The 115343-nt window shown below is 52.3% G+C and carries 107 protein-coding genes, 5 tRNA genes and 1 riboswitch (1 of these 113 cut by a window edge); of the genes, 52 read left to right on the top strand and 60 right to left on the bottom strand.

Translation table 11 applies throughout. The features are described from left to right. The first annotated feature begins 8 nt into the window (after positions 1-8). Together IB222_RS15540 and IB222_RS15545 are read left to right on the top strand one after the other, a co-directional pair. Positions 9-824: a Cof-type HAD-IIB family hydrolase gene (locus IB222_RS15540; protein WP_126318719.1), complete on the top strand. Its 816-nt coding sequence runs from the start codon at positions 9-11 to the stop codon at positions 822-824. A gap of 152 nt (positions 825-976) precedes the next feature. Next, positions 977-2239 carry a DUF1479 domain-containing protein gene (locus tag IB222_RS15545; protein WP_149384172.1) on the top strand — a complete coding sequence of 421 codons (1263 nt, stop codon included), beginning with the start codon at positions 977-979 and terminating at the stop codon, positions 2237-2239. 78 nt (positions 2240-2317) lie between these two features. Here IB222_RS15545 and IB222_RS15550 read toward each other — a convergent pair whose 3' ends face one another. Beyond that, a complete protein-coding gene (locus IB222_RS15550; protein ID WP_032934551.1) occupies positions 2318-3910 on the bottom strand; it encodes an ABC-F family ATPase in 1593 nt (530 codons plus the stop codon). Positions 3911-4138: 228 nt separating this feature from the next. Between IB222_RS15550 and ldtB the strand changes: the two genes are divergently transcribed. Next, a complete protein-coding gene (gene ldtB, locus IB222_RS15555) occupies positions 4139-5059 on the top strand; it encodes a L,D-transpeptidase (protein WP_063940654.1) in 921 nt (306 codons plus the stop codon). A 94-nt stretch (positions 5060-5153) separates the two neighbouring features. On the opposite strand, the gene IB222_RS15560 is transcribed toward ldtB, so the two are convergent. Both IB222_RS15560 and mntR read right to left on the bottom strand, forming a co-directional pair. Continuing rightward, complete coding sequence (locus IB222_RS15560) at positions 5154-6263, bottom strand: anion transporter (RefSeq protein WP_149384171.1); 1110 nt, start codon at positions 6261-6263, stop codon at positions 5154-5156. Beyond that, a complete protein-coding gene (gene mntR / locus IB222_RS15565) occupies positions 6260-6733 on the bottom strand; it encodes a manganese-binding transcriptional regulator MntR (RefSeq protein WP_003831586.1) in 474 nt (157 codons plus the stop codon). Before mntR ends, IB222_RS15560 begins: the two co-directional genes overlap by 4 nt. Positions 6734-6919: 186 nt before the next feature. Between mntR and mntS the strand changes: the two genes are divergently transcribed. Then, the gene (gene mntS, locus IB222_RS15570; protein ID WP_003831584.1) at positions 6920-7048 is read left to right on the top strand and encodes a manganase accumulation protein MntS; all 129 of its coding nucleotides are present in this window, start codon (positions 6920-6922) and stop codon (positions 7046-7048) included. 276 nt (positions 7049-7324) lie between these two features. Continuing rightward, positions 7325-8905 carry a phosphoethanolamine transferase gene (locus IB222_RS15575; protein WP_126318725.1) on the top strand — a complete coding sequence of 527 codons (1581 nt, stop codon included), beginning with the start codon at positions 7325-7327 and terminating at the stop codon, positions 8903-8905. A 120-nt stretch (positions 8906-9025) separates the two neighbouring features. On the opposite strand, the gene ompX is transcribed toward IB222_RS15575, so the two are convergent. Continuing rightward, positions 9026-9541: an outer membrane protein OmpX gene (gene ompX / locus IB222_RS15580; RefSeq protein WP_003831579.1), complete on the bottom strand. Its 516-nt coding sequence runs from the start codon at positions 9539-9541 to the stop codon at positions 9026-9028. Positions 9542-9952: 411 nt separating this feature from the next. Here ompX and rhtA point away from each other — a divergent pair, with 411 nt between their 5' ends. From rhtA to ybiO, 6 genes are all read left to right on the top strand, one after another. Beyond that, complete coding sequence (gene rhtA, locus IB222_RS15585) at positions 9953-10840, top strand: threonine/homoserine exporter RhtA (protein ID WP_003831578.1); 888 nt, start codon at positions 9953-9955, stop codon at positions 10838-10840. Between the two features lie 303 nt (positions 10841-11143). Beyond that, entirely contained in the window at positions 11144-11647 is a 504-nt protein-coding gene (gene dps, locus IB222_RS15590; RefSeq protein WP_003035253.1) for a DNA starvation/stationary phase protection protein Dps, read from the top strand. Between the two features lie 365 nt (positions 11648-12012). Further along, complete coding sequence (glnH, locus tag IB222_RS15595) at positions 12013-12759, top strand: glutamine ABC transporter substrate-binding protein GlnH (protein ID WP_003035251.1); 747 nt, start codon at positions 12013-12015, stop codon at positions 12757-12759. A 137-nt stretch (positions 12760-12896) separates the two neighbouring features. After that, entirely contained in the window at positions 12897-13556 is a 660-nt protein-coding gene (gene glnP, locus IB222_RS15600; protein WP_003035248.1) for a glutamine ABC transporter permease GlnP, read from the top strand. Next, on the top strand, positions 13553-14275 hold the full coding sequence (glnQ, locus tag IB222_RS15605; protein ID WP_003035246.1) for a glutamine ABC transporter ATP-binding protein GlnQ: 723 nt from the start codon (positions 13553-13555) through the stop codon (positions 14273-14275). The genes glnP and glnQ overlap by 4 nt, the downstream gene beginning before the upstream one ends. A 118-nt stretch (positions 14276-14393) precedes the next feature. Continuing rightward, the gene (gene ybiO / locus IB222_RS15610; RefSeq protein WP_149384170.1) at positions 14394-16631 is read left to right on the top strand and encodes a mechanosensitive channel protein; all 2238 of its coding nucleotides are present in this window, start codon (positions 14394-14396) and stop codon (positions 16629-16631) included. On the opposite strand, the gene rlmF is transcribed toward ybiO, so the two are convergent. Further along, positions 16628-17554: a 23S rRNA (adenine(1618)-N(6))-methyltransferase RlmF gene (gene rlmF / locus IB222_RS15615; protein WP_149384169.1), complete on the bottom strand. Its 927-nt coding sequence runs from the start codon at positions 17552-17554 to the stop codon at positions 16628-16630. The two genes, ybiO and rlmF, sit on opposite strands and share 4 nt — an antisense overlap. A gap of 210 nt (positions 17555-17764) precedes the next feature. Here rlmF and mcbA point away from each other — a divergent pair, with 210 nt between their 5' ends. The 5 genes from mcbA to ybiJ all read left to right on the top strand — a co-directional run bounded on the left by mcbA (position 17765) and on the right by ybiJ (position 22231). Then, positions 17765-18025 (top strand): DUF1471 family periplasmic protein McbA, encoded by a 261-nt coding sequence (mcbA, locus tag IB222_RS15620; protein WP_003831565.1) that lies wholly within the window; start codon positions 17765-17767, stop codon positions 18023-18025. 296 nt (positions 18026-18321) lie between these two features. Beyond that, the gene (locus IB222_RS15625) at positions 18322-20607 is read left to right on the top strand and encodes a catecholate siderophore receptor Fiu (RefSeq protein WP_126318733.1); all 2286 of its coding nucleotides are present in this window, start codon (positions 18322-18324) and stop codon (positions 20605-20607) included. A gap of 43 nt (positions 20608-20650) precedes the next feature. Continuing rightward, positions 20651-21328 (top strand): PKHD-type hydroxylase YbiX, encoded by a 678-nt coding sequence (gene ybiX / locus IB222_RS15630; protein ID WP_148362225.1) that lies wholly within the window; start codon positions 20651-20653, stop codon positions 21326-21328. Between the two features lie 75 nt (positions 21329-21403). Next, complete coding sequence (locus IB222_RS15635; protein WP_149384168.1) at positions 21404-21670, top strand: DksA/TraR family C4-type zinc finger protein; 267 nt, start codon at positions 21404-21406, stop codon at positions 21668-21670. 300 nt (positions 21671-21970) lie between these two features. Next, the gene (ybiJ, locus tag IB222_RS15640) at positions 21971-22231 is read left to right on the top strand and encodes a DUF1471 family protein YbiJ (protein WP_003831561.1); all 261 of its coding nucleotides are present in this window, start codon (positions 21971-21973) and stop codon (positions 22229-22231) included. Between the two features lie 98 nt (positions 22232-22329). On the opposite strand, the gene IB222_RS15645 is transcribed toward ybiJ, so the two are convergent. The 5 genes from IB222_RS15645 to IB222_RS15665 form a co-directional block, all read right to left on the bottom strand. Then, on the bottom strand, positions 22330-23415 hold the full coding sequence (locus tag IB222_RS15645; RefSeq protein ID WP_149384167.1) for a malate/lactate/ureidoglycolate dehydrogenase: 1086 nt from the start codon (positions 23413-23415) through the stop codon (positions 22330-22332). Positions 23416-23576: 161 nt separating this feature from the next. Next, entirely contained in the window at positions 23577-24545 is a 969-nt protein-coding gene (ybiB, locus tag IB222_RS15650) for a DNA-binding protein YbiB (RefSeq protein WP_048226020.1), read from the bottom strand. 29 nt (positions 24546-24574) lie between these two features. Continuing rightward, on the bottom strand, positions 24575-26725 hold the full coding sequence (dinG, locus tag IB222_RS15655) for an ATP-dependent DNA helicase DinG (protein WP_149384166.1): 2151 nt from the start codon (positions 26723-26725) through the stop codon (positions 24575-24577). A gap of 177 nt (positions 26726-26902) precedes the next feature. Beyond that, positions 26903-28324 carry a DASS family sodium-coupled anion symporter gene (locus tag IB222_RS15660; RefSeq protein WP_003831557.1) on the bottom strand — a complete coding sequence of 474 codons (1422 nt, stop codon included), beginning with the start codon at positions 28322-28324 and terminating at the stop codon, positions 26903-26905. 33 nt (positions 28325-28357) lie between these two features. Next, on the bottom strand, positions 28358-29710 hold the full coding sequence (locus IB222_RS15665) for an adenylosuccinate lyase family protein (protein ID WP_003831555.1): 1353 nt from the start codon (positions 29708-29710) through the stop codon (positions 28358-28360). A 202-nt stretch (positions 29711-29912) separates the two neighbouring features. On the opposite strand from IB222_RS15665, the gene IB222_RS15670 reads away from it, so the two are divergent. Continuing rightward, entirely contained in the window at positions 29913-30647 is a 735-nt protein-coding gene (locus IB222_RS15670; RefSeq protein WP_003831553.1) for a GntR family transcriptional regulator, read from the top strand. A gap of 68 nt (positions 30648-30715) precedes the next feature. On the opposite strand, the gene rhlE is transcribed toward IB222_RS15670, so the two are convergent. Further along, positions 30716-32062 (bottom strand): ATP-dependent RNA helicase RhlE, encoded by a 1347-nt coding sequence (rhlE, locus tag IB222_RS15675; RefSeq protein ID WP_003831551.1) that lies wholly within the window; start codon positions 32060-32062, stop codon positions 30716-30718. A gap of 221 nt (positions 32063-32283) precedes the next feature. On the opposite strand from rhlE, the gene cecR reads away from it, so the two are divergent. The 5 genes from cecR to IB222_RS15700 all read left to right on the top strand — a co-directional run bounded on the left by cecR (position 32284) and on the right by IB222_RS15700 (position 38030). Beyond that, positions 32284-32961, top strand: coding sequence for a transcriptional regulator CecR (cecR, locus tag IB222_RS15680; protein WP_149384165.1), 678 nt, complete (start codon positions 32284-32286; stop codon positions 32959-32961). Then, positions 32958-33953, top strand: coding sequence for a secretion protein HlyD (hlyD, locus tag IB222_RS15685; RefSeq protein WP_003831548.1), 996 nt, complete (start codon positions 32958-32960; stop codon positions 33951-33953). Before cecR ends, hlyD begins: the two co-directional genes overlap by 4 nt. Beyond that, positions 33946-35682, top strand: coding sequence for an ATP-binding cassette domain-containing protein (locus IB222_RS15690; protein WP_149384164.1), 1737 nt, complete (start codon positions 33946-33948; stop codon positions 35680-35682). Before hlyD ends, IB222_RS15690 begins: the two co-directional genes overlap by 8 nt. Further along, positions 35675-36808: an ABC transporter permease gene (locus IB222_RS15695; protein ID WP_003831545.1), complete on the top strand. Its 1134-nt coding sequence runs from the start codon at positions 35675-35677 to the stop codon at positions 36806-36808. Before IB222_RS15690 ends, IB222_RS15695 begins: the two co-directional genes overlap by 8 nt. A gap of 115 nt (positions 36809-36923) precedes the next feature. Then, positions 36924-38030 carry an ABC transporter permease gene (locus IB222_RS15700; protein ID WP_063940663.1) on the top strand — a complete coding sequence of 369 codons (1107 nt, stop codon included), beginning with the start codon at positions 36924-36926 and terminating at the stop codon, positions 38028-38030. On the opposite strand, the gene IB222_RS15705 is transcribed toward IB222_RS15700, so the two are convergent. Further along, on the bottom strand, positions 37992-38402 hold the full coding sequence (locus IB222_RS15705; protein ID WP_003831542.1) for a YbhQ family protein: 411 nt from the start codon (positions 38400-38402) through the stop codon (positions 37992-37994). The two genes, IB222_RS15700 and IB222_RS15705, sit on opposite strands and share 39 nt — an antisense overlap. Positions 38403-38533: 131 nt before the next feature. On the opposite strand from IB222_RS15705, the gene IB222_RS15710 reads away from it, so the two are divergent. From IB222_RS15710 to IB222_RS15720, 3 genes are read left to right on the top strand one after another with little or no spacing between them, the layout of a single operon-like run. Next, positions 38534-39295 (top strand): endonuclease/exonuclease/phosphatase family protein, encoded by a 762-nt coding sequence (locus IB222_RS15710; RefSeq protein WP_149384163.1) that lies wholly within the window; start codon positions 38534-38536, stop codon positions 39293-39295. After that, positions 39292-40533, top strand: coding sequence for a cardiolipin synthase ClsB (gene clsB, locus IB222_RS15715; protein ID WP_003831540.1), 1242 nt, complete (start codon positions 39292-39294; stop codon positions 40531-40533). The genes IB222_RS15710 and clsB overlap by 4 nt, the downstream gene beginning before the upstream one ends. Then, positions 40533-41495, top strand: a complete 963-nt coding sequence (locus IB222_RS15720) for a lysylphosphatidylglycerol synthase domain-containing protein (RefSeq protein WP_149384162.1) — start codon at positions 40533-40535, stop codon at positions 41493-41495. The genes clsB and IB222_RS15720 overlap by 1 nt, the downstream gene beginning before the upstream one ends. An 86-nt stretch (positions 41496-41581) precedes the next feature. On the opposite strand, the gene IB222_RS15725 is transcribed toward IB222_RS15720, so the two are convergent. The 6 genes from IB222_RS15725 to moaA all read right to left on the bottom strand — a co-directional run bounded on the left by IB222_RS15725 (position 41582) and on the right by moaA (position 45029). Then, a complete protein-coding gene (locus IB222_RS15725) occupies positions 41582-42286 on the bottom strand; it encodes a Bax inhibitor-1/YccA family protein (protein ID WP_003831536.1) in 705 nt (234 codons plus the stop codon). A gap of 41 nt (positions 42287-42327) precedes the next feature. Beyond that, positions 42328-42780 carry a molybdopterin synthase catalytic subunit MoaE gene (moaE, locus tag IB222_RS15730; RefSeq protein WP_126318757.1) on the bottom strand — a complete coding sequence of 151 codons (453 nt, stop codon included), beginning with the start codon at positions 42778-42780 and terminating at the stop codon, positions 42328-42330. A gap of 1 nt (position 42781) precedes the next feature. Further along, positions 42782-43027, bottom strand: coding sequence for a molybdopterin synthase sulfur carrier subunit (gene moaD / locus IB222_RS15735; RefSeq protein ID WP_003831530.1), 246 nt, complete (start codon positions 43025-43027; stop codon positions 42782-42784). Then, positions 43020-43505 (bottom strand): cyclic pyranopterin monophosphate synthase MoaC, encoded by a 486-nt coding sequence (moaC, locus tag IB222_RS15740; protein ID WP_003831529.1) that lies wholly within the window; start codon positions 43503-43505, stop codon positions 43020-43022. The genes moaD and moaC overlap by 8 nt, the downstream gene beginning before the upstream one ends. A 2-nt stretch (positions 43506-43507) precedes the next feature. After that, the gene (moaB, locus tag IB222_RS15745; protein WP_003035187.1) at positions 43508-44020 is read right to left on the bottom strand and encodes a molybdenum cofactor biosynthesis protein B; all 513 of its coding nucleotides are present in this window, start codon (positions 44018-44020) and stop codon (positions 43508-43510) included. Positions 44021-44039: 19 nt separating this feature from the next. Then, complete coding sequence (gene moaA / locus IB222_RS15750; RefSeq protein ID WP_032934386.1) at positions 44040-45029, bottom strand: GTP 3',8-cyclase MoaA; 990 nt, start codon at positions 45027-45029, stop codon at positions 44040-44042. Beyond that, positions 45017-45162: riboswitch (molybdenum cofactor riboswitch) on the bottom strand. (Overlaps the previous gene by 13 nt.) Positions 45163-45491: 329 nt before the next feature. On the opposite strand from moaA, the gene yvcK reads away from it, so the two are divergent. After that, the gene (gene yvcK / locus IB222_RS15755; RefSeq protein WP_003831525.1) at positions 45492-46400 is read left to right on the top strand and encodes a uridine diphosphate-N-acetylglucosamine-binding protein YvcK; all 909 of its coding nucleotides are present in this window, start codon (positions 45492-45494) and stop codon (positions 46398-46400) included. Between the two features lie 214 nt (positions 46401-46614). On the opposite strand, the gene uvrB is transcribed toward yvcK, so the two are convergent. Continuing rightward, positions 46615-48636, bottom strand: a complete 2022-nt coding sequence (uvrB, locus tag IB222_RS15760; protein WP_008784186.1) for an excinuclease ABC subunit UvrB — start codon at positions 48634-48636, stop codon at positions 46615-46617. A gap of 768 nt (positions 48637-49404) precedes the next feature. Between uvrB and IB222_RS15765 the strand changes: the two genes are divergently transcribed. Beyond that, positions 49405-50127 (top strand): ATP-binding cassette domain-containing protein, encoded by a 723-nt coding sequence (locus IB222_RS15765; protein WP_149384161.1) that lies wholly within the window; start codon positions 49405-49407, stop codon positions 50125-50127. Here IB222_RS15765 and bioD read toward each other — a convergent pair. From bioD to bioB, 4 genes are read right to left on the bottom strand one after another with little or no spacing between them, the layout of a single operon-like run. Continuing rightward, positions 50093-50791 (bottom strand): dethiobiotin synthase, encoded by a 699-nt coding sequence (gene bioD, locus IB222_RS15770; protein WP_149281379.1) that lies wholly within the window; start codon positions 50789-50791, stop codon positions 50093-50095. The genes IB222_RS15765 and bioD overlap by 35 nt on opposite strands. Continuing rightward, complete coding sequence (gene bioC, locus IB222_RS15775; protein ID WP_149384160.1) at positions 50784-51539, bottom strand: malonyl-ACP O-methyltransferase BioC; 756 nt, start codon at positions 51537-51539, stop codon at positions 50784-50786. Before bioC ends, bioD begins: the two co-directional genes overlap by 8 nt. Beyond that, positions 51523-52680, bottom strand: coding sequence for an 8-amino-7-oxononanoate synthase (gene bioF, locus IB222_RS15780; protein ID WP_149384159.1), 1158 nt, complete (start codon positions 52678-52680; stop codon positions 51523-51525). The genes bioC and bioF overlap by 17 nt, the downstream gene beginning before the upstream one ends. Next, positions 52677-53717 (bottom strand): biotin synthase BioB, encoded by a 1041-nt coding sequence (bioB, locus tag IB222_RS15785; RefSeq protein ID WP_008784180.1) that lies wholly within the window; start codon positions 53715-53717, stop codon positions 52677-52679. Before bioB ends, bioF begins: the two co-directional genes overlap by 4 nt. A gap of 76 nt (positions 53718-53793) precedes the next feature. Here bioB and bioA point away from each other — a divergent pair, with 76 nt between their 5' ends. Further along, entirely contained in the window at positions 53794-55083 is a 1290-nt protein-coding gene (gene bioA, locus IB222_RS15790) for an adenosylmethionine--8-amino-7-oxononanoate transaminase (RefSeq protein WP_149384158.1), read from the top strand. A gap of 57 nt (positions 55084-55140) precedes the next feature. Next, entirely contained in the window at positions 55141-55617 is a 477-nt protein-coding gene (locus IB222_RS15795) for a kinase inhibitor (RefSeq protein ID WP_149384157.1), read from the top strand. 95 nt (positions 55618-55712) lie between these two features. Here IB222_RS15795 and hutH read toward each other — a convergent pair whose 3' ends face one another. The 5 genes from hutH to hutI form a co-directional block, all read right to left on the bottom strand. Next, positions 55713-57233 (bottom strand): histidine ammonia-lyase, encoded by a 1521-nt coding sequence (gene hutH, locus IB222_RS15800; RefSeq protein ID WP_149384156.1) that lies wholly within the window; start codon positions 57231-57233, stop codon positions 55713-55715. Position 57234: 1 nt separating this feature from the next. Next, complete coding sequence (gene hutU, locus IB222_RS15805) at positions 57235-58920, bottom strand: urocanate hydratase (RefSeq protein WP_048214639.1); 1686 nt, start codon at positions 58918-58920, stop codon at positions 57235-57237. Positions 58921-59057: 137 nt separating this feature from the next. Then, the gene (locus IB222_RS15810; protein ID WP_003831502.1) at positions 59058-59777 is read right to left on the bottom strand and encodes a histidine utilization repressor; all 720 of its coding nucleotides are present in this window, start codon (positions 59775-59777) and stop codon (positions 59058-59060) included. Positions 59778-59864: 87 nt separating this feature from the next. Beyond that, complete coding sequence (hutG, locus tag IB222_RS15815; protein ID WP_126318775.1) at positions 59865-60806, bottom strand: formimidoylglutamase; 942 nt, start codon at positions 60804-60806, stop codon at positions 59865-59867. Then, the gene (gene hutI, locus IB222_RS15820; RefSeq protein ID WP_149384155.1) at positions 60803-62026 is read right to left on the bottom strand and encodes an imidazolonepropionase; all 1224 of its coding nucleotides are present in this window, start codon (positions 62024-62026) and stop codon (positions 60803-60805) included. Before hutI ends, hutG begins: the two co-directional genes overlap by 4 nt. A 224-nt stretch (positions 62027-62250) precedes the next feature. On the opposite strand from hutI, the gene IB222_RS15825 reads away from it, so the two are divergent. After that, positions 62251-63534: a putative acyl-CoA thioester hydrolase gene (locus IB222_RS15825; RefSeq protein ID WP_032934550.1), complete on the top strand. Its 1284-nt coding sequence runs from the start codon at positions 62251-62253 to the stop codon at positions 63532-63534. 95 nt (positions 63535-63629) lie between these two features. On the opposite strand, the gene IB222_RS15830 is transcribed toward IB222_RS15825, so the two are convergent. From IB222_RS15830 to IB222_RS15840, 3 genes are all read right to left on the bottom strand, one after another. Then, on the bottom strand, positions 63630-65894 hold the full coding sequence (locus tag IB222_RS15830) for a hydratase (protein WP_149384154.1): 2265 nt from the start codon (positions 65892-65894) through the stop codon (positions 63630-63632). Between the two features lie 69 nt (positions 65895-65963). After that, positions 65964-67397, bottom strand: coding sequence for an anion permease (locus IB222_RS15835; protein ID WP_149384153.1), 1434 nt, complete (start codon positions 67395-67397; stop codon positions 65964-65966). An 80-nt stretch (positions 67398-67477) separates the two neighbouring features. Next, complete coding sequence (locus IB222_RS15840) at positions 67478-68530, bottom strand: 4-oxalomesaconate tautomerase (protein ID WP_149384152.1); 1053 nt, start codon at positions 68528-68530, stop codon at positions 67478-67480. Positions 68531-68711: 181 nt separating this feature from the next. On the opposite strand from IB222_RS15840, the gene IB222_RS15845 reads away from it, so the two are divergent. Next, a complete protein-coding gene (locus IB222_RS15845; protein ID WP_149384151.1) occupies positions 68712-69662 on the top strand; it encodes a LysR family transcriptional regulator in 951 nt (316 codons plus the stop codon). 54 nt (positions 69663-69716) lie between these two features. Here IB222_RS15845 and pgl read toward each other — a convergent pair whose 3' ends face one another. Continuing rightward, positions 69717-70712 (bottom strand): 6-phosphogluconolactonase, encoded by a 996-nt coding sequence (gene pgl / locus IB222_RS15850; protein ID WP_020996535.1) that lies wholly within the window; start codon positions 70710-70712, stop codon positions 69717-69719. Positions 70713-70877: 165 nt separating this feature from the next. Between pgl and IB222_RS15855 the strand changes: the two genes are divergently transcribed. Then, the gene (locus IB222_RS15855; protein ID WP_003831476.1) at positions 70878-71696 is read left to right on the top strand and encodes a pyridoxal phosphatase; all 819 of its coding nucleotides are present in this window, start codon (positions 70878-70880) and stop codon (positions 71694-71696) included. Here the strand turns inward: IB222_RS15855 and modC are convergent, their stop codons facing one another. From modC to IB222_RS15875, 4 genes are all read right to left on the bottom strand, one after another. After that, the gene (gene modC, locus IB222_RS15860) at positions 71697-72755 is read right to left on the bottom strand and encodes a molybdenum ABC transporter ATP-binding protein ModC (RefSeq protein WP_003831474.1); all 1059 of its coding nucleotides are present in this window, start codon (positions 72753-72755) and stop codon (positions 71697-71699) included. It lies immediately after the preceding gene. Between the two features lie 2 nt (positions 72756-72757). Further along, positions 72758-73447, bottom strand: coding sequence for a molybdate ABC transporter permease subunit (modB, locus tag IB222_RS15865; RefSeq protein WP_008784169.1), 690 nt, complete (start codon positions 73445-73447; stop codon positions 72758-72760). After that, complete coding sequence (gene modA, locus IB222_RS15870; RefSeq protein ID WP_003023029.1) at positions 73447-74220, bottom strand: molybdate ABC transporter substrate-binding protein; 774 nt, start codon at positions 74218-74220, stop codon at positions 73447-73449. Before modA ends, modB begins: the two co-directional genes overlap by 1 nt. A 184-nt stretch (positions 74221-74404) precedes the next feature. Then, positions 74405-74554 (bottom strand): AcrZ family multidrug efflux pump-associated protein, encoded by a 150-nt coding sequence (locus tag IB222_RS15875; protein WP_003023026.1) that lies wholly within the window; start codon positions 74552-74554, stop codon positions 74405-74407. A gap of 129 nt (positions 74555-74683) precedes the next feature. Between IB222_RS15875 and modE the strand changes: the two genes are divergently transcribed. From modE to gpmA, 7 genes are all read left to right on the top strand, one after another. Beyond that, positions 74684-75472 (top strand): molybdenum-dependent transcriptional regulator, encoded by a 789-nt coding sequence (gene modE, locus IB222_RS15880; protein ID WP_003831465.1) that lies wholly within the window; start codon positions 74684-74686, stop codon positions 75470-75472. Between the two features lie 67 nt (positions 75473-75539). After that, the gene (modF, locus tag IB222_RS15885; protein WP_003831463.1) at positions 75540-77012 is read left to right on the top strand and encodes a molybdate ABC transporter ATP-binding protein ModF; all 1473 of its coding nucleotides are present in this window, start codon (positions 75540-75542) and stop codon (positions 77010-77012) included. A 217-nt stretch (positions 77013-77229) separates the two neighbouring features. Continuing rightward, complete coding sequence (gene galE / locus IB222_RS15890) at positions 77230-78246, top strand: UDP-glucose 4-epimerase GalE (protein ID WP_003831462.1); 1017 nt, start codon at positions 77230-77232, stop codon at positions 78244-78246. A 9-nt stretch (positions 78247-78255) separates the two neighbouring features. Beyond that, complete coding sequence (gene galT / locus IB222_RS15895) at positions 78256-79302, top strand: galactose-1-phosphate uridylyltransferase (protein WP_148362246.1); 1047 nt, start codon at positions 78256-78258, stop codon at positions 79300-79302. A 3-nt stretch (positions 79303-79305) separates the two neighbouring features. Next, complete coding sequence (gene galK, locus IB222_RS15900) at positions 79306-80454, top strand: galactokinase (protein ID WP_149384150.1); 1149 nt, start codon at positions 79306-79308, stop codon at positions 80452-80454. Continuing rightward, entirely contained in the window at positions 80448-81488 is a 1041-nt protein-coding gene (gene galM, locus IB222_RS15905; protein WP_149384149.1) for a galactose-1-epimerase, read from the top strand. Before galK ends, galM begins: the two co-directional genes overlap by 7 nt. A 232-nt stretch (positions 81489-81720) precedes the next feature. Then, the gene (gene gpmA / locus IB222_RS15910; protein ID WP_003022999.1) at positions 81721-82473 is read left to right on the top strand and encodes a 2,3-diphosphoglycerate-dependent phosphoglycerate mutase; all 753 of its coding nucleotides are present in this window, start codon (positions 81721-81723) and stop codon (positions 82471-82473) included. Positions 82474-82581: 108 nt separating this feature from the next. Here gpmA and aroG read toward each other — a convergent pair whose 3' ends face one another. Further along, positions 82582-83634, bottom strand: a complete 1053-nt coding sequence (aroG, locus tag IB222_RS15915) for a 3-deoxy-7-phosphoheptulonate synthase AroG (RefSeq protein ID WP_003831449.1) — start codon at positions 83632-83634, stop codon at positions 82582-82584. Positions 83635-83951: 317 nt separating this feature from the next. Here aroG and IB222_RS15920 point away from each other — a divergent pair, with 317 nt between their 5' ends. Both IB222_RS15920 and zitB read left to right on the top strand, forming a co-directional pair. Continuing rightward, positions 83952-84326 (top strand): YbgS-like family protein, encoded by a 375-nt coding sequence (locus IB222_RS15920; RefSeq protein WP_149384148.1) that lies wholly within the window; start codon positions 83952-83954, stop codon positions 84324-84326. 113 nt (positions 84327-84439) lie between these two features. After that, positions 84440-85381: a CDF family zinc transporter ZitB gene (gene zitB / locus IB222_RS15925; protein ID WP_063940679.1), complete on the top strand. Its 942-nt coding sequence runs from the start codon at positions 84440-84442 to the stop codon at positions 85379-85381. Here the strand turns inward: zitB and pnuC are convergent. The 18 genes from pnuC to cydA form a co-directional block, all read right to left on the bottom strand. Continuing rightward, positions 85378-86097, bottom strand: coding sequence for a nicotinamide riboside transporter PnuC (gene pnuC / locus IB222_RS15930; RefSeq protein ID WP_149384147.1), 720 nt, complete (start codon positions 86095-86097; stop codon positions 85378-85380). The two genes, zitB and pnuC, sit on opposite strands and share 4 nt — an antisense overlap. A 26-nt stretch (positions 86098-86123) precedes the next feature. After that, entirely contained in the window at positions 86124-87167 is a 1044-nt protein-coding gene (gene nadA, locus IB222_RS15935) for a quinolinate synthase NadA (RefSeq protein ID WP_149281364.1), read from the bottom strand. Between the two features lie 281 nt (positions 87168-87448). Further along, a tRNA-Lys gene (locus tag IB222_RS15940) sits at positions 87449-87524 on the bottom strand. A gap of 32 nt (positions 87525-87556) precedes the next feature. Beyond that, positions 87557-87632 (bottom strand) — tRNA-Lys (locus IB222_RS15945). A gap of 45 nt (positions 87633-87677) precedes the next feature. Then, positions 87678-87753: transfer RNA gene (locus IB222_RS15950), tRNA-Lys, on the bottom strand. A 3-nt stretch (positions 87754-87756) separates the two neighbouring features. Next, positions 87757-87832 (bottom strand) — tRNA-Val (locus tag IB222_RS15955). A 36-nt stretch (positions 87833-87868) separates the two neighbouring features. Next, positions 87869-87944: transfer RNA gene (locus IB222_RS15960), tRNA-Lys, on the bottom strand. Between the two features lie 165 nt (positions 87945-88109). Then, positions 88110-88901 (bottom strand): cell division protein CpoB, encoded by a 792-nt coding sequence (gene cpoB, locus IB222_RS15965; protein ID WP_003831441.1) that lies wholly within the window; start codon positions 88899-88901, stop codon positions 88110-88112. Positions 88902-88910: 9 nt separating this feature from the next. Continuing rightward, on the bottom strand, positions 88911-89429 hold the full coding sequence (pal, locus tag IB222_RS15970; RefSeq protein WP_003022983.1) for a peptidoglycan-associated lipoprotein Pal: 519 nt from the start codon (positions 89427-89429) through the stop codon (positions 88911-88913). Between the two features lie 34 nt (positions 89430-89463). Next, on the bottom strand, positions 89464-90756 hold the full coding sequence (tolB, locus tag IB222_RS15975) for a Tol-Pal system beta propeller repeat protein TolB (RefSeq protein ID WP_003022981.1): 1293 nt from the start codon (positions 90754-90756) through the stop codon (positions 89464-89466). 131 nt (positions 90757-90887) lie between these two features. Further along, on the bottom strand, positions 90888-92141 hold the full coding sequence (gene tolA / locus IB222_RS15980) for a cell envelope integrity protein TolA (RefSeq protein ID WP_149384146.1): 1254 nt from the start codon (positions 92139-92141) through the stop codon (positions 90888-90890). A 64-nt stretch (positions 92142-92205) separates the two neighbouring features. Next, positions 92206-92634, bottom strand: coding sequence for a colicin uptake protein TolR (tolR, locus tag IB222_RS15985; RefSeq protein ID WP_003022978.1), 429 nt, complete (start codon positions 92632-92634; stop codon positions 92206-92208). Positions 92635-92637: 3 nt separating this feature from the next. After that, positions 92638-93330, bottom strand: coding sequence for a Tol-Pal system protein TolQ (gene tolQ, locus IB222_RS15990; protein ID WP_003022976.1), 693 nt, complete (start codon positions 93328-93330; stop codon positions 92638-92640). Beyond that, a complete protein-coding gene (gene ybgC / locus IB222_RS15995) occupies positions 93327-93731 on the bottom strand; it encodes a tol-pal system-associated acyl-CoA thioesterase (protein ID WP_003831439.1) in 405 nt (134 codons plus the stop codon). Before ybgC ends, tolQ begins: the two co-directional genes overlap by 4 nt. A 275-nt stretch (positions 93732-94006) precedes the next feature. Then, positions 94007-94300, bottom strand: coding sequence for a cyd operon protein YbgE (ybgE, locus tag IB222_RS16000; RefSeq protein WP_003831434.1), 294 nt, complete (start codon positions 94298-94300; stop codon positions 94007-94009). Continuing rightward, a complete protein-coding gene (cydX, locus tag IB222_RS16005) occupies positions 94300-94413 on the bottom strand; it encodes a cytochrome bd-I oxidase subunit CydX (RefSeq protein ID WP_003022970.1) in 114 nt (37 codons plus the stop codon). The genes ybgE and cydX overlap by 1 nt, the downstream gene beginning before the upstream one ends. A gap of 14 nt (positions 94414-94427) precedes the next feature. After that, a complete protein-coding gene (gene cydB / locus IB222_RS16010) occupies positions 94428-95567 on the bottom strand; it encodes a cytochrome d ubiquinol oxidase subunit II (RefSeq protein ID WP_149384145.1) in 1140 nt (379 codons plus the stop codon). A gap of 15 nt (positions 95568-95582) precedes the next feature. Beyond that, positions 95583-97151, bottom strand: a complete 1569-nt coding sequence (gene cydA / locus IB222_RS16015; RefSeq protein WP_003022965.1) for a cytochrome ubiquinol oxidase subunit I — start codon at positions 97149-97151, stop codon at positions 95583-95585. A gap of 1217 nt (positions 97152-98368) precedes the next feature. Here cydA and glmS point away from each other — a divergent pair. The 10 genes from glmS (at position 98369) to cobO (ending at position 109595) form a co-directional block, all read left to right on the top strand. Further along, positions 98369-98818 (top strand): methylaspartate mutase subunit S, encoded by a 450-nt coding sequence (gene glmS, locus IB222_RS16020; protein WP_003022963.1) that lies wholly within the window; start codon positions 98369-98371, stop codon positions 98816-98818. Then, on the top strand, positions 98818-100206 hold the full coding sequence (glmL, locus tag IB222_RS16025; RefSeq protein ID WP_003831429.1) for a methylaspartate mutase accessory protein GlmL: 1389 nt from the start codon (positions 98818-98820) through the stop codon (positions 100204-100206). Before glmS ends, glmL begins: the two co-directional genes overlap by 1 nt. Positions 100207-100224: 18 nt before the next feature. Then, a complete protein-coding gene (locus tag IB222_RS16030; protein ID WP_003831428.1) occupies positions 100225-101670 on the top strand; it encodes a methylaspartate mutase subunit E in 1446 nt (481 codons plus the stop codon). Beyond that, positions 101670-102911 carry a methylaspartate ammonia-lyase gene (locus IB222_RS16035; RefSeq protein ID WP_003831427.1) on the top strand — a complete coding sequence of 414 codons (1242 nt, stop codon included), beginning with the start codon at positions 101670-101672 and terminating at the stop codon, positions 102909-102911. Before IB222_RS16030 ends, IB222_RS16035 begins: the two co-directional genes overlap by 1 nt. A 3-nt stretch (positions 102912-102914) precedes the next feature. Further along, entirely contained in the window at positions 102915-104285 is a 1371-nt protein-coding gene (locus tag IB222_RS16040) for an acyclic terpene utilization AtuA family protein (RefSeq protein WP_003831426.1), read from the top strand. After that, entirely contained in the window at positions 104282-104599 is a 318-nt protein-coding gene (locus IB222_RS16045) for a DUF4387 domain-containing protein (RefSeq protein ID WP_003831425.1), read from the top strand. Before IB222_RS16040 ends, IB222_RS16045 begins: the two co-directional genes overlap by 4 nt. A gap of 169 nt (positions 104600-104768) precedes the next feature. Next, a complete protein-coding gene (locus IB222_RS16050) occupies positions 104769-106073 on the top strand; it encodes a dicarboxylate/amino acid:cation symporter (protein ID WP_003831424.1) in 1305 nt (434 codons plus the stop codon). 146 nt (positions 106074-106219) lie between these two features. Next, positions 106220-107221, top strand: a complete 1002-nt coding sequence (gene glsA / locus IB222_RS16055) for a glutaminase A (RefSeq protein WP_063940684.1) — start codon at positions 106220-106222, stop codon at positions 107219-107221. A gap of 109 nt (positions 107222-107330) precedes the next feature. Next, entirely contained in the window at positions 107331-108983 is a 1653-nt protein-coding gene (locus tag IB222_RS16060) for a class I fumarate hydratase (RefSeq protein WP_003831421.1), read from the top strand. Positions 108984-108992: 9 nt separating this feature from the next. Beyond that, entirely contained in the window at positions 108993-109595 is a 603-nt protein-coding gene (cobO, locus tag IB222_RS16065; protein WP_063940686.1) for a cob(I)yrinic acid a,c-diamide adenosyltransferase, read from the top strand. An 82-nt stretch (positions 109596-109677) separates the two neighbouring features. Here the strand turns inward: cobO and IB222_RS16070 are convergent, their stop codons facing one another. Then, entirely contained in the window at positions 109678-110580 is a 903-nt protein-coding gene (locus IB222_RS16070) for a LysR substrate-binding domain-containing protein (protein ID WP_003022936.1), read from the bottom strand. Between the two features lie 405 nt (positions 110581-110985). On the opposite strand from IB222_RS16070, the gene cobA reads away from it, so the two are divergent. Beyond that, positions 110986-111774 carry a uroporphyrinogen-III C-methyltransferase gene (gene cobA, locus IB222_RS16075; RefSeq protein ID WP_003831416.1) on the top strand — a complete coding sequence of 263 codons (789 nt, stop codon included), beginning with the start codon at positions 110986-110988 and terminating at the stop codon, positions 111772-111774. Here the strand turns inward: cobA and IB222_RS16080 are convergent. The 4 genes from IB222_RS16080 to odhB all read right to left on the bottom strand — a co-directional run. Further along, entirely contained in the window at positions 111753-112646 is an 894-nt protein-coding gene (locus IB222_RS16080) for a PocR ligand-binding domain-containing protein (protein WP_149384144.1), read from the bottom strand. The genes cobA and IB222_RS16080 overlap by 22 nt on opposite strands. A gap of 311 nt (positions 112647-112957) precedes the next feature. Further along, positions 112958-113827: a succinate--CoA ligase subunit alpha gene (gene sucD, locus IB222_RS16085; RefSeq protein WP_149384143.1), complete on the bottom strand. Its 870-nt coding sequence runs from the start codon at positions 113825-113827 to the stop codon at positions 112958-112960. Then, positions 113827-114993 (bottom strand): ADP-forming succinate--CoA ligase subunit beta, encoded by a 1167-nt coding sequence (gene sucC, locus IB222_RS16090; RefSeq protein ID WP_003022927.1) that lies wholly within the window; start codon positions 114991-114993, stop codon positions 113827-113829. Before sucC ends, sucD begins: the two co-directional genes overlap by 1 nt. Before the next feature lie 90 nt (positions 114994-115083). Beyond that, on the bottom strand, positions 115084-115343 hold the 3' end of the coding sequence (gene odhB / locus IB222_RS16095; protein WP_003022925.1) for a 2-oxoglutarate dehydrogenase complex dihydrolipoyllysine-residue succinyltransferase. The gene runs 964 nt beyond the window's last position; 260 of the gene's 1224 nt are visible here — the last part of the coding sequence; its start codon lies off the right edge, out of view — the gene reads right to left on this strand; it ends in the stop codon at positions 115084-115086.

A 115343-nucleotide genomic window follows, 5' to 3' on the forward strand; every position in this document is an offset into this window, starting at 1 on the left:
ATATCTTTATGACCATCAAAGTTATCGTCACCGATATGGACGGAACTTTTCTCGACGACGCCAAGAAATACGATCGTGCACGTTTTATGGCGCAGTATCAGGAACTAAAAAAACGAAATATTGAATTTGTCGTGGCCAGCGGCAACCAGTATTACCAGTTGATCTCCTTTTTCCCGGAGCTCAAAGAGGAAATTTCCTTTGTCGCCGAGAACGGGGCGTTAGTTTTTGAACATGGCAAACAGCTATTTCACGGCGAGCTAACCCGCCACGAGTCCCGTATTGTCATTGGTGAACTGCTAAAAGATAAGCAGCTCAACTTTGTGGCTTGTGGGCTGCAAAGCGCTTACGTTAGCGAAAATGCGCCGGAGTCCTTTGTCGCATTGATGTCAAAACACTACCATCGCCTGAAACCTGTAAAAGATTATCAGGATATCGACGATGTACTGTTCAAGTTCTCGCTAAATTTACCGGACCAACAAATCCCATTGGTTATCGATCACCTGCATGCTGCGCTGGACGGCATCATGAAGCCCGTCACCAGCGGCTTCGGGTTTATCGATCTGATCATTCCGGGCTTACATAAAGCCAACGGGATCAGCCGCCTGCTTAAACGCTGGAACCTGTCACCGCAAAACGTAGTCGCCATTGGCGATAGCGGCAACGACGCGGAAATGCTGAAAATGGCGCACTACTCTTTCGCCATGGCCAACGCGGCAGAGAGTATTAAAGCGATTGCTCGCTATCAGACCGACGACAACAACCATCAGGGCGCGCTGAACGTAATTCAGGCAGTGCTGGATAACACCTCCCCTTTTAACGTCTAATCCTGCCAACCGGGGTATCCCTCATCCCGGTTTTCACTCTTTTTCCATTTTGCTCACTCCATCAAGTTTTAAACTTGCGTTAACTAAACTTTAACTTATATTATCATCTGTAAGTTATTTTTGTTTCGAATGAAAGTTAATGCGAGGTGGATATGGCTTTTACTTTTACCAGCGACACGCTGCCCGCCGATCACAAAGCGGCAATCCGGCAGATGAAACGGCAACTGCGGGCACAGCTTGGGGATGTTCAGTTGATCTTCAATCAGTTGAGCGACGCTATCGCCGCCCGCGTGGCAGAAATCAACGCCCTCAAAGCACAGGGAGCCCCGGTGTGGCCAGTGATATCTTATGCAGATATCAAAGCTGGCCACGTAAATGCAGAGCAGCGTGAAGAAATTAAGCGTCGCGGATGCGCGGTTATTAAAGGTCATTTCCCTCGCGAACAGGCTCTCGGCTGGGACAGCTCAATGCTGGACTATCTGGACCGCAACCACTTTGACGACGTCTATAAAGGACCAGGCGATAATTTCTTCGGTACCCTGAGCGCATCACGACCTGAAATCTACCCCATCTACTGGTCCCAGGCGCAGATGCAGGCCCGCCAGAGTGAAGAAATGGCCAATGCACAGTCGTTTCTCAATCGTTTGTGGACCTTTACAAGCGAAGGTAAACAATGGTTTAACCCGGATGTCAGCGTTATTTACCCTGACCGCATTCGCCGTCGACCGCCGGGAACCACGTCCAAAGGGCTGGGCGCGCATACGGATTCCGGCGCGCTGGAACGCTGGCTTCTTCCGGCATATCAGCAGGTCTTTGCTCATGTATTCAATGGCAATCTGGAAGATTACGATCCGTGGCAGGCGGCGCATCGCACCGAGGTAGAAGAGTACACGGTGGATAACACCACCAAATGTTCGGTATTCCGTACCTTCCAGGGCTGGACTGCACTGTCCGATATGCTGCCAGGTCAGGGATTGTTGCATGTGGTCCCGATCCCTGAAGCGATGGCGTATGTACTGTTACGCCCATTGCTTGACGATGTGCCAGAAGATGAACTTTGCGGCGTCGCGCCCGGCCGGGTGCTGCCGATTTCCACGCAATGGCATCCGCTGCTGATTGAAGCGTTAACCAGCATTCCACAACTGGACGCCGGAGACTCCGTCTGGTGGCATTGTGATGTGATTCACTCCGTCGCACCGGTGGAAAATCAGCAGGGTTGGGGTAACGTGATGTACATTCCTGCCGCACCGATGTGCGAAAAGAATCTGGCCTACGCCCACAAAGTGAAGGTCGCACTGGAAAAGGGTACGTCGCCGGGTGATTTTCCACGGGAGGATTATGAAACTAACTGGGAAGGACGCTTCACGCTGGAGGATTTGAATATCCACGGTAAACGCGCGCTGGGGATTGTTTAATTTTATATACCCTTATCCCTAAGTATCCCGTGTTACAGGTGCAACCATCACACCTGTAACACGAGAACGACGGGATAATTATTCGACGCCTTTGCTACGCAGGTAATCTTCGTAGTTACCGGTGAAGTCAATTACACGTTCTGGCGTAATTTCAATCACGCGGGTTGCCAGCGAGCTGACGAACTCACGGTCGTGAGAAACGAAGATCAGCGTGCCCTGGTACATTTCCAGCGCCATGTTCAGCGACTCGATAGATTCCATATCCAGGTGGTTGGTCGGTTCATCCATAACCAGGATATTCGGTTTCTGCATCATCAGTTTACCGAACAGCATGCGTCCTTTTTCACCACCGGAGAGCACTTTCGCAGGTTTCTTGATATCGTCCTGGCTGAACAGCAGACGACCAAGGAAGCTACGTACTACCTGCTCATCATCGCCTTCTTGTTTCCACTGACTCATCCATTCGAAAACAGTCAGATCGTTTTCGAACTCGTATTCATGATCCTGGGCGTAGTAACCGACCTGGGCGTTTTCAGACCACTTAACGGTACCGTTGTCCGGCTGCAAATCGCCAACCAACGTTTTCAGCATGGTGGATTTACCCACGCCGTTGGCACCAATAATGGCAACCTTCTCCCCTACTTCCAGCAGCAGGTTGAAGTTTTTAAACAGCGGACCTTCATCAAAACCTTTCGCCAGCGCTTCGACTTCCAGCGCGTTACGGAACAGTTTCTTATCCTGTTCGAAGCGGATGAACGGGTTCTGACGGCTGGACGCTTTCACTTCGTCGAGCTTAATCTTATCAATCTGACGCGCACGAGAAGTCGCCTGTCGAGATTTAGATGCGTTGGCGCTAAAGCGGCTGACGAAGGATTGCAGATCGGCAATCTGTGCTTTCTTCTTGGCGTTATCGGCCAGCAGACGTTCACGCGCCTGGGTTGCCGCCGTCATGTATTCGTCGTAGTTACCCGGATAAACACGCAGTTCGCCGTAGTCCAGATCCGCCATGTGCGTACAGACCATGTTCAGGAAGTGACGGTCGTGCGAAATGATGATCATGGTGCTGTCACGCTCGTTCAGCGTCTGCTCCAGCCAGCGGATAGTGTCGATATCCAGGTTGTTCGTTGGTTCGTCGAGCAGCAGAATGTCCGGGTTAGAGAACAGCGCCTGCGCCAGAAGCACACGCAGCTTCCAGCCGGGCGCGACTTCGCTCATCGGGCCGTAATGCTGTTCTACCGGAATGCCTACGCCCAGCAGCAGTTCACCCGCACGCGCTTCCGCAGAGTAGCCGTCCATTTCGCCATACTGAACTTCGAGGTCAGCCACTTTATAGCCGTCTTCTTCGCTCATCTCGGCCAGGCCGTAGATACGGTCGCGTTCCTGCTTCACTTCCCACAGTTCAGCATGACCCATAATAACGGTGTCAAGCACGGTGAACTCTTCAAAGGCGAACTGATCCTGACGCAGCTTACCGATGCGCTCGTTCGGATCGAGTGAAACGTTACCCAGCGTCGGTTCGAGGTCGCCGCCGAGAATTTTCATAAAGGTGGATTTACCGCTACCGTTCGCGCCAATCAGGCCGTAACGATTGCCGCCGCCAAACTTGACGGAAATATTTTCAAACAGCGGCTTACTGCCGAACTGCATAGTGACGTTGCTGGAAACTAACACAGGCGTATCCTGAAAGAGAAAGAAATATGTGACAAACCGCTTATTATGCCATAAGTCTGCAATAAGATCGCGCCGTTCATGCTGCACAGATAAAGTGAAAGCAAAAGGAAAAAAATGTGATTTAGTACACATCCGAATTCCTTGTTGCTCAGAATGCACATATAATGCGTGCCCAACACTACATAAATCTCAACCCACTAGCCTGCTTGGCTTCAGAATCTCGCAAAAATGAATATGAAATTGACAACGCTTTTCGCGGCGGCGCTCGCGGTAGTTGGTTTTTGTAACACTGCTTCAGCCGTCACGTACCCGCTGCCTACCGATGGTAGTCGTTTAATTGGCCAAAACCAGGTTATCACCATTCCTGAAGGCAACACCCAGCCGCTGGAATACTATGCGGCAGAGTACCAGATGGGTCTGTCTAACATGCTGGAAGCCAACCCGGGCGTGGATACCTTCCTGCCGAAAGGCGGCACCGTGCTGAACATTCCTCAGCAGTTGATCCTGCCGGATACTGTGCATGAAGGTATTGTTATCAACAGCGCTGAAATGCGTCTGTACTACTACCCGAAAGGCACCAACACCGTAATTGTTCTGCCAATCGGTATCGGCCAGCTGGGCAAAGACACGCCAATCAACTGGACCACCAAAGTAGAACGTAAAAAAGCGGGCCCAACCTGGACGCCAACGGCGAAAATGCATGCGGAATACCGCGCTGCAGGCGAGCCGCTGCCAGCCGTTGTTCCGGCGGGTCCGGATAACCCGATGGGTCTGTACGCGCTGTATATCGGTCGCCTGTATGCCATCCACGGCACCAATGCTAACTTCGGCGTCGGCTTACGCGTCAGCCACGGTTGCGTGCGTCTGCGTAACGACGACATCAAATTCCTGTTTGAAAATGTGCCAGTCGGCACCCGCGTACAGTTTATCGATGAGCCGGTAAAAGCCACTACCGAACCAGACGGCAGCCGTTACATCGAAGTACATAACCCACTGTCTACGACTGAAGCACAGTTCGAAGGCGGAGAAATCGTACCGATTACCCTGACCAAGAGCATTACCAGCATCACCGGCCAGTCTGACGTCGATCAGGCCGTCGTTGAGCAGGCGGTACAGAACCGTTCAGGTATGCCGGTTCGTCTGAACTAATCTGCTATATATGCCCGATGGCGCTATGCTTATCGGGCCTACCAACGCAGTAGGCCGGATTAGGCGCCAGCCGCCATCCGGCACACCACATCAGTTACATCAACAGCAGCAAACCATACCCCACCAGCGCCGCCCATATCAGCATCGGTACCGAATACCAATGAAAACGCCACCAGATCCGTCGGTCGTTTGCCATCCGTAACGCAATGAGATTCGCCAGCGATCCCGGCAACAGCCCAAAGCCGCCCACATTAACCGCCCAGGCCAGCAGCAGCGTCGGCGGGACATAGTTCAGCAGCAAAATCGTACTGGGCACATTACTGATAAACTGCGACAAGCCAATAGCCGTTAACCAAAGTCCCGGTGCTGAGAGCGTGCCAATCTGGTGGGTAATCCCCTGCAAGGCCGGGAGCTGCGTCAGCAAATGCACATCAATGAACATCGCCATAAACACTAACAGCAACGTCCAGTCCACGCTGAGGATCACGCGACGCGCCAGCACCATGAACCCTGCCGCCACAATCGCCAGCCCCCACAGCTCTTGCTTTAACTCCAGCGCCGCAAGGAAGACGATATACAGCGCCAGACAGCTCCATACCAGGCGTGGTTGCCAGTCAGGTGCGCGCGTACCGGTATGATAGTGCAACGCTTTAGGCGGGAAACTGAACCAGCACAGCACCACCAGCGTCAGCATCATGGCCCCCGCAAGCGGCGCCATTTGCCAGGTAAACGCGGTAAACGATAAGCCTGAGCGTCCCCACATCAGAATGTTTTGTGGATTGCCTATTGGCGTGAGCAACGATCCGGCATTTACCGCCAGCGCCTCAAAGATAATCAGGCGATTCACCGGAATGGCACATAATTTTTTCAGCGCGATGGTTAGCGGAACAACAATAAACAATGCAACGTCGTTGGTCAGAAACGTCGACAACAACGCCGCCGCCAGCACCATAAATATCGCCAGCTGGCGCTCTGTTTTGAAGCGGCGGGTCATCTTGCGCCCTAACACATCGAAATAACCGCTTAGCTCTACGCCTTTGGTCAGTAACATCAGGCCGCTAAGCGTGATAATCGTGTGCCAGTCAATCGCCCCTGGCCAGGACCGGGGCGTAAATGGCGTGAACAGACTCAGTACAACCCCAACGATGATTAACAGCTGGAAAAAACGATCGCGCTGTAAGGCACGTAATAAAGGAAAACTCATTCAGAGCCAGTTCCTTGCTGTTGCGTAAACCGGCTAAAAGCCTCCAGCGTTTCCTTACTGACGTGATGCTCCATCCCCTCCGCGTCGCGACGGGCAATTTCCGGGCTGATACCTAACATCAACAGGAAATTTTCCACAATCTGATGACGTTCCCGGCTCTCCTGGGCTAGTCGTTCACCTTCTGCGGTTAAAAACACCCCACGCCACGGAATCATTTCAATCAATCCGACTGAAGCAAGGCGCTTAAGCATTTTAGCAACCGTCGGCTGAGAAACCCCAAGTCGCGCTGCCATATCCACCTGGCGCGCTTCACCCACCTCAATAATGAGATCGGAAATCAGCTCTACGTAGTCATCAATCAGTTCGCGGCGATGCGCCTCCCGGACCTGACGAAATCCTTCAACGTGTTCTTCGACATTCACCAATTGCGTCACTTTTTTTGTTGTTGGCATACCTGCGCGACGACTCATTCTGCTTCCTCGTTACTGTGACGCGTTAACGGCATCTGATTAGAGAGCGCTCATTGTAAACCAGAGTTGCGTGGGCACAAAAAATTAACGTTTTAGCAATAGCTATATAATATAGCCTATGCTATATCTGTATATAATAAAGACATCCCTCAAGGACTGATGGGATCGTGAAGTCAGGAGGTTTACATGAATGAATTTAAGAGGTGTATACGCGTGTTTAGCCACTCTCCCTTTAAAGTACGGTTAATGCTGATCTCTATGCTGTGTGACATGATTAACAGCAAACCAGAGCAGGATAAACCTTCAGAAAAATAATGCGGCGTCGCGGTACGCCGCTTCATTTTCCTACCGTCATCCGGGTACGGTGGTGGTTTTCGTCTCAATAACCCTTCTTTTTGTCAGTTTTGCCACGTCCCTCGCAAAACAATTTCTTTGTAGTAGTTGACCTTCTCTTGCGCACACTCTATCTTTTCGCAGCCCTGCGTATATTGCGGCTCGCGGATGCGGACCCTATCCCTCTTCTCGCTCTCTCAGGCAGGCAATGACCCTTAGCGCCAGGGTAAGCACATGGCGTTTTTGTAACAGTGGCATATGAATTTAACCCTCAAAGATTCAATCATTGCTCGTAGCCGGGCAATTAGTCCGTGGACTGGCCTCTATTTCTTACAGTCTCTGCTGATCAACCTTGCACTGGGCTATCCACTTAGCCTGCTCTATAGCGTTGCTTTCACCTGTATATTGATGCTGCTGTGGCGTAGCGCGCCGCGCGCGCAGAAAGCACTGATTGGCATTTGCTCACTCGTTGCGGCAATGTATTTTCCGTTCGGCCAGGCTTACGGCTCACCGAACTTCAATACCTTACTGGCGCTGCACTCAACCAATATGGAAGAGTCAACCGAGATCCTGACCATCTTCCCCTGGTACAGTTATCTGGTTGGAGTGTTTATTTTTGCCCTTGGCGTTATCGCCGTACGCCGTAAAAAAGATGTGCAGCAGCGCAGCTGGAATAAGTTCGACAGCATTTGTTTGCTGTTTAGCGTTGTCGCATTCTTTGTTACCCCGGTACAAAACCTGGCCTGGGGCGGCGTGTTCAAGCTGAAAGATACTGGCTATCCGGTTTTCCGTTTCGCCAAGGACGTTATCGTCAATAACAACGAAGTGCTCGACGAACAAGAGCGTATGGCGAAACTGTCGAGCGTAAAAGACAGCTGGACGGTAACCGCCGTTAAACCGAAGTATCACACCTACGTCGTGGTGATCGGTGAAAGCGCCCGCCGCGATGCGTTAGGCGCGTTTGGCGGTCACTGGGATAACACCCCGTTTGCCAGCTCCGTTAACGGCTATATCTTCGCGGATTACATTGCTGCCAGCGGTTCAACGCAAAAATCGCTCGGCTTAACGCTTAATCGGGTAGTGGATAATAAACCCCAGTTCCAGGATAACTTTGTCACCCTGGCTAACCGTGCGGGCTTCCAGACATGGTGGTTTTCCAATCAGGGACAGATTGGTGAATACGATACGGCCATCGCCAGCATTGCGAAGCGCGCTGATGAGGTTCAGTTCCTCAAAAGCGGTGACTTCGAAGCGGATAAAAACACCCGTGACGAAGCGCTGTTGAAGATGACTGCCCAGGTGCTGGCAACCGAGCGCACTCAGCCACAGCTCATCGTGCTGCATTTAATGGGCTCGCATCCGCAGGCCTGTGACCGAACACAGGGTAAATACGAGACTTTCGTTCAGTCAAAAGAGACATCTTGTTATCTGTACACCATGACGCAGACGGATGACCTGCTTCGCCAGCTTTACGAGCAGTTACGTAACAGCGGTAATAGCTTCTCGATGGTCTATTTCTCCGATCATGGCCTCGCGTTTAAAGAGCGGGGAAAAGAGGTGCAGTACCTGGCGCATGACGATCAGTTCCAGCAGAATTTCCAGGTGCCTTTCATGGTGCTTTCGAGCGATGATAAAGCGCATCGGGTGATTAAAGCCCGTCGCTCCGCCAATGATTTCCTCAGCTTTTTCTCGCAGTGGACAGGGATCAGCGCAAAGGAAATCACCAACAGCTACCGCTTTATCTCAGAGAAAAAAGCCGGGCCGGTGTACATCACCAACTTCAAACTGCAGAAGGTGGACTACAACCATCTGGGTACCGATATTTTCTCAACCAAATAATACGCTTGTAGGCCGGATAAGACGCACTGTGTCTTATCCGGCCTACAACGAACTTCCTTCCAGGATTACAGACAAAAAAAATCCGCCCCAAGAGGCGGATTTTTCATATCACCGAAGTGATTAGAAGCGGTAACCCACGCCAGCAATCCAGGTGCCAACGTCAACGCTACGAATACGGCTCTGCTCGTAGGAGAAGTCCAGAGCAACGTTTTCGATCGGGTTGAACTGCAGGCCCGCACCATAAGAGAAACCGTAGTCGCTGGTGCTGTGGTTGTAAGTCGAAGATTCTACGTTCTGGAATTTACCGTAACCAACACCCACAACGCCGTAGATGCTTGCCCAGTCGTTCAGACGGTAAGCCGGACCAGCAGTGATGCCGTAGTATTGGGTTTTGTTGTAGTCGCCAGAAGCATCGGTACGATCTTTTTCAGTGTAAGTGAAGGAACCGATAACACCCAGCGGGTTGTTGTCCTGCTCGTAGCGATACTTCAGGTTGAAACCGTTCATTTTGTTCGCTGCGCCCTGAGCATCGCTCTGAGCGTAACCACCGGTAACGGTAGAAGTAGCAGCTACAGCAGTACCTGCGGAGAAAGCCAGAACAGCGGCCAGTGCTGAAAGACATGCAATTTTTTTCATAACCACCTCAAATGTGCTTCAAGTAAATCTTAAGTTTTAAATATACCAAAAATTGATGGGAAACTCTTTGCGATTCGCGATGTCTAACGGGGTCTTTCATGTAACAGAACATTTCAAAAACCCGCTATCTCTTTCAATTAACATCACTTTTTCAATTGAAAATACCATTATTGCGCGCACAATATGGCACATTCATCCAGAATATTCCTAATCACACAGATTATTAATCCATCGTTTTCATGCCATTGTACGGAACTGAGCAATTTTTTTTTCAACGAATACTCAACCAGTTGAGCGTAATTCCATTACACTCGCTGTTTTACTTTTCTATACATAAAATCATCTGCGTCGTAACAATGCTGAAGCGTGGCACAGATGGAGATGTGTAATCATCATTTGACAGGAGAAAGGATGCCGGGGTTGTCACGTAAAGCGCCAGTCTGGTTGCCTATTTTGGTTTTGCTTATTGCTATGTCCTCCATTCAAAGCGGAGCATCACTGGCAAAATCGTTGTTCCCACTCGTCGGTGCGCCAGGCGTTACCGCGCTGCGCCTTGCGCTGGGTACGCTCATTCTTATCACTTTCTTTAAGCCCTGGCGTTTACGATTCGCCAAAGAACAACGCCTGCCGCTACTGTTTTATGGCCTGTCTCTGGGCGGGATGAACTACCTTTTCTACCTGTCAATCCAAACCGTCCCACTGGGAATCGCCGTGGCGCTGGAATTTACCGGCCCGCTCGCGGTAGCGCTGTTTTCATCCCGACGCCCGGTGGATTTCATTTGGGTTGCGTTGGCAGTGCTCGGGCTTTGGTTCCTGCTGCCTCTGGGTCAGGACGTTTCTCACGTAGATTTAACGGGTGCTGCACTGGCGCTGGGGGCTGGTGCCTGCTGGGCCATCTATATTCTTACCGGGCAGCGAGCCGGCGCGGAACACGGTCCTGCGACCGTCGCGGTAGGGTCATTTATTGCAGCACTGGTATTTGTACCAATCGGCGCACTCCAGGCCGGAGATGCCCTGTGGCACTGGTCCATTTTGCCGTTAGGTCTGGCCATTGCAGTCCTCTCTACTGCGCTTCCCTATTCGCTGGAGATGATTGCGTTAACGCGCCTGCCTACGCGTACTTTCGGTACATTGATGAGCATGGAACCCGCGCTGGCCGCGATTTCCGGAATGATCTTCCTCGGTGAAACGCTGACGCTTATCCAGACGTTCGCTCTGGGCGCCATTATTGTCGCATCAATGGGCTCTACGCTCACTATCCGTAAAGAGCCACAAATAAAACAAGTCGACGTGAATTAACCACGTAATATTCTGCATGGTTTGCATAATCATGCAGAATATCCAATTGTAAATCTGCGTGATAATAATTCTAATAAATATAATTTTCTCATCCACATATTTCATTTAATCTTAAAATTAACATAAAAATAACACCACGCAAGTAACAAAACACTCATTGCATTGATTTTATTTGATATTTTATATTTACCCTCGTCTTCGCTATTAAAGTGATAGGCAACACCGGAAACAAAAATCCAAATTTAGCGCTATACTTAATTCCGTTGAAGAGTTGGGACATAAATATCAAGAGGATATGAAAATATGAGTACCGCGAAACTGGTAAAAACAAAAGCATCCGCCCTCCTTTATACCCGCAACGATGTGTCTGATAGCGAAAAGAAAGCGACCGTAGAACTGCTGAATCAGCAAGTAATCCAATTCATTGACCTGTCATTGATCACCAAACAGGCTCACTGGAACATGCGCGGTGCAAACTTCATTGCAGTACATGAAATGCTGGATGGCTTCCGTACAGCTTTGACCGATCACCTCGACACCATGGCTGAACGCGCCGTACAGTTGGGCGGTGTGGCACTGGGCACAACTCAGGTTATTAATAGCAAAACGCCTCTGAAAAGTTACCCGCTGGATATCCATAGCGTACAGGACCACTTAAAAGAGCTGGCCGAACGTTATGCCGTAGTTGCAAACAGCGTACGTAAAGCTATCAGCGAAGCAAAAGACGAAGATACCGCGGATATCTTTACCGCAGCTTCTCGCGACCTCGATAAATTCCTGTGGTTTATCGAAGCCAACATTGAGTAACAGCAGACATAAGAATTACCTATATAACCCTCGCTCCGGCGGGGGTTTTGCACATCTATGGTGCATAACATTGATCATTCGTCACTCCAAAGTAAATTATTTGTAATAATCATCTCACACAATCGTTAACGAAAGATTGTTTTATCAACAATTTTTACGCTAAATAGTCATACCGTTTGCACCGTGACTGGTTCGCACCAAATGAGTGCCCCAAAACGGTGCAGATTACTCACTTTGCCCTACTTATTGTGCAACAAAACGAGACACCCTCTTGTTAAAACAATGAGTTGCAAAATTGGCACGATTTTTTCATTAAGCCATATGTTCTCGCAGGGGATCGCCCCGTGGATATAAAAGGAAATCCTATGAAGTCTGTATTAAAAGTTTCACTGGCTGCACTTACCCTGGCTTTTGCGGTGTCCTCCCATGCCGCAGATAAGAAACTGGTTGTCGCAACCGACACCGCGTTTGTACCGTTTGAATTCAAACAGGGTGACAAATACGTTGGTTTTGATGTGGATCTGTGGGCTGCCGTGGCCAAAGAACTGAAACTGGATTATGAACTGAAACCAATGGATTTCAGCGGCATCATCCCGGCTCTGCAAACCAAAAATATCGACCTGGCACTGGCAGGTATCACCATCACCGATGAGCGTAAAAAAGCGATCGACTTCTCCGACGGCTACTACAAAAGCGGTCTGTTAGTGATGGTGAAAGCGAATAACAACGACGTCAAAAGCGTAAAAGATCTGGATGGTAAAGTCGTTGCGGTTAAGAGTGGCACCGGTTCCGTTGATTACGCGAAAGCGAATATCAAAACCAAAGACCTGCGTCAGTTCCCGAACATCGATAACGCATATATGGAACTGGGCACCAACCGCGCAGACGCTGTACTGCACGACACACCAAACATTCTTTACTTCATCAAAACAGCTGGCAATGGTCAGTTCAAAGCTGTAGGCGAATCGCTGGAAGCCCAGCAGTACGGTATCGCCTTCCCGAAAGGCAGCGACGACCTGCGTGAGAAAGTGAACGGCGCACTGAAAACGCTGAAAGAGAACGGTACTTACAACGAAATCTACAAAAAATGGTTCGGTACTGAACCTAAATAATAACAGGCAGCGTTGCCCGGTAGCGTGATGCTTACCGGGCCTACGCCTGGATTTTTGAGACCTGTAGGCCGGATAAGCACAGCACATCCGGCAAAACGGGCATTTGAATATTTACACCACGGTAACAGGAACGACATATGCAGTTTGACTGGAGTGCCATCTGGCCCGCCATCCCGCTTTTGATTGAAGGCGCCAAAATGACCCTGTGGATCTCGGTCCTCGGTCTGGCTGGCGGTCTGATAATCGGACTTGCAGCAGGGTTTGCGCGCACTTTCGGCGGTTGGATCGCCAACCACGTAGCGCTGGTGTTTATCGAAGTCATTCGCGGTACGCCAATCGTTGTGCAGGTAATGTTTATTTACTTCGCTCTGCCAATGGCATTTAACGATTTACGCATTGACCCCTTTAGCGCCGCCGTTGTCACCATCATGATCAACTCCGGGGCCTATATTGCGGAAATCACCCGCGGTGCGGTGCTCTCAATCCATAAAGGGTTCAGCGAAGCCGGTTTGGCGCTTGGACTTTCACGCACAGAGACTATCCGCCACGTTATTTTACCTCTCGCACTGCGTCGTATGCTGCCGCCGCTGGGCAACCAGTGGATCATCAGCATTAAAGATACCTCGCTGTTTATTGTCATTGGCGTCGCTGAACTGACCCGTCAGGGCCAGGAAATCATTGCCGGTAACTTCCGCGCACTGGAAATCTGGAGCGCCGTTGCGGTGTTCTATCTGATCATTACGCTGGTGCTGAGCTTCATTCTGCGTCGTCTGGAAAGAAGGATGAAAATCCTGTGATTGAATTTAAAAACGTTTCTAAGCACTTTGGTCCAACCCAGGTGCTGCACAATATTGACCTGAACATTCAGCAGGGTGAAGTCGTGGTGATTATCGGGCCGTCAGGATCCGGTAAATCTACCCTGCTGCGCTGCATTAACAAGCTGGAAGAGATAACCTCCGGCGATCTGATCGTCGACGGTCTGAAAGTAAACGATCCGAAGGTAGACGAGCGCTTAATCCGTCAGGAAGCCGGAATGGTATTTCAGCAGTTCTACCTGTTCCCACATCTGACAGCGCTGGAAAACGTCATGTTTGGACCGCAGCGCGTACGCGGGGCGAATAAAGAACAGGCCGAGAAACTGGCGAAAGAGCTGCTGGCAAAAGTGGGTCTGGCCGAACGTGCACATCACTACCCTTCTGAACTGTCCGGCGGTCAACAACAGCGTGTGGCTATCGCCCGTGCGCTGGCGGTAAAACCGAAAATGATGCTGTTTGATGAGCCAACCTCAGCACTCGACCCGGAACTGCGCCATGAAGTTCTGAAAGTTATGCAGGACCTGGCGGAAGAAGGGATGACCATGGTGATTGTGACCCACGAAATTGGCTTTGCCGAAAAAGTGGCTTCACGCCTGATTTTCATTGATAAGGGACGAATTGCCGAAGACGGTAATCCGCAGGCCCTGATTGAAAATCCACCCAGCCAACGCTTACAGGAATTCTTGCAGCACGTTTCCTGATAGCTCAACCTCCCTTCGCCCGAAGGGAGGTTTTTCACCAGAATCCTCTCATTTCAATTCCCTCCCGCCCTGACAACTATACTTATCCTTTTGAATTTATTTTCTCATGGGAGGAGTCATGCGCTGGATCCTGTTCATCTTTGTTTGTCTGTTGAGTCTTCCGGCACAAGCAGTGACGATACCTGGCGTCACCACGCCAACGTCAACCAACGCACAAACCGCCCCGGCAAAGGAGCCAGATGTTGAACAGAAGAAAGCGGCTTACGGCGCACTGGCTGATGTGCTGGAAAATGACACCTCGCGGAAGGAACTGATCGATCAATTACGCAAAGTGGCAACTGCGCCCCCTGCTGAGCCGGTGCCAACCATTGTCCCACCCACGTTAACGGAAGAAAAAACGGTACTGGAAAACGTCACGGATGTCACCCGGCACTACGGTGAGGCGCTCTCCAGCCGCTTTGCCCAGCTTTATCGCAATATTACCGATGCACCGCACAAGACCTTTAACTCGCAAACGTTCACCAATGCCCTGACTCATTTTTTAATGCTGGCGGCGTCAGTGTTCGGGTTTTACTGGCTGATCCGCCTGTGCGCGCTGCCTCTGTATCGCAAAATGGGGCAATGGGCACGGCGGAAAAACCGCGAACGCAGCAACTGGCTGCAGCTTCCGGCGATGATCGTTGGCGCATTCATTATTGATTTGCTTCTGCTGGCGCTGACATTGTTTGTCGGGCAGATACTGAGCGACAGAATGAATGCCGGCAGTCGCACCATCGCCTTTCAGCAAAGCCTGTTTCTCAATGCCTTTGCCCTGATTGAGTTCTTCAAAGCCATTTTGCGTCTGATATTTTGCCCAACGGTGGCTGAACTACGCCCGTTTAACATTCAGGATGCCGGTGCGCGCTACTGGAATCGGCGTTTGAGTTCATTAAGCAGTTTGATTGGTTACGGGCTTATAGTTGCCGTTCCCATTATCTCCAATCAGGTCAATGTGCAGGTCGGCGCGATGGCCAACGTCATCATCATGCTGTGTATCACGCTATGGGCGCTGTACCTGATTTTCAGAAACAAGAAAGAGATAACGCTGCATTTACAGAATCTGGCAGAAAGATCGTTAGCTTTTTTCAGCCTGTTTATCCGCGCCTTTGCGTTGGTATGGCACTGGCTGGCCAGCGCCTACTTCATTGTGCTGTTTTTCTTTTCGCTGTTTGATCCGGGCAACAGCCTGAAATTCATGATGGGCGCTACGCTGCGCAGCCTGGTAATCATTGGAATTGCCGCCTTTGTTTCCGGCATGTTTTCCCGCTGGATAGCCAAAACTATTACCCTTTCGCCACACACCCAGCGCAGCTATCCGGAATTACAAAAACGACTGAATGGCTGGCTGTCGACGGCGTTAAGCGTGGCTAGGATCCTGACGGTGTGCGTTGCGGTGATGCTGCTATTGAATGCCTGGGGATTGTTCGACTTCTGGAACTGGCTGCATTACGGCGCAGGAGAAAAAACGGTGGATATTCTGATCCGTATCGCGCTGATTTTATTCTTCTCCGCCATCGGCTGGACGATCCTTGCCAGCCTGATTGAAAATCGTCTGGCTTCCGATATTCACGGACGCCCGCTACCCAGCGCTCGTACCCGAACCCTGTTGACGCTGTTTCGCAACGCGCTGGCGGTGATCATCAGCACGATCACCATCATGATTGTGCTGTCGGAAATTGGCGTTAATATCGCCCCATTGCTGGCCGGGGCCGGGGCGCTGGGGTTGGCTATCTCTTTCGGCTCGCAAACGCTGGTAAAAGATATTATTACCGGGATTTTTATTCAGTTTGAAAATGGCATGAACACCGGCGACCTGGTGACCATCGGTCCACTCACCGGTACGGTTGAACGAATGTCCATTCGTTCTGTGGGCGTGCGTCAGGACACCGGAGCGTACCATATCATTCCCTGGTCATCGATTACGACCTTCGCCAACTTTGTGCGTGGAATTGGATCGGTCGTCGCCAATTACGACGTAGACCGCCATGAGGATGCGGATAAAGCGAATCAGGCGTTGAAAGACGCAGTTGCTGCGGTGATGGAAAAAGATGATATTCGCGGGCTGATTATCGGCGAGCCGTCGTTTGCCGGGATTGTAGGATTAACCAATACGGCATTCACGCTACGGGTCTCGTTTACCACCTTACCGCTGAAGCAGTGGACGGTACGTTTTGCGCTCGACAGCCAGGTGAAGAAATACTTCGATCTGGCCAACATACGCGCCCCGGTACAGACGTATCAAGTGTTACCTGCACCAGGGAATGGTCCTGCGTCGGCTGCAAGCGAACCGCTACCGCCAACCGAGCCAACGCTTTAGCGTTTACGCGCCATAAAACGACGACGCTGATCGTTATCCATAAAGGTCCAGGCAATAAAGCGGCTCTGCTTTTGCCCCTGGGCCATCTCTTTCTTAACCACTTTCACCGCGCCCGCATCCGTTAGCGCGTGATACAGTGGAGGCAAGTTCTCACCGCGCGAAACCAGCGTGGTAAACCACATAACCTGGCGACCAAAGGGCTGGCTTTCGGCGATCATTTTTTTGATGAACGCCACTTCACCGCCTTCACACCACAACTCCTGCTGCTGTCCGCCAAAGTTCAGCGCATCGTCTTTGTCCTGTCCCAGATTACGGCGTTTGCGCTCGCTTCCGGCACGGGCTGAGGCCGCAGAATCATGGAATGGCGGGTTACATAATGTGGCTTCATACTGCTCATTTTTGTGAATGATGCCGTTGAAGATTGCCGTTGCATCTTTCTGGCGACGCAGACGAATAGCACGGGTTAATCCCGGATTGGCGTTGACGATCGCCTGAGCGCTGTTAAACGCTTCGCTACTGGTTTCACTACCCGTGAATCGCCAGCCATATTCATGCACGCCGATCAGTGGATAAATACAGTTTGCCCCAACTCCCACGTCCAGCACGCTCGCATTTGCCGGAATGGTTCCGCTGGTTTCACTCAACAGATCGGCCAAATGGTGTATGTAGTCAGCACGACCAGGCACCGGCGGACACAAAAAACCATCTGGAATATCCCAGTTCTTCACCGCATAAAAATGCGACAGTAGTGCTTTATTGAGCGCCTTTACTGCCTGCGGATTCGCGAAATCAACACTCTGCTCGCCGCCGGGCGTGAGGGTGAGAAATTGCGTCAGCTCGGGCATAACCTGGCATAAAGTCGCAAGATCATAACGGCCATTGTGGCGGTTGCGTGGGTGTAATCCCGGTTTCAGGGCGGACATAGCATTCTCCTTTTAACAGCGGCGTAAGATACCCGCATAACGCCACGCGGTAAACACACACAACAAGGAAATTTGATTTTTTACACCTGTTTGACGCTTTGCGAATTGTTCAAAAAACAGACAGCTCATCACCAATTTTTTGCGGTAAATGTCATCCGCTGACGACCTAAACTTATCAGGCACACCTGTTGTTTTTCAGAGGATATCACCATGAAGAAATGCCTCACATTACTTGCTGCTACCGTACTTTCCGGCATGACATTTGCCTCCTTTGCTGCACAGCCATACACCAGCCCAGCTACCGGTCAGCTACAAGCTTCCGGCACAGTATCCGCTACCGGCGCCTCTAACCTGAGCGACCTCGAAGACAAGCTGGCAGAGAAAGCGAAAGAGCAAGGGGCAAAAGGCTTTGTCGTTGATTCTGCGGGCGGCAAAAATCAGATGTACGGTACCGCAACCATCTACAAGTAACCCACCCCCCTTCTCAGCCCAACTGCATTCACCCCGAATGCAGTTTTCTGCGTGCGGTTCACTTCATTGCAGCTCAATTTGTAATCAATATGTTGGCATTTTGAATCCAATGTAAATAAATGTATTTATTTTTGAATTAATGAATGCTAAAACGTCGCACTGATTAGTAATGCTTATCAAAATCATTATCAATTACATATTCATTTCCGCGAGGCCTGCAGGGTATAACATCCATAGAGATGTCCCTTCGCGCGAGTGAAACCGTCCACTCAAACAATAATAAGTCACTCATTAACATGGATAAAAATCGCAACTTGCCGTCCAGTAGCTTTCACTCACTGACTTTTTTTGCCGGTCTGTGCATTGGCCTGTCCCCTATAGCTCAGGCTGTCGCTGCGGACGACCAGGATAAAAAACAAGAAGACACTCTGGTCGTTGAAGCGGCCAAACCTTCGCTGTACGCCCCAACACAGTCTGCCGACCCTAAATTCTCCCGTCCGGTGGCGGATACAACCCGCACCATGACGGTGATTTCTGAGCAGGTGATTAAGGATCAAGGCGCAACAAATCTGACCGACGCGCTGAAAAACGTCCCGGGCGTTGGCGCATTTTTCGCCGGTGAGAATGGTAACTCCAGCACCGGAGACGCGGTTTACATGCGTGGTGCGGATACCTCGAACAGTATTTATATCGACGGTATCCGTGATATTGGCAGCGTCACGCGCGACACCTTCAATACCGAACAAGTGGAAGTAATCAAAGGTCCTTCCGGTACCGACTATGGACGTAGCGCACCGACTGGCTCTATCAATATGATCAGCAAACAGCCACGCACCGACTCAGGAATCGATGCATCGGCCAGCGTCGGTAGCGCCTGGTTCCGCCGTGGTACGCTGGACATTAACCAGGTCATCGGCGAGACCACCGCCGCACGTTTAAACCTGATGGGCGAAAAAACGCATGATGCCGGTCGCGATAATGTTAAGAATGAACGTTACGGTGTGGCCCCCTCTCTCGCTTTTGGCTTAGGGACTGAGAACCGACTGTACCTGAACTATCTACATGTCACCCAGCACAACACGCCGGATGGCGGCATCCCTACCATTGGCCTGCCGGGATATTCCGCACCTTCTGCGGGGACTTCTGCACTGAATCATTCAGGCAAAGTGGATACGCATAATTTCTACGGTACCAACTCGGATTATGATGATTCGACAACCGATACCGCGACGATGCGTTTTGAACATGACCTGAACGACAGCACCACTATTCGCAACACCACCCGCTGGTCGCGCATTAAACAGGATTATCTGATGACGGCGGTGATGGGCGGCGCGTCTAACATCACCCAACCCACCAGCAGCGTCGACAGCTGGACCTGGTCACGCCTGGCAAATACCAAGGATGTCAGCAATAAGATCTTGACCAACCAGACCAACCTGACCTCAACGTTCTACACGGGATCCATCGGTCACGACATCAGCACCGGTGTGGAGCTGACGCGCGAAACACAAACCAACTATGGCGTGGCGCCGATCACCCCACCACCGGTGAATATCTATCACCCCGACAGCAATGTGAATATCGGCGGATTGTCTCGTAACGGCGCCAACGCTAACGGGCAAACAGACACCTTCGGTGTATACGCTTTTGATACGCTACAAATTACCCGTGAATTCGAGCTGAACGGTGGTATTCGCCTCGACAATTACCGCACAGAATATGACAGCGCGACCGCTTGCGGCGCTTCCGGTCGCGGCGCAGTCGCGTGCCCGACAGGCGTGGCTAAAGGTTCCCCGATCACCACTGTGGATACTGCCAAATCAGGCAATCTGGTGAACTGGAAAGCTGGCGCGCTGTATCACCTGACCGATAACGGTAACGTGTACATCAACTATGCCGTTTCTCAGCAACCGCCGGGCGGCAGCAACTTTGCTCTTGCTCAGGGCGGCAGCGGTAACAGTGCGAATCGTACCGATTTCAAACCGCAGAAAGCGAAAACCAGCGAGATCGGCACCAAATGGGAGGTGCTGGATAAGCGCCTGCTGTTAACCGCTGCGATTTTCCGCACGGATATTGAGAATGAAGTTGAGCAGAACGACGACGGTACCTATTCCCAGTACGGAGAGAAACGCGTTGAAGGCTACGAGCTCTCGGTAGCAGGCAACATCACCCCCGCATGGCAGATTATTGGGGGTTACACCCAGCAACGCGCGACCATCCACAGCGGTAAAAACGTTGCTCAGGATGGCTCCTCTTCCCTGCCATATACACCGGAACATGCGTTCACGCTGTGGAACCAGTATCAGGCTACCGATGATATCTCCGTTGGCGCAGGCGCTCGCTACGTGGGTAGTATGCATCGCGGTTCCGACGGTGCAGTGGGTACGCCATCCTACACTGAAGGTTACTGGGTCGCTGACGCCAAACTGGGCTATCGCGTGAATCACAATCTCGATTTCCAGCTAAACGTCTATAACCTGTTCGACACCGATTATGTATCCTCCATAAACAAGAGTGGATACCGTTATCATCCGGGCGAGCCAAGAACTTTCCTGCTCACCGCCAATATGCATTTCTAATCCATCGCGTGGGGCGTAAGCCCCACTTTCAGGAGAAATACTGATGATGTACCACATTCCCGGCGTTCTGTCGGCGCAGGATGTAGCCTGGTTTCGTGAACAACTGGACGCTGCCGACTGGGTTGATGGCCGCACAACCACCGGCGCTCAGGGGGCGCAGGTAAAAAACAACCAGCAGGTGAATACGCAAAGTGAACGCTACGGCGTTTTACAACAGGCGGTACAGACTGCGGTAAATAACAGCGCGCTTTTCTTCGCCGCAGCACTACCGAAAACGCTCTCCACACCGCTGTTTAATCGCTACCAGGACAACGAGACCTACGGTTTTCACGTCGACGGTGCGGTGCGTAGCCATCCGCAAAACGGCTGGATGCGCACGGACCTTTCCGCAACTTTATTCCTGAGTAACCCGAATGATTATGAAGGGGGAGAACTGCTGGTCAATGATACTTACGGCCAGCATGCGGTGAAGCTTCCGGCAGGCGATCTGGTGCTTTACCCTTCCAGCAGCCTACATTGCGTCACGCCAGTGACCCATGGCGTTCGTGTAGCGTCTTTTATGTGGATACAGTCGATGGTCCGTGACGACAAAAATCGCGCCATGCTTTTTGAACTGGATAAAAACATTCAATCCCTGAAAGCTCGCCATGGGGAGAGCAGCGAGATCCTGTCATTACTCAATCTCTACCATAACCTGCTGCGTGAATGGTCTGAAATCTGATACTGCTGGCGCGTGGTCGTTTTTCAGCCATCACCTTCGCTATACTTAGTCTGTAGACATCAGCAGGAGGTACACATGGCATCCGGATGGGCAAATGACGACGCGGTTAACGAACAGATCAACAATACTATTGAAGATGCTGTTGCCCGCGCTCGCGGTAAGTTACCGACGGGGGAAAGTCTGTATGAATGCGAAGAATGCGGCAATCCTATCCCTCAGGCCAGACGTGAGGCCGTGCCAGGGGTACGCTTGTGCATCGCCTGCCAACAGGATAAAGATTCACATAACTCAGCATTTTCAGGATATAATCGCAGAGGTTCGAAAGACAGCCAGCTACGTTGACTTATCTTTACTAAAAGTTTCAGCGCATACGATTTCCTTTACGAGCACGATTTTTTGCACCCTGTGTAGCAAAATGTGCCGTTGTCGCCTTCTCTGTAAAGCGCAATGACAAGAACTGTAAATCCCTTACTCGAATTTATTAATATTCAATAAGTTATTTGTCATTCAATTTATTTGATTGATGTGGTCAATTCTATTCGATTTTCTCTCACCAAAAAAAACGTGATACTTATCACATCGACGGAACAACGTCTTCTTAAAGAACACTGACTAACAGAACAACCCTGCGAGAGATTAATCATGAAAAATATCAAATTTGCTGTTGCTGCCATCGCCCTGTCTACCCTGTCATTTGGCGTTTTCGCTGCCGAGCCGGTTTCCTCTACTCAGGCGCAAAACATGAACAAAATTGGTGTGGTATCTGCTGACGGCGCTACTACGCTGGACGGCCTGGAAGCCAAACTGGCTGAGAAAGCGAATGCAGCTGGCGCAACTGGCTACAGCATCACTTCCGCTATCGGCAAAGACAAAATGAGCGGCACCGCGGTTATCTATAAATAACCGAAAGATTACCTGTACGACCCAATGCTCCAACCCTCATTGCCCCTGTTTGTTACCCTTTGTTTGCCCGTCCGCCACTGGACGGGCTTTTTTTTTGCCTATTTTTCCAGCCGTTGACAGAATTCCTGCAACACGGTGTCTGGCATCCCAATTTGCAGTGCCGCCTCACAAATCGCTTGCCAGCTTCCGGCATCCAGCGGAATACCGTGTTCCAGCCGTTCCTCGCGAGTATTCACTTCCCACTCCCCAGGCAACAGGATCGGGGCATCTTCAGCATGCGGGGACGCTTTCACCCACTCAGCAAATGCCGCGACCTGGTTGTCGCAGTCCGGCGCGCCGAACAGTTGTGGATTCATAATGATGGTGGTCATACAGTTAATGATGGCGTCCGCGCTGGTCTGCAGGCTCTCTTCATGTGTAGTTTTACCGCCAGAAAGCGCACCGCCCATAATTTCGCACATCGCCGCCAGCGCATACCCCTTGTGCTCGGCAAAGGTCAGCAACGACCCCAGCGGAGAAACCTGCATTACCGCAGGATCGGTAGTGGGCACACCCGCCACATCAATCAGGCATCCTGGAGCCACCGGCTCGCCCTTATGCCATGCCACACGGGTTTTGCCAAACGCGATGGCGCTGGTTGCATAGTCCAGCAACAGTGGGAAGGTATTTTTACGCGGGAATACGACGCAGAAGGGATTGGTGCCAAAACGGCTATCGCGGCCATGAAACGGTGCGACCATCGGGATCCCCACCACATTCACAAAATGCACCGAGACAAAACCTGCTGCCGCACATTGCTCCGCCCAGTAGCCAATACGGCCGATATGGTGCGAATTATGTAATGCCACAGCGGCGATTCCGTACTGACGCGCCTTTTCGATTCCAAGCGTGATTGCCTCGTGCGCCGCCACCTGACCAAACGCACAGTCGCCGTCAAGCGTAATCACCGCCCCCGCATCTTTTACCACTTTGGCATGACGGTTGATCTGCAGATGCCCCTGCGAGAATGAGCGAATATAGCTTGGGATCATACCGATGCCATGGGAGTCGTGACCGGCGAGGTTAGAGGCTATCAGATGGTCGGCCACCAGCCGCGCCTCCTGATCATTGCTTCCCATCTGATGAAAAACGGCCTGGATAAAGGCGCGCAGCGTTGGCACATGGAAGCGATGTCCACTGTTCATTGTTATCTCCTTTGTGTCGCGTGTTTGTTGTGTTTCTTATTTTTCAACAAACTATGCTGCGCCACGGTGCGCTGGAGGTCAATAAACGTGCAGAAATTTCACATTGCCGAAAAGAGAGAACCGACAGGCCAGGCAACAGGCCCGTCGGGATAACAAATGGTTTAGAAACTTTGCTCGACGCGGGCAAGTCCTTCAGCCAGTGAGGCGGACTCACCGGTTGCCACCAGGCAACAGGCCATCTGGATTTTCAACGATGCCGGAACAGGCTCGCTGCCAGCCAGACAACGCTCAATCCAGCGCGCGGTGGTTTCCGGGTCTTTTGCTACCGGTAGCGGTACCGGCTCGTCAGGCATCTCGCTCTGTCGGTCTTGTAGCACTCGCACACCGGATGAATCGATCAGGCTTATCTGCGGGCAGCGCTGCGGGTTGGCATACACTTCGCCCTCGGTACCATGCATCAACAGGCCGCGCCCACCGATATCGCCGAAGAACTTCGCCACGCGCGAAACGTATTCCGGGTGGGACACGCTGGAAAGACGCAGCGCGGCATCTTCAGCAAACGGCGTGGCTAATTTAGCCAGCGTGTGCGCACTGTTACGCACACCCATGCGCCAGCGCATCGCCAGCTGTTTCTCCAGCGGAGGGCACAGCGCGCTCACCGGAATAAACACCGGCTCATGACCATCCAGCTTTGCCTGCGCCTGCCCGGCATGCAGCGTTGGCGTAATTCCCATCAGTTCGAAAATGGTTTCAGTCAGCACGCGGGTCGGATCCTCGCTGACGCCGTGCACCACCACCGGGAAGCCAAGTTTATGCAATAAAATCGCCAGCAGCGGAGTCAAATTCGCCTGCTTGCGCGCACCATTGTAGCTGGGAATGACAATCGGCATGGGTTTGGCTACCGGCGGAGTCAGGCGAATGGTGTGGTTTTGCATCGCTTCGTAAAAACCCAGCATCTCCGCTTCACCTTCGCCCTTGATACGTAGCGCAATCAGTACCCCGCCCATCTCGAGGTCAGGTACGTCGCCGTTCATCATATGGGTATACAGTCCGCGAGCGGTATCCTTGTCCAGGTCACGCGCGTGATTTTTTCCTCGCCCAATCTCTTTAATGATTTTGCGGTAATCCATCGATAACTCCTTGCCTGTTGCTCGCATCGTTAACGCCGACGGCGGCGCGTGGGTTTCGCTTTTTCTTTTGGTTTTACTATAACGTCTGGCACAGCAGGTTGCTCTATCGGAAATATGGGTAACGCGTTCAGTAAACGCTTGCCATAGCTTTTGGTCAATAAACGCTTGTCATAAATAACCACTTCTCCCCAGCAGCCATGGCTACGGATGAGTCGCCCAACCTGCTGGATCAAATTGAACGACGCCGCAGGCAGGCTCTGCACCTCGAAGGGGTAGCGGTTCAGGCTTTTCAACCACTCGCCCTCGGTGATCACCACCGGACTGTCGATAGGCGGAAAAGCAATTTTGTGAATATGCACCTGAGTCAGCAGATCGCCTTTCAAGTCCAGACCTTCAGCAAAAGATTGCAGCCCAACCAGCACACTGCGCTCGCCGTTGGTCACCCGTTTGCGGTGCAACTCCACCAGACGGTAGCGCGGCTGATCGCCCTGCACCAACAACAGCAGGCGCAAATCGGTAACATGCTCAAGAAAACGCTGCATCGCCCGACCGCTGGCAAAAAGTACCAGCATGCCCTGATGCTTTTTACTCTCCAGCTGTTCACGAAAATAGGCGGCCATTTCCGCGATATGCTGCTCTTCGTTATCAATTAACGGTTCGTAGCGCATTTGCGGAATGACGATTTTGCCCTGTTCTACGTGATTAAACGGTGAATCCAGCGCGACAAACCGGTCTCCTGCTTTTTCCTTCAGACCGCTCATCTCCTGCAAACGCGAGAAGCTGTTGAGCGAGCGCAGCGTTGCGGAAGTGACAATAATATGCGGGACGCTACGCCACAGCAGTCGTTCTAGCTGATCGCTCACACGAATCCCCACGCAGTGGAACCAGACGTGGATCTGCCCGTCACGCACCTCGCGCGTCGCCCATTTACTTACCGGTGCACCTGACGACTGCGCGAGCGATGCCAGCCGCCACAGTTTGCTTTGCGCCTCAAACATGCCAAGCGCCCGGTTCATCTGCAAAATAACCCGATGCAGACGCACGATATCGTGAGTGCCGGTTTTTTCGCTGAGATCGTTGAGGAACAGTTCCGCCAGACCGCGCAGCATTTCTGTTAGCTTTGCCAGACGCTGACAAATCTCCATCACTTCCGTAGGCAATTCGCCCATCGCGAAGCGGTGTTCCGCCTCCTGGGTAGCAGGCATATACAGATTAAGAATGTTATTGAGCGATGAAATCAGCTCATACAGCTCCTCACAGTGACCGTTCAGACGCTCGGCATTTGCCAGTGGCGGCGTGGTCTTCGGGCGAAATTGCTCCACGCAGGTAGCCACTAATTTGCAAAATAGATCCAACTGCAGTCGATACCAGGGAGCGCTGATTTCTGCGCTCATCTCCAGCGCATCGCGCGCGACATCCGGCAAATGGTGGCCTTCATCAAGTACCAGCAGTAGATTTTTCGGCTCCGGCAAAACGGCTTCGCTTTCCATGGCCGCCATTACCAGCGCATGATTAGCCACGACCACTTCAGCTTCCTGAATCTCCCGGCGGGCGACAAAAAAAGGGCATTCACGATAGTAGTGACAGTTGCGATTCAGACAGCTGGCTTTATCGGTGCTCAGACGCTGCCAGAGTCCGTCGTCGATAGCGATATCGGTGTGATCGCGCAGCCCGTCCCACTTGTAGCTGTCGAGATCGTCTTTTAGCCTGGCACAGCGCTTTTGTTCTTCCTGGTTGTTGGGCGTCAGGTCATCGTCGAGAAAAGCCAGCAGATCCTGCTGATTGGGTTCAGTGCTGGCCAGCGCCGCTAAGTTACGCGGGCAGACATAGCGTCCGCGACCAAACGCAGCGGTAAAACGCAGGTCGGGGATAATTTTGCGCAGCAGCGGTAAATCTTTGCTGTAGATCTGGTCCTGCAAAGCGACGTTGGCGGTACTGACCACCAGCGTTTTTTGTTCTTCACGCGCGATGGCAATACCGGGAATCAGATACGACAGGGTTTTCCCCACCCCGGTCGGTGCTTCAATCGCCAGATGTCGCCCTTCTTCTCCGGAGAGCGTTTTCGCGACGTCAGCAATCATCTGCCGCTGCGGCGCACGGGGGATAAAGTCGGGGATCTGTTCCTGAAGCGCCTTGTACCAGGCGGCGATTTGCGCTTTTAGCGCAGCCGTAAGTGCCATGAGAAAACCTGAAATACTGTATAAACAGCCACTATTGTGGCACATTTCAGGCGTTGGATGTACCTTTTTCCCCCATTCTGGAAAGCGCTTCGCAGCTCTGGCTTAAATTACCAGATGGCGGCTTACACCCTATCCGGCCTACAGTCAGGTACATTGCAGGCCGAATAAACGTGTCGGTTAATAGTATCCCAGCAACTTCCACCACAGCATGCCTACGGCAAAAATGATGATCACATTTGCCGTTACCACACAGAGGTTAATTTTGTAAAAGCGCGGTCGTTCAAAATAGCCCTGAGCAAAATAAATAGGGCCAGGTCCGCCGCCATACTCGGTGTTCCCCCACATCAGATTACTAAAGATGCCAAAGCAAATAGCGACCATCATCGGCGGTGCACCTGCAGCGATCGCCGTGGCCGCGAAAGGAGCATACAGCGCAGCTACGTGCCCGGTCGCCGTAGCAAAGAGATAATGGACGTAAATGTAAAGGATCCCCAGCACAATAAAGGACTCGATCGCACCAAAACCCTGAATGCCACTGCCTAACTTTATTGTCATCCATTTAATAAAGCCCAGATCGGCAAGTCCGGTCGCCAGGCTAATAATGACGCTAAACCAGATAACCGTATCCCAGGCCGCATGGTCATTAAGCAAACTTTTCCAGCTAACAGCACCCGAAGCAAACAGATAAGCAGCCAGCCCCAGCCCGACAGATGTGGCAGACAATCCAGTAATCAAACTGGTGCCCCAGCCAACCAGCGCCAGCACAAAACCAAACGCGACCTTTTTCTCGTTGCTGCTCATCGAACCGAGCTCACCGAGCGCCTGCTTACCCATCGCTTTTGCCTCTGGCGTACGCTTAAGCTCAGGATCCAATAATTTATAGACCAGTAGCGGCATCAGACAGAAACAAACCATCGCAGGGACTACTGCGGAAATAAACCATCCGCCCCAGGTTATCTCCATACCCAATGACGATTTCGCCAGGCTCGCTACCAGCGGATTCGCCGCCATCCCGGTGAGAAATATCGCCCCGGTAATCGGCGTAAACTGGAAGCACACCATGGTTAAGAAATCGCCAATACGTTTGCCCGTTACCCCTGGAGCGGAGCCCAACACATCATTGATGGAACGCGTGATGGGAAAAATTATGCCCCCGGACCGCGCAGTTACTGACGGCATTGCCGGGGCCATAATCAGATCGGAAACCCCCAGTGAGTAAGCGATACCCAGGCTGCTGCCGCCAAAGAGCGATAACATTTTATACGCAATACGTTTCCCCAGTCCTGACGTCACAAACCCCAGAGACAAGACGTAGGCGCAGAAAATGAGCCATACCGTACCGGACGCAAACCCTGACAGCGCCTTTGCCTCTGGTAACGTTTTGGTGAAAATAACCACGCAAAGTGCAATCAACATCACCGCCCCCGAAGGGAGCGGCTGAGTGAGAATGGCGGCAATGGTCGCGGCAAATATCGCGAACATATGCCAGGCCTGAGGCGTTAGACCATCAGGAACAGGATAAAACCAAATGATCGCGCCTATCGCCAGCGGTATCAGGAACGACAGAATGGATTTTCCCGTGACAGAATTCGTTGACATAAAAATATCCTTATTCCGTTAGCCCGAGAGCATTCATTTCCGCGACATGTATCTTGCTAATACCTGATCCACCATCGCCGGTGCCATTCCAAGGTAATTTGCCGGGTCGGTCAGTTTTTCAATCAACTGTGGGTCCAGTCGTTCAGAGACAGATGGCATCGCATTCAGCACATCAGCCAATCGTCCACCTTGTTCGTTGACGATACGACAGGCGTCATACACCACGTCATGTGCATCCTGACGACCAATATACGGAGCCAACCCCATCATGACCGCTTCAGCCACAATCAATCCGTTAGTCATGCCGAGGTTACGTTTCATCGCCTCTTCATCGACCACCAGCCCCGCCAGCATAAAGTTGGCCTGATGCAATGCCCCCGCGCTGAGAACGAAACTTTCCGGGATAGCAATCCATTCGGCATGCCACGGCCCGGTTGCTCGCTCCAGATCTTGCACCATCGCATCAAGCATCAACCCTGCCTGTTGGCGAACGCCTTTGGCGCAGGCCAGCATCAGCTCGCTGGAAATAGGGTTGCGTTTCTGCGGCATGGTACTGCTGGCGCCACGCCCTTTAACAAACGGCTCATACAGTTCGCCAAACTCGTTTGCTGCCAGCAGCATTACGTCGTAGGCAATCTTGCCCAGCGACCCGGTAATCACCGCTAACAGGTTCACCGCTTCGGCAAAACCATCACGCGCGACGTGCCAGGTGGATGTTGGGACATTTAGCCCAAGCTCTTCCATCATCGCTTTTTGTACCGCGAGGCCTTTATCCCCCAGTGATGCCAGCGTACCGGCTGCCCCCGCAAATTCGCCGACCAATACACGAGGACGCGCCTGGGTAAGACGTTCCGCGTGGCGTTCAAACATATCCAGCCAGATGGCAGTTTTGTAGCCAAAGGTCACGGGCAAAGCCTGTTGTAAATGGGTTCGCCCGGCCATCGGCGTATCACGGTAGCGGCGTGAAAGATCGGCCAGCGTGGCGCGGAGTTTGTCCATATCGGACTCAATGAGCGCAAAAGCATCACGAATTTGCAGAACCACTGCGGTGTCCATAATGTCCTGAGTGGTGGCCCCCCAGTGCACATAACCACCGGACTCGCCAGCCTGTTTAGAAATCTGGTGCACCAGCGGTAGGATCGGATAACCCACAATTTCGGTTTCATGGCGCAATAAATCAAAATCGAGCGTGTCAGCATTACATTTTTCTGCGATTTCCTGCGCCGCAGCCTCGGGTATCACACCGCAGCGTGCCTGGGCTTTGGCTAATGCCACTTCCACTTCCACGTATTTGCGTACCAGCTCGCGATCGTCAAACACCGCGCGCATCGCCGGTGTGCCGAAAGAATCCCTGAACAGAACAGAATCAAGTACATTCGAAGCCATAAATCCCCCTGGAAAATCTGATAATGATAAGATGCGTGTTTACGGCAGTTTGTTGGATATTCAAATGCCGCCACAATGTCCAGACATAAATAAATGTCCGTACATTTGAATGTACGGACATTTATAGTATTCATAAGAAATGTAGGGAATAGTCCGTACAAATTTTCGTGATAAAGATCACTAATATTTTGATGAAACTGCGATGAAAGAATCTCTGTACAAGCGAATAGCACGTGAACTGGCGCAGCAAATTGCGGTGGGAACTTTTGCCCCCGGTTCGCTGTTTCCTACGGAAATGGAACTGTGCGAAACATGGCAGGTCAGCCGCCACACCATGCGTGAGGCGTTAAGGGAATTAACAGAGCAAGGTCTGATATCACGGCGTAAAGGCGCGGGAACCCGCGTTTGCGAACCTAAGGCTAACGGCGTCAATCACCCGCTATCGCATCTTGAGGATCTGTTGCTGCTGGCCAAAAACAATCTGCGCGTCATCAAGAAAATCGATGAGATTGTGGCGGACATAGAGTTGTCCCAGATGATTGGCTGCCCGCCCGGTTCCCGTTGGCTGCACATTGCCAGCACTCGCGAAGATGCGCAAAACCCCGACGCGCCAATCTGCTGGACGGACAGTTATGCCAGCACGGATTACGCCAAGCTGCGTACGTACATCCGTGACGACCCACACTCGTTAATCAGCGATTTGATCGAAACGCATTACGGTATTAAAAGCCATGAGGTGCATCAGACCATTACGGCTGTCGGCGTGCCCAAAAAGGTGGCAAAGATTCTCAATGTAGCACCTGATTCGCCAGCGATGAGAATCGTGCGTCGTTATCTGGACAGGGACGGGAAAGTATTTGAGACGACGATTTCGATTCACCCGGCAGGACGATATACCTGCTCAATCGTGCTGAAATCGCAAAGTTCGGGGGAGTGATTGACCTATCCGGTCTACACAGTGTGTAGGCCGGATAGCGTGTTTATACTGCCATACAGCAAGGTGAATTACTGTGCTGCAGACGGTTTGCGCGGACGGCGCGGTGGACGAGGCTTATCGCCTGCCGGTTTGCCTTCTCCGCTACGCGGTTTCGCTTTTGGCGCACCGCCATCCTGACGACGCGGCTGCTGGCCACGCCCTGCTCCGCCCTGCCCACGACCACCGCCGCCGCCACGCTGCTGGCGACCGTTCTGGATCGGCTCAGCTTTAATGGACGGATCTGGCTCGTAGCCTGGCGTCGCAATACGCGGGATCTCTTTTTTCAGCAGCTTCTCGATATCACGCAACAGCTTGTGTTCATCGACGCACACCAGAGACAACGCTTCGCCGGTAGCTGCCGCACGACCGGTACGACCAATGCGGTGCACGTAGTCTTCCGGGACGTTTGGCAGCTCGTAGTTCACCACGTGCGGTAACTCTTCAATGTCCAGACCACGTGCGGCAATATCGGTCGCAACCAGCACGCGAATATCACCGGATTTAAAATCAGCCAGCGCACGCGTACGCGCACCCTGAGATTTATTACCGTGGATAGCCGCACTGCGGATGCCGTCTTTATTCAGCTGCTCTGCCAGATGGTTCGCGCCATGTTTGGTACGGGTAAACACCAGCACCTGCTGCCAGTTGCCCTGACCAATCATCTGCGACAGCAGTTCACGTTTACGTTTTTTATCAACGAAATGAACGTGCTGAGTAACCTGCTCTGACGCGGTATTACGACGCGCCACTTCAATTTCCAGCGGGTTGTGCAACAGTTTTTCGGCCAGCGATTTAATGTCATCAGAGAACGTTGCCGAGAACAGCAGGTTCTGACGTTTTGCCGGCAGTTTTGCCAGAACGCGACGAATATCGTGAATAAAGCCCATATCCAGCATGCGGTCAGCTTCATCCAGTACCAGGATCTCAACCTGATCCAGTTTCACCGCATTCTGGTGTTCCAGATCGAGCAAACGACCCGGAGTGGCGATCAGCACATCTACGCCGCCACGCAGCTTCATCATCTGCGGGTTAATACTGACGCCACCGAAGACCACCAGCGAGCGAATATTCAGATACTTACTGTAATCACGGACGTTTTCGCCAATCTGGGCCGCCAGTTCGCGGGTTGGCGTGAGGATCAGCGCACGAACCGGACGACGGCTTTTACCATGCGGCTGATTGGTGATCAGGTGCTGCAACAGCGGCAAGGTAAATCCTGCCGTTTTCCCCGTACCGGTCTGGGCGCTGGCCATCAGATCGCGGCCTTCCAGCACGGCAGGAATAGCCTGCTGCTGAATAGGGGTAGGTTCACGGTAACCCTGCTCGGCAACGGCACGTAAAATTTCAGGGTTTAAACCAAGGGAATCAAAAGACATAACAACTCCGAACCGCCCTGACCGTTACCGGTGTCGTTTTCAGGGAGATACATACAATAGAGATGACAAAAACCACAATGTCATGAAGGGGCGGAGTGTAGCAGTTTTTGTGATGTGCCGCATAAATTATCCCTTCACTGGAAAATAACGCTCCGGACTGGACAAGGCTACACATCAGTCATAATCTTAATCAATCGATTGATTAAGATCAGAGTCGTGCCATGAATACACCCACCATGACAACCAAAGGTGAACAGGCGAAGAACCAGCTCATTGCCGCCGCATTGGCGCAATTCGGCGAGTATGGTCTGCACGCCACGACGCGCGATATCGCTGCACAGGCCGGGCAAAACATTGCGGCTATCACCTACTATTTTGGCTCAAAAGAGGATTTATATCTCGCCTGCGCCCAGTGGATTGCGGATTTTATCGGTGCACAGTTTCGCCCGCACGCTGAAGAGGCCGAGCGTTTATTCGCCCAACCAGAGCCGGACCGTGGCGCGATGCGCGAACTGATCCTGCGCGCCTGCAAAAATATGATCATGCTGTTAACTCAGGACGACACCGTTAACCTGAGCAAATTTATCTCGCGTGAACAGCTTTCCCCCACCGCGGCTTATAAACTGGTGCACGACCAGGTTATCAATCCGCTGCATACACATCTGACGCGCCTGATTGCCGCCTATACGGGCGGCGATGCCAATGATACCCAAATGATTCTGCACACCCACGCCATTCTCGGCGAGGTGCTGGCTTTTCGTCTGGGGAAAGAAACCATTCTGTTGCGTACGGGCTGGTCACAATTTGATGAGGATAAAACCGCGCTGATTGACCAAACGATCACCTGTCACATCGATCTTATTCTGCAAGGTTTAACGCAAAGGAGTCTGGAGTCATGAAAAAACCTGTCGTTCTCGGGCTGGTTATCGCGGCCCTCGTTGCCGTGATTGCCGGTGGAACGTGGTGGTATCAAAGTCGGCAAGATAATGGTTTAACACTGTACGGCAATGTCGATATCCGTAGCGTCAACCTGAGTTTTCGCGTCGGCGGCAGGCTGGCCTCGCTGGCGGTTGACGAAGGCGATGCCATTACCGCCGGTCAGGTGCTGGGTGAACTGGACCGCGCACCGTATGAAAACGCATTGATGCAGGCAAAAGCCAACGTTGCCGCCGCACAGGCACAATACGATCTGATGCTGGCAGGGTATCGCGAAGAAGAGATCGCGCAAACCGCGGCAGCAGTCAAACAGGCGCAGGCCGCCTATGATTACGCGCAGAACTTTTACAATCGGCAGGTCGGATTGTGGAAAAGCCGCACCATTTCTGCCAACGATCTGGAAAACGCCCGTTCATCTCGCGATCAGGCGTTAGCTTCGCTTAAATCCGCACAGGATAAACTCACGCAATATCGCAGCGGTAATCGTGTGCAGGACATCGAGCAGGCGAAAGCCACGCTCGAGCAAGCTCAGGCCGAGCTGGCACAGGCAGAGCTTAATTTGCATGACACCACGCTGACCTCGCCGTCTGACGGCACGCTTCTTACCCGTGCGGTTGAACCCGGCAGCATGCTGAACGAAGGTGGCACGGTACTGACGCTGTCGCTCACGCGTCCGGTTTGGGTTCGTGCTTACGTTGACGAACGAAATCTGAGCCAGGCGCAGCCAGGACGTGAGATCCTGCTCTATACCGATGGCCGACCGGACAAACCGTATCACGGCAAAATCGGCTTCGTTTCTCCTACCGCCGAATTTACCCCGAAAACGGTCGAGACTCCTGACCTGCGTACCGACCTGGTTTATCGCCTGCGAATTGTCGTCACCGACGCGGACGATTCGCTGCGCCAGGGAATGCCGGTAACGATTAAATTTGGCGATGAGGCACGGCATGAATGACGCCGTCATTACGCTTAAAGGGCTGACGAAAAACTTTGCCGGAATGGAAAAGCCGGCCGTCGCCCCGCTCGACTGTACCGTTCATGCGGGCTACGTGACCGGACTTGTCGGGCCTGACGGCGCGGGCAAAACCACGCTGATGCGAATGCTGGCGGGATTATTAAAACCTGATGCCGGAAGTGCTGCGGTGATTGGTTTTGACCCCATCAAAGACGACAGCGCGCTGCATGCGGTGCTGGGCTATATGCCGCAGAAATTTGGTCTGTACGAAGATTTAACCGTCATGGAGAACCTCAATCTCTATGCCGACTTACGCAGCGTCACCGGTGAAGCGCGAGAAAAAACCTTTGCCCGACTACTGGAGTTTACCTCGTTAGGGCCGTTTACCGGGCGACTGGCGGGCAAGCTTTCTGGCGGCATGAAGCAGAAGCTCGGGCTTGCCTGTACGCTGGTTGGCGAACCCAAAGTGTTGCTGCTGGATGAGCCAGGCGTGGGTGTCGACCCTATTTCCCGTCGCGAACTGTGGCAAATGGTCCACGAACTGGCCGGGGACGGCATGCTGATCCTCTGGAGTACGTCGTATCTGGATGAAGCAGAGCAATGCCGTGATGTGCTGCTGATGAACGAAGGTGAACTGTTATACCAGGGCGATCCTACTCAGCTTACGCAAACCATGGCAGGTCGCAGCTTCCTGATGAGCAGTCCACAGGAAAACAACCGCCGACTGCTGCAACGCGCGTTAAAACTGCCGCTGGTCAGCGACGGAATGATTCAGGGGAAATCCGTCCGTTTAATCCTGAAAAAAGAGGCTACTGCTCAGCAGATCCAAAACGCTGACGGCATGCCGGAGATAACCATCAAAGAAACAGCCCCCCGCTTCGAAGATGCCTTTATCGATTTACTCGGCGGAGCCGGAACATCGGAGTCCCCGCTGGGCGCTATCCTGCATACCGTGGAAGGCACGCCTGGTGAAACGGTGATCGAAGCCAAAGCGTTGACCAAGAAATTTGGCGATTTTGCCGCTACCGACCACGTAGACTTTGCCGTGCAGCGCGGCGAGATTTTTGGTCTGTTAGGCCCTAATGGCGCTGGCAAATCCACCACCTTTAAAATGATGTGCGGCCTGCTGGTCCCCACTTCCGGCAAAGCGCTGGTGCTGGATATGGACCTGAAAGTCAGCTCCGGCAAAGCGCGTCAGCATCTGGGCTATATGGCGCAGAAATTCTCCCTGTACGGTAACCTGACGGTTGAACAGAATCTGCGCTTTTTCTCCGGCGTCTACGGCCTGCGCGGTCGGGCGCAGAAAGAGAAAATCGATCGTATGAGCGAGGCATTTGGCCTGAAAAGTATCGCTTCCCACGCCACCGACGAACTGCCGCTGGGCTTTAAGCAGCGTCTGGCGCTGGCCTGCTCGCTGATGCATGAACCCGACATTCTGTTCCTTGATGAACCCACTTCCGGGGTCGATCCCCTTACCCGCCGCGAGTTCTGGTTGCATATCAACAGCATGGTGGAAAAAGGCGTTACGGTGATGGTGACTACCCACTTTATGGATGAGGCGGAATACTGCGATCGCATCGGGTTGGTATATCGCGGCAAGCTGATTGCCAGCGGTACGCCAGACGACCTGAAGGCTCAGGCTGCCGACAGCGACACGCCGGACCCGACCATGGAACAGGCGTTCATCACGCTAATCAATGACTGGGATAAGGAGCATACGCATGAGTAACTCCGCTCTCTCCTGGCGTCGCGTCCGCGCGCTGTGCGTGAAAGAGACGCGCCAGATCGTCCGCGATCCCAGCAGTTGGCTGATTGCGGTGGTGATCCCGCTGCTGCTGCTGTTTATCTTCGGCTACGGGATCAACCTCGACTCCAGCAAGCTGCGGGTAGGGATTTTGCTCGAACAGCAGAGCGAAGAGGCGCTGGATTTTACCCATACCATGACCGGTTCGCCGTATATTGACGCCACCATCAGCGATAATCGCCAGGAACTGATTGAGAAAATGCAGGCCGGGCGCATTCGCGGGCTGGTGGTGATCCCGGTGGATTTTGCCCAGCAGATGGCACGACCCAATGACGTGGCACCGATCCAAGTGATCACCGACGGCAGCGAACCCAATACCGCCAACTTTGTGCAGGGTTATGTCGAAGGCATCTGGCAAATCTGGCAGCAACAGCGGGCAGAAGATCGTGGGGAATCGTTCAAACCATTGATCGACGTGCAGACCCGTTACTGGTTTAACCCGGCGGCCATCAGCCAGCACTTTATTATTCCCGGGGCGGTCACCATCATCATGACGGTCATTGGCGCCATCCTCACCTCATTAGTGGTAGCGCGCGAATGGGAGCGCGGCACCATGGAAGCGCTGCTGTCTACCGAAGTCACCCGCGTCGAGCTGCTGCTGTGCAAACTGATCCCGTATTACTTTCTGGGCATGCTGGCGATGCTGCTGTGTATGCTGGTGTCGGTGTTTATTCTTGGCGTGCCCTACCGTGGCTCGTTGCTGATCCTGTTTTTCATTACCAGCCTGTTTCTGCTCAGTACGCTGGGTATGGGGTTGCTTATTTCCACCATCACCCGCAACCAGTTTAACGCCGCGCAGGTCGCGCTGAACGCCGCCTTCCTGCCCTCTATTATGCTGTCGGGTTTTATCTTCCAGATAGACAGCATGCCCGCGATTATCCGGGCGGTAACCTACATTATTCCGGCGCGTTATTTCGTCAGCACCCTGCAAAGCCTGTTCCTGGCGGGAAATATTCCGGTGGTGCTGATTATCAACGTGCTGTTTTTAATCGCTTCGGCGGTGATGTTTATTGGCCTGACGTGGCTTAAAACCAAACGTCGGCTGGATTAAATATGTGTATGGATAATTGTAGCCGTAGGCCGGATAAGGCGTTCACGTCGCCATCCGGCATTATGCCTGATGCGCTTTGCTTATCAGGCCTACAAACTGGACTGAGAGGACGGGCATGTTTCATCGCTTATGGACATTAATTCGCAAAGAGCTGCAATCGCTATTACGCGAACCGCAGACGCGAGCCATTCTGATTTTACCGGTGCTGATTCAGGTTATCCTGTTCCCGTTCGCGGCAACGCTGGAAGTCACCAACGCCACAATTGCTATCTATAACGAAGACAACGGTAAACATTCGGTTGAGCTTACCCAGCGCTTCGCTCGCGCCAGCGCTTTTACGCATGTTCTGCTGCTGAAAAGCCCGCAGGAGATCCAGCCCACCATCGACACGCAAAAAGCCCTGCTGCTGGTGCGTTTCCCGGCTAACTTTTCGCGTAATCTGGATACCTTCCAGCAGGCACCCATGCAGATTATCCTCGACGGGCGCAACTCAAACAGCGCGCAAATTGCCGCGAATTACCTGCAGCAAATCGTTAAGGAGTATCAGCAGGAGCTGATGGACGGCAAGCCGAAACCGAACAACAGCGAGCTGGTAGTGCGTAACTGGTATAACCCGAATCTGGATTACAAATGGTTTGTGGTTCCGTCGCTGATCGCCATGATCACCACCATCGGCGTAATGATCGTCACCTCGCTGTCGGTTGCCCGCGAGCGTGAGCAAGGCACACTGGATCAACTGCTGGTTTCCCCGCTGACCACCTGGCAGATTTTCATCGGTAAAGCGGTGCCCGCGCTCATTGTGGCTACTTTTCAGGCCACCATCGTGCTGGCGATTGGTATCTGGGCTTATCACATTCCGTTTGCCGGTTCACTGGGGCTGTTCTATTTCACGATGGTGATTTACGGGCTGTCGCTGGTTGGCTTTGGTCTGCTGATTTCGTCACTGTGCGCCACCCAGCAGCAGGCGTTTATCGGCGTGTTTGTGTTTATGATGCCGGCGATTTTACTCTCGGGCTACGTCTCACCGGTCGAAAACATGCCGGTCTGGTTGCAGAATCTGACGTGGATAAACCCGATCCGCCATTTTACGGACATCACGAAACAAATTTACCTGAAAGATGCGAGTATGAAGATTGTCTGGGGAAGCTTGTGGCCGCTGTTGGTGATAGCGGCCACGACCGGATCAGCGGCGTATGCGATGTTTAGACGCAAGGTGATGTAGCTTTTTGTCTTTCGCCAGCAGCGAGACCACGGCGGGTCCGGCAAGGATTACCAGCCCCGCCAGTGCCAGCAAGACGTTGTTTTGCAGCACACGCGACAGCAGCCACAGCACGATCATTGCGGCACCGAAATACCACGTCGTGGTCAACTCTTCCAGCACATCAGCCACGTCGCGCCAGCGCTGTTCGTGGTGACGTTGCAATGCCAGCATCAATAAAACCGTAACGCCGTACACGACGCACAATCCCAGGCCGACATGCACCAGTCTGCCGCTCATCCAGCCCATTACCAGCAACGCCACTACCAGTAAATGCAACACTATCTGCCAGCAACTTAGACCCGTTGCGACACGAACACGTTGTTGCCACCTCATGGCTATTCTCCTGAAGGATTTTCGACTAATTGTTCAGAGTACCGGACTTTACGGAAAATTCCGCAACACCGCATCTTTTTGTGACGACGACTACACTATTTTATTTAGGAAGTGACGCCATCGGGAGGCTCATGAGCGGATCGGGAGTTCAATTTTCATTCAATGTGCTCACCATTAATACTCACAAAGGGTTCACCGCCTTCAACCAGCGTTTTATTTTGCCTGAGCTACGGGAGGCCGTCAGAACGGTTGGTGCAGACATTGTATGTCTGCAGGAAGTCATGGGCGCACACGAAGCGCATTCGCTGCACATTGATAACTGGCCGGATACCAGCCATTACGAATTTCTGGCGGACACCATGTGGAGCGACTTCGCCTACGGGCGTAACGCCGTGTACCCGCAGGGACATCATGGTAATGCGGTGCTGTCGCGGTATCCCATTGAGCATTATGAAAATCGTGATGTGTCAGTCGGCGCGAGTGAAAAGCGCGGAGTCCTTTACTGCCGAATCGTACCGCCAATGCTCTCCCACCCCATCCATGTGATGTGTGTACATCTCGGCCTGCGTGAAGCTCACCGCCAGACCCAGCTCGCTATGCTGGCAGACTGGGTTAACGCCCTACCCAACGCGGAGCCCGTAGTGATTGCCGGAGATTTTAATGACTGGCGGCAAACGGCCAATCGTCCGTTGAAAGCCAAAGCTGGCCTTGACGAGATTTTTACCCGCGCCGACGGCCGCCCGGCGCGAACCTTTCCGGTGCAGTTTCCCCTGCTGCGCCTGGACAGGATCTATGTGAAAAACGCGAATGCCAGTACCCCAACGACGCTGGCGCTGCGTCACTGGCGACATTTGTCCGATCATGCCCCCCTGAGTGCGGAGATTCATTTATGAAATATGGCTGGCGTGAAGGCAATCAAATTCAACTGCTGGAAAATGGCGATCAATTCTACCCCGCCGTCTTTGACGCCATTGAGCAGGCAGAGCAAAAAATTATCCTTGAGACCTTTATCTGGTTTGAAGATGCGGTCGGAAAACGGCTGCATGCCGCGTTGCTCGAAGCCGCCCGGCGAGGTATCAAAGCAGAGGTGCTGCTGGATGGCTACGGCTCGCCGGATCTGAGCGACAGTTTTGTTGAAGAGCTGACCGTAGCCGGCATTGTTTTCCGCTACTACGATCCGCGCCCGCGCCTGTTCGGTATGCGCACCAATCTCTTTCGCCGTATGCATCGAAAAATAGTGGTCATTGATGACCGTGTTGCCTTTGTCGGCGGCATCAATTACTCCGCTGAACATATGTCTGATTACGGCCCGGAGGCCAAACAGGATTACGCCGTGCGCGTTGAAGGTCCAGTCGTAGCCGACATCCTAAGATTCGTGCTGGAAAACTTGCCCGGACAGAGCGCTGTACGACGCTGGTGGCGACGTCATCACCGGGCAATCGACAATCATCGCCCTGGCGAAGCGCAGGCGCTGTTTGTCTGGCGCGATAACGAAGAGCATCGCGATGATATTGAACGCCACTATCTGAAAATGCTGACCCAGGCCCGGCGGGAAGTGATTATCGCCAATGCCTATTTCTTTCCAGGATATCGCCTGCTGCATGCCCTGCGTAAAGCGGCACGACGCGGCGTTCGGGTAAAACTCATCGTGCAAGGTGAACCGGATATGCCGATTGTGAAAGTGGGCGCCCGCCTGCTGTACAACTATCTGGTTAAAGGTGGCGTCCATGTCTATGAATACCGCCGTAAACCTCTGCATGGCAAAGTGGCGCTGATGGACGATCACTGGGCGACGGTGGGCTCCAGCAATCTTGATCCGCTGAGCCTGTCGCTGAATCTGGAAGCGAATCTGATTATTCATGACCGCACGTTTAACCAGACCCTGCGCGACAACCTGAACCCTATTATTGCGCAGGACTGCAAGCGGGTTGATGAATCCATGCTGCCAAAACGCACCTGGTGGAACCTGACTAAAAGCGTGTTGGCCTTCCACTTTTTACGCCACTTCCCGGCGCTGGTCGGCTGGCTTCCGGCGCATACCCCGCATCTGGCCGAGATAGAGCCGCCCGCGCAGCCCGCTCTGGAAACTCAGGACCGTATACAAACTGAGGATGCAGGAGGGAAAACCTGATGGCAAAAAATCACCGACGCTGGCGGTTAGCGAAAAAGATCCTCACATGGTTATTTTTTATTGCGGTGATCGTGCTGCTGGTTGTTTATGCCAGCAAAGTCAACTGGCAGGAAGTGTGGACGGTAATTCGCGATTACAACCGGATCGCCCTGCTCAGCGCAGTAGGGTTGGTGATCGTCAGTTATTTACTTTACGGCTGTTATGATCTGCTCGGGCGCTACTACTGCGGTCACAAACTGGCAAAACGCCAGGTCATGCTGGTGTCGTTTATTTGTTACGCCTTCAACCTGACGTTGAGCACCTGGGTGGGCGGTATTGGGATGCGTTATCGGCTCTACTCGCGTCTCGGGTTGCCGGGGGGCACAATAACGCGGATTTTTTCGCTGAGCATAACCACAAACTGGCTGGGCTATATTCTGCTGGGCGGTTTTATATTTACCTTCGGCGTCGTCGAACTGCCCGCACACTGGTATATCGATGAAGGCACATTGCGCATTTTAGGCATAGCGCTGCTGATGATTATTGTTGTTTATCTGTGGTTTTGCGCTTTCGCTAAACATCGTCACATCACCATCAAGGGCCAAAAGCTGGTGCTACCCTCGTGGAAATTTGCCCTCGCGCAAATGGCGATATCCGGGGCTAACTGGATGGTAATGGGGGCGATTATCTGGTTGTTGCTGGGCCAGAACATCAACTATTTCTTCGTGCTGGGCGTGCTGCTGGTAAGCAGTATTGCCGGGGTGATTGTGCATATTCCGGCGGGGATCGGCGTGCTGGAGGCAGTGTTTATGGCGTTGCTGGCGGGAGAGAACACGTCTCATGGGACAATCATTGCTGCCCTGCTCGCGTATCGCGTGTTGTACTATTTTATTCCGCTGCTGCTGGCGCTGATGTGTTATTTGCTGTTGGAGAGTCGGGCGAAAAAGCTACGGGCAAAGAACGAGAAGGCGATGGCGAAATAAGGGTCTATATAGTGCCGGATGCGGCCTACCGCCTGGTATCAAAAGTAGGCCGGATAAGGCGTTAAGCCGCATCCGGCAACAGACAATTAACGACGATTGCCGAAAATACGCAGCAGCATCAGGAACAGGTTGATGAAGTCCAGATACAGCGTTAAAGCCCCAAGAATTGCATATTTACGCAGATTGGAGCTGTCGCGCAGGTCGATCTGTTCACCGATATTTTTCAGCTTCTGTGTGTCATAGGCGGTCAGACCGACAAACACAATCACCCCGATATAGGTCACCGCCCACATCAGCGCTTCGCTCTTCAGCCAGAAGTTAACCAGCGAGGCCAGCACAATACCGATCAGCGCCATGAACAGCATATTGCCGAAGCCGCTCAGATCGCGCTTGGTGGTGTAGCCATACAAGCTCATGATCCCGAACATCCCACCAGTGACCACGAAGGTGCTGGCGATAGACGAGTAGGTATAGACGATAAAAATGCTTGATAGCGTCAACCCGGTTAATGCCGAATAGAGCATAAACAGCGTGGTCGCCATACCCGCGCTCAGCCTTTGCACCATGCCGGACAGGACAAACACCAGCGCCAGTTGAGCGATGATCAGGCCAAAGAAGGTGATTTTGCTGGAGAAGACAAACATCATCACCGCGGGCGTATTTGCCGCATACCAGGCGATAAACGCCGTCAGCAACAGTCCGCAGGTCATCCAGCCGTACACCTGCGCCATATACGTTTGCAGACCGGAACGGGCCTGTACAATAGAATCGGATCGTGGGAATCGGTCCATGACAATCTCCTGAATCAGTATGAGCCTACAACAATTGTACTCTACCAGCGTTTTGCTGCTAGCTTATCGCTGTCGCGGGCATCAACCCAGCGCTCACCTTCCGGCGTAGCCTCGCGTTTCCAGAACGGCGCGCGGGTTTTCAGGTAATCCATAATGAACTGCCCGGCATCAAATGCGCTGCTGCGATGCGCACTGGTCACGCCAACAAACACGATTTCGTCACCCGGCCACAGTTCGCCAATGCGATGAATCACCGTCACCCGACCCAGTGGCCAGCGCGAACGCGCTTCGTCGACAATCTCCGCCAGCGCTTTTTCGGTCATTCCCGGATAGTGTTCCAGCGTTAACGCCTGCACGCTGTCACCGAGATTGTGATTGCGCACTTTACCGGTGAAAGTGACGACCGCGCCGTCTTCATCGCGCTCTGCCAGCCAGGGATACTCATCCCCGACGCTGAACGGCGCATGGCCAACAACAATTCGCGTTTCAGCCATTTTAGCCTCCGGTTACCGGCGGGAAGAAAGCGACTTCATCACCCGCGTTAAGAGGATGGTCAAAACTGACCAGCGTCTGATTCACCGCCGCCAGCAGCTTGCCGTCTTCCAGCGCCAGCGCCCAGCGATCGCTTTGCGCCGCCAGATGCTTGCGCAGCGCTTCTACCGTTGCAAACTCGGCGGCAACTTCTAACGCATCGGTGTTCACCAGTTCCCGTACCTGAGCAAAGAAAAGAACCTTAATCATGCGCATCCACCTTAAAATCACCCGATTTGCCGCCGCTTTTTGCCAGCAGACGCACCGGACCAATCACCATATCCTTTTGTACCGCTTTGCACATATCGTAGATGGTCAATGCCGCCACGGAGGCTGCCGTTAACGCTTCCATTTCAACGCCGGTTTTACCGGTCAGGCGACACAGCGTTTCAATACGTACGCGGTTGTGCTCCGGCTCGGCGTGCAAATTGACTTCGACCTTGCTCAACATCAGCGGGTGACACAGTGGGATAAGATCCCAGGTCCGTTTGGCAGCCTGAATACCGGCAATACGCGCCGTGGCGAAAACATCGCCCTTATGGTGGCTGCCATCGATAATCATCGCCAGCGTTTCGCTATGCATGGTTACGAATGCTTCTGCACGCGCCTCGCGTACGGTTTCCGCTTTGGCGGAGACATCCACCATATGCGCTTCGCCAGCGGCGTTAATATGAGTCAGTTGCGACATACTTATTTCTTCAAATGTGGGTGGAAATTACACGGACGCGTACGGGCATCAAGCTGCGGCGCAATGATATTTTCCCAGGCGGTACGACACGCTTTCGTCGAACCCGGCATGGCAAAAATCAGCGTTTTATTGGCCACCCCGGCAATCGCCCGGGATTGCAGCGTCGCGGTGCCAATCTCTTCAAACGACAGCATACGGAAGACTTCGCCAAACCCTTCAACTTCTCTGTCGAACAGCGGTTGCAGCGCTTCCGGCGCCTGGTCCCCTTCGGTTAAGCCAGTGCCACCGGTAATGAGCACCACCTGTACATCGTCACTGGCAATCCAGGCAGAAACCTGGGCGCGGATGGCGTAGCGGTTCTCTTTGACAATCGCCTTATCGACAATCTGATGACCCGCTTCTTGCGCCGAGTCACGCAGATAATGGCCGGAGGTGTCATCTTCTTCGCCGCGACGGTTGGAAACAGTAAGAATAGCAATGCGTGTCGGGATAAATTCAGCGCTTACCTGACTCATGAAAAACTCCTTTTAGCGATCAGCCGCCAATGTAAGATAAGTTTTGCGTAATACCGGTATTGTTCTGATGCAGGAAATGGGTCTGCTTTTTCTCCAGCAGCGCGGCTGAAATACGTTCTTCCAGCGCCGGTTGCTGAGCATCGTCTTCCAGCAAATCACGCAGGCTTACGCCACCTTCACCAAATAAACACAGATGAAGCTTGCCGACAGAGGAAACGCGCAGACGATTACAGGTGGCGCAGAAGTCTTTCTCATAAGGCATGATCAGACCAATTTCGCCAACATAATCAGGATGACAGAATACCTGAGCCGGGCCGTCGCTACGCTGTCGGATCTGGTGGATCCAGCCGCGACGCAGCAGCTCATCGCGCAGTACCTGTCCGGAAATATGGTGTTTACGGAAGAGAGAGCTGCCCTCGCCCGTTTCCATCAGTTCAATAAAACGCAGTTGGATTGGTCGAGGTTGGATCCACGCCAGGAAGGTGTCCAGTTGATGATGGTTTACATCGCGCATCAGCACGGTGTTGACTTTCACTTTTTCAAAACCGGCATCAAAGGCGGCATCAATGCCTGCCATCACCTGCTGAAACTTGTCCTGTCCGGTAATGGCGTGAAACTGACGGGCATCGAGGCTGTCGACGCTGACGTTGAGCGCGGTCAGTCCGGCATCGCGCCAGGCGGCGGCATCGCGCGCCAGACGATAACCATTGGTGGTTACCGCAATCTGGCGGATGGCGTCGTTTTCGCGCACGGCGGCGATGATGTCAGTGAAGTCGCGACGCAGTGAAGGTTCGCCCCCCGTCAGACGCACTTTTTCCGTTCCCAGACTGGCGAACGCACGCGTGACGCGGCGAATTTCATCAACGGTCAAAAAACCGTTATTGGTGACCCCGCCGGGCTTATAGCCATCCGGCAGGCAGTAGGTGCAACGAAAGTTACACACATCGGTAATCGACAAACGTAAGTAGTAAAACTTACGTGCGAAAGCATCGGTAAGTTGAGAGCCCATGTACACCTTTCCAAATACGGGAGACGTAGTCATTTCTTCCTGCGCCCTGGTGACAAACTTTTTCAAGTCTTGTCACGGCCAAAGCACCGTATCATTTGACCCAGGTGCAGAGGCTAGAGTGTTTATACTCATCATACTTCGAGTTTCAGATGCGTTAGCTTCCGGCAACTCAGATTATGAAGAGTATTTTGTGGTTATGCCGATACTAGCGTGTAAATGGCGCTTTTGCCATGTACACTTTCGCTGTATAAATATGTATATAGCGACATGATCGTGCAATTTCGCTACAGAATAAGCAAAAACCACAGTTTTGCATTGATATACATCATCTTGCCATCAGGTGAGTGTCGTCAGAAAGGAGTAGATCGCAGAAAAAAATTACGGCAAATGCCGACTGGATAATTGCTGAAAACACGCTATTTACGTTACTGTAGCGCCGATCAATTGATATCAGGAAAATATATGCGCACTCGCACGCTGGCAGATCTGGACCGCGTTGTCGCTCTCGGCGGAGGGCATGGATTAGGACGCGTTCTCTCCTCTCTTTCCCCATTAGGTTCCCGCCTGACGGGTATCGTCACCACCACCGATAACGGCGGGTCGACAGGTCGTATTCGTCGCTCTGAAGGAGGGATAGCCTGGGGAGACATGCGTAACTGTCTGAACCAGTTAATTACCCAACCCAGCGTTGCATCCGCCATGTTTGAGTATCGTTTTGGCGGTAATGGTGAACTTTCCGGACATAACCTCGGAAATCTGATGTTAAAGGCGCTCGACCACCTCAGCGTGCGGCCTCTGGAAGCCATCAATTTAATTCGCAGCCTGCTGAAAGTTGACGCACATTTAATTCCGATGTCGGAGCTGCCGGTGGATCTGATGGCCATTGATGACCAGGGACATGAAGTTTATGGCGAAGTGAATATCGATCAGCTCACCGTCCCGCCTCAGGAACTGATGCTGTCGCCAAAAGTCCCGACTACGCGTGAGGCCGTTGAGGCTATCGCTGAAGCGGATTTGATTTTGATAGGCCCTGGCAGTTTTTACACCAGCCTGATGCCGATTCTGTTACTCGATGAAATGTCACAGGCATTACGTCGCACACCGGCTCCGATGGTCTACATAGGCAATCTTGGGCGCGAATTAAGCCTGCCAGCAGCCAGCCTGACGCTTAGCGATAAGCTGGCCATTATTGAACAGTACGTCGGGAAGAAAGTGATTGATGCGGTGGTTGTGGGGCCGAAAGTAGATGCTTCCGCTGTTACCGACCGCGTTGTGATCCAGGAAGTGCTGGAAGCCAGCGATATTCCCTACCGCCATGACCGCCAGCTATTGCATAGTGCGCTGGAGAAAGCAGTGCAGGCGTTGGGCTGAACGGATTTGCCTGATGCGCTTTGCTTATCAGGCCTACAAAACGATTTGCTCCGGCATCAAACAATGCCTGATGCGCTGCGCTTATCAGGCCTACAAAAACGCTCGGCTCCGCCATCCGGCATCAAACAACGCCTGATGCGCTACGCTTATCAGGCCTACAAAGGCGATCTACCCCGTAGGTCGGATAAGGGTTTACCCCGCATCCGACACCGTCTTACGATGCCGCAATAAACAACTCGCGCAGCTGATGCAACTGGTCACGGATTGTCGCGGCCTCTTCAAACTCGAGATTCTGTGCGTGCTGCATCATCTGCCCTTCCAGCTCGTGAATCTTCTGCTGCAGCGCTTTTGGCGTCATATCCAGTTCGACAACCTCAGACTTCGCGCCTGCGCGTGACTTCCCTTTGCCTTTCGCTTTGGTCTTCGCAATATTCTGACCCAACGCCAGAATATCGACCACTTTCTTGTTCAGGCCCTGCGGCGTAATACCGTGCTCTTCGTTGTAGAGCTGCTGTTTCTCACGACGACGTTCGGTTTCACCAATCGCTTTGGCCATTGAGGCGGTAATTTTATCACCGTAAAGAATCGCCTTACCGTTGATATTACGCGCCGCACGACCGATGGTCTGGATAAGCGAACGTTCAGAACGCAGGAACCCTTCTTTGTCTGCGTCCAGAATCGCCACCAGGGAGACCTCAGGCATGTCCAGGCCTTCACGTAACAGGTTGATACCCACCAGCACGTCAAACTCGCCCAGACGCAGGTCACGAATGATTTCCATACGTTCCACGGTATCGATGTCAGAGTGCAGATAACGCACCCGCTCGCCGTGTTCTTCGAGGTATTCTGTGAGGTCTTCCGCCATCCGTTTGGTGAGCGTGGTGACCAGCACACGTTCGTTAATCGCCGCACGGGTGCGGATTTCAGACAGCAGGTCGTCAACCTGCGTCGCCACCGGACGCACCTCAATAACCGGATCCAGCAGCCCGGTCGGTCGTACCACCTGATCGACCACATCATCACCGGATTTCTCCAGCTCATAGTTGCCCGGCGTCGCCGAAACGTAGATGGTTTGCGGGGCCAGCGCTTCAAACTCTTCAAATTTAAGCGGACGGTTATCCAGCGCCGACGGCAGACGGAATCCGTATTCGACCAGGGTTTCTTTACGCGCCCGGTCACCGCGATACATGCCGCCAATTTGCGGGATAGTCACGTGGGATTCATCCACAACCAGCAGGCCATCGGCAGGCAGGTAATCAAACAGCGTCGGCGGCGGCTCGCCCGGACCACGCCCGGACAGATAGCGGGAATAGTTTTCAATCCCCGAGCAGTAACCCAGCTCGTTCATCATTTCCAGATCGAACTGGGTACGCTGACTTAAGCGCTGTTCTTCCAGAAGTTTGTTATTTGCCAACAGGACTTTTCGCCGCTCTGCAAGCTCAACCTTAATTTCTTCCATCGCCTGTACAATACGTTCGCGCGGCGTCACGTAGTGCGTTTTAGGGTAGATGGTAAAGCGCGAAATAGTGGATTCGACCTGCCCGGTAAGCGGGTCAAACAGCGACAAACGTTCGACCTCTTCATCAAACAGTTCCACGCGCAACGCGATGTCGTCAGATTCCGCCGGGAATATGTCGATCACTTCACCGCGCACGCGGAAGGTCCCGCGCTGGAATGCCTGATCGTTGCGGGTATATTGCAGCTCCGCCAGACGACGCAGGATCGCGCGCTGGTCGATAATCATCCCCACCGTCAGGTGCAGCATCATTTTCAGGTACAGATCCGGGTCACCCAGACCATAAATCGCGGAAACCGACGCCACGACAACGACATCCCGTCGCTCAAGCAACGCTTTGGTCGCTGACAGTCGCATCTGCTCAATGTGTTCGTTAACCGAGGCATCCTTCTCGATGAAGGTGTCAGAACTTGGCACGTAGGCTTCCGGCTGATAATAGTCGTAGTAGGAGACGAAATATTCCACCGCGTTATCCGGGAAAAACTCTTTCATCTCACCGTACAACTGTGCGGCAAGCGTCTTATTGGGGGCCAGCACCATGGTAGGTCGCTGTAAGTCCGCAATCACGTTCGCGATGGTGAATGTTTTCCCCGACCCCGTCACCCCCAGCAGCGTCTGATGCGCCAGTCCATCCTCCAGACCTTCTTCCAGGCGACGAATCGCCTCAGGCTGATCGCCAGAGGGTTTAAAAGCGGAATTTAGTTTGAACGGTTTACTCATGAGCAGCTACCTGAAGCAATGGGCGGGCAGGTGTGTAATTTTACTCGCAGCCGTATATTTTGCCAGTAAAATATACTGGATGGAAAAACAGTAACGCGCCAGAATATTTCTGTTGCCCCAGCAAAATGGCCGTGACTACAGGCTAAAATTTGTCCGCAGGCAAGATAAAACACCAGCAAAAATGTGTTATCCCCAAACCAATGACTTTTTTAACATTTGTCAAGCTACCCGATGAAAGTTTTGTGGCAACACATGACACTTCTGCGACAGCCATTGCATTTATCTAACACACTGTAATTTAATGACTATTATCTCAAGCCGTCTTTCGCATCAATTTAGTCGCAGGCCGCGTCTTCTCTCGCTTACCTTGTGTTTTCTAACTCTAATACACAAGGTTATCCACAGGAATAGTGGATAACTGCCTCCAGCCCGTATGGACTGTAGCCTGGCAAAAACGTCCTGATGGTCTTTTCTGGTGGGATAAAAAAAAATTATCGCTATTTTTTGATATTTATCAGCTAACGAAGCGACCTGGAATGGCCGAGATCTTGCTCGCATTTTCATCATTTTCCTGCCTGCACCATCACAACGCCACCAGGCACTGACAATGTGCACACTGCGGCGCTCATCCACAACAAGCCAGATACCGCAACCCGCTCAATACGCTATTCTGCTGTATTTTCCCCTCATTCCGCTTCTGGCAAGAGATTTGCAGTTTTCTCCCGACCATCAGCCCGCGAGGCGGATATCATCATGAGGGAGAAATCTATGTTGAGTCTTCGTGCAGTGAATCACTATTACGGTAATCAACACTCGCTTTGGGATGTCGATCTCGACCTGTTGCCCGGTAAATGTACCGCCGTGCTGGGTCTTCCAGGGATGGGAAAAACCACGCTGGCCAATTGCATCACAGGCAATTTACCGATTGAGAGCGGAACCATGTTCTGGCATCAGGCTGGCGCACCACCTTGCGATCTGCTTCAGATTCCGGCGGCAAAGCGCATTGCGCTGGGTATTAACTGTGTATCACAGGAACGGCGAATTTTTTCGCAGCTGACGGTAGAGGAAAATCTGCACATTGCGCGCCAGGCGGTTGAGAAAAGCGAAACGATGAACAGCAGCGATATTTACCGCCTGTTTCCACAGCTGTTTGTACTGCGTCAGGCCAAAGGGGTGGCATTGTCGGAGGAAAACCAGCACCAGCTTGCACTCGCCAGTGCGTTGGTCACCTGCCCGCGCCTGCTGATCCTCGATGAGCCAACACGAGGAACAGGCCAGGCGTATATCCACAAACTGGGGAATCTGATTGTGAGGCTAAGTCAGGAGCTTGGCATTGCCATTATGCTCGCAGAGCAGAGCCTGCCGTTTATTCGTCGGGTCGCTGACTGCTATTGCTTGTTACATCGTGGACGCAACGTGGCTCAAGGGCAAATAACACAATTCAGCGACCCGCTAATCAACGACTGGTGGACGCCAGAGACAAAACGCTAAGATCGATATAACGACCTGTCGCTGCTCGTTCCGGCTCTTCTGCCAGCCAGGGAATTTCCCCCAGTAGCGGAGCCGCAAGCGCACGCTTTAGTGTCGCCATATATTCAGCATGACGCTTACCGGGTGGCTGCACATCATTGGCAACCCATCCGGCGAGCGTCAGCCCGGCCTGCTGCACCGCCTGGGCGGTCAAAATGGCATGATTGATACAGCCGAGCTTAACGCCAACCACCAGAATCACCGGCAGTTGTTCCGCTTTTACCCAGTCAGAAAAACTCAGCGTTGGCGAAAGTGGCGTAAACCATCCGCCTGCGCCTTCCACCAATACCCAGTCAGCCTGTTCTTCAAGCATGCGTAAACCCGCAGACATCACTGAGGCCTGAATGGGGCGCCCTTCGTCAGCACTGATGATATGCGGTGAGGTAGGTTCGGCGAAGGTATACGGATTGATGGCCGCATAATCCACTGCCACAACGCTGTTGCGCTGTAGAGCCAGCGCATCGCTGTTTCGCAGACCTTCAGCCGTCATTTCACTGCCTGACGCCACCGGCTTATAGCCGACCGTTCGCAACCCCAGCTGTCCCGCCGCCTGAAGCAACGCACAGCTGGCGATAGTTTTACCTACTTCGGTGTCCGTCCCGGTGACAAAATACGTGTTAGTCACGTTGAATTACTCCCAAAAAAAGATGATAGGTCAGCGGATATTTCCCCTGCTGACAGGGCCAGGCGAGCTGTAACTGGCGCAACTGCGAGCGGGTCAGCACACGCTGCTCGCGCCCATCATGCAAATGCGTCGCGCCAATGCCTTTCAGCGAGCGCATGGCGCTCAGCGCATCGTCAAACCACAGCGTGACGGCATGAGACTGATATTCAACGTCCCAGCCGCACAGCGCGTTTTCCAGTTGCTCCACCGGCAAAAAACGGTTGGCGTGCTCCCGATCATCAACTGCTCGCCACGCCTGACGAAGTTCAGGCATCGACCCTTGCGCCAGGGTACTAAACGCCACCGTCCCGCCAGGACGCACCACCCGGTATAGCTCGCGTAACGCGCCGCGCAGGTCGTTGCACCACTGCACGGCCAGATTGCTCCAGGCCAGGTCGAAAGTGGCAGCGGCCTGCGGAATGGCTTCGATATCCGCCAGCAGATAGTGATGGGCAACATCGTGACGCTGCGCTTCGGTCAGCATTTGTGCCGACAGATCCAGCGCACAGACCTCGCTCCCCTGCTCCCGCCAGTAACGACTCATACGCCCAGGCCCACAGCCCGCGTCCAAAACCCGTGAGAACGCCCGGCCATCGAGTTGTGCCAGTAACGCATCGGCGCTCTGACGCTGAAGCTCCGCATGTTGCTCATAATGCGTGGCCGCGCGACCAAACGCAGCGGCAATAGCCTGCTTATTGACCTGCGCCATGCAGCACCTCCAGTAGGCTGTCGATATCCTGGACTTCATGCGCCTGGGTCAGCGTAATCCGCAGCCTGGCCGTCCCAACCGGCACCGTCGGTGGACGAATCGCCGTCACCCAGCATCCCTGTTGCCGTAACGTCTGTGCCAGTTGCAAGGCTTTATGATTGTCGCCAACGATCAGCGGTTGAATAGCGCTGTCTGAATGCGCCAGCGTCAAATCCGTAGTATTCACCCCTGCGCGAAAACGCTGGATAAGCTTCGCCAGCTTTTCTCTGCGCTCATCGCCTTCGCGGCTGCGGATCACCGCCAGCGCGGCGCGCAAGGCCTGAGCCTGGGCTGGCGGCATGCTGGTGCTGTAGATCAGATGACGGGCAAACTGCAGCAGATAATCGGCCACGCTATCAGAACACAGGATCACCGCACCGCTGACGCCGAACCCTTTGCCAAATGTCACCACCAACAGCTCAGGTTTCACCTGCTGTCGAGAGCACGAACCACGTCCTTCCTCACCGCTTACGCCAATCCCATGCGCATCATCCACCAGCAGCCACGCGCCCTGCCGTTTCGCCACAGCGTGGATTTCTGCCAGCGGCGCGCTGTCGCCATCCATGCTGAACACGCCTTCGGTGACCACCAGCTGCTGCCCCGGACAGGGGGCTGTCAGCAGACGATCCAGATGTTGCGAGTCGTTATGGATAAAGCGACGTAACACGGCAGGGCTAAGACTGGCAGCCTCCAGCAGCGAGGCATGGCTGAGCCTGTCGGCAACAATCTTGTCATCTTTTCCCATCAGTGCGGCAATGACCGCCTGATTGGCGGCAAAACCAGAGATGAACAACAGCGCCCGGGAATAGCCGAGCCACTGCGCCAGCTCTTCTTCCAGCGCCTGATGAGCAACGGAATAACCGCTGACATGGCCCGAGCCGCCGCTGCCGACGCCAAAACGCTCAGCGCCCTGCTGCCACGCGCAGATAATCTGCGGATGGTGGCTTAAGCCGAGGTAGTCGTTGCTGGAGAAATTCAGATACTGGCGACCATCGGCCTGCAGCCAGCGCCCGGCACCCTGCGTCACTGCATAGCGCTGACGCAGGGCATCAGCACGACGACGCGCTGTTAGCGCATCGTCAATTTTTTGCTGCCAGGTCATACGGTTGCCGCGTTGTAGTAATCGTCGGTATCCGGGGTACGCAGCGCCTGCTCCAGACGTTGTTGCTGTTCGTTATCGCCCGCCAGTACCGCCGTTTGCTGCGGGTTAAGACCCAGCTTGCGAAATAACAGCAAATCTTTATCTTCGTTCGGGTTCGGGGTGGTCAGCAGTTTGCAGCCGTAGAAAATCGAGTTGGCCCCGGCCATAAAGCACATCGCCTGGGTTTGTTCGTTCATCTGCTCGCGCCCGGCAGAAAGACGCACGTATGAGGTCGGCATCATGATACGCGCCACGGCGATAGTACGAATAAAATCAAAAGCATCTACGTCGTCGTTATCGGCAAGCGGCGTGCCCTTCACTTTCACCAGCATGTTGATCGGCACGCTTTCCGGCGGCGTCGGCAGATTCGCTAATTGCAGCAGCAGACCCGCGCGGTCGGTCACCGTTTCGCCCAGCCCAACAATCCCGCCGGAGCAAACTTTAATGCCCGCCTCGCGCACTTTATCCAGCGTGTCCAGGCGCTCCTGGTACGAACGAGTGGTGATGATATTGCCGTAAAATTCCGGCGAGGTGTCGAGGTTGTGGTTGTAGTAGTCCAGACCCGCATTGGCCAGGCGCTGGGCCTGAGATTCGTCCAGCGTGCCCAGCGTCATACAGGCTTCCAGCCCCAGTTCTTTCACGCCCTGCACCATCTGCTCGAGGTAAGGCATATCGCGCTCATGCGGGTTTTTCCACGCCGCGCCCATGCAAAACCGCGTTGAGCCGGCCTGCTTCGCCTTACGTGCCGAGTCCAGTACCTGTTCAACCTCCATCAACCGTTCTGTTTCCAGACCGGTTTTATAGCGGGAGCTCTGCGGGCAGTATTTGCAATCTTCCGGGCAAGCACCGGTCTTAATCGACAGCAGCGTACTGACTTGTACCTGCTGCGGATCGAAATGCTGACGATGAACCTGTTGCGCTTCAAACAGCAGATCCAGCAGCGGTTTTTCAAATAATTCGGTGACTTGCGACATTGTCCAGCGAGAAGAATGAGCCATATTGGTATACGTTTCGTTGTGAGTTTGGTGTAGAATCGTAAACCTAAATCTTTTTAATTTGGTTTACAAGTCGATTATGACAACGGACGATCTTGCGTTTGACCAACGCCATATCTGGCACCCATACACCTCCATGACCTCCCCGTTGCCGGTTTATCCGGTGGCGCGTGCCGAAGGTTGCGAACTGATCTTAGCCAGCGGTGAGAAGCTGATTGACGGCATGTCATCCTGGTGGGCGGCAATCCACGGTTACAATCACCCGCAACTGAACGCCGCGATGAAAACGCAGATTGATACCATGTCGCATGTGATGTTTGGCGGCATTACCCATGCCCCGGCCATTGCGTTGTGCCGCCAGTTGGTGGCGATGACCCCAGAGGCGCTGGAGTGCGTTTTTCTCGCGGATTCAGGATCGGTCGCCGTAGAAGTCGCAATGAAAATGGCGCTGCAATACTGGCAGGCTAAGGGCGAATCCCGTCAGCGTTTCCTGACATTTCGTAACGGTTATCACGGCGATACCTTCGGCGCGATGTCGGTCTGCGATCCCGACAACTCAATGCACAGTCTGTGGAAGGGGTACCTGCCGGAGAACCTGTTTGCCCCTGCCCCACAAAGCCGCATGGGCGGCGAGTGGGACGAACTGGATATGGTGCCTTTTGCCCGTCTGATGGCCGCACATCGCCACGAAATTGCGGCGGTGATCCTTGAGCCAATCGTACAGGGCGCTGGCGGTATGCGCATGTATCATCCCGAATGGTTAAAACGCATCCGTAAGATGTGCGACCGGGAAGGGATCCTGCTGATTGCCGATGAAATCGCCACCGGATTTGGTCGTACAGGCAAGCTTTTTGCCTGCGAGCACGCCGACATCACTCCGGACATTTTATGCCTGGGCAAAGCGTTAACCGGCGGAACGATGACCCTTTCTGCAACCCTGACCACCCGCCAGGTTGCAGAAACCATCAGCAACGGTGAAGCCGGATGCTTCATGCACGGCCCAACCTTTATGGGCAATCCGCTGGCCTGCGCCGTCGCCTCCGCCAGCCTGTCGTTAATCGAAACCGGCGAGTGGCGCGCGCAGGTAGCGGCCATTGAAGCGCAACTGCGGGCAGAACTCGCCCCGGCGGCGGACTCCAGTTGGGTCGCGGACGTACGCGTGCTCGGCGCCATTGGCGTAATCGAAACCACGCATCCGGTGAATATGGCAGCGTTACAGAAGTTCTTTGTCGAACAGGGCGTGTGGATAAGACCGTTTGGCAAGCTCATCTACCTGATGCCGCCGTACATCATTCAGCCCGATCAGTTGCGTCGCCTGACGCAGGCCGTGAACGAGGCTGTGCGCAATACAACATTTTTTAGCGATTAATCAGCGGTAAGCTCTACAGTTTCTGGCTACACTTTTTGGCTAACGAGAGGAGTCAGCATGAAACTAATCAGTAACGATCTGCGCGATGGCGATAAGCTTGGGCATCGCCACGTCTTTAACGGCATGGGGTATGACGGGGATAATATTTCCCCACATCTGGCGTGGGATGACGTACCCGCAGGAACCAAAAGCTTTGTCGTGACCTGCTTTGATCCTGATGCGCCAACCGGCTCCGGCTGGTGGCATTGGGTGGTGGTAAATCTGCCGGCTGATACCCGCGTACTCCCACAAGGATTCGGCTCCGGGCTGGTTGCACAACCGGATGGGGTGATTCAGACCCGTACAGATTTTGGTAAAGCGGGTTATGGCGGCGCTGCGCCGCCGAAGGGGGAAACCCACCGCTATATCTTCACTATTCACGCACTGAATGTGGAGCGTATTGATGTCGATGAAGGTGCCAGCGGCGCGATGGTTGGATTTAACGTCCATTTCCACTCGCTCGCCAGCGCCTCGATTACCGCGATGTTTAGTTAAGCTGTGTTGTGCCGGATGCCGGCTTAGCCTCATCCGGCCTACAAAGCAGACAGTAGGCCTGATAAGATGCGTCAGCGTCGCCATCAGGCAATTTTCTACAGAAATTCAGGCAACAATTTCAGCAACGTTCCTTGCGCTAACAATTCGGTCGCGCACTCAATATCCGGGGCAAAAAAGCGATCCTGCGTGTAGTGAGCAACCTGCTCGCGCAGCGCCTGTCGCGCCTGCTCCAGCAACGGGCTGGAGGTTAACCCTTCACGCAGGTCAATCCCCTGACACGCCGCCAGCCACTCCACGGCAATCACGCCGCGCGTATTTGCCGCCATCTCCCACAGTCTGCGCCCTGCCGCCGGAGCCATAGACACGTGATCTTCCTGGTTGGCGGAGGTCGGCAAGCTGTCCACACTGTGCGGATGCGCCAGCGCTTTGTTCTCGCTCGCCAGCGCGGCGGCAGTTACCTGAGCAATCATAAAGCCGGAGTTAACCCCGCCATTTTTCACCAGGAACGGCGGCAACTGCGACATATGTTTGTCCATCATCAGCGCAATGCGCCGCTCTGATAACGAGCCGATTTCCGCAATCGCCAGCGCCAGATTATCTGCCGCCATCGCCACCGGTTCAGCATGGAAATTCCCACCGGAGATCACATCGCCCTCTTCGGCAAACACCAGCGGGTTGTCGGAAACCGCGTTGGCTTCAACCAGCAGAACATCCATCACCTGGCGCATTTGTGTCAGACATGCCCCCATCACCTGTGGCTGACAGCGCAGAGAATACGGGTCCTGCACCTTTTCACAGTTATGATGCGACTGCGAAAGCGCGCTGGAGTCGGTCAACACATGACGGTACAGCGTTGCGGCATCAATCTGCCCACGCTGCCCTCGCGCGGCATGAATACGGGCGTCAAACGGACGACGGGAGCCCAGCACGGCTTCTGTGGTCAGCGCCCCGCACACCGTCGCAGACGCAAACAGTTCCTGAGCTTCAATTAACCCGCGCAGTGCAAAGGCGGTGGAAGCCTGAGTGCCGTTGAGCAGCGCCAGTCCCTCTTTCGACTCCAGCGTGATCGGCTCCAGTCCGGCCTTTTTCAGCGCGTCGGTAGCCGGGAGCCATTCCCCCTGCCAGCGCGCTTTACCTTCGCCCAGTAGCGTCAACGACATATGTGCCAGCGGCGCCAGGTCGCCCGATGCGCCCACCGACCCTTTCGCCGGGATCAGTGGATACACCTCGGCATTCACCAGCGCAATCAACGCTTCAATCACGCTCAAACGAATGCCGGAAAACCCACGCGCCAGGCTGTTGATTTTCAGCACCATAATCAGGCGAACCATTGCGTCATCCAGCGCCTCGCCAACGCCTGCCGCATGGGAAAGCACCAGCGAACGCTGTAAATTCTGCAAATCTTCCGTGGCGATACGGGTCTGAGCCAACAGGCCAAAGCCGGTATTAATGCCATACGCCGTACGGCCTTCAGCGACAATATTATTGACGCAGGCGACGCTGGCGTTGATTGCATCAATCGCCCCGGCATCCAGGTTCAGTTTGACCGGCTGCTGCCAGATTTCACGTAGCTGGGTAAAACTCAGTTGGCCCGGCGTGAGTGTCATGGTGTTCATATCAGCGTTTCTCCTGCGTCGCAGCAATCATTGGCAAATTCAGCCCTTCTTCAACGGCGCACTCCACCGCAATGTCATACCCGGCGTCGGCGTGGCGCATCACCCCGGTAGCCGGATCGTTATGTAATACCCGGGCGATGCGCGCCGCGGCTTCATCGGTGCCATCGCAAACAATCACCATCCCGGCATGCTGAGAGAAGCCCATGCCAACCCCGCCGCCGTGATGCAGCGACACCCAGGTCGCTCCGCTGGCGGTGTTAAGCAGCGCGTTCAGCAGCGGCCAGTCGGATACGGCGTCTGAACCGTCGCGCATAGCTTCTGTTTCGCGGTTTGGGCTGGCAACAGAACCGGAGTCCAGATGGTCACGGCCAATAACAATCGGCGCAGATACTTCACCGCTGCGCACCATCTCATTAAACGCCAGCCCCAGCTTTTGTCGCCACTCCAGGCCGACCCAGCAGATACGCGCTGGTAAGCCCTGGAAGTTGATCCGCTCACGCGCCATATCCAACCAGTGATGAAGGTGCTTATCATCAGCCACGATCTCTTTCACTTTGGCATCTGTCTTATAAATATCCTGCGGATCGCCCGACAGTGCCACCCAACGGAACGGGCCTATACCGCGACAGAACAGGGGGCGAATATAAGCAGGTACGAAGCCGGGGAAATCAAAGGCGTTTTCCACGCCCATCTCTTTGGCCATCTGGCGAATGTTGTTGCCGTAATCAAACGTCGGCACGCCCATTTTGCTAAACGCCAGCATCGCCTCAACGTGCGTTGCCATTGAACGTTTCGCCGCCTGCACCGTGCCCTGCGGATCGGACACCGCTTTTGCCTGATACTCTTCCCAACTCCATCCGCACGGCAGATAACCATGCAGCGGATCGTGGGCGCTGGTCTGGTCGGTGACCATATCCGGGCGCACACCGCGCTTCACCAGTTCCGGCACAACGTCGGCGGCATTAGCACACAGCGCAATGGAGACAGCTTTACCCTCGCGGGTGTATTTGTCGATACGCGCCAGCGCATCGTCAAGCGATGTCGCCTGCTCGTCGACGTAACGGGTACGCAGACGGAAATCAATTCGGCTTTGCTGGCATTCAATGTTCAGCGAACACGCACCCGCAAGTGTAGCGGCTAGCGGTTGCGCTCCGCCCATGCCGCCCAGCCCGGCGGTCAGCACCCAGCGTCCGCTGAGGTTACCCTGATAATGCTGACGCCCGGCCTCAACGAAGGTTTCATAAGTCCCCTGCACGATGCCCTGGCTGCCGATGTAGATCCAGCTCCCGGCGGTCATCTGGCCGTACATCGCCAGTCCTTTGGCGTCCAGTTCGTTGAAGTGTTCCCAGGTAGCCCAATGTGGCACCAGGTTGGAGTTGGCAATCAGCACGCGCGGTGCGTTGTCGTGAGTTTTGAATACGCCTACCGGTTTACCAGACTGGACCAGCAGAGTTTCATCGGTCTCCAGTTTGGTCAGCGCATTGACGATGGCGTCATAACATTCCCAGTCCCGCGCGGCGCGGCCAATCCCACCGTATACCACCAGCTCATGCGGATTTTCCGCCACATCGGGATCCAGATTATTCATTAACATGCGCAGCGGCGCTTCGGTCAGCCAGCTTTTGGCCGTTAAGGTGGTGCCGCGTGGGGCACGAATATCCTGCTGACGATATTTGCTATGGGACATGACAGAAAACTCCTCGCGAACGTCGGATAGATAAGAAATATATACTTGTCTATACAAGTCATCGCAAGGATGATTTTAACAATTAAGATACATTTTTATTATATTGCGTCAGCAATCACGGTTTTGATATCCCGACATCAGGACATAAACCGTCCTTGCAGGCGATAGCGGGAACCCGGGAACAGCAAGCGGGCATGAGAGACTATGGACGACGCAGACCAGGTCTTACGACGAATCAGCAGGCAGGGATCGTGTTCTTTAATATTCAGCAGCGCGCACTCTTCAGCGCTGGCACGTACCGCTTCAACAATATGCTCACCTTCCGTTAAAGGGGCTATCAGCGACAGGTATGCGTGCGGCGTGGTCTGGCTGTAATCCTGCGCCAGATACTCCGGCACAATTTCGGCATTCACGCAGCGATCTTCAATCTGTACCGGCAGATCGTTCTCGTAGTGCACCATGACAGAGTGAAAAATGGAGGTGCCTTCTTTGACGTTTAACACCAAAGCCTGCTGCGCGTTGGCCTGGGTTTTTTCCAGCGTCAGCACTTCACACCGGTGCTGATGCTGACGGGCGTTGATTTCATCCGCGATGCTGCGGATTTCAAACAGCGCGGACTGGCCTTTTGGCTCGGCGACAAACGTCCCCACGCCCTGTAAACGCACCAGTAAACCTTCATCCGTTAACTCACGCAGCGCCCGGTTGATAGTCATGCGGCTGAAACCATATTGCGCCACCAGCTCTGCCTCAGAAGGAATGCGATCGTGAGGCTGCCAGATACCGCTGGCAATTTTTTCGCTGATCTCCTGTTTGACCTTTTCGTAAAAAGGAGCCGGAGCAGAACGGGATGGGAGCATGCGTGAGCCTTCCTTAAGCTGAAAATGTGAGTGGGTAGAGTTTACAGGCATTACCCGAACCTGATAAGCGCAACGCCATCAGGTATGTCAGTGCCACCAGTGGGCGATTTGCCAGCCTAATCGCGCCGCCACGCGTGCTGCTCTGCCATCATCGTCATAACGTGGATTAAATTCAACCATATCCACCGCCAGGAGTTTACCGCTACGACACAGAGGCTCAATCAGTCTCAGCAGCGTCGCCAACGGTACGCCAAGCGCGGCGGGGGCCGACACGCCGGGCATTTCCCACACAGGCAGCACGTCGAGGTCGATTGTCATATAGATGACATCCAGATTGGCAATGAACTGCGCTAACTGCGCCTGCGCCGTATCACGATGCAGATCCTCCACCACCGTAACACCGAGCCGCTGGGCCTCATCCCAAAGCGCCTGGGTGTTTGCCGCCCGACTGACGCCGATACAGGCATAGTGAAATTCACGCTGCTGTTCATCGCAAAGCTGCGCCAGCTGGCGAAACGGCGTACCGGATGTGGCCTGCCCGGCATGGCGCAAATCGAGATGCGCATCGAAGTTGACTATCCCCACTTTCGCCTGCGGGAACGCATCCAGTACGCCCGCGCCGTGCGCAAAGGCGGTTTCGTGTCCCCCGCCTAAAACAAAGGTACGCATGTTCTCGTGCTGACAGCGCTGTACTGCATTGCGTAACGCCTGCTGCGCGCCCTCAAGATCGGGAGCCTGCGCCACAATATTTCCCAGATCCACCAGTCGATTGTGCCCATCATGACTGGCTAAATTCGCCAACGCCTTGCGTAGCACATCGGGTGCTCCGGCAGCGCCCGTGCGCCCCTGATTACGTTTAACGCCTTCGTCACAGGCAAACCCGAGCAACGCTATCTGCTCGCGGTACATTTCTGGGCTAAACGTCGGGCTCAGGGTGATAGTCTGAAACAGGCGCAGCGCATTCGGCGATTCGGCCCGGTCATCACGTCCCTGCCACAGCGCAGGTGAAGCTGGTTGCCAGTTAGTCATGCTATTTGTCCTTTGAATACGCGTTGGTAGAGCGGGTTGCGCCCGGGCTCATACAGGATCTCGACCGGGAGGGTTGCATCCCACACCACAAAATCGGCCACAAATCCGGCCTTCAGTTGGCCGTGAGTGGCATGACGCCCCAGTGCCCGAGCCGCATGACGGGTTACACCCGCCCATGCTTCTTCCGGCGTCAGGCCAAACTGGACACAAGCCATATTCATCGCCCAGTGCAGGCTGATAAACGGACTGGTACCGGGGTTAAAATCTGTCGCTACCGCCATCGGCACCTGATATTGACGCAGCAACGCTACCGGTGGGCGCTGCTGCTCTTTGAGGAAATAGAACGCGCCGGGCAGCAGCACGCCGACCGTACCGCTTTGGCTCATCGCCGCCACGCCCGCTTCATCGAGGTATTCAATATGATCGGCGGATAGCCCGTGGTAGCGGCTTACCAACTGTGCGCCGCCAAGCAATGACAGCTGTTCAACATGGCCTTTAATCGGGATGCCCAGCGCCTGCGCAGCCTGAAACACCCGCTCGCTCTGCGCGAGAGAAAAACCAACGCTCTCACAGAACAGATCGACGGTCTCAAACAGCCCTTGTTCCCACAATTGCGGCAAAATGGTCTCACACACCAGCGTAATATAGCCGTCAGGATCATCACGGTATTCCGCTGGAGTTGCATGCGCGGCCAACAGCGTCGGACTGATTTCAACGATATTCTCTGCCGCCAGCGCTGCCACCACGCGCAATATTTTCTCTTCTGTCGACAAATCCAGGCCGTAGCCGGATTTTATTTCCAGCAGCGTAACACCTTCTTTGACCAGCTGTTCCATCCGCTGATGGGCTACCTGTAAGAGTTGTTCCTCCGTGGCGCTGCGGGTCGCCGATACGGTGGCATTGATCCCCCCACCCTGAGCGCTTATCTGCTGGTAGGAGACACCATTTAGCCGCTGCTCCCACTCACCTGCGCGGTTTCCGCCAAAGACCAGATGCGTATGGCAATCAATCAGGCCAGGCGTAATCAGCCTGCCCTGCATATCAAAAGTATTGTCATGTGTGAGATATAACGATGATTCCGGGACGATATCGCGAATCTTGCCCTGGCGGACGATCAGCGCGTGACCATCCACCAGCCCATATGGGGTACCACGTTCAGGATCCATAGTCGCCAGACGAACATTGCGCCAGATAACATCATCAGGGAAGAATTGCTGCATTCGACTCACCACTTGTCATAGGTTGTATAGACATTTATTTTTGATTATAGGGATGTTGTCAACCTGAAGAACCATAATTGTTATCTATTTGTGATATAAAGACTCTCCGCGCCAGACATTGCTGCGATAAAAAACAACTTTTTACCTTTTCGCCTTCCCGTTTCGCTCAACTTAGTATAAAAAAGCAGGCTTTAATGGATAACTTTTAAAGCCCGGAGCAACCTGTGAACATATCATCAGTTTCCCGTCTGGCGCTGGCAATGGCTTTTGGCGTGACGCTGACCGCCTGTAGCTCTACGCCGCCCGATCAAATTCCTTCCGATCAAACCGCGCCAGGAACCTCTTCGCGCCCGATTTTGTCGGCTAATGAAGCGAAAAACTTCGTTACTGCGCACTATTTTTCTGCGCTGACGCCAAACACTGCGCCGTGGAGCCCTTCTTCTATTTCTCTGCCTGCACAACCTGACTTCGTCGTTGGCCCGGCAGGGACTCAGGGCGTCACCCATACCAGCATTCAGGCCGCTGTTGATGCAGCAATCATCAAACGTACTAACAAACGTCAGTACATCGCGATTATGCCAGGCGAGTACCAGGGCACGGTATATATCCCGGCAGCAACAGGTAGCCTGACGCTGTACGGCATGGGCGAAAAACCGCTTGATGTGAAAATTGGCCAGGCCATTGACGGTGAAATGAGCACCGCTGACTGGCGTCGTACGGTGAACCCAGCCGGTAAATATATGCCGGGTAAACCTGCGTGGTATATGTTTGATAATTGTCAGAACAAACGCGGCACGAATATTGGCGTGATGTGTTCTGCTGTCGTCTGGTCGCAAAACAACGGGTTGCAATTGCAGAACCTGACCATCGAAAACAACCTGGGTGACAGCGTTGATGCGGGTAACCACCCGGCCGTTGCACTGCGTACTGATGGCGATAAAGTGCAGATCAACAAGGTCAATATCCTGGGCCGCCAGAATACCTTCTTCGTGACCAATAGCGGTGTACAAAACCGTCTGGAAAACGATCGTCAACCGCGTACGCTGGTTACCAACAGCTACATTGAGGGCGATGTGGATATCGTTTCCGGTCGCGGTGCCGTAGTGTTCGATAACACCGATTTCCGCGTAGTGAACTCCCGTACCCAGCAGGAAGCCTATGTGTTCGCACCGGCTACCCTGTCAAACATCTACTACGGTTTCCTGGCGATTAATAGCCGCTTCACGGCAAGTGGCGATGGCGTGGCGCAGTTAGGCCGCTCGCTGGATGTCGATTCCAACACTAACGGTCAGATCGTGATTCGTGACAGCGTGATTAACGAAGGCTTTAACATGGCAAAACCATGGGCTGACAGCGTTATCGCAAAACGCCCGTTTGCCGGTAATACCGGTGCGGAAGATGACAAAGGTGAAATCCAGCGTAACCTGAACGACACCAACTTCAACCGTATGTGGGAATATAACAACCGCGGTATCGGTAGCAAAGTGGTTGCTGAACCTAAGCAGTAAACGTCATTCTCTGATGTAAGCCCGGCAGATTCATGCTCTGCCGGGCAATGTGCCGGATGGCGACGAAAATCGCCCGCTCCGGCATACAATTAGTGTTACACCAAACGCGACTTATTAAAGTTAATCAAACTCCCTGCCTTAATAATTTCACGCTCTTCTGCGGTCAGGCTTTCCATATACACTCTGATTTCACTCACCTCACCATCATCGTGAAGCACATACGCTTCGATTTCTTTACTGCACTCATCTAAGGCGCGGCGAATACCGGGAATATAGATATAGTCACCCACTTCAAATGAAGGTTGCTCTGCCATCTGGAGCGGTAGCATACCCCAGTTGATAACGTTGGAACGGTAACGCTTGGTGGCATATTCCTGGGCAATATTTGCCAGGCCACCAATCACTCGCTGACAGCTCGCCGCCTGCTCGCGCGCCGAGCCATCGCCAGGTTTGACGGCGTAAATCATGCTACCAATCTCAGTATCCAACGGTTGCACATTTTCCTGACCGGCAATCTGTTGGATGCGTTCGAAAACTGACGCCAGTTCGCTGACGTCGCCCCCCTCCACGCGCCTTTTTTCCAGCTCCGACGTCGCTTTACTTCTTCCCACATACCCGGGATCTCGTCGAGACAGCGTAAATTCCGCCAGTCCTAGTGGATTAGAGCGATACGACGAGGTTTCACCGGACGGGATAAGCTCATCCGTTGTTGTCACATCATCAAGGATCTTCGAGGCCACTTTTAGCAGAATATCTTCCGTTAATGCGCCCAGTTCCGGCCAGTCTTTAATGTTCGGGCCGTAAATGAGCGGCTGCTGCGTAGCCCCTTTCACGAACCCCTGGTATACGCGACTCTTATAAGGTGCAGGATTAAACGCATAGTCTGGCACCGTATCCCAGCAGTCCAGATCCGTCGCAGCAGTGAGGAATCCTCCGTTGGCTGCCGTAGCCGCAATTGATCGCGCATCCATCAGCGCAACGGCTGACATTTGACCATTGCCCGGTTTCGAGCCTTCACGGTTAGGGAAGTTGCGCGTGGTATGGCGGATGCTAAGACCATTGTTGATTGGCGTATCGCCCGCGCCAAAGCATGGACCGCAGAATGCGGTTCTGATGACAGCCCCCGCGCCCAGTAAATCTGTAACAACACCTTTCTGCGCTAAATCCATAAACACCGGTTGTGACGAGGGGTAGACAGCAAGCGAGAAAGCATCATTACCGCAGGATTGACCGCGTAATGCCTGCGCCGCAGCAATCACGTTTTCATAGTTGCCGCCCGAGCATCCAGCAATGATCCCCTGCTGTACTTTTAAGCGACCATTTTCTACTTTATCCAACAACGAGAGGCTGGCTTTACCCTGAGCGATACGTGCAGATTCAACTTCAATCTCCCGGAGAATGTCCGTCAGATTCTCATTGAGAGTATCAATCTCATAGACATTACTTGGATGGAATGGCAGCGCAATCATCGGCTTAATCGCACTCAAATCAACATAAATACAACCGTCGTACCAGGCCATCGGCTGCGGACTGAGCTGGCGATAGTCTTGTTCACGTCCATGTAATGCCAGCCAACTACGAGTTTCATCATCCGTTTGCCAGACGGAACTCAGACAGGTGGTTTCGGTGGTCATCACATCAACGCTGTTGCGAAAATCCGTTGAGAGATGACGAATACCAGGGCCGACAAACTCCATGACCTTATTTTTGACGTAGCCATTTTTAAATACCGCGCCAATGATCGCTAACGCCACATCCTGTGGACCAACACCTGCTGCGGGTTTCCCGGTCAGATAAACGGCAACGACGTCAGGATAATCAATGTCCCAGGTGTCGTTTAGCAGCTGCTTGACCAGCTCACCGCCCCCTTCTCCTACCGCCATCGTACCCAATGCGCCGTAACGTGTATGGCTGTCTGAGCCAAGGATCATTTTGCCGCCGCCCGCCATCATTTCACGCATGTATTGATGGATAACAGCAATATGTGGCGGCACAAAGATTCCGCCGTAACGCTGTGCCGCAGACAGACCAAACATATGATCGTCACCGTTAATAGTTCCCCCTACCGCACATAATGAGTTATGGCAGTTAGTCAGAACATACGGCAGCGGAAAACGTTCCATGCCAGAGGCTTTTGCAGTCTGAATAATACCGACAAAGGTAATATCGTGTGAGGCTAATGAATCAAACTTAATTTTAAGCTTATTCATATCACCGGACGTATTATGCGCGGAGAGAATCGACCACGCTATAGTTCCTTTTTTCGCATCCTCTTTGCAGATATGCCGAGGCAAAGAATCCTCAGCTACAATTTCATTATTATCGGAGAGATAAATTCCTTTTTCATACAGCTTAATCATTTGATACTCCGTAGTCCTGTGCTTACATAAGCGCACAGCCAATAAAAAGTTTTAAACCTGGTTTATGATTTACAGCATGTTCCAGTCAATCAACATGCTCCACCACCACACGCCGAGAGTGATATGGACAATAAAGGTCAGTAAGGTCAACATGCCCCCCACCAGCCACCACGATTTAATATCGTTATAGCCAACGCCAAAAATAACCGGACCCGCGGCACCGCCATAATGGGTGACCATTCCGCCATAGGAGTTAGAGAAGAGTAATGCCAGCGCGGTTAACATCAGTGGTGCGCCGGAGACATTCGCCAGCATGGCAAATACTGGCATCATTGCCACAATATATGCGCTGCCTGAGGCAAAGAAATATCGAACAATAATGCTCAGGAACAAAATAACGAAGAACGCCACGTTGCCGTGATTACCAAAGTCGAGATTGTTTTTGAACAGTTCGGCTAACCAGTCGAAGAATTTCACTTTCGATAATAACGAACTTAAACCGATAATACCGCCGTACCAGATTAATGTATTCCAGCCGCCCTTATTTTTAACCACATCATCCCAGGTGACTACGCCAAATAAAAGCATCGTACCCATGACGACAATCGCTACCGTTGATTCATCAACGCTGAGGCTTTTACTAAAAATCCATCCCAATAACGCAAGGACGAAGATACCCAGCAGCATTTTTTCGCGCCCTTTCATTGGCCCTAAATCCTGAAGGCCAGCTTTAGCGATGGTTTTGTTATCAACCTTTTTAATTTCAGGTGGATACATAAAATAGATAACGAGCGGCGTCGCCAACAGCATGACCAGTCCTGGCAGACCTGCAGCAAGCGCCCATCCGCCCCAACTCAACTGCAAGTGACAGATATCGTTGATCATCTTCAACGCCAGAATGTTTCCCGCCATCGCGGTAAAAAACATATAGCTGGTTGTTTTAGTGACCATATAGACCGACATCATCAGGTAGTGACCGACACGGCGCGGGCTCTTATCCGGTTCAGAACCCAGCGCCACCGCCACACTATTGATGATGGGTAATACGATTCCTCCCGCTCGCGCGGTATTTGACGGTGTTGCCGGAGCTAATACCAGATCAAGGAATACGGTCACATAGCCAAGGCCAAGCGTGGTGTTACCAATTTTGCCGATCAGAATATAAGCAATGCGCTTACCCAGCCCCGTCGTCACAAAAGCAGCACTTAACGTAAACGCGGAGAAAACCAGCCATGTCGTACCGGAAGCATAACCGCTCAGTACGCTGCTGGTCTTCAGTACGCCATGGCCTAAATTTCCGACAACCACCATAGAGGCGGCAACGGCAATCAATAACACCACCGGTTCAGGAAACGGTTTAATCACCAGTCCGACAATGGCCGCAAGATAAATACCAAACAGCACCCACGCTAGTTCACTTAATCCCGCAGGGGCAGGAATCAAACCAATAATACAGGGGATCGCTAATATTAAAATTAGCTTCCATAATGATTTAACGTTCATTTATTAATCCTGAATAATCTGTACAGGCAATACAGTATTTTTCGTTTTTCTGCGATCGCAGAGAAATGAGGCCAATGCTGTCAGGGAAGGAAAACATCACCTGCGAATATTTTTCTGGCGGTACGAATAACCGAAGCTCTGATAGTTTCAGGCTCATCCCCTTCATTGGTTAAATGAATATCAAGAGTGCCGCCAGGATGTTCGATAGTGATATTCCCGTAATGCGCGCCTGCCGTTACCTGACGCGTAACGGTACCGTTAATGGCACAACTGCTGGCGATAGCTATCGCCCCGGTAATCGCCAGCGCTTTATGGCAAGAGTGCGGCATAAAATAACGAACATTAATTTCGCCGTCGTGTTGAGGTGCAGAGATGAGAATCGGTTTTGGGAGAACCTTATTGCTGACATCACCCAGCCCCATAGCTTCACCGGCCTGTAAACGAATAGACTCAATGCGCGACAATAATTCGTTGTCTGCATCCAGTTCTTCCGCTGATTCATAGCCCGTTTTCCCAAGGTATTCGGCAGGAATAATTACGACAGGTGTCGCCATATCCATACAGGTCACCGGAACTGAGTTGATATAATCGATGTGTTGGCCCGTCGGAAAAATATGCCCGGTTTTAGAACCTGCGGCATTAAGAAACGTCAACGCAATAGGGGCCGATGTTCCCGGGACGCCGTCAATTCTTGCCGTTCCTTCATACTCAACAACACCATGCGGCGTCTGTATATCAGCTTCGATAAACGTTTTGGTGTTCACATTGCGAATGCGTACGCGGGTGGTCGGCGTAGAAGCAGCAATCAACCCCTTTTCAATAGCAAACGCACCAACGGCGGAAAGCATATTGCCACAGTTGGGTGTGGTATCGACCCGTTGCTCATGTACCAGTACCTGAGCAAATAAATAATCGATATCAGCGTTGGGGTCGTTTGAAAGACTAATAATCGCGACTTTACTGGTTAACGGATTGCCACCGCCAATGCCATCTATTTCCAACGCATTGCCAGAACCCATAATCCCAATCAATATTTCATCACGCAATTTTTCTTCTTCTGGCAGGTCTTGAGCTAATAAAAACGCGCCTCTGGACGTTCCTCCGCGCATCATAACGCAAGGTATTTTTTTCATGACAATGCTCTCTTCAATATTATTTCCACTATGTACATGGTTGCATGTCATGATTAGGGTGACTAATGACTTCATTTTCGTGATTAGTGATTTATTTTTATTAATTAAAAGTGATGAATTGCAGATACACTGAACACTTTCATCTTAGACAGGGTCTTCCCCGATTGAGTCCGGAGTCAAAATGAAACACGAGTTATCGAGCATGAAGGCGTTTGTCACACTGGCAGAGTCCGATTCTTTTAACAATGCCGCCAAGTTACTTAATATTACGCAACCTGCATTAACTCGCAGGATTAAAAAGATGGAAGAGTATTTACACACTCAACTCTTTGAAAGAACAACTCGCAAAGTGACATTAACAAAAGCGGGGAAAATGCTTTTACCTGAAGCCAAAGAATTAATTAGGGCATTAGATGAAACTATTTTTAATATTAGCGATGTGAATGTTCATCATCATGGCATAGTGACACTGTCCTGTATTCCTACCGCGGTTTTCTATTTCTTGCCGTTGGCAATAGGAAAATTTAATGAGCGGTATCCCAATATCAAAGTGCGAATTATTGAACAAGGGACGAATAATTGTATGGAATCCGTACTTTGCAATGAGGCTGATTTTGGAATAAACATGAACAACATCACAAATTCCTCTATCGAGTTCACTCCACTGGTTAATGAACCGTTTGTTCTGGCTTGTCGACGCGATCATCCGCTCGCTAATAAGCAGTTGGTTGAGTGGCAAGAATTGCTGAATTACAAACTGATAGGCGTTCGTTCCTCAAGCGGTAACCGATTGCTGATTGAACAACATTTGGCTGATAAAACATGGAAGTTGAACTGGTTTTACGAGGTCCGTCATCTGTCTACTTCGCTGGGACTGGTTGAAGCTGGACTGGGCGTCTCCGCGTTACCTGGGTTAGCAATGCCGCAAACGCCGCATCCAACGCTGATAGGGATCCCACTGGTTGAGCCTGTGATTAGACGCACGCTGGGAGTTATTCGGCGTAAAGACGCTATCCTCTCACCTCCCGCTGAACGCTTTTTCTCTCTTCTGCTTAATTTATGGGCAGATGACAAAGACAGTCTTTGGACATCCGTTGCTGAATGTCATGAAAATCTACCGCTCGTTAAATGAACAAAAAAATCCGCAATCTTCACAAGATTGCGGATCGTTTGTAACGCTAGCGTTTTAGTACGCGTTAACCACCACCCACATCGGGCCTTGTCCTACCGCGTAACGACCTTTCTCCGTCAGCAACCCTTGTTCGCCGGCAATTTCGTATACCGCGATATGGTGCGATTTTTGCCCGGCAGCAATCAGGTATTTACCTCTGTTGTCGATATTAAAGCCGCGCGGCTGAGTTTCGGTAGGCTGGAAACCTTCTTTGGTCAGCACGCTGCCATCTTCAGACACGCTAAAGACCGTAATCAGGCTGGCGGTGCGATCACAGGCATACAGATGACGCCCGTCCGGTGTAATATGAATATCTGCTGCCCAACGAGTATCAGCGAAATCAGCAGGCATCATATCCAGCGTCTGCACACACTCAATCTTACCGTACGGATCTTTCAGCTCCCAGACATCAACAGAGCTGTTCAGCTCATTCACGCAGTAGGCATATTGCTTATTCGGATGGAACGCCATATGACGCGGGCCCGCGCCTTCAACGGTAGTTACTTCAGCCGGTTCCTGCGCGACCAGATGGCCATCATCGCTTACGTCAAACAGGCAGATACGATCCTGTTTCAACGCCGGAACCCACAGGGTCCGGTTATCCGGAGAGATGTTGGCTGAGTGGCAGCCATCCAGACCTTCAACCACGTCAACCAGTTCCACCGGCAGGCCATCTTCCAGACGCGTGACGCTCACGCTACCCGCGTTATAAGAGCCAACGAACACGAAACGTCCCTGATGGTCGGTAGAAATATGCGTCGGGCTCCCCGGCAGCGCAGACTCTGCTGCAAAGGTCAGCGCACCGTCATCAGGCGCAATACGATAAGCCAACACGCGAAACTCCGGGCGCACGCCAACATAGAGGTAACGCTTATCCGGGCTGACGACCATCGGCTGTACCTGACCCGGTACATCAACCACCTGCGTCAGCGTCAGAGAACCATCGTGATTCAGGCTCCAGACGTGGATTTGCTGACTTTCAGGGCTGGCGGTATAAACGGTTTGCTTCATGAATACTCCTTTGCTTTTTGGCAGGTGGCTGCAATTGCCTGACACACGCCTAAGGTAGACGCTTTTAACGGTGAATGCTTAATTAAGGCTCAGAATTTTGTCCGGCTCCCGTCTCGGTGTACCATTCCAGCAGACAAAATTCTCAACCTTAATCTGGAAAAAACTATGACCGCACGCGTGATTGCCCTGGATTTAGACGGTACCCTGCTGACCCCGAAAAAAACCTTGCTGCCATCCTCTCTCGAAGCGCTCTCGCGCGCCAGAGAAGCAGGCTACCAACTTATCATTGTCACAGGTCGTCATCACGTTGCTATTCATCCTTTTTATCAGGCACTGGCGCTGGATACACCTGCAATTTGCTGTAACGGTACCTACTTGTATGATTATCAGGCAAAAAAGGTACTGGAATCCGATCCCCTTCCAGTAGATCAGGCATTACAGCTGATCGAAATGCTGGATGAACATCAGATCCACGGGCTGATGTATGTGGATGAGGCCATGCTGTATGAGCGCCCGACCGGGCATGTGGTGCGTACCGCTAACTGGGCACAAACTCTGCCGCCGGAACAGCGCCCGACCTTCACTCAGGTACCTTCGCTGGCGCAGGCCGCACATGACGTCAACGCCGTCTGGAAATTTGCCCTGACCGACGAAGATATTCCGAAACTGCAGCAGTTTGGCCAGTACGTTGAGCAACAGCTGGGGCTGGAGTGTGAATGGTCCTGGCACGATCAGGTCGACATTGCCCGTAAAGGCAACAGCAAAGGACGACGCCTTACCCAGTGGATTGAAGCACAGGGAGGGTCAATGGAAAACGTGATTGCCTTTGGTGATAACTTTAACGATATCAGTATGCTGGAAGCTGCAGGTACCGGCGTGGCGATGGGCAATGCGGATGACGCGGTCAAAGCCCGCGCCAACATCGTGATTGGTGACAACACCACCGACAGCATCGCGAAATTTATCTACTCCCACCTGCTGTAATCAGGCGGTAATCGATACGCTCTTAATTTGCGCGTACAGCCACAGGCCAGGTTTGATACCCAGTTCATCCCTGGCCCACGGGCTAATCCTTGCCCACAGCGTCTTACCGCCCACCTCAAGCTGAACTTCCACCTGACCGTTATCGTCATAACATTGTGCGACTTTTGCCCGCAGCACATTACGAATACTGGTCTGCTGGGGTGGTTGGAGCACCAGTGAAACATCAGATGCCTGAATACGAATACGCAGCGCGGTTTGCAGCGGTTGCTCCAGCTTATTGACCCACAGATGCTGATCGCCGAGCGCCAACGCGGTCATCGCATAGTGTGGATGATGTTCCAGCACGCTGACTTTCAGAATACTGCTTTGCTGTTCCTTAGGCAGCCAGGGGTGCATCACGCTGCTGCCCCAGACATCTTCCAGCGAACCAAACGCTTTGACCTGCCCGTTCTCCAGCACCATCACTTTATCCGCCAGATGCAAAATCTCATCAAGCGAGTGGCTGACGTACAGCATCGGAATATTGATTTCCCGCGCCAGGCGTTGCAGGTAAGGCAGCAGTTCGCGTTTACGCGGTATATCCAGCGAGGCTAACGGCTCATCAAGCAACAATAACTCAGGCGCGGTCAGCAGCGCCCGACCGATGGCGACACGCTGCTTTTCACCGCCAGAAAGACCGCCTGGCAAACGGTCAAGCAGCGGTTCAATACCCAACAGCGCCACCAGCTTATCAAACTGTCCGGCCATGCTTTTCGCCATTCCGTAACGCAGGTTGCCGCGCACTTTATAGTGCGGGAACAGGCGCGCATCCTGGAAAACATAGCCCACCCGGCGTTTTTCCGGCGTTAAACAGATACCGTTCTCGACGTCGTTTAAGACCCGACCGTTGAGCACGATACGTCCGGACTGCGGCTGCGTCAGACCGCTGATGGCGTTAATCAGTGAGGTTTTGCCCGCGCCGGAAACGCCAAAAATAGCGGTGATGCCGCTGGCTGGCAGCGTTTCGTTGAGCGTCAGGCAATGCGTCCCCAGCGTCTGGGAGAAATTGAGTTCCAGCATAATTATCGCCCCGTCCGCTCACGGCTAATACGCGCCAGCCATTCAGAAATCAGCAGCGAAATCAGCGCTAAAACAATAGAAATGATACACAACCTCGCCGCCGCGCTTTCGCCGCCGGGAGTCTGGATCAGGGTATACATCGCCGAAGGAATGGTGCGAGTTTCGCCAGGAATGTTGGAAACAAAAGTAATGGTTGCGCCGAACTCCCCGAGGGAACGCGCGAACGCCAGCACCGTACCGACAATAATGCCGGGCAGCATCAGCGGTAGCGTAATGGTCATGAATACGCGCCAGCGTCCAGCTCCCAACGTGCGGGCCGCCTGCTCCAGCTTGACGTCAACACCTTCCAGCGCCAGACGAATTGCCCGTACCATCAGAGGAAAAGACATCACCGCCGCAGCCAGTACCGCACCGCGCCAGCTAAAAGCAAAGGTAATGCCAAACCAGTCGTACAGCCATTCACCGATGAATCCACGCCGCCCCATGGCGACTAACAGCAGATAGCCCACCACGACCGGCGGCAGAACCAGTGGCAAATGCAGAACGCTGTCGAGCAGCGCTTTGCCCGGGAACTTGCATCGCACAAGCAGCCAGGCAAAGAAGATCCCAAACGGCAGGCTAAACAAGACGGCCAGGGAAGAAACTTTCAGGCTCAGTATGACGGCCTGCCATTCAGGATCGGTCAGTATCATTACTTGGTCGTAAATCCATAACGTTTAAAGATTTCAGCAGCCTGCGGTCCTTTCAGGTAATCATAGAACGCGCTAACCGTTGCGTTTTTGTGCCCATCAACAATCGCGATAGGGTATTCCACTTTTTTGTGCGAATCTTCCGGGAAAGTCGCAACAACTTTTACGCCCTTGCTGGCGACAGCATCGGAACCATAGACGATCCCCAGCGGCGCTTCGTTACGCTCTACCAGCGCCAGCGCACCGCGCACGTCTTCAGCAGGAGCCAGTTTCGGGGCCAGGGTATCCCATGCACCCAGTTTTTGCAGCGCTTCTTTGGCATAAATGCCCGCCGGAACATGTTCCGGATCGCCAACAGCCAGGCGTCCGCCGTTCAACAGACTGGTCCAGTTGGTTTTGCTGTCGATAGTGAAATCTTTCTGCGCGCTGGCTTTCGGCGCCACCACCACCAGGCTGTTACCCAACAGCGTTTCACGCGTTGCGGTATCAATCGACTTCTTGTCTACCGCGTAGTCCATCCATTTCTGATCGGCAGAAATAAACAGATCGGCCGGTGCGCCTGCTTCAATCTGACGCGCCAGTGTGGAAGAAGAAGCAAAAGAGGAGACAACATCAACGTTCTTCTCTTTTTTATATTGCGTTGCAATGTCCTGCATCGCGTTGGTCAGCGAAGCAGCTGCAAAAACGGTAATCTTTCCTTCATCCGCCAGCGCATGTCCGGCAACGGTAAGAGAAAGTGTTGCCCCTGCAAACAAGCGTAACCATGTACGTGCCATCTGTAACTCCTTTGCGTTTCGTTATGTAGGCGCAAATATAGCGAGTAAATCAGGATTTTCCCAGTGGTTATTGATACCAATTAGAGGTTACACAAAGAAAATATCGGCAGGGAAAGCAAGATCTTGAGAAAACGAGTTGGCAGGCAAAAAATATAAACGCCCGACTGAGCGGGCGTTTGGGGAATCAATGATTCTGTCTGGACTGGTCTTTCTGACCGATACCGGAGAAAATGTTAAACACTTCACCCAGTCCGTAAATCAGACCCAGAATGATGGCCATTACCACAGGTACCATGATTACGGCGAATACCAGACTTTTCAATAACTCTAACATGGTCAACTCCAGATATAGTCCTTAGTTGTATTCTAACCACATAACACAGAAAAGCACTCCCCTTTTGTGCGGTTGGCTTTGCGCGCGCGCGGTTTTCCGTCACAATACCCCTTTTGCCAGGAGCTTGTGATGCAGGCCGAAATCCTTCTTACGCTGAAACTTCAGCAAAAACTGTTTGCCGATCCCCGTCGCATTTCTCTGCTTAAACACATTGCGCTTTCCGGCTCCATCAGTCAGGGCGCAAAGGATGCAGGTATCAGTTATAAAAGCGCCTGGGATGCGATTAACGAAATGAACCAGCTCAGTGAGCAAACGCTGGTTGAGCGCGCCACTGGCGGCAAAGGCGGCGGCGGCGCGGTGTTAACGCGCTATGGCCAACGCTTAATCCAGCTGTATGATTTATTAGCGCAAATCCAACAGAAAGCCTTCGATGTTTTGAGCGATGACGATGCCCTGCCACTCAATAGCCTGCTGGCGGCGATCTCTCGCTTTTCGCTGCAAACCAGCGCCCGTAACCAGTGGTTTGGCACCATTACCGCCCGCGACCACGATCAGGTCCAACAGCATGTCGACGTCCTGCTGGCGGATGGCGAAACGCGCCTGAAAGTGGCAATCACTGCGCAAAGCGGCGAGCGTCTCGGGCTTGAAGAAGGCAAAGAAGTCCTGATTCTGTTGAAAGCGCCGTGGGTGGGAATCACTCAGGACGACGCCATTGCCCAGGCCGCCGATAACCAGTTGCAGGGTACAATTAGCCATATCGAACGCGGAGCTGAGCAGTGTGAAGTGTTGATGACCTTGCCAGACGGCCAGACGCTGTGCGCGACGTTGCCGATAGAGCAGACCCACACATTAACGGAAGGCGCTAACGTCACAGCATATTTTAATGCGGACAGAGTGATTATCGCCACACTGTGCTGAGTTAATTGACATCAGCCTGAAGAACACGTATCCCTGTTATTCATCGCTGCAAATAATGGGATACAAAATGTCATCATTGCAAATTTCGCAAGGCACGTTTCGTCTTAGCGACACAAAAACGCTCCAGTTAGATGCGTTGACGTTAAACGCGGGTGATAGCTGGGCGTTTGTTGGCTCTAACGGCAGTGGGAAATCTGCGCTGGCCCGCGCGCTGGCGGGCGAGTTGCCGCTCCTGAAAGGCGAACGCCGCTGCCAGTTCACACGTATTACCCGACTCTCCTTTGAGCAGCTCCAAAAGCTGGTCAGCGACGAGTGGCAGCGAAACAACACCGATCTTCTTAGTCCCGGTGAAGACGACACCGGGCGCACCACCGCAGAAATCATTCAGGATGAGGTTCACGACCCCGCCCGCTGCGCTACGCTGGCGCAGCAGTTTGGCATTTCTGCCCTGCTCAACAGGCGTTTCAAATACCTTTCCACCGGTGAAACCCGCAAAACTCTGCTCTGCCAGGCATTAATGTCCACGCCAGATTTGCTGATCCTTGATGAACCCTTTGACGGGCTGGACGTCGCGTCCCGCCGCCAGTTAGCAGATTTGCTCGCTGAGTTGCACCAGGCCGGTTTAACGCTGGTGCTGGTGCTAAACCGCTTTGATGAAATTCCCGAGTTCGTGCAGTTTGCCGGCGTGCTTGCCGATTGCACGCTGACGGAAACCGGCGCAAAAACAGACCTTCTGCAACAGGCATTAATCGCTCAGCTTGCCCATAGCGAACGGCTGGAAGGCATCCAGTTACCCGAACCGGATGAGCCTTCGGTGCGTCACACGTTGTCAGATAACGAGCCGCGCATTGTGCTTAACGACGGCACCGTCTCGTATAACGATCGCCCTATCCTGCATCATCTGAGTTGGCGGGTAAATCCGGGGGAACACTGGCAAATCATCGGTCCCAACGGTGCGGGGAAATCAACCCTGCTCAGTTTAATCACCGGCGATCATCCCCAGGGATATAGCAACGACCTGACCCTGTTTGGCCGCCGCCGGGGCAGCGGTGAAACTATCTGGGATATCAAAAAACACATTGGCTATGTCAGCAGCAGCCTGCATCTGGATTACCGGGTAAGTACGACAGTTCGCAACGTTATTCTCTCCGGTTATTTCGATTCAATCGGCATTTATCAGGCCGTCTCCGACAGGCAGCACAAGCTGGTACAACAGTGGCTGGATATTCTGGGCATCGATAAACGTACCGCGGATGCGCCATTTCATAGTCTTTCCTGGGGGCAGCAGCGGCTGGCATTGATTGTTCGTGCACTGGTGAAACATCCTACGTTGCTGATCCTTGATGAACCGTTGCAAGGATTAGATCCGCTCAACCGTCAACTGATCCGTCGGTTTGTGGATGTCCTGATCGGTGAAGGTGAAACTCAGCTTTTGTTTGTCTCTCATCACGCCGAAGATGCCCCGGGCTGCATTACCCATCGGCTAGAGTTTGTACCCGAGGGTGATATCTACGCCTATCGACAAACCTCTCTGCGTTAATTTTCATGTCAGGGCGTTTATCACGCCCTTTTTTCTGCTTTTTTTTCAGACAAGTGCTGAAATAACAACCTAACATAATGATTTATAATAAAGTAACTGGCAGCATCGAGTGAAAACACTGGAGTGTAAACGATTCCACTAATTTATTCCGTGTCACACTTTTCGCATCTTTGTTATGCTATGGTTATTGCATACCATAGGCTTAACGGAGCGAATTATGAGAGTATTGGTTACAGGTGGTAGCGGTTACATTGGAAGCCACACTTGCGTGCAGTTGCTGAAAAACGGTCACGAAGTGGTGATCCTGGACAATCTCTGCAACAGCAAGCGCAGCGTACTGCCCGTCATTGAGCGTTTAGGCGGCAAGCATCCGACCTTCGTGGAAGGAGACATCCGTAACGAAGCGCTGATAACCGAAATTCTGCACGATCATGCCATTGATACGGTCATCCATTTTGCCGGTTTAAAAGCCGTTGGAGAATCCGTTGCCAAGCCGCTGGAGTACTATGACAACAACGTCAACGGCACTCTGCGTCTGGTGAATGCAATGCGCGCTGCTAACGTGAAAAACTTCATTTTCAGCTCCTCCGCGACCGTCTATGGCGATCAGCCGCAAATTCCTTACGTTGAAAGCTTCCCCACCGGCACGCCGCAAAGTCCGTACGGCAAAAGCAAGCTGATGGTGGAACAGATCCTGACCGATCTACAAAAAGCGCAGCCCGACTGGAGCATTGCCCTGCTGCGCTACTTTAACCCGGTTGGCGCTCATCCATCGGGAGATATGGGGGAAGATCCGCAAGGTATTCCAAACAACCTGATGCCTTACATCGCGCAGGTTGCCGTTGGCCGCCGCGAGTCTCTTGCCATATTTGGCAATGACTACCCTACTGAAGATGGCACCGGTGTACGCGACTATATCCACGTGATGGATCTCGCCGACGGCCACGTTGCCGCCATGGAAAAACTGGCAGGCAAACAGGGCGTACATATTTACAACCTCGGTGCAGGCATCGGCAGCAGCGTGCTGGACGTGGTCAACGCCTTCAGCAAAGCTTGCGGTAAACCGGTGAATTACCATTTCGCCCCGCGCCGTGATGGCGATCTTCCGGCCTACTGGGCTGATGCCAGCAAAGCCGATCGCGAGCTCAACTGGCGCGTGACCCGCACACTGGATGAAATGGCACAAGATACCTGGCACTGGCAGTCACGCCACCCGCAGGGATATTCGGATTAAGGACCAATCATGACGCAATTCAATCCTGTCGATCATCCACATCGCCGTTTTAACCCGCTCACCGGGCAGTGGATCCTCGTCTCACCGCATCGCGCCAAACGCCCGTGGCAAGGGGCGCAGGAAACTCCGTCTAAGCAGGTACTGCCTGCACATGACCCGGACTGCTTCCTGTGCGCTGGCAATACGCGAGTTACCGGCGACAAAAACCCGGATTACACCGGGACCTATGTCTTTACCAATGACTTTGCGGCGCTGATGTCCGATACCCCGGACGCACCGGACAGTCACGATCCGTTGATGCGCTGCCAGAGCGCGCGCGGTACCAGCCGTGTGATTTGCTTCTCACCCGATCACAGCAAAACGTTGCCGGAACTCAGCGTCCCTGCACTGACAGAAATCGTAAAAACGTGGCAGGAACAGACCGAAGACTTAGGGAAAACCTACCCTTGGGTGCAGGTATTTGAGAATAAAGGCGCAGCGATGGGGTGCTCGAACCCGCACCCACACGGACAAATTTGGGCCAACAGCTTTTTGCCTAACGAAGCCGAACGTGAAGATCGCCTGCAGAAAGCGTACTTCGCCGAACAAGGCGCGCCGATGCTCGTTGATTACGTCCAGCGAGAACTGGCGGATGGCAGCCGTACGGTCGTTGAAACCGAGCACTGGCTGGCGGTTGTACCTTACTGGGCCGCGTGGCCGTTCGAAACGCTGCTGCTGCCGAAAGCGCATGTGCTGCGTATTACCGATTTGACCGACGAACAGCGTGCTGACCTGGCGCTGGCGTTGAAAAAACTGACCAGTCGTTATGACAACCTGTTCCAGTGCTCATTCCCCTATTCCATGGGCTGGCACGGCGCACCGTTCAACGGTGAAGTAAACCAACACTGGCAGTTGCATGCACACTTTTATCCGCCGCTGCTGCGTTCCGCGACCGTGCGTAAATTTATGGTCGGATACGAAATGCTGGCAGAAACCCAGCGCGACCTGACGGCCGAACAAGCAGCTGAACGACTGCGTGCGGTCAGCGACATCCATTTTCGCGAATCCGGAGTTTAAATAATGAGTCTGAAAGAAAAAACACAATCTCTGTTTGCTGAAACATTTGGCTACCCTGCCACCCATACTATTCAGGCACCGGGTCGTGTGAACCTGATCGGTGAACATACCGATTATAACGACGGCTTCGTTCTGCCCTGCGCTATCGACTATCAAACCGTTATCAGCTGTGCGGCACGCGACGATCGAAAAGTCCGTGTGATCGCCGCTGATTACGAGAATCAGGTTGATGAGTTCTCCCTTGATGCGCCGATTATCGCTCATGACAGCCAGCAGTGGTCAAACTACGTGCGTGGCGTAGTGAAACATCTGCAAAAGCGCAATAACGCCTTTGGCGGTGCTGATCTGGTGATCAGCGGTAATGTCCCGCAGGGTGCGGGCTTAAGTTCTTCTGCCTCGCTGGAAGTCGCTGTTGGTACGGTATTCCAGCAGCTCTATCATCTACCGCTCGACGGCGCGCAAATTGCCCTGAATGGTCAGGAAGCTGAAAACCAGTTTGTCGGCTGTAACTGCGGCATTATGGATCAGTTGATCTCGGCACTTGGTAAGAAAGATCATGCGCTACTGATCGACTGCCGAACGCTGGGCACCAAAGCCGTTTCCATGCCTGAGGGCGTCGCGGTGGTGATCATCAACAGTAACTTTAAACGCACATTGGTCGGTAGCGAATACAACACCCGTCGCGAACAGTGTGAAACCGGCGCGCGCTTCTTCCAACAGCCAGCGCTGCGTGATGTCAGCCTTGAAGCGTTTAACGCCGTCGCCCACGAACTGGATCCGATCGTCGCCAAACGCGTTCGCCACGTTATCACGGAAAATGCGCGTACCGTTGAAGCCGCGCAGGCACTGGAAAAAGGCGATCTGCTGCGCATGGGCCAGCTGATGGAGGAATCTCACGCCTCAATGCGCGATGACTTTGAAATCACCGTGCCGCAAATTGATACGCTGGTCGAAATTGTCAAAGCGACCATCGGCGATAAAGGTGGTGTCCGTATGACCGGTGGCGGTTTCGGCGGCTGCATCGTGGCGCTGATCCCGCAAGGTTTGGTACCTGCCGTACAGCAGGCCGTCGCAGAACAATACGAAGCGAAAACCGCTATCAAAGAAACATTCTACGTCTGCAAACCTTCACAAGGAGCAGGACAATGTTAAACGAAATCCCTGTGCAGGCTCCGGACGGTCAACCATTTCGCCTGCTCACCCTGCGCAATGACGCAGGGATGGTCGTCACGCTCATGGACTGGGGCGCGACGCTGCTCTCTGCACGTATTCCGCTTAGCGATGGCAGCGTGCGCGAAGCATTACTCGGGTGCGCCAGCCCGGAACAATACCCGGAGCAGGCTGCATTTCTGGGCGCTTCAATTGGTCGCTACGCTAACCGTATCGCCAACAGCCGCTATACCTTTGCCGGCGAAACCGTTGAATTAATACCAAGTCAGGGTGAAAACCAGCTGCACGGCGGGCCGGACGGTTTCGATAAACGTCGCTGGCAGATAGTCAATCAGAATGACCGTCAGGTGCTGTTCGCCTTAACATCTGACGATGGCGACCAGGGTTTCCCTGGCCATCTATGCGCCACCGCACAGTATCGCCTGACTGACGATAATCGTATTTCGATAACCTACCGCGCCACGGTCGATAAGCCCTGTCCGGTGAATCTGACGAATCACGTTTATTTTAACCTCGACGGTGACAAAACGGATGTGCGTCAACATAAGCTGCAAATTCTGGCGGACGAGTACTTGCCGGTTGATGAAATGGGCATCCCACATGACGGACTGAAATCCGTCGCTGGTAGCACTTTCGATTTCCGCACGCCTAAAATCATCAGCAGTGAATTTCTTGCCGATGACGATCAGCGCAAGGTAAAAGGTTACGATCACGCCTTCCTGCTTCAGGCGCAGGGCAATGCGCGTACGCCGGTCGCTCGACTGTGGTCCCAGGATGAAAAACTGCAGATGGTGGTCTACACCTCGGCCCCGGCATTGCAGTTTTACTCCGGCAACTTCCTCGGCGGTACGCCATCTCGCGGACCAGACGCCTACGAAGACTGGCAAGGTCTGGCGCTGGAAAGTGAGTTTCTCCCGGACAGCCCAAATCATCCTGAGTGGCAGCAGCCGGACTGCTTCCTGCGTCCGGGCGAAGAATATGCCAGCGTGACGGAATATCAGTTTATTCCAGTCTGATCCTTTCCCCTCACAGGCCCGATGACGTAACGTAGCGGGCCTGTTATTTGTTTATCACAGTAGAACCGCTCAAATCCCCACCACTCAAAGACAAAATCGCAACCTTGAATTCACAAGAACCTTACACTGTGGCGCTATTTTCGCTATGGTTATGCGTAAGCATTGCCGCTGACGCTTTACGGCAATATAATGAGAATTATTATCATTCAATATGATTTATAGGAGTGAGTGTATGGCTGTAACTAAGCTGGTTCTGGTACGTCACGGTGAAAGTCAGTGGAACAACGAAAACCGTTTTACCGGTTGGTATGACGTTGATCTGTCAGAGAAAGGCGTGGGCGAAGCAAAAGCGGCAGGTAAACTGCTGAAAGAAGAAGGCTACAGCTTCGATTTTGCTTATACCTCTGTGCTGAAACGTGCCATCCACACTCTGTGGAACGTACTGGACGAACTGGATCAGGCCTGGCTGCCGGTTGAAAAATCCTGGAAACTGAACGAACGTCATTACGGTGCGCTGCAGGGTCTGAACAAAGCTGAAACCGCTGAAAAATACGGTGACGAGCAGGTTAAACAATGGCGTCGCGGCTTTGCGGTAACACCACCGGAGCTGACCAAAGATGACGAGCGTTATCCAGGTCACGATCCGCGTTATGCGAAGTTGACCGACAAAGAGTTACCGGTTACCGAAAGCCTGGCGCTGACCATCGATCGCGTTATCCCCTACTGGAACGAAACCATTCTGCCGCGTATGAAAAGTGGTGAGCGCGTAATTATCGCCGCTCACGGTAACTCTCTGCGTGCGCTGGTTAAATACCTGGATAACATGGGCGAAGATGAGATCCTTGAACTGAACATCCCGACCGGCGTACCGCTGGTATATGAGTTCGACGAAAACTTCAAACCAATCAAACACTACTATCTGGGTAACGCTGACGAGATCGCAGCAAAAGCGGCAGCCGTTGCGAACCAGGGTAAAGCGAAGTAATTTTCATCCCGGGTCAAACGAAAAAAGCGTGGAATGCTCCACGCTTTTTTATTGCCGGATGACGGCGTTGCCTTATCCGGCCTACCGAGCGTAGCCCGGATGAATTTTTTAACCGCGGCGCGCTTTTACAGCATCCGCCAGCTGGCGCAACACCGCATCGGTATCTTCCCAGCCAATGCAGGCGTCAGTGATACTTTTACCGTAGGTCAGCGGCTCACCGCTATCCGGGTTCTGATTACCTTCTACCAGATGGCTTTCGATCATCACGCCAATAATTGCTTTTTCGCCCCCAGCAACTTGTCCGCAAACATCTTTCGCGACATCCATCTGCTTTTTGAACTGCTTGCTGGAGTTGGCATGGCTAAAGTCGATCATCACCTGCGCTGAAAGCCCTGCTTTGATCAGACCTTCTTTCACGTCGGCAACGTGCTGAGCGCTGTAGTTCGGCTCTTTGCCGCCGCGCAGAATAATATGGCAATCGCCATTACCACTGGTATTCACGATCGCCGAATGGCCCCATTTGGTCACAGACAGGAAGCAGTGCGGCGCTCCTGCGGCGTTAATCGCATCAATCGCTACTTTTATCGTGCCATCAGTACCGTTTTTAAAGCCAACCGGGCAGGACAGACCAGACGCCAATTCGCGGTGCACTTGAGATTCTGTGGTACGTGCCCCAATCGCGCCCCAGCTCATCAGGTCGGCGAGGTATTGCGGCGTAATCATATCGAGGAATTCACCCGCAGCAGGCAATCCGCTGTCATTGATATCCAGCAGCAGTTTACGCGCAATGCGCAACCCATCGTTGATCTGGAAGCTGTTGTCCATGTGCGGATCGTTGATAAGCCCTTTCCAGCCGACGGTAGTTCGCGGTTTTTCAAAATAGACGCGCATAACGATTTCAAGCTCGCCTTTTAACTCTTCACGCAGCGCCAGCAGGCGAGCGGCATACTCTTTGGCGGCTGCCGGATCATGAATAGAGCAAGGCCCAATCACTACCAGCAGGCGATCGTCACTCCCTTTCAGGATTTTATGAATCGCCTTACGGGCATGAGCCACCGTGTTTGCGGCATTTTCGGTAGCGGGGAATTTTTCCAACAATGCGACTGGCGGTAATAACTCGTTGATCTCTTTAATGCGTAAATCGTCGTTCTGATAATTCATGATTATTCCAGCGTTGCCATACTTATATAAATGAATGCAATCCCTCCAATCTATATCTTCAGTCATAAAGTGTAAACGGGGTTTTACACTTTGGACGGATTAATCCTGGAATTGGCCCAAAAAACGCAATAAAGTAGCGAAAAACTAGATTCAACCTACAATTTATAACTGTAACAGCTTTAATTTTCATAAATTTCAAGATTCTATGCTGGGTTTAATTTCTCTGGCAAAACTATTAACCACATATTGATGATGTAACTGGCACATGCACTGTTGGAAGACGTTATCCGACATATCGACCATAACAGGAGCATATTATGCATATGACAAAGCTGGCTTCACTCTTTCTTACCGCTACACTCAGCCTCGCCAGCGGCGCGGCGCTGGCAGCTGAAACCAATACGCAGTCCAATAACGGCCAGGCAAATTCCTCGGCGGATGCCGGTCAGGTCGCCCCAGACGCACGCGAAAACGTGGCACCAAATAATGTCGACAACAGTAACGTGAATTCGGGTGGCACAATGCTGCACCCGGACGGTTCATCAATGAACCATGAAGGGATGACCAAAGACGAGATGCACAAAAACACCATGTGTAAGGACGGTCGCTGCCCTGATGTGAATAAGAAGGTTGAGACCGGAAACGGCATTAACAATGATGCTGAGACAAAAACTGATGGCACTACGCAGTAACGCTGAAAATAAAGCTAATAATGGGAGAGCAATAGCTCTCCTTTTTAATTTTATCATCCCAAAAACGGTATGATGGCATACAGTAAAGATGAGAATAACAAAGGGATGGCATAATGGCGCACTCGCATACTCATACTTCTTCTGAGCAACCCAAGGACAATAATGCCCGCCGCTTGATGTTTGCATTCTGCATTACAGCCGGATTTATGTTGGTTGAAGTGGTGGGTGGATTACTTTCAGGTTCACTGGCCTTGTTGGCCGATGCCGGGCATATGCTCACTGATGCCGCAGCGCTCCTTTTTGCGCTGCTGGCCGTCCGGTTTTCCCAGCGCCCGCCCACAATACGACACACCTTCGGCTGGCTGAGGCTCACGACACTGGCCGCGTTTGTTAATGCCATCGCATTGGTCGTGATCACCATTTTAATCGTCTGGGAAGCCATTGAGCGTTTCCATACGCCCCGCCCCGTGGCTGGCGGCATGATGATGGTTATAGCTGTCGCGGGTTTACTGGCCAACGTGCTGGCTTTTTGGGTTCTACACCGCGGCAGTGAGGAGAAAAACCTGAACGTCCGCGCCGCGGCACTGCATGTGATGGGCGATTTACTCGGCTCGGTCGGGGCGATCATCGCTGCGCTGATTATTATCTGGACGGGCTGGACGCCTGCGGACCCGATTCTCTCGATTCTGGTTTCCGTGCTGGTACTGCGTAGCGCCTGGCGACTGTTAAAGGATAGCGTTAATGAATTACTGGAAGGCGCCCCGCTGACGCTGGATATCGCCGCACTGCAGCGCCATCTCAGCCGGGATATCCCTGAAGTCCGCAATGTACACCATGTCCATGTCTGGATGGTGGGTGAAAAACCGGTAATGACGCTGCATGTGCAGGTGGTTCCGCCGCACGATCACGACGCGCTGCTGGAGCGTATTCAGCACTTCCTTATCCATCACTACCAGATTGAACACGCCACGATCCAGATGGAGTATCAGCCGTGTAATGGGCCGGACTGCCACCTGTATCAGGGGGTATCCGGCCATTCACACCATCACCATTAATGGGACAGCGCGTGGGACCCCCGCTCACGCGCGCTGTTAATCCACATCCTGCTACCGTTCAGGGCGATAACAGTCAGGATCACATACTCCAGCGACATGGCATATACGCCTTGCAGGGCGAAAATCACTACGCTTATTACGTTAATGATCACCCACAGCAGCCAGTTTTCAACGTACTTACGCGTCATCAGGATCATCGCCGCAATCGACAACACCATCATGCAGGAGTCCCAGAATGGGAATGCATCGGGTTGCAACTCAGGCACAACAACCTGTAATCCCAATGCCTGCATAATGTTCACCGCAATGCGGGTCAGGAACGCAAAGACCGGATCGATATAGACCGACATCAGGCCGATCGCCACCACGCAAGCCGCCAGCCAGCCGATCGCTTTTGGTAACGGCAGCCAGCGAATTTTCAGTTCCGCTTCATGCTGGTTGGTTTGCCTGGACCAGGCATACCAGCCGTAGATGTTGGCGGCAAAAAAGAAAACTTGCAGCAACAGGCTTGCATAGAGCTGGATCTGAAAGAAGATAATCGCAAACAGCGTGACGTTTATCAGGCCGAAGAAGTAATTGCTGATTTTCTCAAGGCTCGCCAGGCCAATACACAGCAACCCGGCGATCGTCCCCACAGCTTCGATCCAAGACAGATCGTAACCGCCAGCGCCAATCGGAATTTGTACCAGAATGTTCTGCGTGCTAAAAAAGTCCATCTTTTCCCCCAGAGCAAAAATATTAATTAAGCTCGAAGTGTAGCCGCAAATTCCAACATGCGGTTTAACGGCAACAACGCCCCTTCTCGCAGCCCAGCATCAACATGTATCTCATGAGCCGCTCCGCCTTGTTCCAGGCCCTCAGCAATCGCCTTGAGGCCGTTCATCGCCATCCACGGACAATGCGCACAGCTGCGACAGGTTGCCCCCTCACCAGCCGTCGGCGCTTCGAGTAACTCTTTATCCGGAACAGCCTGCTGCATTTTGTAAAAAATGCCCCGGTCAGTAGCCACAATCAGCTGTTGATGCGGTAACGATTTAGCTGCGTTGATTAACTGGCTGGTTGAGCCAACCGCATCGGCCATATCAACGATAGACTGGGGGGACTCCGGGTGCACCAACACCGCAGCATCAGGGTAAAGCCCCTTCATGCGTGTTAAAGCCTGAGTTTTAAATTCGTCGTGGACGATACAGGCCCCCTGCCAACAAAGAACGTCTGCACCGGTCTGTTTTTGTACGTAGTTGCCCAGATGTCTGTCCGGAGCCCAGATGATTTTTTCACCTAAACTATCAAGATGCTCAATAAGTTCTACCGCGATACTGGATGTGACGACCCAGTCCGCACGTGCTTTAACGGCGGCTGAGGTATTGGCGTAAACCACCACGGTACGATCCGGATGCGCATCGCAAAACGCGCTGAACGCATCAATCGGACAGCCCAGATCTAATGAGCATTCCGCCTGTAGGGTCGGCATCAGGATGGTCTTTTCCGGGCTGAGGATTTTGGCGGTTTCCCCCATAAACCTCACGCCTGCAACCAACAGCGTAGAGGCAGAATGTTTTGAGCCGAAACGCGCCATCTCCAGAGAATCAGAAATACAACCACCGGTCTCTTCGGCCAACTGCTGAATTTCAGGATCGGTGTAATAGTGCGCGACCATAACGGCATCACGCTCTTTCAGCAGGCGCTTGATTTTTTCACGATAAAATTGCTTTTCATCCACACTCAGCGGGGCTGGCTTCGGCGGAAACGGATAAATTGCTGCTTCTGGATCAAACATCACGCTCATCTTGCTTTCTCGTTTTACTGGCTTAACGAAATAACCGATTAAAAGCGTGACGCACGCCGTATTCGGTTAGATTTGTTTTATATGCTAAACAAGATAGCGGATTGGCGTAAGAAAGTCACAATAATTGCGTGTGATGAATACCGGAAGGCGACTGACGTCTTATCCGGCCTACGTGAATAGTGTCGTCTGTAGGACTGATAAGCGAAGCGCATCAGGCAAGCAGGTTCGAATCTTATAAATCGCAGATAGCAAAAAGGCGCCTTTAGGGCGCCTTTTTACACTGGTGGGGCGTGCAGGATTCGAACCTGCGACCAATTGATTAAAAGTCAACTGCTCTACCAACTGAGCTAACGCCCCCTTATGGGGTTTACTTCTTTATACTTTCAGGATGGTGGGTCGTGCAGGATTCGAACCTGCGACCAATTGATTAAAAGTCAACTGCTCTACCAACTGAGCTAACGACCCGCTCGGGTATAACCTGAAAATTTTTACTCGGCACCACCAATAAATTGGTGGGGCGTGCAGGATTCGAACCTGCGACCAATTGATTAAAAGTCAACTGCTCTACCAACTGAGCTAACGCCCCGAGTGGTGGGTGATGACGGGATCGAACCGCCGACCCCCTCCTTGTAAGGGAGGTGCTCTCCCAGCTGAGCTAATCACCCGATACTGCGCTGGATACTACTTACTAACTAAGTTAGTGGTGGGTCGTGCAGGATTCGAACCTGCGACCAATTGATTAAAAGTCAACTGCTCTACCAACTGAGCTAACGACCCACTTTTTTTGCCGCTTTCGGGCTGTTTGATATCCCTTGGCAACGGCGGCATATATTACTGATTTCAGATTTTAGCGCAACAAAAATTTCGATGTAAATAACTCAACTGCTTAGGAATCACACGACGCGACCAGAATTAACACGATTTCTGGTCGCATGGTGTTCATTACATCGCGCCAAGGCGTTTTTGCGCTTGTTTCGCGCCATCAGTGCCAGGGTATTTAGTGATAACCTGCTGATAAACGGCTTTCGCTTTCTCTTTATCACCTTTGTCCTGCATGATGACACCGACTTTATACATCGCGTCTGCAGCCTTTGGTGATTTAGGGAAGTTTTTGACTACAGAAGCAAAATAGAACGCTGCATCATCTTTTTTCCCCTTGTTGTAATTCAACTGACCCAGCCAGTAATTCGCATTTGGCAGGTAAGTTGAGTCTGGGTACTTTTTAATGAAGTTCTGAAATGCTTCAATCGCGTCATCCTGGCGGGATTTATCCTGCACCAGAGCAATGGCCGCATTGTAATCGGTATTCGCATCGCCAGTTTGTACCGGAGCACCTGACGCTGCCGCTGCACCCGCATCAGGTGCAGGGGTTGCTGCTGCCCCACTCTGATCGCCGCCCGCTGATTGCGCCGCAGGTGCACTACCGCTGCCAAGATTATTCATCTGCAGCAATATCTGCTTCTGGCGTTCAACAACCTGATTCAGTTGATACTGATTTTCCTGAATTTGACCGCGCAGGGAATCAATATCGGACTGATTATCGGAGAGTTGTTGCTGGAGTTGGGTTAAAAGCTGACTGTGAGCGTTAGAAATACGCTCGAGTTGAGTGACACGGTCTTCGACCGAGCCAGAGCCGACACTACTGATTGGCGCCTGTGCAAAAGCGGCCCAGGGGGCCGCTATGCCAACCAGTAACGACAGACTCAACAGATGATGTCTGAAGTTACTGCTCATGCAATTCTCTTAGTAAACCAGTACGGCGCGACGGTTTTTGGCGTAAGCCGCTTCGTCATGACCCAGTACTGCAGGTTTTTCTTTACCGTAAGAAACGATGGAGATCTGGTCAGCAGAAACGCCTTTACCCTGCAGGTACATCTTAACGGCGTTCGCACGACGCTCACCCAGGGAGATGTTGTACTCAGGAGTACCACGTTCGTCCGCATGACCTTCTACGGTGACTTTGTAAGACGGGTTGCTACGCAGGAAGTTAGCGTGAGCATCCAGCATTGCAGCGAAGTCAGAACGGATATCGTACTTGTCCAGATCGAAGTAAACGATGTTGTTCTGCTGCAGCTGTTGCATCTGAAGACGCGCTTGCTCTTCAGAAGACATGTTGCCGCTGCCGTTTGCATCCATACCAGTGCCGGCACCCAGCATGCCTTCGCTGCCGTCATTGCTGGCGTTCTTGTTAGAAGAACACGCTGCAATAGCCATAACAGGCAGAGCAATCATCAGCCCTTTCAGCACTTTGTTCAGTTGCATTTCAATGATTCCTTTATTAATCAATTATTTATTATCACAGATACGGCGACCAGGCAGGGAATTTAACCTGTCCATCAGTTGCCGGAAGACGCGCTTTGAAACGCCCATCTGTAGAAACCAAATTCAGCACGGATCCCATCCCCTGAGAAGAGCTGTAGATTACCATAGTGCCGTTAGGTGCCAGACTTGGCGTTTCGTCCAGGAACGTTGACGACAGAACTTGTACGCCACCCGCTACCAGATCTTGTTTGGCAATGTGCTGCTGACCGTTGGCCGAGCTTACCATTACCATAAATTTACCGTCGCTGCTCACATCCGCATCCTGGTTTTGCGAACCTTCCCAGGTAATGCGCTGCGGAGCACCGCCGTTGACGTTAACTTTATAAACCTGCGGACGACCGGCCTGGTCAGACGTAAAGGCCAGGTTTTGGCTGTCCGGGAACCAGGTAGGTTCCGTGTTGTTGCTACGACCATCCGTCACCTGACGGATCTGACCGGAACCAATGTCCATGACATACAGGTTCAGGCTACCGGTTTTAGACAGGGCAAACGCCAGTTTGCTGCCATCCGGAGAAAACGCAGGCGCACCGTTGTGACGTGGGAACGAGGCTACCTGACGAACCGCGCCGTTAGACAGTGTCTGAATAACCAGCGCAGAACGACCGCTTTCGAAGGTAACGTACGCCAGTTTTGAACCGTCCGGTGACCACGCCGGAGACATCAGCGGCTGCGGAGAACGGTGTACCACGAACTGGTTGTAACCATCGTAGTCGGACACACGTAATTCGTACGGGAACTGACCACCGTTGGTCTGAACAACATAAGCGATACGGGTACGGAATGCACCTTTAATGCCGGTCAGTTTTTCAAACACTTCGTCACTTGCAGTATGGCCCGCGTAACGCAGCCACTGCTTGTTCACTTTATAGGTGTTCTGTGCCAGTACGGTACCCGGTGCGCCACCGGTGTCAACCAGCTGATAGGCAACGCTGTAAGAACCATCCGGGTTCGGCGTAACCTGGCCGACGACTACGGCATCAATGCCCAGCGCAGACCAAGCGGCAGGTTGAACTTCCTGCGCGGTACCGGGCTGCTGAGGCAGACGAGAACGGTCTAACGGGTTAAATTTACCGCTGTTACGCAGGTCAGCACCTACGATACCACCGATATCTTCAGGTGCAGCACCCGGTCCTGCCCACTGGAAGGGGACAACACCAATCGGGCGCGCCGAGTCCACCCCCTGGGTGATCTCGATACGTACTTCTGCGTGCAGCACCGCTGCCCACAGCATCAGAAAACCAAATGCTACTCGTAATGCCTGCTTCATCATATCTCCCTTATCTGGACGGAAAGCCCACGATAATTTAGCAGAATGTTAACAAACTCAAATACACAAAACTACCAGAACTCTGTCTCAACCTTAGACCGTTTTCTTCCGAAAATTCGGGAAAACCCAGCTTACGGTTTAAAGTCCAGAGGTGCGTTTTTAAATACTTCGTATACCGCCTGGCTTGGTGGTTTTGGAATCTTCGCCTGTCGGGCTGCGGCAAGCGCAGCCTGACAAAGTGCGGGATCTCCACCTTCAGACTGAATATCCAGCAACATACCATCAGAAGCCAGTTTTATCCGCAGCGTACAGGTTTTGCCTGCATAGGACGATGCGTCGTAGAACTTACTTTCAATAGCAGATTTAATCTGCCCTGCATAATTACTGATGTCCGCGCCTGATGCGCCATTATTTTTAGTATTACCACTCCCTGCCGGGGAAGCATTGTTTCCTTTCGCTCCACCGCCCGATTTCGGTGCATTCTTACCGGAGCTCAGGTCGCCCAACAAGTCGTCAACGCCAGAGGCTGCAGCGGCTTTTTCGGCCGCAGCCTTTTTAGCAGCAGCTGCTTTATCTGCCGCAGCTTTCTTATCGGCAGCGGCTTTCTCAGCTGCAGCTTTTTTGTCTGCTGCTGCTTTTTCTGCAGCGGCTTTCTTATCAGCCGCCGCTTTTTCAGCAGCGGCAGCTTTCGCGGCAGCGGCTTTTTCTGCTTTCTCAGCAGCAGCTTTCTCGGCTGCAGCTTGCTTAGCGGCTTCAGCTTGTGCTTTCTTCGCAGCGTCCGCAGCTGCCTTAGCAGCTTGTGCTTCTGCAGCTTTCTTCGCATCAGCGGCGGCTTTAGCGGCTTCAGCCTCAGCTTTTTTCTGTGCGTCCGCAGCGGCTTTCTTCGCGGCATCTGCCGCTTGCTTAGCCTGAGCATCAGCTTTAGCCTTCGCGTCTGCAGCAGCCTTCGCCGCAGCCTCTTCAGCCTGTTTCTGTTGCTCTTGCGCTTTCGCTGCGGCGGCTTCAGCTTGCTTCTGCTGTTCCGCCTGTTCGCGCACTTTTTCCTGCGCGGCTAAACGTTCTTTTTCCATCTGCTTCAGTCGCTCTTGCTCAGCTGCCTGCTTCTCGCGAAGTTCTTCAGCTTGCTGCTGCGCCTGCTTTTCACGCTGCTCTTCAGCACGTTTCGCACTTGCCTGCTGTTGCTGCTGCCTGTCGTACTGTTGCACAACGGCGCCAGGATCGACCATAACGGCGTCGATGGACGAACCGCCACCGCCGCCGGCTGAAGCATCAATGTGCTCATCGAACGAACTCCAGATCAGCGCTGCAAATAAAATGACATGCAGCACCGCTGAAATAATTATCGCCCTTTTGAGCTTGTCGTTTTGTTCGGTTGCCTTTGACACTCTCGGTTCCCAAAAAACTGTTCGCCTGTTACGTGCTATCTTTCAAGCCAGCAAAACGCAGTCATCAGATTGGCTGCGTCATCAAGCCAACCGATTTTACGCCTGCACTGTGTAACAAGTTCAGCGCTTTAATTATTTCATCATAAGGCACGTCTTTCGCACCACCGATTAAAAAGACCGTTTTCGGATTGGTCTGCAGGCGGCTTTTCGCTTCCGCGATAACCTGCTCCGGCGGCAGTTGATCCATACGATCTTTCTCAACCACCACGCTGTATTGCCCAATACCGGAAACTTCAATAATGACCGGGGGTTCGTCGTTACTGCTGACGGCTTGCGACTCGGTCGCATCCGGCAGGTCGACTTCCACACTCTGCGTAATGATCGGTGCGGTTGCCATAAAGATCAGCAACAGCACCAGCAGTACGTCGAGCAGCGGTACAATATTGATTTCGGACTTGAGTTCGCGACGACCTCGTCCACGCGTTCTGGCCATGGCTTACCCCTTGTTGCTCTCGCTAACGGTAAACGCCTGGCGGTGCAGAATCGCGGTGAACTCTTCCATAAAGTTGTCGTAATTCAGTTCCAGTTTGTTCACGCGCTGGTTCAGACGGTTGTAGGCCATAACCGCCGGGATTGCCGCAAACAGACCGATAGCCGTTGCAATCAACGCTTCTGCGATACCCGGTGCGACCATTTGCAGCGTCGCCTGTTTTACCGCGCCCAGCGCGATAAATGCGTGCATGATCCCCCAAACGGTACCGAACAGACCGATATACGGGCTGATGGAGCCAACTGTGCCGAGGAATGGAATATGCGTTTCCAGCGTTTCCAGTTCACGGTTCATCGAGATACGCATCGCACGGGAAGCCCCCTCTACGACCGCTTCCGGCGCGTGGCTATTTGCCCGATGCAAACGCGCAAATTCTTTGAATCCGCTATAGAAAATTTGTTCCGAGCCCGCCAAATTATCACGACGCCCCTGGCTTTCCTGGTACAGGCGCGACAATTCAATGCCGGACCAGAACTTGTCTTCAAATGCTTCGGCTTCACGCGAAGCAGCATTAAGAATACGGGTCCGTTGGATGATGATGGCCCAGGATGCGATTGAGAAACCAATCAAAATCAACATGATAAGTTTAACCAGAAGGCTTGCCTTCAGGAACAAATCAAGGATATTCATGTCAGTCACTGCTTAAACTCCGCGACAATAGACTTGGGAAGCGCACGAGGCTTCATTTTGAGTGGATCAACGCAAACAATTAGAACTTCGGCTTCATTCAGCACGGTGTTCTCTGCGTTGACAATGCGTTGCGTGAAAACCAATGAGGTGCCACGCATTGACGTAATTTCGGTTTGAACTTCGAGCATATCGTCGAGCCGGGCAGGCGCAAAATACTCGAGGGTCATCTTGCGCACCACAAAGGCTACACGTTCGGCCAACAGGACCTGCTGACTGAAGTGATGATGACGAAGCATTTCTGTGCGTGCTCTTTCATAAAAAGCGACGTAACTGGCGTGGTAAACCACCCCACCGGCATCGGTATCTTCATAATAGACACGAACCGGCCATCGAAACATATACTTATTCATTCCTACTGCCTCTTTGTTGGCTTCGCCCACTCACACCAGTTACTTACCTTTGTAAGCGTCTGGTGATTCGCGTTCTTGCCGCCGCGATGCATCAAGAATGTCGTTGTATATCGCGCTGTCTTCACTGTACATCCCGGTAATGCAACAAAAGGTTAGTGCTTTCAAACTTCGCTACTATACGCGCGGGAATGGTGCTTTGGAATGGGGGAAAGTAAACGGAGAGTAAAAAATTATGGGCTTATGCAAGCCCATAAATATTTAAGGATGTTTCTTATTCAAAAGAAGAAGAAAATCAGACCAACAACGAGGACAATATCCGCGATCAGCGGGCAGAAGATGCCCTGCCAATGTACGGCGCGAGGACGGAAGCCAACGCCGTGAATAATGCCTGCGCAGACCGCCCACATCAGCAGGAAACCATGCCAGATTTCAAGCTCACTGGTTTTGGCCGCAAAACGTGACGGATCCCAGAATATGCAGCCAGCCAACACGATTGCCAGCACAAATGAAAGCGCCCGCAAGGGGCGCTTGTCCATCGCGTTGTATACCATCGCGATAATGTTGGTCATTAGCTATCTTCTTGCCCGGCTTTGCCTGATTCAACGTGCTCAAGCGCCAGCGCTGTGATTATCCCAAATGCACAGGCAAGAAGCGTTCCCAAAATCCATGCGAAATACCACATTTTAAGCTCCTTACTTAGTACAGAGAGTGGGTGTTGCTTTCAATATCTTCTTTAGTGATGCGACCGAACATCTTCCAGTAACACCAGCTGGTGTACAGAAGAATGATCGGTACAAACACCGCCGCGACCCAGGTCATCAGATTCAATGTACGCTGGCTGGAGGTGGCATCCCACATGGTCAAACTTGCGTTCATCATGGTGCTGGATGGCATCACAAACGGGAACATTGCGATACCGGCAGTCAGGATGATGCAGGCTAACGTCAGTGAGGAGAAGACGAACGCCCATGCCCCTTTCTCCATACGAGAAGTCAGGATGGTCAACAGCGGCAGAACCACGCCCAGTGCAGGAACCAACCACAGGATAGGTGCATTGTTAAAGTTCACCATCCATGCGCCAGCCACACGAGCAACTTCTTTGGTCAGCGGGTTAGAGGCGGCATGATGATCCAGTGCAGAGGTCACAACATAACCGTCAATACCGTAAATCACCCACACACCGGCCAGCGCGAAGCAGACCAGAGTCACCAGCGCCGCAACCTGTGAAGTTGCACGAGCACGCAAATGCAGTTCACCTACCGTACGCATCTGCAGATAGGTCGCACCCTGGGTGATGATCATCCCAACGCTCACGAGACCCGCCAGCAGACCAAACGGATTCAGCAACTGGAAGAAGTTACCGGTGTAGTACAAACGCATGTAGTCATCTACGTGGAACGGAACCCCTTGCAGCAGGTTGCCGAACGCCACGCCAATCACCAGCGGTGGCACGAAGCTACCAATGAAGATGCCCCAATCCCACATGTTGCGCCAGCGCATATCTTCAATCTTAGAGCGGTAGTCAAAACCGACCGGACGGAAGAACAAGGACGCCAGAACCAGAATCATCGCCACATAGAAACCGGAGAACGCAGCTGCATAGACCATCGGCCAGGCAGCGAACAGTGCGCCACCCGCGGTGATGAGCCAAACCTGGTTACCGTCCCAGTGCGGGGCGATGGAGTTAATCATAATTCGACGCTCGGTATCATTACGACCGAGGAAACGGGTGAGCATGCCCACCCCCATGTCGAAGCCATCAGTGACCGCAAAACCAATCAGCAGAATGCCAACCAGCAGCCACCAGATAAAACGCAATACTTCATAATCGATCATTTGACGACTCCTGTCTTAGCGTGCCGGCTGAGAAGTCACAGTGGACTGCTCGTAGTGATAACGACCGGTTTTCAGGCTACTCGGCCCAAGGCGTGCGAACTTGAACATCAGATACAGTTCAGCCACCAGGAACAGGGTATACAGGCCGCAAATCAATAGCATCGAGAAGATGAGGTCGCCAGCAGTCAGCGAAGAGTTCGCTACGGCTGTTGGTAACACTTCACCAATCGCCCACGGTTGACGACCGTACTCTGCAACAAACCAACCGGATTCAATAGCAATCCACGGCAGAGGAATCGCATACAGCGCGGTGCGCAGCAGCCATTTTTTCTCACCGATACGGTTACGAAGCACGGTCCAGAAGGACACCGCAATGATTGCCAGCATCAGAATGCCGCATGCCACCATGATACGGAAAGCGAAGTACAGCGGCGCAACGCGAGGAATAGAATCTTTCGTTGCCTGCTGAATTTGCGCTTCGGTCGCGTCGGTGACGTTATCCGTATAGCGTTTCAACAGCAGACCATAACCCAGGTCTTTCTTCATGCTGTTGAACTGGTCGCGAACGGCCTGGTCGGTAGTACCAGCACGCAGTTCTTCCAGCAACTGATACGCTTTCATCCCGTTACGGATACGCTCTTCGTGCTGCACCATCAGGTCTTTCAGACCAATGACCGGTGTATCAACAGAGCGGGTGGCAATGATGCCCAGCGCATAAGGAATCTGAATCGCAAAATGGTTTTCCTGCGCATCCTGGTCCGGAATACCGAACAGCGTAAAGGAAGCTGGAGCAGGCTGAGTTTCCCATTCTGCTTCAATCGCAGCGAGTTTGGTTTTCTGCACGTCACCCATTTCGTAACCAGATTCATCACCCAGAACGATAACAGACAGAATAGCAGCCATACCAAAGCTGGCAGCGATAGCAAAAGAACGTTTAGCAAACGCGAAGTCACGACCGCGCAGCATATAGTAGGAGCTGATACCCAGAACGAACATCGCGCCACATACATAACCAGATGCCACAGTGTGAACAAATTTCACCTGTGCTACCGGGTTGAGCACCAGTTCAGAGAAGCTCAGCATCTCCATACGCATGGTTTCGAAGTTGAAATCCGCTGCGATTGGGTTCTGCATCCAGCCGTTCGCAACCAGAATCCACAACGCAGACAGGTTAGAACCCAGAGCCACCAGCCAGGTGACACACATATGCTGGACTTTACCCAAACGGTCCCAGCCGAAGAAGAACAGACCTACAAAGGTGGATTCGAGGAAGAAGGCCATCAAACCTTCGATCGCCAGCGGCGCACCGAAAATATCCCCTACATAGTGGGAGTAGTAAGACCAGTTAGTCCCGAACTGGAACTCCATGGTCAGACCGGTAGCCACACCCAGAGCGAAGTTGATACCAAACAACTTGCCCCAGAACTTGGTCATATCTTTATAAATCTGTTTGCCGGAAAGGACGTAGACCGTTTCCATAATGGCCAACAAGAACGCCATACCGAGCGTCAGTGGCACAAACAGGAAGTGGTACATCGCGGTCAAGGCAAACTGTAAGCGCGACAGTTCGACTATATCTAACATCATGACTCCTTGCTCATCGCATGAAGACTCCGAGAGTGAACCCCGTTAGAAAGGGTCACACGCATGCCCCAATACAAATTTATCTGCTTCCTTCCGCCGCTACCCTTCCCTCTCATTTGAAGAAAGGATAATGATGAAAAGTTACAAACATGTTAATAAAACACTCAAATTGATCCCGCAATTATATTACGCCGTAAAATCCTTACAATAAACAGGTTTTTATCGAGACAAATTTGCATTTTTCGATAGTGATCAATTTATAGCTAATTTACCACTTTCAGACCAATTTGATCTGAAGCAATTTAACCTCTTTTGATGCTGTTTTCCAAGTTTTAAACATTGATTTAAATCAATTTTCAAATTTAATGTTAATAGTGTTTAGCACTCACGCTACTAGTAAACGCCATGTTAACAACATGTTTTTCAATGAGTAATTGCCGTTACTACAAATGATAGGATATTTATTTAAATGTACACGATCTTTTAACCAGCCCGGCTGACTAAATTGATAGCAGATAAAGAATCACTAATGCTGGGTAGCTCACAGTTTTTTGTTTAGCAAGTCATGGATTTGTTATTTCATACAAATTATTCATTTAAATTTTACTTATAATTAACACCGAGATGTAACTATCTCAACTGGAAGCGAAAACGTTCCACAATGACCGATGCATTGCGTTTGTCGTTCTGCGAGAGAATGCTGACGTTTCGCTTAAATCATCACTGAAAGTTATCATTAACACCCCCTCTTCTCTTATGTGGCAAAGATTAAATATGCCACAAACATTTCCTTATCATTTTTATCCTAAATTTAACAAAAATGAATTATGACATATAAGATTAAAAAATAAAAAACCGTTATGTCGTTCACAAGTTAATTAGTAATTGGGATTTTTGAAATTATTTAAAACACGTCATAAATGGCGCGCATAACAAAATAAGATTTCGATCACAAACATGGCAAGTCATTTATTACCCAATTCTCTAATAAATTAAAAGCAGTTAAAAAAACACATCGCATCACATTGATTACAAAAGAATTTTACACCAAATAAATATAACAATCATTTTTCTCAGGATATTTTGAAAATAGATCAATTGCTTCCTTTTTCGCTTCCACAGAAACTCCAACCCTATTAAGAGGTTGTCACAATCCATGTTCTAAATATTAGAAAATAATTTCACTTATTGACCATCAGCCCTACAGAGGATTACCCATGAAGAAATCTACACTTGTTATTGGCGTCATCGGTGCTGACTGCCATGCAGTAGGTAATAAAGTTCTGGATCGCGTTTTTACTGCTCATGATTTTCACGTAATCAACCTCGGGGTGATGGTGAGCCAGGATGAATATATTGATGCTGCGATTGAAACAGGCGCCGATGCCATCGTGGTGTCCTCTATCTACGGTCATGGCGACATTGACTGCCTCGGGTTACGTGAGCGCTGCATCGAACGCGGCCTTGGCGACATTCTGCTGTACGTCGGCGGCAACCTGGTCGTCGGTAAACATGACTTCGCCGACGTGGAAGTGAAGTTTAAAGAGATGGGCTTTAACCGGGTCTTCGCCCCCAGCCACGATCTGGAAGATGTTTGCGCGCTTATCACTAATGATATTCACCAACACAATGGCCTCGAACAGCGTTGCCTGGAAGAGGCCATCTGATGCAAACAGTTTCTGTCGATATCGGCTCGACATGGACCAAGGCAGCCCTCTTCGCACATGAAGGCGAGGAATTAACCCTGGTAAACCATGTCCTGACCCCAACCACCACACATCATCTGGCAGACGGTTTTTTTGCCAGCCTGAATCAGGTGCTGAATGTTGCCGATGCTCGCCCGTTACTGAAAAGTGGTGAAGTGCAGTTGAAATACTCCTCCTCAGCGAAAGGTGGGCTCGCCGTTGCAGCAATGGGGCTGGTGCCTTCCATTACGCTGGAGTCGGCAAAAGTTACCGCCCATTCGGCAGGAGCGAAAATCGCGCAATATTATTCGTACAAGCTGAACCGTCATGACATCCAGGAGCTGGAATCATCACCACCAGACATTCTGTTGTTTACCGGCGGGACAGACGGTGGCGAAGAAAGTTACGGCCTGGCGAATGCACACGCGCTGGCAGGCTCAAAGCTTGATTGCGCCATTATCTACGCCGGAAACCGGGACATTCAGGACGAAATACAAACGATTCTGGGACATAAGGATCTGACCACGGTAGACAACATTCTGCCGGACCTCGATCACCCGAATCCGTTTGCCGCGCGCCAGGCGATTTGCGATGTGTTCTTGTCACGCATCGTCAAAGGCAAAGGTCTGGACGTTATCGTCGGCGAAACAGGCGAAGAGCCTATGCCGACGCCATGGACGGTATATGAGTTAGTCAAAGCCATTAGCGATTACGACAGCGCATGGAAGGAATTCATGCTGATTGATATGGGCGGAGCCACCACGGATGTCTATTCGGCCAGCGCGAATACCCTCTCCCCCGATACCGTCCTGCATGGTGTTCCTGAACCGTTCGTCAAACGTACCGTTGAAGGCGACCTTGGCATGCGCGTTTCCGCCGTTGTGGTGGGAGAAAGCACGCAGGATATGGTGAAAGTCATCTTCGCCCAGCAGCCACAGCGCGAGGAAGCGTTTTACCGCTATCTACGCCACTTGGTTGGGCAACCGGATTACCTGCCACTCAGCGAGGAAGAGAAATATTTCGACACCCTGCTGGCAGGTTTATGCGTGGGCTATGCCGCTGAGCGCCACGCGGGCACTAAAAAGCAGGTTTGCACCTGCGTGGGTAATGTGGATTTACAGATGGGTCGCGATCTCACCACCGTACGCAAAGTCGTCGGTTCAGGGGGATGGCTCTCTCGCGCCAGCCAGTTCGATATCCATAACTGGCTCAAATACAGGGAGCTGGACGACCAGGGCAAAAGAATTCTGTTACCGAATCAGTTTGAGTATTACCGCGATTCAAATGGCCTGCTCCCGCTACTGGCAAACGTCGCCAGGCTGTACCCGCAAGCCGCTGCTCGCACCAGCATTCAGTGTTTAACCCTATAAAACTTAAGGCAGCTACGAATGGAACTTCGAAATAAAAAATTGACCCATGACGAATTCATGACCGAAAGGCATCAGGTGTTACAAACCTGGGAAACCGGTAAAGACGTTGAGAACTTCGAAGATGGCGTGAAGTACCAGCAATCAATTCCAGAGAAAAAGCGTTTCTCCCTCGCCCTGCTGAAGGCCGATCAGGAGGGTAAAACTCTGAGCCAGCCGCGCGCAGGTGTGGCATTAATGGATGAGCATATTGCGCTGCTCAAAACATTGCAGGAAGAGTGCGACCTCCTGCCAAGTACTATCGATGCCTATACCCGTCTGAACCGCTATGAAGAAGCCGCTGTCGGGATCCAAAAATCCATCGAAGCAGGTACTTCCAAGCTGAATGGTTTACCGGTCGTCAATCACGGGGTTGCTGCCTGCCGTCGTATGACTGAATCGCTGGATAAACCGATCCAGGTTCGCCACGGTACACCGGATGCGCGTCTGCTGGCAGAAATCGCCATGGCCAGTGGCTTTACCAGCTACGAAGGCGGCGGTATCTCCTACAACATCCCTTACGCCAAACGCGTCACCCTGGAAAAATCTATCCGCGACTGGCAGTACTGCGACCGTCTGATGGGTCTGTACGAAGAGAACGGCATTCGCATCAACCGTGAGCCGTTTGGTCCGCTGACCGGCACGCTGATCCCGCCGTTCATGTCCCACTCAGTCGCGATTATCGAAGGTCTGCTGGCGCTGGAGCAGGGCGTGAAGTCTATTACCGTCGGTTACGGCCAGGTCGGTAGCCTGACACAGGATATCGCTGCTATTCAGGCACTGCGTGAACTGTCCCACGAATACTTCCATAACCATGGCTTCGACGATTACGAGCTGAGCACCGTTTTCCACCAGTGGATGGGCGGATTCCCGGAAGATGAAGCAAAAGCCTTCTCCGTTATCGCCTGGGGTGCAGCGGTTGCCGGTATGTCTGGTGCCACAAAAGTCATTACCAAAAGTCCGCACGAAGCATTCGGTATCCCAACCGCGGCAGCTAACGCCCAGGGTCTGAAAGCGTCACGCCAGATGCTCAACATGGTCAGCGATCAGAAATTCCCGCAGTGCGCTGCCGTGGAGCAGGAAGTTGACCTGATTAAGAGCGAAGTCCGCGCGGTATTGAAGAAAGTCTTCGAACTGGGCAATGGCGACATTGCGCGCGGTACGGTGCTGGCCTTTGAAGCTGGCGTGCTGGATGTGCCTTTCGCTCCTGCCGCCTGTAACGCCGGTAAGATCCTGCCTGTTCGCGATAACACAGGCGCAATCCGTATTCTTGAAGCCGGTGCAGTGCCGCTGCCGAAAGATATTCTCGCCCTGCACCACGACTACGTTGCAGAGCGCGCACATTTCGAAGGTCGCAAGCCTTCTTTCCAGATGGTCATTGATGACATCAACGCCGTATCCCACAGTAAATTAATAGGAAGACCATAATGAAAATTAAACAGGCCCTTTTCACAGCTGGCTACTCCTCATTTTATTTTGACGATCAGCAGGCCATCAAAAACGGTGCCGGTCATGACGGGTTTATCTATACCGGCGATCCGGTAACGCCTGGATTTACGTCTGTTCGTCAGGCGGGTGAATGTGTTTCCGTACAGCTGATTCTGGAAAACGGCGCGGTAGCTGTGGGCGATTGCGCAGCGGTGCAATATTCAGGTGCAGGCGGTCGTGACCCACTGTTCCTGGCTGAAAACTTCATTCCGTTCCTCAACGACCACATCAAGCCGTTACTGGAAGGTCGTGACGTTGATTCGTTCCTGCCGAACGCGCGTTTCTTTGACCAACTGCGTATTGACGGTCATCTGCTGCATACCGCCGTCCGCTATGGTTTGTCTCAGGCGCTGCTCGACGCTGCGGCGCTGGCTACCGGTCGTCTGAAAACTGAAGTGGTTTGCGATGAATGGCAACTGCCGTGCGTCCCGGAAGCCATTCCATTATTTGGTCAGAGCGGTGACGACCGTTATATCGCCGTTGATAAGATGATCCTCAAAGGTGTGGACGTCCTGCCGCATGCGCTGATCAACAACGTGGAAGAGAAGCTGGGCTTTAAAGGCGAAAAACTGCGTGAGTATGTACGTTGGTTATCCGACCGCATCTTAAGCCTGCGCACCAGCGAACGTTATCACCCGACGCTGCACATTGATGTGTACGGCACGATCGGTCTGATCTTCGATATGGATCCAGTGCGTTGCGCCGAATACATCGCCAGCCTGGAAGCCGAAGCCCAGGGTCTGCCGCTGTATATCGAAGGTCCGGTTGATGCCGGTAACAAGCCGGATCAGATCCGCATGTTGACCGCCATCACCAAAGAGCTGACTCGTCTGGGTTCCGGCGTGAAAATCGTTGCGGATGAATGGTGTAACACCTATCAGGATATCGTGGACTTTACCGATGCAGGCAGCTGCCACATGGTACAGATCAAGACTCCGGATCTGGGCGGTATTCACAACATCGTTGATGCGGTGCTGTATTGCAACAAACACGCGATGGAAGCCTATCAGGGCGGTACCTGTAACGAAACCGAGATCAGTGCCCGCACCTGCGTACACGTGGCACTTGCCGCGCGTCCAATGCGCATGCTGGTTAAACCGGGTATGGGTTTCGATGAAGGTCTCAACATCGTGTTTAACGAAATGAACCGCACCATCGCGTTGTTGCAAACTAAGGATTAAGAGATGGCACGCACATTTAAGATCTTATCGCCTACGGCTATCCTGGGTTATGGCTTCCCGGAAGAAAGTTTTCGTAAAGCCATGGAAGAGTCACCGGATCTTATTGCTGTTGACGCAGGTTCCTCCGATCCTGGCCCCCACTACCTGGGGGCAGGTAAACCCTTTACTGACAGGGCCGGTGTGAAACGCGATCTGCGCTATATGATTGTGGCAGGCGTTAAGAACAACATCCCGGTAGTAATCGGCACAGCTGGTGGTTCTGGCGCAGCTCCGCATCTGGAGTGGTGTCGCCAGATAATCCATGAGATCGCGCAGGAAGAAAAACTGTCTTTCTCAATGGCGCTAATTCCGTCTGATGTCGACAAAGAAATCGTTCATCAGGCGCTGGATAACGGCAAAATCACTGCGCTCGATTTTGTGCCGGAACTGACTCACGAGGCCATTGAAGAGAGCACCTACATTGTCGCACAAATGGGCATCGAGCCTTTCCAGCGTGCGCTGAAAGCCGGTGCGCAGGTGGTCCTGGGCGGACGTGCCTACGATCCGGCCTGCTTCGCCGCGCTGCCGATTATGCAGGGCTTTGATGAAGGTCTGGCGCTTCATTGCGGTAAGATCCTTGAGTGTGCAGCCATTGCCGCCACCCCTGGTTCCGGCTCAGATTGTGCGATGGGAATCATTGACGATAACGGCTTTACGCTGAAGGCGTTCAATCCCAAGCGTAAGTTCACCGAGACTTCCGCAGCAGCACACACCCTGTACGAAAAGTCAGATCCGTACTTCCTGCCAGGGCCAGGCGGTGTGCTGAACCTGAAGGCATGCACTTTCACCCAGGTTAACGAGGGTGAAGTGTATGTCAGCGGTTCACGCCATGAAGAAACACCGTATGCGTTGAAACTGGAAGGTGCACGCCAGGTTGGCTTCCGTTGCCTGACCATCGCCGGAACACGTGACCCGATTATGATTGCCGGGATTGACACGATTCTTGAAGAGGTACAGGCAAGCGTGGCACGTAACCTCTCGCTGAATGACGACAGTATTCGCATGACGTTCCACCTGTACGGTAAGAACGGTGTGATGGGCAACCATGAGCCGATGAAAACTGCGGGCCATGAACTGGGAATTTTACTGGATGTCGTTGCGCCAACGCAGGATATCGCCAACAGCGTTTGCTCGCTTGTGCGCTCTACCCTGCTGCACTACGGCTATGAAAATCGCATTGCGACTGCGGGCAACCTCGCCTTCCCGTTCTCGCCATCTGATATTCAAAGTGGACCGGTGTATGAGTTCTCGATCTATCACCTGATTGAAGCGAGCGATGCGCTGCGTTTTGATTTCCACATTGAACAGGTGACGCCAGAAGGAGTTCAGGCATGAAACACTCAATTTGTTCACTGGCGCAAGTAATTCGTTCCAAAAACGCCGGACCGTACGAACTAGTTTTAGATATTTTATTTAAAACAAGGGAAGACTATCAGCGGGTAAAAGCCTGCGAGCAATTAACGCCGCAGCTTATTGCCGGTTTATATAATGTTGAGCCTGAGTTTATTCACAATATCGTCTGGTTCGATCCAGCGAATGCCGTAAAAATCGTCATGCCACGGGATATTATTTCCGGCAATGTCGGTGACAATGATGTTTATGGTGCGCAGCAACACGCTCCATTATTAAGTATTGAGTTTGACTTGTAACAAAAAAACACAATAACAACCATTGGAGCACAGAATTCAGCTGTATCACAGTGCTTCGAATTATTCATGCGGTTGGTCACAACAGGCGTGCGTCTGAGCTGCTGTCCAGGTTCAGGCGCACGCCACCCTACACAATTCCAATTACCAGCCTTTATCCGATGGAGTACACATGAAGAAAATTAGTTTAACGAAGATGATCATATTAGGCCTGATACTCGGCATGATTGCCGGGGTGGCCATAAATAATATGGCCGCGGCTGAAACAGCAAAATCTTATGCAGCAGATATTTCCATTTTCACCACTATATTCTTACGTATGGTGAAAATGATTATCGCTCCATTGGTTATTTCAACTCTGGTTGTGGGTATTGCCAAAATGGGCGATGCCAAAACGCTGGGACGTATATTTTCGAAAACCTTCTTCCTGTTTATTTGCGCCTCTCTGGTGTCAATTGCACTGGGTCTGGTTATCGTTAATATCTTCCAGCCAGGCGCAGGTATCAACTTTGTGCCACATGACGTCGGAGCCGTTGCCGCCGTTAAGTCAGAGCCATTCACGCTGAAAGTATTCATCTCACACGCGGTACCGACCAGTATTGTCGATGCGATGGCGCGTAACGAAATTCTGCAGATCGTCGTGTTCTCAATCTTCCTCGGTTGCAGCCTCGCTGCGATTGGTGAAAAAGCCGATCCTATCGTGAAAGTGCTGGATTCACTGGTGCACGTCATGCTGAAGCTGACGGGTTACGTCATGCTGTTTGCACCACTGACCGTTTTTGCCGCTATTTCAGGTCTGATTGCCGAACGTGGTCTGGGTGTGATGGTTAGCGCCGGGATCTTCATGGGTGAGTTCTACCTGACATTGGGTATGCTGTGGGCAATCCTGATTGGCCTGTCTACTATGATCGTCGGGCCTTGCATCGCACGGTTAACTAAATCAATCCTCGAACCCGCTCTGCTGGCCTTTACCACTTCAAGCTCTGAAGCCGCCTTCCCGGGTACGCTGGACAAGCTGGAAAAATTCGGTGTTTCTTCAAAAATCGCCAGCTTCGTTCTGCCTATCGGTTATTCCTTTAACCTGGTCGGTTCCATGGCTTATTGCTCATTTGCCACCGTCTTTATTGCCCAGGCGTGCAACATCGAACTGAGCATGGGCGAGCAAATCACCATGCTGTTGATCCTGATGCTGACCTCAAAAGGAATGGCAGGCGTACCGCGCGCATCAATGGTGGTTATCGCTGCAACCCTGAACCAGTTCAACATTCCAGAAGCTGGCCTGATTCTGCTGATGGGTGTCGATCCGTTCCTCGATATGGGTCGTTCCGCCACCAACGTTATGAGTAACGCAATGGGTGCTGCCATCGTGGGCCGTTGGGAAGGCGAACACTACGGCCAGGGTTGCCGTGGAACTGCGCCGGTGAAGACCCCGGAACAAGAACGTCCGGTTACCGAAACGGAAGTCGCTTTGTCCTAACAGTAGAAGAACGACTAATCGTAGGCCGGATAAAACGCGTCAGCGTTGCCATCCGGCAATTATACCGTGTTAACGCCGGATGGCGTCGTGAACGCCTTATCCGGCCTACAGGATAGTTTTCCCAACAACACCAACAGGAATGCATAATGAATAAAACAATTCTCGGCGTGAGTCTCTTTTCTTTCAGCGTCTTGTTTAGCGCAACCACATTCGCGCAAACCACGCCCGACTACGCCAAGCTGATAGAACAGGCTCATCAGAAGTACAAAAGTAACAACGATGGAAAAGTCGCCGACTACATCCCTGCTCTGGCGACCTATAGCCCGAAAAATTTTGCCATCACCATTGCGACGGTGGACGGCAAGATCTACCAGGTTGGCGATGTTAACAAACCTTTCCCAATGGAATCCCTGAGTAAAGTGTTCACCATGGCGCTCGCCATGGAGCAGCACGGTCCTCAGGTAGTGCTGGATAAACTTGGCGCCAATGCCACCGGTATGCCATTCAACTCAGGTTTAGCCGTTGAACTGACCAAAGGCGCGCCTGAAAACCCGCTGGTAAACGCCGGGGCCATGAGCACCGTTAGCCTGATCGAAGCCAAAGACAAAACCGATCGTTGGAACAAAATTCTCGACAACCTGAACGTCTGGGCCGATGCCACTCTCACCGTGAACGAACCGGTTTTCAAATCTGAAATGGAAACCAACCAGCACAATCAGGCGCTGGCCAAGCTGATGGAATCCTATAACAGCTTCTATGGCAACACTGACGAAGCCGTCGAAATTTATACCCGCCAGTGCTCGGTGGATATCACCGTTGAGCAACTGGCCAAAATGGGTGCCGTACTCGCGAACAAAGGCAAATCTCCGTTCAACGGTAAACAGTTGCTGAACGAGAAATATGTTCCGCAGGTGCTGGCAGAAATGGCAATCGCCGGGCTTTACGACGGTAGCGGTAAATGGCTGTACACCGTTGGCATCCCGGCGAAAAGCGGCGTCGGCGGCGGCATGGTTGCCGTTGTCCCTGGCGAATATGCGATTGCGGTCTATTCTCCGCCGCTGGATGCAGCCGGTAACAGCGTTCGAGCCCAGCAAACTATCGAATATGTCGCCGAAGCAACAAAAGCCAATGTCTTTTTAGCCAAATAACTTTACGCCGGATGGCGCTTCGCTTATCCGGCCTACATCAATGCGTTAATCGTAGGCCGGATAAGCGGAGCGCCATCCGGCAAACAACACGAAGAGGTGAGAAGTAAACATGTCTAAACCATTTGTCTGGCAGGAACTCTTTGTTCAGAGTAAAGATAGTACCGAGTATGAATTACTGAGTAACCAGCACGTTACGGTAACGGAGTTAGACGGAGAGGAAGTGATCAAGGTTGCACCGGAAGCGTTAACCTTGTTAGCACAGCAGGCGTTTTATGAGGCTTCATTTTTCCTGCGCGCCGGACATTTAAAACAGATTGCCAGCATTTTGCACGACCCACAGGCCAGCAGTAACGATAAGTACGTCGCATTGCAGCTGCTGCGCAATGCAGAGGTTTCAGCTAAAGGCGTACTGCCCAACTGCCAGGATACCGGGACGGCAACCATTGTGGCCAGCAAAGGACAACATGTCTGGACCGGCGGCGATGACGCAGAAGCATTAAGCAAAGGCGTGTATTCCACCTTTACCGAAAACAACCTGCGTTACTCGCAAAATGCCCCGCTGGATATGTATACCGAGGTCAATACCCAGACCAACCTGCCCGCACAAATCGATATTAGCGCCACCCCAGGTAACGAATACCGTTTCCTGTTCGTCAATAAAGGTGGCGGCTCAGCTAACAAAGCTGCACTGTACCAGGAAACCAAATCCATTCTACAGCCGGAAAAACTCACTGCGTTCCTGATCGAAAAAATGAAATCACTGGGTACAGCCGCTTGCCCGCCATATCACATCGCTTTTGTGGTTGGGGGCTTATCCGCCGACCAGGCGCTGAAAGTCGCCAAACTGGCTTCAACCAAATATTACGATAATCTACCCACCAGCGGGAACGAGCTGGGCCAGGCGTTCCGTGATACGGCGCTGGAAGCCGAGTTGCTCAATGCCAGCCGCGAGTTTGGCATCGGGGCGCAGTTTGGCGGCAAATACTTTGCCCACGATATCCGCGTAATTCGCTTACCGCGCCACGGCGGCTCCTGCCCAATCGCGATGGCCCTCTCCTGCTCTGCCGACCGCAACATTAAGGCCAAAATTAATAAACACGGTATCTGGCTGGAAAAACTCGAGCATAATCCGGGCAAATTTATCCCCGATTCTCACCGGGTAGAAAACGGCGCTCAGACCGTACAACTGGATCTGAACCGTCCGCTGCGTGACATCCTGCATGACCTTTCCGCTCTGCCCATTGGTACACGCCTGTCGTTAAGCGGCCCGATTGTTGTCGCTCGCGATATCGCCCACGCGAACATCAAAGCACGACTGGATAACGGCGAACCTATGCCGGAATACATGAAAAAGCATATCGTTTACTACGCTGGTCCCGCCAAAACCCCGGAAAATCAGGCCTGTGGCTCGATGGGGCCCACCACCGGCGGGCGCATGGATGGGTATGTCGATGCTTTCCAGGCACAAGGCGGCAGCCTCATTATGCTCACCAAGGGTAACCGCAGCCAGCAGGTCACTGATGCCTGTCACAAACACGGTGGATTTAGCCTCGGCAGCATTGGCGGTGCCGCAGCCCTGCTGGCGCAGCAGTACGTGAAAAGCCTGCAGTGCCTTGAATATCCCGAACTGGGAATGGAAGCCGTATGGATGATGGAAGTTAAAAATATGCCGGCCTTCGTATTAGTGGATGACAAAGGCAATAACTTCTTTAGCCAGTTCGAGCAGCAGCATCGCTGCGCAACTTGTCCGGCAGGGCATTAAGGAGTTTCCATGGAAGCGCGCGCCAATAACGACAGACACCGTCAGCGTCAGCAGAAGCTGAAAGAGCAGGTTGATACCCGCGTAGCGGCTGCAACGGAGAAGAAAGGGATCCTGATTGTCTTCACCGGCAACGGAAAAGGAAAATCCACCGCAGCCTTTGGCACGGCAACGCGCGCAGTGGGTCACGGAAAAACCGTTGGCATCGCGCAGTTTATTAAAGGTCAGTGGGATAATGGCGAGTACAACACACTGCAACCGCTCGGCGTCGAGTTCCATATTATGGGCACCGGATTTACCTGGGAAACCCAAAATCGGCAAGCAGATATCGAGGCGGCAACGGTTGTGTGGCAGGAGAGTAAGCGCATGCTGGCTGATGCGCATTACGATCTAGTGGTGCTGGATGAACTCACCTACATGCTGGCTTACCACTATCTGGATACGCAAGAGGTTATCAGCGCCATCGAAAATCGCCCTGCCGGTCAGAGCGTTATCGTCACAGGGCGCGGATGCCATACGCTGTTACTGGAACTGGCCGATACGGTCAGTGAAATCCGCCCGGTCAAACACGCGTTTGACCGCGGTATTCAGGCACAGGTTGGGATTGATTGGTAGCCGTTCTTTTGCCGGATAACGATGCTAACGCGTCTTATCCGGCCTACCCATCGTTGTAGGCCTGATAAGGCGCAAGCCACCCTCAGGCAGCCGATACCACGGACTTACTGAGCAACCAGTTACGGAAAATCTGTAAATGCTCGGATTCCGATTTCTCTTCACGCCACGTCATAATAAATCGATTCCCGGTACGCATTGGAACATCGCAAGGAATGACCATATCACCACTGTCCAGATCGTGCTGAATGGCAAAACGCGGGAGCAGCGCAACGCCCAGATTAGAACGGACCGCCGCGATCAGCATCGATAACAAATCAAATCTCGGACCTTTATTCACCAGCGGACTGCTGACATCTGACAGCGCAAACCACTCCTGCCACCCTTTGATGCGCGTACTTTGGTGCAAGAGCGGAAATTCGTTTAGTAATTCGTTCACCGCCAGTTTTCGTTCCGGTTCGGCCAGCAAACAGCGGCTGCATACCGGCAGAATTTCCTCTTCAAACAGGTACTCAACCCCTGACCATGGCGAATAAAAGTCTTCACGCATAATTGCCGCGTCATACTCTCGATTGAGAAAATCACCAATATTCGCCAGGGAATGAATGTTCACGATAATATCAGGATTAAGTTTGTTAAATTCACGCAGGTTTGGGATCAGCCAGTGCGTGCTGAACGTCGGATTCACCGCCAGCTCAATAACCTGTACCGTTGGCTGCCAGGTCATTATCGTCGTCGTATCTCGTTCAAGTTTATTTAACGTTTCTTTAACGATACTTAAATAGTGTTTGCCAGCCGCATTTAAAAAAATGCGTTTTTTGGCATGATTAAATAGCGCGGTATTGAGAAAATCCTCCAGTGCATTTACCTGGCGGAAAACAGCACTTTGTGTTAAAGCCAGCTCTTCAGCTGCCCGGGTATAACTTTCGTGACGCGCAACAACTTCAAAAGTTACCAGCAACTCCGTCTTAGGTATTTTTCCTCTCATAACCTCTTCCATATGCAGCGTGCAAAAATAGTTTAATTTATAAAAAATAATTCAAGATACCCAGATAAGCACCGAGAGTTATATTTTATTTCATCCATTAATGTCATTGATCCAATCCATGATTTGCTCACACTGATGGCGGATAAATATTAACCGATAATACTCAAGGGCAACAATAAACACAATTTAAATAAGGTTAAATCCAAGCAAATAGTGCCAATAAGTTCTTAATAATTTTTCAAGTTATCTTGTTTATTGCAGAAAAAACTTTGCGAGATTAATCAATATTATCAGTGCGATAATTTTGGATAATTTCACGTTATAACTTACGGGCAAACGACTGCTTTTTATCATTCCTTGATGTAGTTTCTGCCTTTTTTTGAATGATGTGATAAAGGACACAATGTGAAAACTTTCGGAAAGGTCTGGCTCGTTGGGGCAGGTCCCGGTGATATTTCATTACTTACCCTCAAAGCAATGATGTGCATTAAACAGGCTGATGTCATTATTTACGATCGGCTGGTCAATCCTAAAATTTTGGAATGGGCATTACCTGATTGTCTGCTTATCAATGTCGGCAAAAACCCAGGCTTCCATTGTGTACCGCAGGATGAAATCAATGCACTGCTTGTCCAGTATGCCCAAACGCACAATAATATTGTGCGTCTGAAAGGCGGCGATCCGTATGTTTTTGGACGTGGGGCTGAAGAAGTTGAGGATCTCGTCGAGACGGGAATCCCGTTTGAAGTGGTGCCGGGTATCAGCTCAACTATTGGTGGCCTGACCTATGCCGGGATTCCGGTAACACACCGCGATTTCGCCTCGGGATTTCACGTGGTAACCGGTCATACGCGGGAAGGCAACCAACAGCAGGACTGGCGTCAGCTGGCCAAACTGAATGGTACGCTGGTTATCGTCATGGGTATCGCCAATCTGGCGTTTATCTGTGAGGAATTATTGATGGGTGGAAAATCGGCAGATACACCTGCAGCGCTAATTATGTCCGCCACCCGGGATAACCAACGCCGACTGACCTGTACGCTCGGTTCACTACTGAGCAAGGCGCAGGAAGCTAACATCCTCCCCCCTGCGCTGATAGTGATTGGTGATGTGGTAACCCTGAGCGATCGGCTCTCTTTTATCCCTGAAGCCATCACGCTGCCAGAAAACCTTTACTGCGACAGTCTGGCATGACGAAAAGACTGGGGCGACGTTTGATGCGCCGCCCGGAAAACGCGGCAAAAGTAACTGGTTTGTGCGTATTGGAGTTTCCGGGCAATGCTGTCTATTGAATGAATGGGATCGTGCAATAACTCCCCCGCTTTTTGCATTTTTTTCTGATTCACCCAGGTTTTAAAGTTAACGCCCTGCCGTTTCTTAAAAAAACGGCTGAAATAGTTTGCGCTTAAGCAGACATGAGCCGCTACGGATTCCAGAGATAATTCACTATATAAATTCTCATCAATATAACGCAACGCTGCCAGAAGCTTTTTTTCGTGTCGGGAAGGTTCTGTAAAATAATGACGCGTGTAACTGGTCGGCGGAATAACAAACTCATCCGATTGCTGCTGTTCTGTCCCGAAATTATCAACAATAAAACTTAATAAATTAGCTGATGCCACCAGCGCATTATTATCTACTACCGCTACCTGACTCCATTCAGCTTTTATTTTTGGTTCATCCATCCATGAGCATTCATTATCAATAACGATAGTTTTATATTCCTGATATTTTGCCCGCACCTGCCCACAGAGCATAAAACCGTACAGATGCCCCTCGCGAATTAATGGCATAGAAAACAGACTTAGCCCTGCGTGACAGCTGAGTATTCTGGGTTTAAGGTGTTTTAATCCTTCAAAAGCACAATACTTGTCGCACTTTTGGCAACTCACACAATAGCGTTCATCCGCCCGCATTAATGTGCAGAACGAATTAAAGTTATGGCAATCCGAGAGAGTTTTTCCGCTAACATCAACCACAACAGTGGCTAATCCAGTCGCACTGGAGAATACTTTTGCTATCGAGAAAAAACGTTGTAGGTAATCATCCTGGATTTTCAACGACACGGTATCCTCCGGCATTAATGAAATTAAAGCCGGTAATATGCAGAATTTCATCAGGAGAAAGAATGATGCTCACCGCAAAAAATAATCTCATTTATGCAGATGATTATGATCAAATTGCAAGATAAATATTGAATGCCATGATGGTTATTACCTACAGAAGAAAAATCGTATAGCTTTAAGCAGGTTATAAAAATAACGCACAGACAAAAGATGAATTGCAGACATAAAAAAGGCCATCATCAGATGGCCAACCATGTCGAAACGGGACCAGCCCTTGACTATGCAGAGAGTCAGGGCTGTTTTTTTATTTCTTACTTAATAACGGTTTTCAGCGCTTCGCCGATATCGGCCAGGCTACGAACAGTTTTCACGCCTGCAGCTTCCAGCGCAGCGAATTTCTCATCCGCTGTACCTTTACCACCCGCGATGATCGCACCCGCGTGACCCATACGCTTACCTTTCGGCGCAGTCACACCCGCGATGTAACCTACAACCGGCTTGGTTACATGATCTTTGATGTAAGCAGCCGCTTCTTCTTCCGCGCTACCGCCGATCTCACCGATCATGACGATCGCTTCAGTCTGCGGATCTTCCTGGAACAGCTTCAGGATGTCGATGAAGTTAGAGCCTGGGATCGGGTCACCACCGATGCCTACACAGGTAGACTGGCCGAAACCATAGTCGGTAGTCTGCTTAACCGCTTCATAGGTCAGGGTACCTGAACGGGAAACGATACCCACTTTACCCGGCTTGTGAATGTGGCCCGGCATGATACCGATTTTACATTCACCCGGAGTGATAACGCCTGGGCAGTTCGGGCCGATCATGCGTACGCCAGCTTCATCCAGCTTCACTTTCACGGTCAGCATATCCAGCGTTGGGATACCTTCGGTGATGGTGATGATAAGCTTGATGCCTGCATCAATTGCTTCCAGGATGGAGTCTTTGCAGAATGGCGCCGGAACGTAGATAACGGTGGCGGTTGCGCCGGTCGCTTCTACTGCTTCACGTACGGTGTTGAACACTGGCAGACCCAGATGCGTGGTGCCGCCTTTGCCCGGCGTAACGCCACCGACCATTTGCGTACCGTAAGCGATCGCTTGTTCAGAGTGGAATGACCCCTGGCTACCGGTGAAGCCCTGGCAGATAACCTTGGTATCTTTATTAATTAAAACTGACATTATTTCCCCTCCACTGCGGCAACAACCTGCTGAGCTGCATCCGTCAGACTTTTCGCTGCAATAATATTCAGGCCGCTATCAGCCAGTTTTTTCGCGCCGAGTTCAGCGTTGTTACCTTCCAGACGTACCACGACCGGAACGTTTACGCCTACTTCTGCTACCGCGCCGATGATACCGTCAGCGATCAGGTCGCAACGTACGATACCGCCGAAGATGTTAACCAGTACGGCTTTAACATTGTCATCAGAGAGGATAATTTTGAACGCTTCGGTTACACGCTCTTTGGTCGCACCGCCGCCAACGTCGAGGAAGTTAGCCGGTTCGCCGCCGTGCAGCTTAACGATGTCCATGGTGCCCATTGCCAGGCCCGCACCGTTAACCATACAACCGATGTTGCCGTCCAGCGCAACGTAGTTCAGTTCCCACTGTGCAGCCTGCGCTTCACGCGGATCTTCCTGAGACTGGTCGCGCATTTCGCGCAGGTCAGCCTGGCGGAACAGTGCGTTGCCGTCAGCGCCCAGTTTGCCGTCGAGGCAGATCAGGTCACCCTGCTTAGTCACAACTAGCGGGTTGATTTCGATCAGCGCCAGATCGCGCTCCAGGAAGATAGTCGCCAGACCCATGAAGATCTTGGTGAACTGCTGAACCTGTTTACCTTCCAGACCCAGTTTGAACGCCAGCTCACGCCCCTGGTAAGGCATCGGGCCTGCCAGCGGATCGAGCGCCACTTTGTGGATCAGATGCGGGGTTTCTTCCGCCACTTTTTCGATTTCCACGCCGCCTTCGGTAGAGGCCATGAAGACCACGCGACGGGAGCTACGGTCAACAACTGCGCCGAGGTAAAGTTCTTTACCAATGTCGGTCGCGGCTTCAACCAGAATCTGATTTACCGGTTGGCCATGAGCGTCTGTCTGGTAAGTGACCAGACGTTTACCCAGCCAGTGTTCAGCAAAAGCGCGAATGTCTTCTTTGCTGTTTACCACCTTCACACCGCCCGCTTTACCACGGCCACCAGCGTGAACCTGACATTTCACTACCCACGGGCCAGCACCGATTTTAGATGCAGCTTCTTCGGCTTCACGCGGAGTAGTACAGGCATAACCCACCGGTGCCGGTAAGCCATAGCGGGCAAAAAGTTGTTTTGCCTGATATTCATGTAAGTTCATGTGTTCTGTCCATCCTTCAGGTAATCGTTATCTTTTACCCGTAGGTCTGATAAGCGTCCAGACCTACGGGGCAGGTGATACTCTTATTAACTACACGTCCAGCAGCAGACGCGTTGGATCTTCCAGCAACTCTTTAATGGTTACCAGGAAGCCTACTGACTCACGACCATCGATCAGACGGTGGTCATAAGACAGCGCCAGATACATCATCGGCAGGATTTCAACCTTGCCGTCTACCGCCATCGGACGATCTTTGATGGCATGCATACCCAGGATGGCGCTCTGCGGTGGGTTGATGATCGGCGTAGACATCAGGGAACCGAACACACCACCGTTAGTGATGGTGAAGT

This window comes from Citrobacter sp. C13, assembly GCF_014596815.2.
GTDB classification, from domain to species: domain Bacteria; phylum Pseudomonadota; class Gammaproteobacteria; order Enterobacterales; family Enterobacteriaceae; genus Citrobacter; species Citrobacter portucalensis.

Coding starts and splice junctions, on each gene's coding strand:
- moaB (WP_003035187.1), bottom strand. CDS start 44,020: ATGAGTCAGGTAAGCGCTGAATTTATCCCGACACGCATTGCTATTCTT.
- modB (WP_008784169.1), bottom strand. CDS start 73,447: ATGATACTGACCGATCCTGAATGGCAGGCCGTCATACTGAGCCTGAAA.
- pnuC (WP_149384147.1), bottom strand. CDS start 86,097: ATGGACTTTTTTAGCACGCAGAACATTCTGGTACAAATTCCGATTGGC.
- pal (WP_003022983.1), bottom strand. CDS start 89,429: ATGCAACTGAACAAAGTGCTGAAAGGGCTGATGATTGCTCTGCCTGTT.
- cydA (WP_003022965.1), bottom strand. CDS start 97,151: ATGTTAGATATAGTCGAACTGTCGCGCTTACAGTTTGCCTTGACCGCG.
- IB222_RS15665 (WP_003831555.1), bottom strand. CDS start 29,710: ATGGCTTCGAATGTACTTGATTCTGTTCTGTTCAGGGATTCTTTCGGC.
- IB222_RS15720 (WP_149384162.1), top strand. CDS start 40,533: ATGGCAAAAAATCACCGACGCTGGCGGTTAGCGAAAAAGATCCTCACA.
- gpmA (WP_003022999.1), top strand. CDS start 81,721: ATGGCTGTAACTAAGCTGGTTCTGGTACGTCACGGTGAAAGTCAGTGG.
- IB222_RS15810 (WP_003831502.1), bottom strand. CDS start 59,777: ATGCTCCCATCCCGTTCTGCTCCGGCTCCTTTTTACGAAAAGGTCAAA.
- cecR (WP_149384165.1), top strand. CDS start 32,284: ATGAATACACCCACCATGACAACCAAAGGTGAACAGGCGAAGAACCAG.
- mntR (WP_003831586.1), bottom strand. CDS start 6,733: ATGAGTCGTCGCGCAGGTATGCCAACAACAAAAAAAGTGACGCAATTG.
- glnP (WP_003035248.1), top strand. CDS start 12,897: ATGCAGTTTGACTGGAGTGCCATCTGGCCCGCCATCCCGCTTTTGATT.
- IB222_RS15625 (WP_126318733.1), top strand. CDS start 18,322: ATGGATAAAAATCGCAACTTGCCGTCCAGTAGCTTTCACTCACTGACT.
- IB222_RS15635 (WP_149384168.1), top strand. CDS start 21,404: ATGGCATCCGGATGGGCAAATGACGACGCGGTTAACGAACAGATCAAC.
- yvcK (WP_003831525.1), top strand. CDS start 45,492: ATGCGCACTCGCACGCTGGCAGATCTGGACCGCGTTGTCGCTCTCGGC.
- moaD (WP_003831530.1), bottom strand. CDS start 43,027: ATGATTAAGGTTCTTTTCTTTGCTCAGGTACGGGAACTGGTGAACACC.
- IB222_RS15705 (WP_003831542.1), bottom strand. CDS start 38,402: ATGAGGTGGCAACAACGTGTTCGTGTCGCAACGGGTCTAAGTTGCTGG.
- hutI (WP_149384155.1), bottom strand. CDS start 62,026: ATGCAGCAATTCTTCCCTGATGATGTTATCTGGCGCAATGTTCGTCTG.
- dinG (WP_149384166.1), bottom strand. CDS start 26,725: ATGGCACTTACGGCTGCGCTAAAAGCGCAAATCGCCGCCTGGTACAAG.
- IB222_RS15830 (WP_149384154.1), bottom strand. CDS start 65,894: ATGATTAAGCTGTATGAAAAAGGAATTTATCTCTCCGATAATAATGAA.
- modE (WP_003831465.1), top strand. CDS start 74,684: ATGCAGGCCGAAATCCTTCTTACGCTGAAACTTCAGCAAAAACTGTTT.
- glnH (WP_003035251.1), top strand. CDS start 12,013: ATGAAGTCTGTATTAAAAGTTTCACTGGCTGCACTTACCCTGGCTTTT.
- ompX (WP_003831579.1), bottom strand. CDS start 9,541: ATGAAAAAAATTGCATGTCTTTCAGCACTGGCCGCTGTTCTGGCTTTC.
- galE (WP_003831462.1), top strand. CDS start 77,230: ATGAGAGTATTGGTTACAGGTGGTAGCGGTTACATTGGAAGCCACACT.
- tolR (WP_003022978.1), bottom strand. CDS start 92,634: ATGGCCAGAACGCGTGGACGAGGTCGTCGCGAACTCAAGTCCGAAATC.
- IB222_RS15670 (WP_003831553.1), top strand. CDS start 29,913: ATGAAAGAATCTCTGTACAAGCGAATAGCACGTGAACTGGCGCAGCAA.
- glmL (WP_003831429.1), top strand. CDS start 98,818: ATGCAAACAGTTTCTGTCGATATCGGCTCGACATGGACCAAGGCAGCC.
- IB222_RS16035 (WP_003831427.1), top strand. CDS start 101,670: ATGAAAATTAAACAGGCCCTTTTCACAGCTGGCTACTCCTCATTTTAT.
- IB222_RS15540 (WP_126318719.1), top strand. CDS start 9: ATGACCATCAAAGTTATCGTCACCGATATGGACGGAACTTTTCTCGAC.
- modC (WP_003831474.1), bottom strand. CDS start 72,755: ATGCTGGAACTCAATTTCTCCCAGACGCTGGGGACGCATTGCCTGACG.
- IB222_RS15690 (WP_149384164.1), top strand. CDS start 33,946: ATGAATGACGCCGTCATTACGCTTAAAGGGCTGACGAAAAACTTTGCC.
- zitB (WP_063940679.1), top strand. CDS start 84,440: ATGGCGCACTCGCATACTCATACTTCTTCTGAGCAACCCAAGGACAAT.
- IB222_RS15695 (WP_003831545.1), top strand. CDS start 35,675: ATGAGTAACTCCGCTCTCTCCTGGCGTCGCGTCCGCGCGCTGTGCGTG.
- galT (WP_148362246.1), top strand. CDS start 78,256: ATGACGCAATTCAATCCTGTCGATCATCCACATCGCCGTTTTAACCCG.
- IB222_RS15575 (WP_126318725.1), top strand. CDS start 7,325: ATGAATTTAACCCTCAAAGATTCAATCATTGCTCGTAGCCGGGCAATT.
- sucC (WP_003022927.1), bottom strand. CDS start 114,993: ATGAACTTACATGAATATCAGGCAAAACAACTTTTTGCCCGCTATGGC.
- mcbA (WP_003831565.1), top strand. CDS start 17,765: ATGAAGAAATGCCTCACATTACTTGCTGCTACCGTACTTTCCGGCATG.
- bioF (WP_149384159.1), bottom strand. CDS start 52,680: ATGACCTGGCAGCAAAAAATTGACGATGCGCTAACAGCGCGTCGTCGT.
- clsB (WP_003831540.1), top strand. CDS start 39,292: ATGAAATATGGCTGGCGTGAAGGCAATCAAATTCAACTGCTGGAAAAT.
- sucD (WP_149384143.1), bottom strand. CDS start 113,827: ATGTCAGTTTTAATTAATAAAGATACCAAGGTTATCTGCCAGGGCTTC.
- moaC (WP_003831529.1), bottom strand. CDS start 43,505: ATGTCGCAACTGACTCATATTAACGCCGCTGGCGAAGCGCATATGGTG.
- bioC (WP_149384160.1), bottom strand. CDS start 51,539: ATGGCGCAGGTCAATAAGCAGGCTATTGCCGCTGCGTTTGGTCGCGCG.
- glmS (WP_003022963.1), top strand. CDS start 98,369: ATGAAGAAATCTACACTTGTTATTGGCGTCATCGGTGCTGACTGCCAT.
- rhlE (WP_003831551.1), bottom strand. CDS start 32,062: ATGTCTTTTGATTCCCTTGGTTTAAACCCTGAAATTTTACGTGCCGTT.
- IB222_RS15795 (WP_149384157.1), top strand. CDS start 55,141: ATGAAACTAATCAGTAACGATCTGCGCGATGGCGATAAGCTTGGGCAT.
- moaE (WP_126318757.1), bottom strand. CDS start 42,780: ATGGCTGAAACGCGAATTGTTGTTGGCCATGCGCCGTTCAGCGTCGGG.
- cobO (WP_063940686.1), top strand. CDS start 108,993: ATGGAAGCGCGCGCCAATAACGACAGACACCGTCAGCGTCAGCAGAAG.
- cydB (WP_149384145.1), bottom strand. CDS start 95,567: ATGATCGATTATGAAGTATTGCGTTTTATCTGGTGGCTGCTGGTTGGC.
- IB222_RS15700 (WP_063940663.1), top strand. CDS start 36,924: ATGTTTCATCGCTTATGGACATTAATTCGCAAAGAGCTGCAATCGCTA.
- ybgE (WP_003831434.1), bottom strand. CDS start 94,300: ATGACCAACATTATCGCGATGGTATACAACGCGATGGACAAGCGCCCC.
- glsA (WP_063940684.1), top strand. CDS start 106,220: ATGAATAAAACAATTCTCGGCGTGAGTCTCTTTTCTTTCAGCGTCTTG.
- ybgC (WP_003831439.1), bottom strand. CDS start 93,731: ATGAATAAGTATATGTTTCGATGGCCGGTTCGTGTCTATTATGAAGAT.
- IB222_RS15710 (WP_149384163.1), top strand. CDS start 38,534: ATGAGCGGATCGGGAGTTCAATTTTCATTCAATGTGCTCACCATTAAT.
- IB222_RS15835 (WP_149384153.1), bottom strand. CDS start 67,397: ATGAACGTTAAATCATTATGGAAGCTAATTTTAATATTAGCGATCCCC.
- cpoB (WP_003831441.1), bottom strand. CDS start 88,901: ATGAGCAGTAACTTCAGACATCATCTGTTGAGTCTGTCGTTACTGGTT.
- ybiX (WP_148362225.1), top strand. CDS start 20,651: ATGATGTACCACATTCCCGGCGTTCTGTCGGCGCAGGATGTAGCCTGG.
- IB222_RS15855 (WP_003831476.1), top strand. CDS start 70,878: ATGACCGCACGCGTGATTGCCCTGGATTTAGACGGTACCCTGCTGACC.
- IB222_RS15920 (WP_149384148.1), top strand. CDS start 83,952: ATGCATATGACAAAGCTGGCTTCACTCTTTCTTACCGCTACACTCAGC.
- ybiJ (WP_003831561.1), top strand. CDS start 21,971: ATGAAAAATATCAAATTTGCTGTTGCTGCCATCGCCCTGTCTACCCTG.
- galM (WP_149384149.1), top strand. CDS start 80,448: ATGTTAAACGAAATCCCTGTGCAGGCTCCGGACGGTCAACCATTTCGC.
- hutU (WP_048214639.1), bottom strand. CDS start 58,920: ATGTCCCATAGCAAATATCGTCAGCAGGATATTCGTGCCCCACGCGGC.
- moaA (WP_032934386.1), bottom strand. CDS start 45,029: ATGGGCTCTCAACTTACCGATGCTTTCGCACGTAAGTTTTACTACTTA.
- IB222_RS15560 (WP_149384171.1), bottom strand. CDS start 6,263: ATGAGTTTTCCTTTATTACGTGCCTTACAGCGCGATCGTTTTTTCCAG.
- IB222_RS15875 (WP_003023026.1), bottom strand. CDS start 74,554: ATGTTAGAGTTATTGAAAAGTCTGGTATTCGCCGTAATCATGGTACCT.
- IB222_RS15845 (WP_149384151.1), top strand. CDS start 68,712: ATGAAACACGAGTTATCGAGCATGAAGGCGTTTGTCACACTGGCAGAG.
- pgl (WP_020996535.1), bottom strand. CDS start 70,712: ATGAAGCAAACCGTTTATACCGCCAGCCCTGAAAGTCAGCAAATCCAC.
- modF (WP_003831463.1), top strand. CDS start 75,540: ATGTCATCATTGCAAATTTCGCAAGGCACGTTTCGTCTTAGCGACACA.
- IB222_RS16040 (WP_003831426.1), top strand. CDS start 102,915: ATGGCACGCACATTTAAGATCTTATCGCCTACGGCTATCCTGGGTTAT.
- modA (WP_003023029.1), bottom strand. CDS start 74,220: ATGGCACGTACATGGTTACGCTTGTTTGCAGGGGCAACACTTTCTCTT.
- IB222_RS16030 (WP_003831428.1), top strand. CDS start 100,225: ATGGAACTTCGAAATAAAAAATTGACCCATGACGAATTCATGACCGAA.
- aroG (WP_003831449.1), bottom strand. CDS start 83,634: ATGAATTATCAGAACGACGATTTACGCATTAAAGAGATCAACGAGTTA.
- ybiO (WP_149384170.1), top strand. CDS start 14,394: ATGCGCTGGATCCTGTTCATCTTTGTTTGTCTGTTGAGTCTTCCGGCA.
- dps (WP_003035253.1), top strand. CDS start 11,144: ATGAGTACCGCGAAACTGGTAAAAACAAAAGCATCCGCCCTCCTTTAT.
- IB222_RS15545 (WP_149384172.1), top strand. CDS start 977: ATGGCTTTTACTTTTACCAGCGACACGCTGCCCGCCGATCACAAAGCG.
- nadA (WP_149281364.1), bottom strand. CDS start 87,167: ATGAGCGTGATGTTTGATCCAGAAGCAGCAATTTATCCGTTTCCGCCG.
- IB222_RS16070 (WP_003022936.1), bottom strand. CDS start 110,580: ATGAGAGGAAAAATACCTAAGACGGAGTTGCTGGTAACTTTTGAAGTT.
- ybiB (WP_048226020.1), bottom strand. CDS start 24,545: ATGGATTACCGCAAAATCATTAAAGAGATTGGGCGAGGAAAAAATCAC.
- bioB (WP_008784180.1), bottom strand. CDS start 53,717: ATGGCTCATTCTTCTCGCTGGACAATGTCGCAAGTCACCGAATTATTT.
- IB222_RS15645 (WP_149384167.1), bottom strand. CDS start 23,415: ATGAACAGTGGACATCGCTTCCATGTGCCAACGCTGCGCGCCTTTATC.
- IB222_RS15840 (WP_149384152.1), bottom strand. CDS start 68,530: ATGAAAAAAATACCTTGCGTTATGATGCGCGGAGGAACGTCCAGAGGC.
- hlyD (WP_003831548.1), top strand. CDS start 32,958: ATGAAAAAACCTGTCGTTCTCGGGCTGGTTATCGCGGCCCTCGTTGCC.
- IB222_RS15660 (WP_003831557.1), bottom strand. CDS start 28,324: ATGTCAACGAATTCTGTCACGGGAAAATCCATTCTGTCGTTCCTGATA.
- tolB (WP_003022981.1), bottom strand. CDS start 90,756: ATGAAGCAGGCATTACGAGTAGCATTTGGTTTTCTGATGCTGTGGGCA.
- uvrB (WP_008784186.1), bottom strand. CDS start 48,636: ATGAGTAAACCGTTCAAACTAAATTCCGCTTTTAAACCCTCTGGCGAT.
- cydX (WP_003022970.1), bottom strand. CDS start 94,413: ATGTGGTATTTCGCATGGATTTTGGGAACGCTTCTTGCCTGTGCATTT.
- IB222_RS16050 (WP_003831424.1), top strand. CDS start 104,769: ATGAAGAAAATTAGTTTAACGAAGATGATCATATTAGGCCTGATACTC.
- IB222_RS16045 (WP_003831425.1), top strand. CDS start 104,282: ATGAAACACTCAATTTGTTCACTGGCGCAAGTAATTCGTTCCAAAAAC.
- IB222_RS15725 (WP_003831536.1), bottom strand. CDS start 42,286: ATGGACCGATTCCCACGATCCGATTCTATTGTACAGGCCCGTTCCGGT.
- rlmF (WP_149384169.1), bottom strand. CDS start 17,554: ATGTCCGCCCTGAAACCGGGATTACACCCACGCAACCGCCACAATGGC.
- IB222_RS16060 (WP_003831421.1), top strand. CDS start 107,331: ATGTCTAAACCATTTGTCTGGCAGGAACTCTTTGTTCAGAGTAAAGAT.
- IB222_RS15765 (WP_149384161.1), top strand. CDS start 49,405: ATGTTGAGTCTTCGTGCAGTGAATCACTATTACGGTAATCAACACTCG.
- hutH (WP_149384156.1), bottom strand. CDS start 57,233: ATGAACACCATGACACTCACGCCGGGCCAACTGAGTTTTACCCAGCTA.
- hutG (WP_126318775.1), bottom strand. CDS start 60,806: ATGACTAACTGGCAACCAGCTTCACCTGCGCTGTGGCAGGGACGTGAT.
- rhtA (WP_003831578.1), top strand. CDS start 9,953: ATGCCGGGGTTGTCACGTAAAGCGCCAGTCTGGTTGCCTATTTTGGTT.
- bioA (WP_149384158.1), top strand. CDS start 53,794: ATGACAACGGACGATCTTGCGTTTGACCAACGCCATATCTGGCACCCA.
- ldtB (WP_063940654.1), top strand. CDS start 4,139: ATGAATATGAAATTGACAACGCTTTTCGCGGCGGCGCTCGCGGTAGTT.
- galK (WP_149384150.1), top strand. CDS start 79,306: ATGAGTCTGAAAGAAAAAACACAATCTCTGTTTGCTGAAACATTTGGC.
- mntS (WP_003831584.1), top strand. CDS start 6,920: ATGAATGAATTTAAGAGGTGTATACGCGTGTTTAGCCACTCTCCCTTT.